Here is an 82,236-nt window from a genome sequence, read left to right on the forward strand (position 1 = left end):
TTCGGTGACATGGCGGACTCCCGCTGACGAACAGTCGCCAGCTTGCCACCGGTTAAAAACCCGACATCTGTAAATAGCCAGAACACGACATTAGGATAAAGCCGCAACAATGTAAAACTTCGCTAATTTATGTTATGTAAACTAACAGATCCTAACCGACAAGCGAACGAGACAGACCTGAACCGTACCACTCGATCCAGTGCAAGGAGACCCGACCCGCTCATGCCAAATGGGTCGATGGATGCCGACAAACGTCAGTCATCCATACTTTCCATCGATACTGACATCGGATTCACCTCCGATATGACCTCATGCCGCCGCCGACTCTTCGCTGCCGCGAATGTGGAAGTACGAAGCCGCCGTCCCGCCACCGGTGTGTATCAAACATTCGTCATCGTGTCGGATCAACGCCCCAAAAATCCCACTCAAAATTTTTCGCCTAAAAATCCCCACACCGCGAAACTTTCCCCTATAATTCGCGGCTTCCGTAGGCTCGTAGCTCAGCTGGTTAGAGCACCACCTTGACATGGTGGGGGTCGTTGGTTCGAGTCCAATCGAGCCTACCAACGACACTCAAGCGCACCGCGGCGATTCATATCGCCGCGGTGCGTTTTCATTTTCGCGCAGCTTTCAGCCAGCAACCGCGATTGAGCGGTGCGTCAGTCCCAGCAATTCCGGAACGCCACCGCGACGATCACCGGCACGGTGAGCACGAGCGGAATGGCGAAATACGGGATCTCCAGATGGACGATCCAGGTATAGATCAGCCATGCCACGCCGAGCGCCAGCGTGGCGATGCCGATGAGCGCCGTCAACACATTGAGCATGCGGGGCGACATCCGCTTGCGGGAGGCTTCTTTGCCCGAAGGAGTTTCCATGGCGGCGAGCGCATTCGAGCGCGAGAGTAGTACACCCCGATTTTATACCGCACTGCCCGCCGTCGTAGCTCGTTTCCAGGCTTTCTAACCGGAAAGCTATCAGTTGCATCGGACAGTCCGTTAGCATCGCAATCGTGCAGTCAAACAAGGAGGCACGGATGATCGACGATACCGATAAAAAGCACCTGATCCGCTGCATCGAACTAGCGCAGGAAGCGCTCGACGATGGCGACGAGCCCTTTGGTTCGATGCTCGTCGCGAAGGACGGGCGCGTACTTTTCGAAGACCGCAATCGCGTGAGCGGCGGCGATCAAACGCAGCACCCGGAATTCGCAATCGCGAAATGGGCCGCGCAGAACGTGCCGGAAGCCGAGCGCAAGGATGCGGTCGTGTACACATCCGGCGAGCATTGCGCGATGTGCGCGGCGGCGCATGCGTGGGTCGGGCTGGGGCGCATCGTCTATGCGGCGTCGAGCGCGCAGTTCACGCGCTGGCGTGCCGAACTCGGCGCGAAGCCAGGACGTGTGCGTCCGCCGTCGATACAGGAAGTTATCGACGACACCATCGTAGATGGTCCCGTCGACGAATTCGCCGAACGCATCAAAGCGCTTCACGTGACGCACTATCGAACGGCCGGCGCTCAGCAGTAGATCGTCATCGGAATGCCCGCCGCGTCGGTTTCGATTTCGTCGGGCAGATGAAACGCCTTACCCGACGCGATGCGGCGTGCGCTCCATAGCACGGCGAAGGCGTCGAGCACGTCGTCCCGCGACGCCTGCGCGCATTTGCGCGCGGCCAGCGCCGTATCGATTGCGCTGCCGAAGCACCGCACGAGCAACGCGTGACGCATCGCGAATCCCGACGCGTGTGCCTTGCTTTCCCGCAGGCCGTGCGCCGGTCCGCCCTGCTCCATCCGCAAATGCATGAAGCTCAACTCGGGATGCACTTCGAAGACGCGCGCCGTTGCGCTCGCGCGCGCACGCAGCACGTGATCGACCTCGGCGATCTTGCCGCGAATGTGAAAGGCTTGAATCGACATGCGCTTTCCCGATGCGGCCTGATTGATGTCGCATGCTTCGTCATAGGTCGATGCGGCCAATGCCGCACGCGTCGGCGGCGAAAACACCGAGCTTCCACGAGGACGCCCGAGCAGCTTGCGGGCGAGCGTGTCGCATGCGCGTGTGCCATCCGCAGCCAATCCGACTGGAATATCGACGGCCACGATCGCATGCGCCCGCTCCCATTCGAGCAAGTCTTCGAAGCGGCTGACGACGTTCGTCGTGATTTCGCCGCTACGCCCGCATTGCCTGACGACGAGCCATCCCGCCTTGCAGCCATCGATGCCGAAGAGGTCGATATCTACATCGCGTTCGTTGTTCATGCTGCAATCGTATCAACGATCGCAGGCTCACGCGTCGCCTTCCCGCACCGAGGACGCATGCCTGCACAGCGCCATAACTTCCATCGACATATACGGAAACAGCGGCAGACGACTCAGCACGTCATGCAGATGCGCGGGACTTTCGACATCGAAGATGCTCACGTTCGCATAGCGTCCCGCGATGCGCCATAGATGCCGCCATACGCCTTCGCGCTGCAGTCGCTGCGCCATATCCTTCTCTTGCGCCTTGAGTTCGTCCGCACGCGCGGGCGTCATGTCGTGCGGAAGATTGACCGTCATCTCGACGTGAAACAGCATGTTCGCTCCAATATTCATTCGATGCTCCGCCGTCGCCGGCAGAGCGATCACACACGAGTGCGTTCAGACCGCAGCGCGCACGCGCTCGACTTCCGTGCCCGGCACATCATCGCGCTCGCGGCACAGCGTGAAGTCGAAGTCGATGAGCGCGAAGCGCCCTTCCACACCATACGGCTTGCCTTCGGCTCCTTCGGCTTTCTTGACTTCGGGCACGAGTCCATCGCGCGTCGCGAAAGCGAAGTCGTCCCACAGATACGGATCGCCGTCGATATTGATCTGCGTCGTCAGCTTGCGATAACCCTGCGCCGACACGAAGAAGTGAATGTGCGCGGGACGATGACCATGCCGCCCGAGTTGATCGAGCAACTGCTGTGTCTTGCCGCCGGGCGGCACGCTATAACCCACCGGCACGACGCTCGTGAATGCGTATTTGCCTCCGCCATCGGTGCGAATAGAGCGGCGCAGATTGAACGCGGACTGCGACTTGTCGAAGTACGAGTAATTGCCGAGATGATTGGCGTGCCACACTTCGACCAACGCGTTCGCGAGCGGCGCGCCGTCCTTCGTCAACACGCGGCCGCGCATCACCAGCGTTTCCCCGAGGCTCGTGCCGTCGTCGAGTCGCGCATGTCCCACGGATTCCGGCGCGCCCGATACATAAAGCGGCCCTTCGATAGTGCGCGGCGTGCCGCCTTCGAGACCGGCCTTCGCTTCCATTTCGTCGAGACGCGCATCGAGGAAATGCTCGAAGCCGAGGCCCGCGGCGAGCAGGCCGAACTCACCGCTCTGTCCGGTTTCGCCGAGATAGTTCAATGCGGCCCAGAACTCGCCCGGCGTGACGTCGAGGTCTTCGATCGTATAGAAAAGATCGCGCACGATGCGGTTCACGATCCTTTTCGTGCGTGCGTTACCTTCGTTCGTGGCGCTGTCGTTGATCTTTTGCAGCAGCGCGTCGATGCTTGCTCTGTTCATTTCGATGTCTCCGTGAGTCCGTATGTGTGGGGGGCTGCGATGATCAAACCATTGCTATGAACGCGCCGCGTTTCGAATAGCGACGCAGGCGTTCGATGCGCTCCCAGTCGAGAGCGATGCCGAGTCCCGGCCCTTGCGGCAAATGCAGTGCAAAGTTCTCATAGCGCAAGGGCTCGACGAGGATGTCTTCCGTGAGTAATAGCGGCCCGAACAGCTCGGTGCCCCAGCGCAGTTCACCGAAGGTGCTGAATAGCTGCGCGGATGCGATCGTGCCGATCGCGCCTTCGAGCATCGTGCCGCCATAAAGGTCGATGTTCGCGGACCGCGCGATCGCCGCGACGCTCGCCGCGCCCGTCAGTCCACCCGATTGCGCGATCTTCACGGCGAACACATTGGCCGCGCGAGTGCTGGCAAGTGCAAAGGCGTCGGCCGGGCCATGCAGCGCTTCGTCGGCCATGATGGGCACATGGGCAAGATTCGTGAGTCGTTTGAGCCCAGCGTGATCGTTCGCGATGATCGGCTGCTCGATAAGACCGACGCCCGCATCCGCGAAACGCCTTGCGGCCCACACGGTGTCGCTCACGCTCCATGCCTGATTGACATCGACCCGCACTTCGCCGCGATCGCCGAGCGCCTGTTTGATCGCGACGACATGCGCCACGTCATCGGCGAGCGCGCGTGCGCCGATCTTCAGCTTGAACACGCGATGCCGGCGTCGCTCGAGCATCTGCTCTGCTTCGTCGATATCGCGCGCCGTATCGCCGCTCGCGAGCGTCCACGCGACATCGATGCGATCCGTCACACGCCCGCCGAATAGCTCCGACAAAGGCACGTTCAGGCGCTGCGCCTGCGCATCGAAGAGCGCGGTTTCTACCGCGCACTTCGCAAAACGGTTGCCTTGAAAAAGCTCGCGCAGCTTGGCCATCGCAGTGCCCGGGCGGCTCGCATCCATTCCTTTGAGCAAGGGCGCGAAATAGGTATCGATATTGGCCTTGATGCTTTCGGGACTTTCCTCGCCATACGCGAGTCCGCCGATCGTCGTGCCTTCGCCGCATCCGACGATGCCGTCGGTGCACGTCACGCGCACGATCACGAGCGTCTGGCAATTCATGGTCGCGACCGACAAGCGGTGCGGGCGAATCGTCGGCACATCGACGAGCATCGTTTCGATCTTCTCGATGCCGATGAAGGGGAATGACACGACTGGCGTCTCCGTTTCGTTTGACTCGCAACGAAATTAAACGACGCGCTTATATCGGTCAAATCAATCATATATGCGGATGCGCATCCATAAGATTGATTTCATCAAGCAAGGACGCAAGCGAAAAAAGCCCGGCGGGGATCATCCCGGCCGGGTGAATGCACGCCCTCGGAAATGCTTAGAAGTTGTGCCTTATGCCGAGCGTCACGGAGAGTTGTCTATCGCTGTTCGAGTTGGGCAGATTCGGAATCTGCGCGTAATTCGCGGGTCCGCCCGTCGCGGGCTCGATGCCGAGTCCTGCGCCCACCGCCTTCTGCATGATCGCGACGCCATACAACGCGGTGCGCTTTGAAAGCGCGTAATTCGCGCCGAGGTTCAACTGATGAAAGCGCGTCGATGAACCGCCATCGGGTTTCGCATTGTTATAGATATACGCGAGCCCCAGTTGCAAGAACGGCGTGACCGCATAAGTCAGATTCACTTCGCCGATATCGAACGCGATGTTGCGACCTTGCGGATCGGCGCTATCGGCGAAGTACTGGCTATGCTCCAGGCGGCTATGCGTATAGGTCAGCGCGATGGTCGCGGGTCCGATCGCATAAGATGCGCCCGCGCCATACGCCTTCAGCGCTTCCGCATTCTGCAACTGGCAATAAAGCGCCGACGGATTGGAGCACGCAAAGTCGCCGATATAGCCGTTCGTGCCGCCCAAAGCCGCATCGAGCGGATTATGCAGGTTCAGATAACCCGCGCTGATCGATACCGGCAAGCGCGTATAAGCTGCCGCGAACGAATAGCCGCGCCGTTGCCCGAAGTCGCCGGCAACACCGCCCAGACTATACGTGCCGCCTACGGAGAAACCGTTCCAGTCGGGGCTCGTGTACTTGATCGCGTTGTTGAAGTTGAATGCTTCGTTGAGGTTATCGACGTCGCCGATATGCGATCCGTAAAGCGTCGCCCATGAATTGCTCGATACGTAGGGCCCGAGGAAATCCGAATACGAATCGTATTGACGCCCGAGCGACAACGTGCCGAATTGCTCGTGTGCAAGACCCACCCAAGCCTGACGGTTGAACAGCGCCCCGCCCTGAACCAGGCTTCCGGTTCCCGTATAGAAGCTATTCTCCACGTTGAACTTCGCTTGTAAGCCGCCGCCCAGATCTTCCACGCCGAGCAGGCCGAAGCGAGAAGGCACGAGATTGCCGCCCGAGAAAGCGAAGTTATGCCCCGAGCCGACGCTGCCGTCGGCGTTGGTGACTTGCTGATTGGTAATGTAGGTCAATCCGGCATCGACGGTTCCGTATAGCGTCACGTTGCTTTGCGCCGATGCGCTCGCGCACACGGCGAGCGCGGCCGTCGAAACGAGCTGCCGCGCGATCGTTTTAGTTGTCATGCGAGCGTCCTCACGCGTAATTGATCAGCACCGACTTGGTTTCGGTGTACATGTCGATCACCGCGCGTCCGAGCTCGCGCCCGAAACCCGATTGCTTGAAGCCGCCGAAAGGCATCGCGTTATCGAGCAGCGAATGGCAATTGACCCACACCGTGCCCGCCTTGATGCGCGGCACGAGCTTGTGAATCGCCGAGAGGTTGTTCGACCAGATGCTCGCGCCGAGTCCATACGGTGTGTCGTTCGCTTTCGCGACGACGCTATCGATATCACTGAACGGCATCGCGACGAGCACCGGCCCGAAGATTTCCTCGCGCACTACTTTCATCGAATGATCCGTGTCGACGAGCACCGTCGGCTTCACGAAGAAACCCGCGCCTTCCTTGCGAGCACCACCTGCGATCGCACGCGCGCCTTCACCGCGTCCCGCTTCGATATAGCCCAGCACGCGATCCATCTGCCGCGCCGAGACGAGCGGGCCAATCTGCGTCGATGCATCGAGGCCTGGCCCCATGGGCAAAGATTGAGCGATGGCCGCCACGCGCTCCATCACGCGATCGAATACTTTCTCGTGCACATAGACGCGCGAACCCGCGGTACACACTTGTCCCGAGTTGAAGAAGATCGCATTGGCGACGCCTTCCGCCGCCTTGTCGATATCGACATCCGGCAACACGATCACCGGCGACTTGCCGCCAAGTTCGAGCGACATGCGCGTCATGTTGTCGAGGGCCGCGTGACCGATTGCCTTGCCGGTCGGCGTCGAACCCGTGAACGCGATCTTGTCGATGCCGGGATGACGCGCGAGCGCTGCGCCCGCCGTGCGGCCGAGGCCCGTGACCACATTCACGACGCCCTTTTCAATGCCCGCTTCTTCGATCAGCATTGCGAGCCGAAGTGCGGACAGCGGCGTGTCTTCCGCGGGTTTCAGCACGACGGTGCAACCCGTCGCGAGCGCGGGCGCCAGCTTCCACGAGGCCATCAGCAAAGGGAAATTCCACGGAATGATCGCGCCGACGACACCCACCGCTTCCTTGCGCGTATAGCCGAAGAAATCATTCGACGGGCTATACGGAATCGATGCTTCGAGCGTGCTGCCTTCGATCTTCGTCGCCCATCCGGCCATATAGCGAAAGCATTGCGCGGCCATCGACACATCGAGTCCAAGCGCCACCGTCACCGGCTTGCCGTTGTCGAGCGATTCGATTTCCGCAAGCTCGCGTGCATTCGCTTCGATCAGATCGGCGACGCGCAACAACAGTCGTTCGCGGTCGGTCGGCTTCATGCGCGACCACGCGGAGTCGTCGAATGCGCGGCGTGCGGCAAGCACCGCGCGATCCACATCGGTTTCGTCGGCGCTCGGCACGCGTGCGAGCAGTTCGCCGTCGGCTGGATCGATCACGTCGAGCGTCGCGCCGCTTGCGCTGTTCACCCATGCGCCGTCGATCAACATTTTCTTCGCCGATGCGATGAATGCGCGCGTCGAATCGAGCATCGCGTGATGCTGGCTGTTATTCATCAGGTTGTCTCCTAGTAATGTTCGGGGACGGCGTCGACGCCGTTCTCCTGCAATTCCTTCACGAGCTTCATGCGCGTGCGCGCAACATCGGTGAGCGCGGGGCGCCGATGCGCAGCGATTTCTTCCGCCGTATAAGGCTTGAACGACGCAGGCCGCGATTGCTCGTTCATCGTCGCGAGCAACCAGTTCAGGACGTTCGCGAGTTTCGCATCGCTCAACGCGGAATTGGCCGCGCCCGGCACGCGCATTACGAACCGACGGCCCTCGGGCAACGAGACGAAATGACCGAGCGAGTTACGCAACGCGGGCACTTTGCCGGGGATGCCGGAGCCATCGGCGGTGTGACATCCCATGCAATTGAGCACCCAGTCCTGACGCGCGCGCGCCGCATCGTATGCCTGCGCCTGTGCCTGCAATGCCGCCGGCATGACGAGCGCGGCCGCAATCGCAGCGGCGAGGACCGCGCGCAGCTTCATAGCCCGAGGCCCTTTACGACAGCTTCGCGATGCTGATGCACGGCGGTCTGATCGAGCGGCCCCGCGCGCCATGCCTTCACCTCGGCGACATCGAAGGGCTTGGCCGAACCATGCTGCGCGTTCAGATCGAACACGACGTAGTTGAGCACGTCGGCGATCTCTTCATCGGAGAGAGATGCGAAACTCGGCATCTTGAAGTTGTAGTTCTTCTCCTTGACCTTGATCGGGCCGAACATGCCATATAGCACGGTATGCCCTAATTGCGCGCGGCCATCGGGCGCGCCTGCATATTTGCCGGGATATTCGACGAGCGGCGGCGCGAGCCCGTCCATGCCCTTGCCGCCCGCCTGATGGCAGACGGCGCACTTGCCGTCGAATGTCGATTTGCCGCCGGGATAATGCACCGTTTGCGCGAACGCCTGAGATGCAAGACCCATCGCGCCGACTGCGAGCGCGGCCGTCAAAACGCGTGCCGTCTTCATTGCGTTGCCGCTCCCAACAGTACAGATACCGAGCAGTGGTAATTCGAATTGCCGTTCGCCATGCACCAGTTGATATCGTTATTGAGCGATAACTTGTAAAGCGGCTTCTCGCGTTCATTGCGATTGCAGAAGCAACGTCCGCAACTCGTCTTGCCGCAGCAGTCGTTGTACGACACGATGTAGTCCGAGCCATCGTGCGGATTGCGGCATGTGCCGATCCACGTGATCGGCGAAGGGGTCGTGCCAGGCGGACAACTGCTCGAGGTGCCGCCGCAGCAACTGCAAAGCCAGCCGTCGATCGCGCAATACTTCCAGTAGTCGCAGCTCGTCGGATCGTCGCTCGCCGATGCGCCCGGCTTCTTCGGCTCCGTCGCATACGCGGTGCGATCCACCGGCAATAGCGGCACCATCGCCGATCCGACCAGAACCTTGCCGAGCTTCGCCATTGCACTGCGCCGCGAGCTGCGCTGCGCGACGCCGCGCGCCTTATGTTCGAAGAATGAATCCAGCCATTTCATGGACGCTCACCTGTAGGAATGAATGATTTATCGGCGTCTTCAGGCGTGCTGCCCGACTTGACCTTCATGTTCGTGATGGGCGTGATCGCCGTGCTTGCCGTGCACGAATTCCTGCAGCGAAGCGACACCGCGTTCCTTCGCTTCGAACAGGCTTTCCAGATGCTCACGCGTATTCACCAGGCCCTTCGCACGGACCTTGCCTTCTTCATCGAGCAATACGGCATAAGGGAGCTTGCCGATCTGGTAAGAAAGGCCCAGTTCCTGAGACAGCACATACGGGTATTGCGAAAGACCCGCCTTGCGATAGAACGCGGCGTGCTCTTCGAATTCGCCATCGCTTGCGAGCACGATGTCGGTTGCGCCTTCGCGCGCCTGGATCGACGGCAGCAAGGGCAGCAGCTTCTTGCACACGGGGCATGTCGGCGAGAGGAAGAAGACCAGCGTGTTGCGCTTCGAGTTCGACAAGCCGCCGACCTTCACCGCGCGGCCCGCGATATCGCCCAGTTCGAACACCGGCGCGATGGCGCCGACTGCCGGGCCCTTGTCGATCATGAGTGCGCCCGCGGGCATCATGCGTTCATAGAGAATGCCGACTTGGCGAACGAGTGCGAGACAGATCGCGCCGAGCGCGAGCAAAGCGGCCCACGACAGTGCGGCCGAAATCATCAGGGCGGTTTGCATCATGAATTCCTCAGAGAATCGAGCTTGGGAAGATTGACGAGCAGCACATCGAGCGTGAACCACGCGGCGACGGCGAAAAGCGTGCAGGCGCCTGCGCTCAGATAGTCGAACCACATGAGCGCGCGTGCAGTCGCGGGTACGAGTGCGACGGCTGCGAGCGCTGCGAGCATCAAGGCGCGCGCGACGTGCCACCAGCCGATCGACTTCGGCGCGCGTTCCGTTGCGCGTGCGGCGATGAAGCCCGAGCAGCCGCAATCGATATCGGTATGACCACGCAACACGTTGACGGCGAGCGCCGCGCCGAATAGCGTGAACAACGCGATCAGCACGATGGCGCTGAGCGCGCGCGTATCGGCGAACAGCAAGCCGATCGCGCTCGCGACTTCGAGCACCGGAAACGTGAACGACAAAGGCGTCAGCGCAAACGACGGCAGCAACGCGAACGCTTCGAGCGACGTGCGAAAGCGCGACGGCTCGCGCCACTTCGGCGCCGCGCTCGCAAGCGCGATGATCGTAGTGGACGCGATGCACACCATGAGAATGACGGGATCGATCATCGCGTCACCTTACGGGTTGAGCAGCAACGTCGACGTCGTGCCGAGCTGCTTCTCGACGTGCTGACGCTTGCCCGTCGTCGCATCCATCACCACGAGATCGGAGGTCGGCGTGAGGCCGTAGAAGAGCGGCTTGTCGTCGGTGCTGACCTGTATTGCAAGCAGCGGATCGATCTTCTGCTTCGCAAGATCCCAGCGCGCGACGCGCTTCTTGCTCTCGGTGTCGTAGACCCAGATCTCCGTGCCCGGGTCCTTGTGCGAGCCGTCCGCGCCCTTGTGCATGGCGACGTAAAGGCGATGGCTTGCGGTGTTCAGCGCAGTCTGCTGCAAGCCGCCCGGACGCCAGCCTGCCTTGCGTTCCTGATCGCTCAGCAAGGACCACGATGCGCCGAATACCGGCGCATCGCCCGAGAAGTCGGCGGTGCGCACATTGCCGTGGAAGGTCGTGAACACATACTTGTTGCCGTCGTGCACGGCGTTGACGAAGGCAGGATCGTGATCGACGTCCATGAACGCATCGGACAGCTTCCGGCTCGCTTCCTTACCCGTGGCATCGAGCTTGACCGTGAGCGCCTTGCCGCTTTCGCACAGCGCCGAGAATCGGTCATTGCCGCTCGGATAGGCGAGCACGCAGCCATCCGTATCGATCTCGCCGAGCACTTTCTTCGCGGCCGTATCGATCACCGTGACCGACGTCGACGGCGTGATGTTCGACACATACAAGCGGCTGCCGTCTTCCGAAAGAATCGTGAGATAAGGCGTCGGCACCGTTTGGCCGTGCTTGGCCGGAATCACGATTTCACCGGTCACATCGAGCGTCGTGTTATCGATGATCTCGACAACATCGGTACGCGCGCCGTGGCTGCCACGCGCGAAATACGTGGTCGCGACATAGCTCGTCTTGTGATCGGGCGAGATCGTGAACCCCGGCGCGAAGCCGGCATCGATCTCGCCGACGAAACGTTTCGTGTCGCCATCGAAGACATGAACGCGCGCATCGGTCATGCTTGCGAACGATACATCCGTCACGAACACGCGATGCGGGCCATAAGGCGGCACTTTCGCTACCGTGAGTTCTTCCGGCTTTTCGGCCGCGCCCGCGTGCAATTGACACGCAAGCAATCCATAGAACAAGGCCCCCATCGCGGTGGCCAACCGTCTCAGCTTCATCTGTGCTCCTCCTCGTTTATCGTCGAATTGACTCTAAAGATGACAATAAAAAAGAGCACTTCGGAACCGGCAGCGCGTGCGTGCCGAAATGGAGCATTCGAAAGGGAGCCGACAGAGACGCGCGCGTTGGGCGTGATCAATCCGCTTAAAAAGCCGGATCGGGAAAAGAAAATGCCGATAGCAAACCGCGGCAATGCGGCTTGCTATCGGCGTGACGGGATTATGCTGCGCCTGAGTTAGCGGGCCCGCGGGGTTTGCGAGGGAAGTTCGCCGAACAGGCTTTTGTAATCGCTCGCGAAGTGGCCGAGATTGGAAAATCCCCAGCGCATTGCGGCTTCGCGCACCGGCACTTCGCTTTGCGATGTCGTCGTCAGGAGCCGTCTCACTTGCGCAAGACGCACCGCTCGCAGATAACTTACCGGATTCATCTGTGTGACCGATTGGAAGCTGTTTTGAATCGTGCGCCGGCTCACGCGCAGCTTTTCGCACAGATCCAGTACTGAAATCGGCTGTTCGGGACGCGCGAGCACCAAGTCATGAGCGCGTCGCACTACATCGGCACGGCACGCATACGTGAGGCGGTCCTCGCGAGTCGGCACATGAAATGTGAGCAGATCCAGAATGCTTTCCGTCACGGTGTGCGTGAAACGATGCGCGCCATCGCCCGAAGAAAACGGATCGGGGCTTGCCAGCACCGCCTCGACCGCGGCGATGATGCGCTTGCCCGCACGCGCCCCGGCTGCGCTCGGAATGCTCAGCACGTGACGGTTGAGAATCTCGTCCTGGATATCCACGCCGGCCGCATCTGCCGCAGACGCGAGCACGCTCGTATCGACGGCAACGCCAAGCATCGACATGTCGGGCGGCGAATGCAGCAGGAATTCCTTGTCGCCAGTTGCGACGACGAGCGCGTTCTCGTCGACACGCACGCCCTGAAACGAGAACGGTGCGCCGCCGCCGAGCACCAGTCCGAACGTGACGAATCCCGCCGGCAATTGGCCGCGCTGGACGATGCGAACGTTCGCGGATTCCTGAAAGACCTGCACGCCTGCCACCGAAACCTGCTTCACCGTGCTGCGAAATGCGCCGTCGCCCACCTGGTCATAACGTTGGTCCCAACCTGTCAGCGCATGCGCGTGGCGGTCGGCGTCCTCAAAGGTTTCGTAATTGGCGTACATGCCCTCCTCCTGCTGCTCGCGTCGGCATCGATGCGACTGCTTATATGTTTTCGATTTTTTGGCGTCAAGCTTTTTGATTCTTCTCGTGTGTCGCCCGTTGCGCAATGCTAGGAATGCACGATTGAAAAACGGGCGCGCGCATGCGTAGGCAAACGCGCGCTCGTGCATACTTCAGAGATTACTTTTAGAACTTGTGCCGGATGCCAACGCGCACGGTGCTTTGACGATCGCTCGTCGATGGTGTGAGGTTATTGATCGCCGCGACCGCAGTCGCCCCGGTCGAATCCGTACCCGACGCTTGCTGATAGACGCCGATCAGATACACATCCGTTCTCTTCGAAAGGAAATAGTCGGCGCCAATCGATCCCTGATAATACTTTGCGCCCGTATTCGTGCCGCTCGCCGAATCGACCTCGCCGCCCTTCGTGTAGTCGAACGCAACGCCCAGCAACAGCGCAGGCGTCGCCTGATATTTGAAATTGACTTCGACATTATTGAAAGTCGCATTGCCGCTATAGCCACGCGGATTCGGTCCGGACGCGACGCTATCGCCGAGATGCCTGAATTGCACGTTCGAATACGTCGCGCCGACCGTGGCCGCGCCGAATGCATAGGCGGCGCCCGTTGCGATCACCTGATACGTTCGCGCCGATGCGTAGCCGCTATACACAGGCGATGAAATGAAGTTCGCGCTTGCCGTCGGCGGTGTGCTCGCGCCGTTGTCGCCGAAGAAGCCGACGTTCGGATTGCGCGCATTCAGATAGCCGACACCGAGCGTGAGCGGCCCGTTGGCATAACCCGCGCCGAGCGACCATACCTGATTGCGCGATACGTCGCCCGCGATGCCACCGAAGCTATACACACCGCCGAACGTAAAGCCGCCGTAATTCCGGCTCGCATACTTGATTGCGTTGTTCACACGATAGGCGTTGTTGATGTTGTCGAGATCGCCCGGATGCGCGGCGAGATAACCGCCCCATTGCGTGCCGGCCTCGAACGGTCCGACATAATCGACCACCGAATCGTATTGACGCCCGAAGAGCACCGAGCCATACGCGCTCGACAAACCCACATACGCTTGACGTCCGAACATCAAGCCTTGCGTGCTGCCGCGATTCTTCTGCGCGAGCGCGCCGTTATTCAGGTCGAATCCGTTCTCGATCACGAACAGCGCAGCGAGACCGCCGCCGAGATCTTCCTTGCCGCGCAGACCCCAGCGACTTGCCTGCATGACACCGCTCGACATGTTGTAAAGGTTATGGCCACCGGAATTCGAGGTCCAGTTGAAGCCGTCATCGACGACGCCGTACATCGTGACCGAGCTTTGCGCGTGTGCCACGCTCGCGACCGCCAGCAATGCGAGCGATGCGCCCGAGGTGAGTTTCATTCTTCTATGTCCTCTGTGGAATCGTTGGGGATGGATTGCGTGGACCGAAGTCTGCGTTCACCCATTCGGCGCGGCAAATCAGTCAAAAGCACACCCGCCGATAAAGCGCGCTGATGCGGTTTGAAATTTGCCTCACTGATAACCGAGTCCCTTTTCGGCGAATTTGACGCGGATATCTGTCGCATCGACACTGCCTGCCAAGCGAAGCCTTTAGAAAGCCTCGACGCCCCACTCATTCCCCAAGCGAGCCCCTATGTCATCCGTTCACTCCTCGACTTCCGCGGACCGACCCGCTGCAACGCAGGACCGCGCGCTTAGCCGGATCGTCGTCGCTTCCGTCGCGGGCAATGCGATGGAGTGGTACGACTTCTTCGTCTACGGCACTGCGGCCGCGCTCGTGTTCGGCCAGTTGTTCTTTCCCGCGAATGCCGATCCGCTCGTCGGCACGCTCGGCGCGTTCGCCGCATTCGCGATGGGCTTCGTCGCGCGGCCGCTCGGCGGCATCGTATTCGGGCATATCGGCGATCGATATGGCCGGCGCGCGTCGCTCGTATGGACGCTGCTCATCATGGGCTTCGCGACCTTCGGCATCGGCTTGTTGCCCACTTATGATCATGTGGGGCTATGGGCGCCCGCCGCGCTCGTCGCACTACGATTGCTGCAGGGCGTCGCTTCGGGCGGCGAATGGGGCGGCGGCGTATTGATGATCAGCGAGAGCGCACCGCCCGAAAAGCGCGGCTATTACGCGGCGTGGAGCCAGCTCGGCGTGGGCGGCGGCTTCGTGCTTTCTTCCGGCGCATTTCTCGCGGTGCAGGCATTGCCTCACGACCAGTTCATTTCATGGGGCTGGCGTCTGCCATTTCTCGCGAGCATTCTGATCTTCGCGCTCGGCGTCTATATCCGCCATAACCTGCCCGAGAGCCGTGACTTCGAAAATGCGGATCGCGCGGGCAAGACTTCTCATATGCCGGTTATCGAAGTGATCAAGCGCCATCCGAAGGAAATACTGATGGCGATGGGATTACGTGTTGCGGAAAACGGCGGTGCGTATATCTTTCTCGCTTTCTCACTCGTCTATGGCAAATACGCGGGCATCGATAGCTCGACGATGCTCACCGGCGTGACGATCGCGATGGTCGTCGAAATGGCGGCGATGCTTTTGTGGGGCAAGCTCTCGGATCGCATCGGCCGCAAGCCGGTGTACATGATCGGCGCGGTGTCGCTCGCAGTCATGGCGTTCCCCTTCTTCTGGCTGCTCAATACGCATTCGACGCCGCTGATCTGGCTCGCGCTCGTGCTCGGCACGGCGGTATGTCACGGCGCGATGATCGGCACGCTGCCCTCGCTCGTTGGCGAGCTCTTCAGCACCGAAGTGCGCTACTCGGGCGTCGCGCTGGGCCATGAAGTCGCGTCGATCTTCGCGGGCGGACTTTCGCCGCTCATCGCGACGGCGCTGCTCGCGCGCTATCACGCGTTTTGGCCGGTCTCGGTCTTTCTCATCGCGCTCGCCCTCGTCACGGTCGTCACGTTGAAGTACACGCGCGAGACGCGTGCCAGCTAAAGCACGCTTTTTCCCCATTCATTCGATTCCCATTCGCGCGGGCGCACGTCCGCGCGATGCTTGGGGCACGTCCATAGATCAGCAATCATCGGAGACACACGATGCATACCCCAATCACCATGAAGCCAAGCGGCAAGCGCTATACATACGAGTGGTATGTCGTCGTGATCTGCATGCTGGCGTATGTTTTCTCGTTCATCGACCGCCAGGTGCTCGCGCTTATGATCGAGCCGATCAAACGCGACCTGCATCTCACCGACACGCAATTCAGCCTCTTGCATGGATTCGCGTTCTCGCTTTTCTACGCGGTGATGGGCATGCCGATCGCATATCTCGCCGACCGTTTCGCGCGCCCGCGCATTATCGCGGCGGGCATCGCACTGTGGAGCGTCGCGACTGCGGCATGCGGGCTGAGTCAAAGCTTCGTGCATATGTTCGCTTCGCGCATGAGTGTTGGCGTGGGCGAAGCCGCGCTCTCGCCCGGAACCTATTCGATGATCGCGGATTACTTTCCCAAAGAGAAGATCGGCCGCGCGATCGGCATTTATTCGCTCGGCTCGTTCATCGGCGGCGGCATTGCGTTTCTCGTCGGCGGATATGTGATTGCGTTGCTCAAGCACGCGAGCGTGTTCACGTTGCCGATCATCGGCGAAATGCGTGCGTGGCAGTTGACGTTCTTTATCGTCGGATTGCCGGGTCTGCTCGTCGCATTCGTTTTCATGTTGACGGTGCGCGATCCAGCGCGCAAAGGGCTCGCGCAAGACGGCGCGGGCAAGGTCAAACGCGTTGCAATGGGCGATGCGCTGCGCTTCATCGCGAGCCATCGCAAGACGTTCTTCTGCCATTACATCGGCTTCTCGTTCTATGCGATGGCCCTCTATTGCCTGATGGGATGGACGCCCGCGTTCTATATGCGCCGCTTTGGTCTTACGCCTGTCCAAACGGGTTATATGCTCGGCGTCGTGATGCTCGTCGCCAATACGACGGGCGTGTTCTGCGGCGGCTGGCTCAACGACTGGCTGCTGCGCCGTGGCCGCAGCGATGCGCCCATGCGCGCGGCATGGATCGGCGCGGCATGCATGCTCGTTCCGGCTATCGCGTTCACGCAGACGGCGGGCCTCAATGCATCGCTCGCTTGGCTCGTCGTCGCGATGTTCTTCGCGTCGTTCCCGCTACCGACCTCCGCCGCCGCCATGCAGGCGCTCGCGCCCAATCAGATGCGGGCGCAGATCTCGGCGATGTTCCTGCTCGTGTCGAATCTGATCGGCCTGGGTCTCGGGACGACGCTCGTCGCGCTCATCACCGACAAGGTGTTCGGCTCGCCACTGGCGGTCGGCAATTCAATGGCCATCATCAACGCCGTGGCGATCGTGCTGGCTATCGTGTTGCTCCATGTCGGATGCAAACAATATCGAGCGAGTCTCAGGCGTGAAGCGCGTGAAGCCCGCGTCACGCTCGACGTGGAGAACGCTACCGATAACTTGGCGTCGGGCGTCACTAGGACAGCATGAAGATATCCGCCAAATTGATGTGACTGGTATTTTTCAATCTATTTTGCTTATTCAGACAGGGGCGCTACGCTCGATGCATCGTCCCCTTCAACACATCGGATAGGCACCATCATGCAAGCTCAAACCTTCAAAGTTCGCGTCGACGCGTTGCGCGAAGAAGCCCACGGTGTGCGGTCGTTCAGCGTTTCGCGCCTCGACGGCCTGCCCTTCGATGCATATGAGCCCGGCGCCCATATCGACGTGACGGGTCCATCCGGCATCACGCGCCAATACTCGCTGTGCGGCGACCCGGCTTGCCGCGACTCGCATGTCTTCGCGGTGAAGAAGGAAGAACAATCACGCGGCGGCTCGCGTTCGCTGCATGACGAAGTCGCCATCGGCAGCGAGTTGTCCATCGGCGCGCCGCGCAATTTGTTCCGCCTCGAAGCGAGCGCGAGCGAGCATATCCTGATCGGCGCGGGCATCGGCATTACGCCTCTGCTGTCGATGGCGTATCGTCTCGTCGCAATCGATGCGCCCTTCACGCTGCATTATTTCGCGCGCAGCGGCACGCATGCGGCATTTCTGTCGCTGCTCGCGCGTGCGCCGTTCGACCGGCACGTCGAACTGCATTTCGGTATCGAACGCGACGTTCTGGCTAATGAACTCGATAGCTGTCTGCGCGACGCCGACAAGCATGCGCACGTCTATACGTGCGGCCCCGCTCCGTTCATGGAAATCGTGGTCGATACGGCGCAAAAACGCCTGCCCGCCGACGCCATTCATCTCGAACGCTTCAAGGCCGAGCCGCAAGCCCCGGCGAACGAATCGCTCGATAGCTTCGATGTTCAGCTTGCGAGCACCGGGCAAACCGTGCGCGTCGATGCGTCCACGTCCATCGTCGATGCGCTTGCTTCGATCGGCATCGAAGTCGATACGTCCTGTGGAGAAGGCGTCTGCGGCACCTGCATGGTCGATGTCGTGAGCGGCGAGCCCGAGCATCGCGATCATTGTCTGAGCAAGGCGGAGCGCGCGAGCAACAGCGTCATCTGCTGCTGCGTGTCCCGTTCGCGCTCGCCGGTGCTCGTGCTCGACCTCTGAACTCAAAGCTTCTCGAAGCCCGCAAGGATGTCGGTCATCAGGCCGCGCATCCACGCGATGCCCTCGTCCTCATGAAAGTGCTCGTGCCAGTGCATCGTCACAGCGGCCTTCGGCAATTGAACAGGCAATGCATAGATCCTGAATGCATCGTTGCGATTGAGAATATGCGCGAGCCGCGCGGGCAATGTCGCGAATAGATCGGTGACCGCGAGCACGCCGGGAACGGCCACGAAATGCGGCAGCGCGAGCGCGATATTGCGTCCGACACCTTGCGAGCGCAATGCGTCGTCGAGCGCATGGTGGCTATGTTCGAGCGATCGCACCTGCACATGCGATGCCGAAAGAAACTGATCGAGGCTCAACGTCTCGCCTGCGGGCAAGCCTTTTCGTTTTCTCGTCATGCATACATAGGCCTCCTCGAAAAGCAATGCATGGCGCGTGCGAGGCAACAGCGAAGGCAAATTGCCGATCGCGAAGTCGAGCCGGCTCGAACGCAATGCTTCCTCGATTTCCTCGACAGGCAAAGGCTCGACCAGCAGCTTCACGCGCGGCGCAGTTTCGTGCAGCGCCTGACAAATCGCGGGCAAATACGCCATTTCTCCTGCATCCGAGAGGGACAGGCGAAACGTGCGATTGCTCGTCGATGCATCGAAGCGCTCGGCAAAGCGCAAGGCTTCACGCACGGTATCGAGCGCGCGTCCGACGAGCTCGGCGAGTTCCAGCGCGACGGGCGTCGGCTGCATGCCCGCGCGCGTGCGGATGAAGAGCGTGTCATCGAAAAGCGTGCGCAGACGGCCCAGCGAATAGCTCACTGCGGGCTGCGAGAGCGCGAGCCGTTCGCCGGCCTTGGTGAGGCTGCGCTCCTCCACGATTGCCTGAAAGACACGCAGCAGATTGAGATCGACATGGTCGAGGGAGGTCATTGGCAAACTCTCAAGATATCGGCCGGATTTATCCAGCACCCGTTTTTTAATCGATTTGACGCATGATCTTCGCAAAGCGAGACTGATGTCAACGAGAGGATGTGCCGATCTCTATCGCCATCTTCGTGTTAGCCGATCAACCTCACCCCACATCGAACGATGAGCACGCCGACAATCCAAATCATCGACACGAGCGCGCTCGGCCGCCGCGCGCAAGCCGACCGCATCGCACCGTCGCTCTATTACGATCCTGATCTCTTCGAGGCCGAACTCGAGCGCATCTTTTACAAAACGTGGATCTGGGTCGCGCATGAAAGCGAATTGCCGAAACCAGGCGATTTCGTCACGACGACCATCGGCCGCCAACCGGTGATCGTCGTGCGCGACAAGACAGGCGCGGTGCACGTGCTGCAAAACCGCTGCCGTCATCGTGGCGCAACCGTGTGCGAAGAGCACAAGGGCAATGCGAAAGGCTTTACCTGTCCGTATCACAGCTGGTCTTACGCGCTCGACGGCACGCTGCGCGCCCTGCCTTACGGCGACGGCTATGAAGGCGTCTGCGAAAAAGGCGATTTGCCGCTCAAGAAATTGCGCGTCGGGATTTATCAGGGCTTGATCTTCGCGAGCTTCAATGAAGCAATCGAACCGCTCGAAGACTTTCTCGGCGGCGCGAAACCGTGGATCGATCTTTTCATGAAGCAAGGCGCGGGCTATCCGATCAAGGCCAACGGCGAACATAAGTTCAAGTTCAAGGGAAACTGGAAAATCCAGCTCGAGAACACGACCGATCTTTATCACTTCCCCGTCGTGCATAAATCCTGGATGAAGTCGATCGACGATGAAACCGCCGCAGCCATCACGAGCTTCATGACGAGCGATGATGCTTTCTGCCGCTCGCTCGGCAATGGCCATAGCCTTGCCGTGCTAGTGCCCGAAATCGTCGATCTCGACAAGGATGACGGCGCTCCCTTGCCGGAACGCTTCAATGATCTGGCCGCGAAGCTCGCGGAGAAACATACGCACGAGGAAGTGCGCCGTATCGTGCGCTCCTTGATGGGCGTCGGCTTCAATCTGAATCTGTTTCCGAACCTTGCGCTTTCGATGGCATTCTTCCGCGTGCTGCGGCCTATATCCGCCGAGGAAACGGAAATTCGCCACGTCGCATTGGCAATGGACGGCGGCCCTGAAGAAGCGAATCGCGTGCGGCTGCGCATTCACGAGCATTTCCAGGGTCCATTCGGCTTCGGCAGCCCCGACGACGCCGAAGCATGGGAACGCGTTCAGCGCGGCTCGCACGCGGGCCCCGACGTGCCCATTCTCGTCAATCGCGGATTGAACCGCGAAACGACGGCACCGAACGGAGAAAAGACCGCGCATGCCACCGATGAAACCGGCATGCGTGAAGCCTATAAGCAATGGCGCGCAATGATGGAGCAGGCATGATGGACGATCGCAACGCACTCTTCTCTCAACATACACTCGCGCGCGCGATCGAATTCATCTGGCGTGAAGCCGACATGCTGGACCGCCGCGACTATCGCGCGTGGCTCGATCTGTGGGACCCAAATGGTTTCTACGTGGTGCCGATCGATCCGAACGCAACCGACTTCGCCGCCACCCTGAACTACGCCTACGACGATCAGCACATGCGCGAGTTGCGCGTGCAGCGCATGGCGTCGGGCTATTCGGCGTCCGCATCCGACGCGGCCCGCACGGTGCGCACCGTTTCGCGCTTCACGCTGTCGAGCGATAGCGCCGATGTCGTGGAAGTGAGATCAGCGCAAGTCATCGTCGCGTACAAGCGGGGCGTATCGACGATCTTCGCCGCCGATCTCACGCACAAGATCGGCATGGCGGGCGGCGAGCCGAAGCTCCTCGAGAAGGTGATTCGCCTGATCGATTCGACCGAAGCGCTGAGCGCAATCGGCTTCCTGCTTTGAGCTTTGCGTGCGTATCGATGCATTCGCGCCGATGCGTGCTTACCGCTCGATCAAGCGCGATGAGACAAAGGCAAAGCGAAGCAGCATTCGAGGCCGCCGCTGGCCGCGCGTTGCGCCCAGATGCGGCCATCGTGCCGCGACACGATGTTCTTGCACAACGACAAGCCAATGCCGTTGCCGCCCGCCTTCGACAAAGAAAAGCCGTCGAGGAGGCGTTCGAGCGCATCGTCGGGCACGCCCGGTCCGTTGTCGATCACATGCAGTTCTGCCGCGTCTGCGTTCATAGCTGTAGCGAGCGTGACGATCTTCGTGGACGACTTCGCGCCTCTCAACGCTTCGATAGCATTGAACGCAAGATTGAGGATCACCTGACCGATGAGCACGCGTTCGCTACGTACCGTCAACGGCTCGCCCCATTGCTCGATTCTGAGCGTCACGCCTTCGTCTCTCGCGCGCAATTGAATGAAGTACGCGACATCCGCGAGTATGTCGCGAAGATCCGCCTGAACTTCGACCGGTTCGCGTTTCACGATGAACTCGCGCACGCTCTTGATGATATGCGCCGCGTGCTCGGCCTGGCGATCGGCGGCGCGCAGCCCCCAGATTGCGCTATCGACGGAATCGGGTTGAGCGAGCCGCTGAATCGCGCCTTCGATGAAATTACGCACGGCGGCAAGCGGCTGACTCAATTCATGTGCGATCGCCGTCGCCATCTCGCCCATTGCGTTATTGCGCCCCGCGTATTCGAGCATGCGCGCTTCGTTGCGGCGCGCTTCTTCGATCGCGACTTCATCGCTGATATCGCGGAAATGAACCAGCGTGCCATCTTCGATATCGATTCGCCTGCACGTGATGCGGAGCCATCGTTTTGCGCCGTCGCGACGCGTAATCGAATAACGTTGCGCGGCCGTCGAATGCTGTCGCGTCGCGCTGCGCAACTGCGCGATCAGCCGATCGCGATCTTCTCTCGTGCAATAGTCGAGCGCGACGCCCAGCGGCGCATCGCTCGCGACGCCCAGCACGCGCCGTCCGGACTCGCTGATATAGCTCACCTTGCCGCGCGGCGTGAGCACCGCCACGCCCTCGCCCAGATCCTGCATGTACTCGCGCAAGCGCGTCTCATAGCGGCGCAACTTCTGGCGCATCGCTTCTTCGGCGCTGATATCGCGGAACTGCACCATCACTACCTCGCGCCCGGCGAGCGGCACGTAAGTCGCGATGGCCTCGGACAGCATATCGACGCCCGCGCGCGAGCGATAACACCATTCATAACTTTGCGGGCCTTCGGTGACGGAGCGATCCATCGCATTCACCGCGATTTCGCGGCGGTATTTGATGTCGTCGCGGGTCATGTCGTGCGCCTTGAGCGGCAGCAACTCTTCCACCGAAAAGCCGAGCGCGACGCAAGCCGCACGATTTGCCCAGACGATAGCCTTCGTCTGTGCATCGTGAAGAAGCACGCATTGCGTCAATGCATCGAGCAGTCGGTGGAAATCGTCTTCGGCGGGGAAGTTCATATCGAGGTGCGAGGGAAACATGATTGCAACGCTAACCATAGCATCGGCGCGTCTCGCGCGCCGCTAAAGATATCTTTAGACGACCGGGATGCTTCACTGAATTGCGCGCTCGCCTTCCCAATTGTTTCAGTCTTTCTGGCTTTCTAGACTGGCATCAACGCATATGAACGAAAAGGAGACGTACCCATGTCAGCTTCCGAGAGTGCCCTCGCTATTCACGACGATCTGTCCAATCAAACCGAGGTCATAACCCTCGACGATGTTATCGCCGAAATTGCGCAGCGGCGCGACGAGTTCGACCGGCTGTCACATGTCCCGCGCGATGTCATCGACAAGCTCAAGCGTGTCGGAATCTATCGTGCCGCGACACCGAAGCGCTTCGGCGGCGACGCGCGCGCGCCCGCCGAATTCCTGGCGATGATCGAGCGCATTGCCGTCGCCGACGGCTCGGCCGCGTGGGTCGCGAGCTTCGGTTCCGCGAATCTTTATCTCGCCGCTTTGCCGGTCGCGACGCAGGCCGCAATCTATGCGGATGGACCCGATCAGGTCTTCGCGGGCGGGCTTTTTCCGGTGCAGAATGCACAACCCGCGCCGGGCGGCTATCGCGTGAACGGCACATGGAAGTTCGCGAGCGGTTGCAAGGGCGCGGACTGGCTCGGTGTCGGCATCGGCACGGGAAAACCTGGCGAAGCGCCGGGAAAGCCACGCACGGCTGTATTTCGTCCCGCGCAGGTCGAGATCGTCGAAAACTGGAACGTCGTCGGCATGCAGGGCACAGGCAGTCACGATTTGCGCGTGACGGATCAGTTCGTCGCCGAAGACTGGACCTTCGTGCGCGGCGGTGCACCGACGGTCGATGAACTGCTCTATCGCTATCCGACGATCGCATATGCGGCGCAAGTGCTCGCCGTCGTGAACCTGGGTCTTGCGCGTGCCGCGCTCGATGTCGCGAATCAAATGGCGGGCGGCCGCAAGACGACGACCGGTGCGCCTCAACTTGCCGATCGCGCTTATTACCGTATCGAACTTGCAAAAGCCGAGGCGCAATTGCGTTGCGCGCGCGCATTCTTCTATGAATCGACCGATAGCGTTTGGCAGGCGATTCTCGCGGGCAATGAAGTCACATCCGAACAAGTAAGCCTGTTGCGTCTTGCGGCAACGCAGATCGCGCGCGAAGGTGCGGACGTCGTGAATCGCGCCTATCGCCTCGGCGGCACGATGGCGATTTATCGCACGCATCCGTTGCAACGGCTGATGCGCGACGCGATGGTCGTCACGCAACACGCATTTCTCGGCGAAGGCAACTACGACGGCGCTGGCGCTGTGTTTGTCGGCGTGCCGCCGATTCCCGGCTATCTCTGAGCCACTTTCATCGCATAACAAAAGGAGTAGCGCTTCATGACCGACAACCGAAACCTGCCTTTGCGCGTGCTGTTCTGCTGCGGCGTAACCCAAAACTTCTTCGACTTGCCGCGCGAGCAGATCGGCGAAGTATGGCAAGCCTACGGCAAGATGCTCGCTGCTGTCGAAGGCATGGAGAACGTGCGCGTGCTAGGCGTGATGGATGATGATCGACTCGTCGTCGGACAGTCCGATGGCGCGCCGTGGACGTTCTATATCATGGCCGATGTCGCCGACTTCGATACGGCCGTTGCCGTATGCAATCTTTATCGCACGACGCCGGTCGGCGAATACAACCTTTGGCGCTATGGAAAGATCGAGGCGCGCGTCGGACGTGCATTGACGGTTCCGCCCGCCGCAGCGAATAACGCGTGACGCCATGACGCAAACCGACATCGACGCGTTGCTCGCGCGCCTTGCCGCCTTGGAAGCGCAGAACGAAGTGCGCAAGACCGTCGCGCGTTATATGACGTTATGCGATGTGCCTTGCGCGCCATTCGAAGGCGAATCGCTCGCCGCACTTTTCACAGATGACGCCGTGTGGGAAGGCATCGGCCCGCAATATGCGCAGAAGTTCGGGCGTCTGCAGGGGCGCGCGGCGATCGTCGACATGCTGCAATGTTATCTGCCGCCCACGCCGCATTTCGCCAGCAATGTGCACTTCCTGACTTCCGAGCATATCGAGGTTCAGGGCAATATCGCCAAAGGCCGATGGGTCATGTTGCAGGCATCCAGTTATGTCGATGCAAAGGCCGAACTTATCGCCGCGCGGCTGGACATCGATTTCGAGCCATCTCCACGCGACGAAAACAATGCGTGGCTGATTCGACATTTGCGCACAGAGCGTCTCTTCGATGCGCCCTGGCAAGTGAACCCTCGCGAGGAGACGAATGTATGAGCGCATTCATCAGCGAATTCGATCTACGCGCGAATGATGATGCCAATGGCCCGACCATTGCGATCAAGGACAGCATCGATATCGCAGGTTATCCGACCACGGCCGCGAGCCGCGCGCTCGCCGATGCGCCCGCTGCCGCCGAACATGCCGAAGTCGTCCAGCGTCTGCTCGACGCAGGCTGGCGCATCAGGGGCAAGGCCAACATGCACGAGCTCGCGTTCGGCATGACCGGTATCAACGACTTTACGGGCACGCCGCTGAATCCTCAGGACGCGATGCGAATTCCCGGCGGGTCGTCGAGCGGTTCGGCTTCGGCTGTCGGACTGGGTCTCGTCGATGCCGCCCTCGGCACCGACACAGGCGGTTCGGTGCGCGGGCCCGCGGCATGCTGCGGCGTGATCGGATTGAAGCCTACGTTCGGTCGCGTGTCGCATCGCGGCGTGGCCCCAGTCGAAACCACGCTCGATTGCGTGGGCCCGTTCGCGCGCGACATGCGCGTGCTGATCGATGCAATGACCGCGATCGATCCTTCGTTCGATGCGAGCATCGCGCGACGGGACGCATCGAAGGCGCGTGTCGGCATCGTCGCTGTAGTCGCGGATGCAACCGTCAGTAAAGCGGTCGAGCACGCTGTACGTCGAGCGGGATTCGCCTCACGCAGCATTGAACTGGTATCGATGACCGATGCGTTCTCTGCCGGTCTCGCGGTCATCAACGCGGAGACGTGGCATGCGTTCGGTCATCTCGTCGAAACGGGCAAGCTCGGCGCGGATCTCGACGCTCGTTTGCGCAGTGCATCGAACACCACGGCGGCCGATCTCGAAGCGGCCGAGAACGTGAGGCGCGTCTTCACGGCAGCCGTGGATCGCGCGCTCGAAGATGTCGACGTGCTCGTGCTTCCCACTCTGCCCGCCTTTCCGATCACGCTCGAAGCCGCGCGCGCGGGAACGCCGGTGATCGCGATGTCCTCGCTGATCAGACCGTTCAATCTGAGCGGGCATCCCGCGTTGAGCCTTCCTGTGTCAGTCGAAGCATCATCACTCAAGGCCGGCTTGCAGATCGTCGGGCGCAAGGGCGCGGACGAAAAGGTCTGCGCGGTCGCCGCGCAGATCGAAGCCAAGCTCGCTCAATAGAGGAACTCAAACATGTCGAACAGAATCGCGCTAATCACGGGCGCGGCACGCGGCCTCGGCGCCGCGGTCGCGCGCCGCTTTCATGCCGCGGGCTATAAGGTCGCATTGGCCGATATCGCCATCGAAGCAACCCAGGCTCTCGCGCGAGAGTTGAGCGGCGATCAAAGCAGCGCCTTTGCACTCGAGCTCGATGTCACATCGAAAGCGGACTTCGAACAAGCCCGTGACGCCGTGCATGAACGCTGGGACCGCATCGATGTGCTCGTCAACAATGCGGGCGCATCGAAGGTCGTGCCCGTCATGGAGATCACCGCCGAGCAGTTCGATCAAGTTATCGACGTGAATCTGCGCAGCGTGCTCTTCGGCTGTCAGGTATTCGGCCGCTATTTCGCGGATCGTGGCGCGGGACGCATCGTCAATATCGCATCGCTCGCGGGACAGAACGGCGGCTCGGCGACCGGCGCGCATTATGCGGCTGCAAAAGGCGGCGCGATTACGTTGACCAAGGTATTCGCACGCGACCTCGCCGCGCACGGCGTGACCGTCAATGCGATCTCGCCCGGCCCGCTCGATCTGGCCATCGTGCATGAGAGCGTGCCCGCCGACAAGCTCGACAAGGTTGTCGCGAGCATTCCAGTGGGACGTCTGGGCTCAGCCGATTACATCGCCGATGTGGCCGTGCTGCTCGCATCGCCCGATGCGTATTTCGCCAACGGCGCGTGCTGGGACGTGAACGGCGGCTTATACATGCGTTAGCGTGCGAGTCATGCGCGCTCGTCGTCGGGCGGCGTCCATACTTCAAGCACGTCACGCACGAGCGTGGCGATGGATGCTGCGCCTAGCTTGTCCTTGATGCTTGCACGATGCACGTCGACGGTCTTCACGCTGATAGATAGATCGGCGGCAATGCGTTTGCTCGCCTTGCCTTCGATCACGCCGCGCAAGACCTCTTTCTCGCGCGCGGTCAGCGATTCGACGCGCTCGCGCAGTTCGCGCTGCCGCTGATCTTTCGCATGGCGCTGCGTCGCGAGCTTCATTGCGCGCTGCACGCGATCGAGCATCTGCTGCGAGTTATAGGGCTTCTCGACGAAATCTATGGCGCCATGCTGAAGCGCGCGCACCGACATCGGGATATCGCCATGACCGCTCACGAAGATGATCGGCAAGGTCGCGCCGCGACGGTTGAGCTCGGCCTGCACATCGAAGCCGCTCGTCTCGGGCATGCGCACATCGAGCACGAGGCACGCGGGGCGGCGCACGTCGAAGGCTTGCAGGAATTCCGCGGCATTCGCGAATCCTTCCGACTTCACGCCGACCGAATCGAGCAGCCACGCAAGCGACGTGCGCATGCCGTTGTCGTCGTCGACGATATACACAACAGGAGCGGGAGAATTCATTGCGATCGTTTTTTCGATGCGGGCCTCGGGGACCGTGCGCGCCAGGAAAGTCGGCTGCCTCATCGCAAGGTCTCGTTTTATTGGAGTATCAATGATAACCAGTCGAAATTCGCCGCGAAAGTCCCTTCTTTACCTCGATTAAGTGAGATAGGTAAAAGCTTTAGTGCGTTCGGTAACCACGCCGGGCATGTCGGCGGATCGTGCCGATGTTCTTTGTGCGGTTCAGCGCGTACGCTTGATTCACGGTTTGCTATATAGAACATTAAACATGAAACGAATTGGAGACGCTCCTATGTCCGCGCTGCCCCGCTCCGAGTTTGCCGATATCGATCAGGTGCGCAAGCAGTTTCGCCAGGCTATGGCGCATCTCGGCGCCGCGGTGAATGTCATCACGACGACAGGCGCGCATGGCCGCTGCGGCATTACCGCGAGCGCCGTGTGCTCGGTGACGGATGCGCCGCCGACGCTGCTCGTCTGCATCAACCGCTCGAGTTCGATGCATGCCGCATTTGTGAACAACCGCAATGTCTGCGTGAACGTATTGCCCGGTCATCTCGAACAGATTGCACGGCACTTCGCCGGTCTCACGCAACTCTCCATGGAGGAACGCTTCTCGTTGCCGGTGTGGGACGAAGGCGTGAACGGCGTGCCGGTATTGCGCGATGCGCTGGCGAGCTTGCAGGGCACCATCGTCGAGGCAAAGGATGTGGGATCGCATTCGGTGATGTTCGTCGAAACGACCGCGATCCGCGTGCGCGACGATGGCGATAGCCTGATTTATTTCGATCGCAACTTTCATCGCGTGCCGCGCGTGTGCGTCGCGCAGTAGAAAGTTATCGCCCATTCTGCGTTAATTGATTACAGGAAGTCCGCTGCCTATACTCGACGCGCAGATGGGCGACTGTAATCAAAATCGAAGAATGCCGCCGGCAATCGGCGCTCGCGTTTTTCATCAGCCGCACGCCATCACATATCGCCCAGTCTGCGTGTTCGCCACTTCGAGATATGTGATGAAAAAGTCCGTCAGGCAATTGAGTGCTGGCGTGCTGTTCGCATTGATCGCGTCGCAACCTGCCTTCGCGCAGCACGACAAGGTGATCGACGCTGCGAATACCGCATGGAATGCGGCTTTCAATAAAGGAGACGCGCGGGCGCTGGGCGCCTTGTACGACGAAAAGGTCGTTGTGTCGCCGGGGAATGGAACGACCATTCAAAGACGCTCCGACGTCGAGAAGTTCTATAAAGGCCTCTTCGATTCAGGCTTGGGCGATCAAACGATCGATGTCGTCAGTGCGAAACGCGTCGGCAATCTTATCTATCAAACCGCGAACTGGACCGTCGTCGCCGAAAAAGACGGCAAGAAGACCGCTTATAAGGGCGTGGTGCCCAAGGTGCTCGCCAAGGGCGCGGACGGCAAGTGGCGAACGACCGCGCAGACATGGAACGCGGCGCAGTGATCGGCGCGCGAGCCTGATGAAACGTCAGGCCCGCAGCATTCGCGTTAGTTGAACGCGGAGAGACGCGCGTTCAACCGGCACGCGTGATCGAAGCGATTTGCGCCAACGCTTCCTGCCGGCTGCACAAGCGCGCGCAGGCGATTTCGAATTGCGGTTCTGGGTAGCGGACTACTTCAAGACGCCCGACGTATTCGCGGACGTCGTACCTGTGCGCTTCACGCTTGCCGATGCAACTCAGCACTATCATGTGCCACTGCTGTGTTCGCCGTGGAGTTTCGGGACCTATCGGGGAAGTTGAATTGCGACGTGTGAGATAGCTTTAGATGCCGGATCGGCGTCGAACCGCAAGAAAGAAAATATCCGATGGACGTTTCGAAAACAAGCCAGCAGCTTAGCCGATACCTGCCGATCATTGCGAGCAAAGAACTCCAACAGGCAAATGTTTTATAGAAGGATGTCGAAAGAAACTTCGAGCTTTCTTGAGAATCAGCAATAGATTCCGCAATGTGTGTCGCACCGGTTATCGCCTTTAAGCGCTGGTCGTAATCTGATTTGCCATGTATTTGCACGAATTTCCTCTAGCGCGTCGCGCATGTACATGGCATAGTTCAGACGACAATCTTATTAGAGGTAAGTCATGTCGACGCTCGAAAGTATTCAGGCGCGGATCGAAGCGCTTCAGGCGAAAGCCGACGCGCTCATCGCCAAAAAGTCTGAAAGCGTGCTGAAAAAGATCCATGATCTGATGTCGAGTCATGGTCTGACCGTCTCGGACATTGAACAGTATTCGGGTACGCGCAAGAAAACAGGCAAATCGACCGCGGCTAAAAAGCAAGGCACGGTCGCCTATCAGGATCCGAAAACCGGCGCCACCTGGAGCGGCCGCGGACGTGCACCCGGCTGGATCGCCAACGCCAGGGACCGCAGCAAGTTCGCGGTCGGCGCGAGTGCGCCGGCGAACAAGGCTAAAGGACAGGCACGCGCCGCAGTCAAGCGCAAAGCAAAGGGACAACCGCGCGGTCCTCAACCCGCGGTCTATCGGGATCCGCAATCGGGTGCAACATGGAGCGGGCGCGGACGTGCGCCCGCATGGCTCGCATCCGTCGAAGACCGCACGCCGTTCCTGATCGGCTGACGGCCAGTCGCCATACGGCGGAATTCGTCGATGACTCCGCCGTTTTTTAGCATTCGCGTTTAATCTAAACGCGAGGATCGAAATCGAATTCGATCCGAATGCCGCCCGGTTCATAAATCATCGTATGGCGTTTCGGCCCTGCCCCTAGCTGTTCGGGCGCGAACTCAACCGTCACGCCAGGCCATGCCGATACCCGTTCGAAAATCGTCGCGAATGCGGCTTCATCCGCTGCGCGCAGTGCAAGATGATGAAGCCCGATGTTCTTTCGCCGATCGAATGCTATTGGCGCCGATTCGTCTTTCACCTGCCATAGCGTAACCAACAGCTTTCCGTCCGTTACGAACACGGCCGGATACTCGGGCCGCTCGCCGGCAATCTGCCAGCCGAGACATTGAACGAAGAAGTCTCGCGTCGCGTCGAGGTTGCGCACGGTGAGTCCCACGTGATCGATTCCAGATGTCAGCATCGTTTCCTCCGCATGTCGGACATGTGAAGCGTGTCTTCACGCTTCGTTCGATTCCGTTCGCATGCTATCTCATTGCGCACTCCGTGCTCGCCTGCACGTGCTGCATTCAAGCGGTAACCTGGCTGATGGCGACAACGCGTCCCCATAGGCGAGCGTTCATGCTGAAGCCAACTTATCCGTATTACCTCGCCAACGAGCCAGTAGCCGCCAATACCGATCTGGCGGTAACAGACAAAGTCAGTGGTGAAGTCGCGACGCGCGTGGCGCTCGCCTCGCGGGCTGGATGAAAAACGCGGTGAAGGCCGGCGCGAAAATCATCGCGGGCGGCAAGGTGGATGGCGCAATGTTCGAAGCGACGCTTCTGGAAAACGTCGGACGAGATTCGGATATTTATCGCAAGGAAGCGTTCGGTCCAGTCGCGATCCTCGAAAAGTTCGATAACTTCAAGAACGCGCTCGATATCGAACGACAGCGATTTCGGCCTGCAGGCTGGCATTTTCAGGGATTCGCTCGCGCGTGCGCATGAAGCATGGAACTCGCTCGAAGCCGGCGGCGTCGTGATCAACGACGTGCCCTCTTTCCGCGTCGATAAAATGGCTTATGGCGGCGTGAAGGATCCGGGATTCGGCCGGGAAGGCATTCGCTATGCGATCGAGGATATGAAGGAAGCGCGCCTGATGTTGATGCGCGTAACGTGGTGAGCGACGCCCGAGCGTCCTTTCTGAAGGGACGCTCGAACGTTCGATAAGCCTATGCCAGCGTCAATTTGACGTCGATGTTATTGCGCGTCGCGTTCGAATAAGGACACACGACATGCGCCTTATCGACCAATTCCTGCGCCTCGCTGCGATCCATGCCCGGCAGCGATATCTTCAATTCGACTTCGATGCCGAAGCCGTTCGGGATTTGTCCAATACCCACGCTGCCGTCTACCGCGACGTCTTTCGGCAGTGTGATCTTGTCGCGCGCGGCGACGAATTTGATCGCGCCGATGAAGCACGCGCTATAACCTGCGGCGAAGAGTTGCTCGGGATTCGTGCCATCGCCGCCACCGCCGCCGAGTTCTTTCGGGGTGGTCAGTTTGAGATCCAGATTGCTTTCGGGCACGGTCGCACGGCCGTCGCGCCCGCCGGTGACATGAGCATGCGCACGGTACAGAACCTTTTCGATCGACATCGCCAGACTCCTGTGCATTGTATTGGGCGGCCCGCGAAGGAGCGGGTGCCAATATCGAAGGATACCGAAGACGTGCAGAGCGCGCTGACGGCAGGTAGCGCGGCGCGCCAAGGCGCGTTCGCGTTACGTCACAACACGACAGGTTCCCTGCCCGGAAACGCCGAATCCGCGACGCGCGGTTTCGTCTCCTTGGCGACGCGCTCGCACAGCGCGACGACATGCGCCGCACCGGCCGGCATGAAAAGCGAATGATCGAGATCCGAATAGATCTTCATGCGCACGGATGGAAAGCGCGACAGTCGCGCACCGTGCTTGCCGAAATGCGCGGCAATCAAATCCAGACCGGCATCGTATGCGCCGTACACGAGTACGGTCTTCACGCCCTTTGCATCGAGCGCGCGAATGATCGGCGCTGGCTCCGTCGCGAATTCGGGCGGCGTCTGGCTCAGGCGATCGAGCCCAAGCATATCGACGATACGCGAACGCGCGCGCGTCATCGCATAGCCGAGCACGAAACGCAATACGCGCATCAATTGTTTTTCGCCGCGCAGGATAGCTTTCCATTTCTGCGGATCGAGCATTGACAATGCATAACCTGCCATGGAGTTGCGCGTCGATCGACGCAAGCCATCGGGCGCGACGTCCGCGGGCCGCTTGAACGTCGGCAGATTCACCGTGACGACGCCGTTGATTGCATTTTCGACGACCGACGCCTTGAGCGCGTGATAGGCGCCCGAGCAGACGCCGAACGCGAATATCGACCTATAGCCTTGCCGCGCGAGCCAGCGTGCCGCGGCTGCGGTGTCGTCGGTGGCGATCTGGTTGTAGATGCGGCCGAACGCTGTGTCCGACTGCACCTTGCCGGGCGCTGCCGGGCTATCGCCGCGACCGCGCGCATCGAAACGCAGCGATGCGATGCCGCGTCGCGCGAGCTCACGTGCAATGCGCACCGATAGCCTGCTGTCACCCACGCGCGAGCTCGCCGATGTATTCGCAATTAGGAACACCGGCCCACGCGCCGAGCCCGTGCGCGGCTCGCACAAGATGCCGAACAGACCTTCATCGCCGATATGCACTGGACGCTCGATCGCCTCGGGCGTTTCGATGCACAGCGCGGACCAGCCATCGGCATCGACCGTGGAGGCCGCTTGCGTGGTGGACGAAGCATTGCCCGCGATCCATGTCACGACTTCCGCGAACGCGGCGCGCGGCAATGCATTGAAGGCGGTTTCCTGAACGAAGCCCGTCAGGTCTTCGAACGGACGCGCCTCTGCTTCGACACCCTTGTCAGCGAGTGCATCGCGCAAAGGATCAGTCCCGCCTGCCTTGACGTTCATGATCAACGCGCGACGTGCGGGCGGCGTTGTGGCGCTATTCACGCTTGCAACGAGATCGATAGCCTGCAGCGAGGCTTTGAATTCGTCGCTATAAACCTGGCCGAGCACGTTGAGCACACCATCGTCTTGCTGCATCTCGCGCAAAGGCGGTGCAAGCAATTCGAGCCATGTTTTGCGCACGATGCTCAACTCACGCATATACACGCGGCCGCTCGTAACGGGCGCGAGCAGCACGAGTTCGTCGACGGGTTGGCGCAGTGCCGCAGCAAGCGCGAATGCCGCGCCTACGCGAAAGCCGCATAACGTGACATGTTCGATGCCCGTCGACGTCTTGAACCAATCGACGGCGGCGTTGATATCTTCGACCGACGATTCGAATTGATCAGGTGCGAGATCGGCGCCCGCAGAATCGCCCGTGCCCCGATAGTCGAATCGAAGCACCCAAATGCCACGCGCGGATAACATTTCCGCGAGATGGCGCATGCCGCTGTATGTCCACACGTATTCGTGGCCAAACGTGTTGCAGAGCACCACGCCGCGCGTGCCGCTCCCCGAGTGAAGCCATCCGAAACGGTTCCCGAATACAACCGGTCTCATTCGATCGAGTCCTCGTGTCGAGGTATTGAGACGATTATATTAAGCGGGTGCTTCGTAACGCGATCTGCGTGTGCGAACAGGTTCAAATGAGCTATCTATTGGCGCGTAAGGCATGGCTTGTGTTACCTGCCGCTCATAGCTTTTTGGAAGAATCGTCGGCATTGCGCCGTTGAATGAAAGGAAATCGGTCTTCGATCAAAGATCCAACACGAGCAGCTTGCCCGGCGCACGCGACACACACGCGGTCAGAACGGTCTTTTCTTCATCGCTCATGATGCAGTCGTTGTGCTCGACCGCGCCTTGCAGATAACGCACCTTGCATGTCCGGCACAATCCCGCGCAACACGATGTCTCAGTCATTACGTCTGCGCCGGCCAGCGCTTAGGCGATACTCTCGTCCTTCGTGACTTCGATCTCCTGTCCCGTGCTCGCGATGCGCACGACGAAGCTGTCGCTGGCATCGTTGGCGGCATGTTCGCCGGGACTGCGTTCGGGCGCCTCGAAATGCTCGAAGTGCACCATGCCGGACGGCCAATGCTGTCCCGCATCCGCGCACGCTTGCATGAAGCCGCCCGGGCCGCAGTAATAGACGTGCTCGCCTTCGCCCGGCGTGTTCAACAAATCGCGGATGTCGAGGCCCGCCGATGGATCGCCGCCATCGAATGAAAATGCGGCCGTCCGCTCGCGCGCATCGGCTCGAATTCCTCCGCAAACGCCGCGCTGGACGCATCTTTCGCGCAGTAGTGCATTTGGTAATCGATGCCGGCGCCGTCGAGTTCATGCGCCATCGCCTTCAATGGCGTGACGCCTATGCCGCCCGCGATCAGCAGCACGCGACGCACGCCATCGACTAAGTGAAAGTATTGCGCGGCGGGCTCACGCGCACGATATCCTGCACACGCAACTGCTCGTGAAGAAGCGCCTTCGACCCGCCACGCTCGCGTTCATCGCGCAACACTGCGATCACTCTCGTCGACGAAGAAGACAGCAAGATAATCGGCTGACGCGTGATGGGTCCGGACATCGATACGCACGTCATCGGCAGGAAAGAACTGGTGGGCTACGGCCGGACATCGGAATGCCCGTCATGAAGAGCGCCGTGACCTTGCTTCTGCGCGACGCGGAAAACCAGTACGTGAGATAGAGCAGGATCGCCGGAATGAAACCCGCCTCTGCCACGCCGAGAAAATGCGCATGATGTGGAAGCTCGTCGGCCTCGTGACGAACGTCATCGCGGCGGAGATGACGCACCACGTCACCATGATGCGAGCAATCCAGCACCGCGCGCCCACACGCAACACAATGAGATTGCTCGACACTTCGAACAGCAGATAGCCGATGAAGAACACGCCCGCGCCGTAGACGGCCTCGTTGAAATGCAGGTCGTTGAGCGTCTGCAGCTTGGCGAAGCTCACGTTGATGCGAGAGAGATTCGCGCAGAGATAACCCACGAAGAGAAACGGCCGCAGACGCCATGTCACCTTCGCATACGTGGACGGCTCGCATGAGGCGCATCCCGAACTTCGTCGTGCTTCGCGCATTCGAGCCGCGGCCCGGCTGAAGAGCTTCACGCTTGCTGCAAGCGAGCTTCATCTCACGCAGCCGGCGATCAGCCATCAGGGTTTGCGCTCAACGGACTCGCAATGCCGCGCGGGCCGCGCGCTTCGAACCGGAAGGCCAAAGCCGGAGTCTGATTACGCGGCCTGCCGGGCTCGTTCCTCCTCCACCATGCGGGCATGCGCATACACGCGATCGCGTTCACGCGCGACGAGCGTGCGCTTGCGCGCGAGCGTCTGACGATGATATTTCGGGTCGCCCATCTGCATCACGTATTCGCCGTGACGATAACGCAAATAGCGCTGGAAGAACTCCGCACCCGGCAACCCATTATCGAGCGCCATGAGCACGCCGTAGTCGATGTCGTTCACATCGGCGAGCGTCTTGATCGCGGATTCGAGCGCGGCATAACGCTGCGGCAGCGGCACGCCCTTGTCGCATTGTGCATGAAAACGCTGATAGGTCAGCACCTGCCCGTGCGACGCACAACGCCATAACGCTTTCGCAAGCCGTTGACTGAGTTCCGTTTCCACGTTTCCTCCCGCATTGTGCGGATCGTATGCGTGACATTGCACTGTCACTCGAAAAATCGACGACGGTAACCGAGTGCCTGGAAATCACCTGCAATGCCAAGAGATAGGTACGATGCTCGCCACTGCGCTTCATTGAAACATGCGGCGCGAGGGCGCTACGCTAAAGCACACGTTCGACAAAACTTCGTCTAAATACGTTTTTATAAAAGGCGCGCGTTTTTATTTCCCGCGCCGAAAGAAAGAACGGGAATAACCGAGAATGCGAAATACATTAGACGCCGACGCTTATCAGCTCTTGCGCGATGCGCTGCTACACCGCGCACGACACCACACGGCCGTCTGCGCGGCAGTGACTTGCGGAATAACATCTGATGCCGCAAAGCAACGCGAAGCGCCCATTCTGCGCGCTTCGCTTTATTATCGGGCTCGACGAGCCCGGTTGAATTTCACACTACCGTTCATGCGGCCGCTGCGATCCGATTACATGCTAGCAAACATATTGCGGGAAACCAAGGAGAGTTTCCGCATGGAAGAACGCTGCGTCTTTTCATGCGGTTGTCATTCGGCATATTTTTCCCGCGCCCGATCAGGGTTTAACACGTCGTTAAAAAACGATTAAGCCGCTAAAGCGAGTGCGCTAAACCGAACGCACGGTAATTCCCCTGTACTGTTTCGCTCCCAGGCGCACGACTCTACTCGCGGCACAGTCCTTAAGATTGGTTTAAGCCTATAGGACTAAAACGTGTCACAAGACGCAGGCAGCATAGCGGTTCGATCACTCCGCCTTGCATCCCGCTGCGAATCGGCTTTCATGCGAACGTCCACGCGGATGGTCAGACCGGGCAACGCCGCACGCGCATTCCAACGGCGCGATCGGGCGCAGGCGATGACCATCCCATTCAGCCCGGCAGGAATGCCGGGCTTTTTTTATCCGCGACAGCAGCGGGCAAGTCGAAACGAAACGTCGTACCCGCGCCCTGCGTATCGATCATGCGAATCTGACTGCCGTGCAATTGCAGCATGCGTTGCACGATGAGCAAGCCGAGCCCTCCGCGATGCGCGCCGCCCGAAGCAAACGGACGCTGAAAGAGCGCCTCGCGCATCGTGGGCGCGATGCCCGTCCCCGTGTCGCTGACAATGACTTCGACTCTGTCGGATCGATCGCGCGCCTGTGCAAGCGTCACGTCCACCGTGCCTTGCGCGGGCGTATGGCGGATCGCGTTGTCGAGCAGATTCGTGAGCACGCGTTCGATCATGCCGAGGTCCGCCACGACGCTCGGCAAGCGCGGCGCGATCTGCGCAGTCAGGCGCACGCCTTTGGACTGCGCGGGCAGCTCGAACTTCTCGAATACGTCCTGCACGAGATCGGCCAGCGAGAACGGCTCGGCTTCCGGCGCGACCATGCCGTGTTCGAGCTTCGCGAGCTCGAACAACGATTGCGCGAGATGCCCGACCTTCGCGCTCTGCGCAAGCGCGATCGACAGATAGCGGCGTCTGTCGGCATCGGGCAGCGTATCGGACTTGAGCGACAGCGTTTCCAGATAACCATGCAGCGACGATAGCGGCGTGCGCAAATCGTGCGAGATATTCGCGACCATCTCGCGACGCTCGCGATCCTGCCGGCCGAGCGCGCGCCATTGCTCGCCGATGCGCTCGGCCATCTGCGCGAACGCGCTTTCGAGCACGGCGATCTCGTCGCGTTCCTTCTCGCGCGCGCCGGATGCGGCCGCCTTCGGCATCGAAGGCAAAGGCGGCTCCGCGGGCGCGCCGTTGGCGTCGAATTTGCGCATCGCTTCCGTGAGCCGCCGCAGCGGGCGTGTAACGAGCCCGAACGCGACCACGCCCGCGACGAGCCCGAGCAAGGTGACGAGGCCCATCGACGCGAGCGTGGTGCGCAAAACCGCGCTCGCCGATGCCTTCGCGGCCAGCGCGTCGTGCTCTTCGCCGAGCAGCATGACATAGACGTAGCCGAACGGCGGCTTGCCGGGCGCGGAGAGCGGCGCGGCGCTGAACACCTTGCGCTTGTCGGCGCTGCGCGGATCGTCGCCCAGAATCGGCAAGGGAGCGCCATCGAGAAACTTGCGCACCGGCGCGAGATCGACGTGATCGCGCTTGACGTGCCCAGGCGGTGCATCGTCGGCGCGCACGCGGCCCGTGTCGTCGAGCAGATAGACCTCGACGCTCGGGTTCACCACCATCAATTGACTGAAGAGACGGCGCACGGCGGGCGCGTCGATATCGTGTGCATCGGCGAGCGCGCCATCATGCGCGATGTGCGCCGCAAGCCCGCGTGAGAGGCTTTGAATGACTTCCTTCTCGCGCAGATCGCTCGCACGTATTTGCAGCCATGCCGACGCGCCGCAGCACGCAAGCAGCAGCACGCAAAACACCGCGAAGAGCCGTTGAGACAGCGTGAGCTTCACGGCGTGACGTCCTTGCCTTCAGACGATTGCGCCGCGAGCTTGTAGCCGTGGCCCCATACCGTGAGAATGCGCTTCGGATCGGCCGCGTCCTTCTCGACTTTCGCGCGCAGCCGGTTGATATGCGTGTTGACGGTGTGCTCATAACCTTCATGCCGATAACCCCACACCGCATTGAGCAGGTCCATGCGCGAGAACACCTTGCCCGGATGACGCGCGAAGTGATACAGCAGATCGAATTCGCGCGGCGTGAGTTCGATGCGCGCGCCATCGACCCATGCCTCGCGCGCGAGAGGATCGATCCCGATGCCCGCAACCTCGATGCGCCCCGTGTCGAGCCGCGAGTCCTTCGCGACTGCATCGACGCGGCGCAGCAACGCTTTCACGCGCGCGACGAGTTCGAGCACCGAGAACGGCTTCGCGAGATAGTCGTCCGCACCGAGTTCGAGACCGAGTATGCGATGCACCTCGCTGGAACGCGCGCTCGTGATGATGATCGGTGTATAACGCGTCATGGCGCGCGCGCGCCGGCAAATCTCGAGGCCATCGACGCCGGGCAGCATCAGATCGAGAATCAGCGCGTCCCAGCCGCCCTGCTCCAGCAGGCGCAGCCCTTCGGCGCCATCGGCGCTATGCACGACTTCATAGCGCTCGTCGCGCAGGTTGAGACTCAGCACATCGGCGATATGCATGTCGTCTTCGACGATCAGAATGCGTTTCGGATGATCCATGAGCGAATGTCGTCGCAGAAGAAATGGACGCGTCGGTGCCATTGTGCAGAAAAGTGCGCGCCGAAGTATCACATTTAATTTAACTTTCGGTGAGGACTCGGGGATGCGCGCGCGACTACGATGCGTTCATCCCACTCGAAAACGAGGACCGCATCATGCAAACCCGCCGCCGCTTTCTCCTGACGGGCACCGCGGCCGCCGCCGCCGCGTTCGCTCTGGGCGGACGCCTGCGCGCGCTCGCGGCCGGTCCCGAAGCGCAGACGCCGTCGCAGGAACGCTTCGAAATCGTCCATACCGATGACGAATGGCGCCGCCTGCTCAATCCGGTGCAGTTCGACGTGCTGCGGCGCGAAGGCACCGAGCGCCCCTATACGAGTCCGCTGAACGACGAGCATCGCGCGGGCATGTTCAGTTGCGCGGGCTGCAAGCTGACGGTGTTTTCGTCGCGCGCCAAGTTCGATAGTCACACGGGCTGGCCGAGCTTCTGGGCGCCCCTCGATCACGCGGTCGCGACGCGCATCGACGGTTCGTTCGGCGTCGAGCGCACGGAAGTGCATTGCCGGCGCTGCGGCGGTCATCTGGGCCACGTCTTCGACGACGGACCGAAACCGACAGGCCTGCGCTACTGCATGAACGGCGTCGCGATGACGTTCACGCCAGGCGCGGCCTGACTGCGTTCACATTACGATCAACCTCGACCCGACATCATCATGTTGCTCCTCGTCCTTGCCTATCTCGGCGGCGCGCTGACGATCCTCAGTCCGTGCATCCTGCCGGTGCTTCCTTTCGTGTTCTCGCGCGCGGATCAGCCGTTCATGAAGAGCGGCCTGCCTCTGCTCGCGGGCATGGGCCTCACCTTCGCCGTGGTCGCAACGCTCGCGGCCGTGGGCGGCGGCTGGGTCACGCAGGCGAATCAATACGGCCGCTGGGCCGCTATCGTGTTGCTCGCGGTCTTCGGCCTCACGCTGCTTCTGCCGCGCCTCGCCGAGCGTGTGATGCATCCGCTCGTCAGCGCGGGCAATCGACTCACCGCGTTCGCGCAGCGCGGCGACGGCCAGCCGGGCTTCGGCGGATCGTTCGTGCTCGGCATTGCGACGGGGCTGCTGTGGGCGCCGTGCGCCGGTCCGATCCTCGGTCTCGTGCTGACGGGCGCGGCGCTCAACGGCGCGAGCGTCGGCACCACGCTGCTCTTGCTCGCCTATGCGGCCGGCGCGGCGACGTCGCTCGCGGTCGCGTTGCTGATCGGCGGCCGTGTGTTCGCCGCGATGAAGCGCTCGCTCGGTGCGGGCGAATGGGTGCGGCGCGGCATCGGCGCGGCGATGCTGCTCGGCGTCGTCGCGATCTCGCTCAGGCTCGACACCGGCGTGCTCGCTCGCGTATCGACGGTGGCGACCTCCGGTATCGAACAGCAACTCGTCGATAAGCTCTCGAACAAGAACAATGGCGCGGTGATGGCGTCCGCCAACGCCAGCAACAACGGTGCCGCGATGATGCGTGCAAACACCGCGCCGTTGCCCGTGGAGGGCACGCTTCCGTCGCTCGATGGCGCGGTGCAATGGATCAACTCGCCGCCGCTCACGAAAGAAGCGTTGCGCGGCAAGGTCGTGCTCGTCGATGTATGGACGTACTCATGCATCAACTGCCTGCGCACGCTGCCGTATCTGAAGACATGGGCGCAGAAGTACCGCGATCAGGGGCTCGTCGTGATCGGCGTGCATGCGCCGGAGTTCGCATTCGAGCGCAATGTCGATAACGTGAAGCAGGCGATTCACGATCTCGGTATCGATTATCCCGTCGCGATCGACAATAACTTTGCGATCTGGCGCGCGCTGAACAATCAATATTGGCCGGCCCACTATTTCATCGATGCACAGGGCAATATCCGTTATCACCACTTCGGCGAGGGCGACTATGCGCACTCCGAGCACGTGATCCAGCAACTGCTCGCCGAAGCGGGCCACGGCGCGGCGCCGTCTCTGGCGATGACAGACGATGCCATCGGCCAGGGCGCGATGATGCAGGCCGACAATACGGACATGCGTTCGCCGGAAACGTATATCGGTTACGAGCGCGCGCAGCAGTTCATGTCGCCCGGCGGCGAAACGCCCGATCGCCTTCACGACTATGCCGCGCCAAAGGCGCTCGATGTCAACGACTGGGGTCTCGCGGGCGCGTGGAAAGTCGGCGCGGAGCACGCGACGCTCGAAGGCGCGAACGGCCGCATCGTGTATCGCTTTCATGCGCGCGATCTGCATCTCGTGCTCGGACCGTCGAAGGACGGCAAGCCTGTACGTTTTCGTGTGAGCATCGATGGCGCGGCGCCGGGCGCTTCGCGCGGCAGCGACGTGCAGGCCGATGGCAGCGGCACGGTGACCGGACAACGCCTCTATCAGCTCGTGCGGCAAGCGGGCCCGGTCGCGGATCGCACGTTCACGATCGAATTTCTCGACCCCGGGGTCGAAGCGTACGCGTTCACGTTCGGTTGAACGAGACTTATCGATATCGAGGAGCAACGATGTTCAAGACCACCAGCAAGACATTCAAGGCCGCGAGCGTGGCCATGCTGTTCGCGGGCGCGTTCGCATTGCAGCGCGTCGCGCATTCGAGCGAGGCAGCCGTGAAGATCCCGCCGCCCGCGCACGACGAAACCGCGGGCGCCGTGCACACCGAAACCGCCGTGTTCGCAGGCGGTTGTTTCTGGGGCGTGCAAGGCGTGTTTCAGCACGTGCGCGGCGTAAAAGAAGTGATGTCGGGTTATGCGGGCGGCGCGGCCGACACTGCGCAATACGGTCGCGTCAGCGAAGGCGATACGGGTCACGCGGAATCGGTGCGCATCACGTACGATCCGGCGCAGGTTTCCTACGGCAAGCTCTTGCAGATTTTCTTCTCCGTCGCGCACAACCCGACCGAGCTGAACTATCAAGGCCCGGATCACGGCACGCAATATCGCTCGGCTGTGTTTCCGACCAATGCGGCGCAGCGCGATATCGCCGATGCGTATATCGCGCAACTCGACAAGGCGCACGTCTACAGCGGCAGGATCGTCACGAAGGTCGAAGAGTACAAGGGCTTCTATCCGGCCGAAGGCTATCACCAGAACTACCTGACGGAACATCCGGATAGCCCGTATATCGCGATCAACGATCTGCCGAAGGTGGCAAACTTGAAGCAGATGTTTCCGGGCGCGTATCGTCAGGATGCGGTGCTCGTGACGGTCGCGTCCAGATAAGCGTCGAGAAGCCCGACGACCTCGGGCATGTTGCGTCTGCCGAAGCCGAGCCGCACATGCGCGTCGCCGTGATCGATCAGCGTCGAGGGCAGCAGCAGGATGCCCGTGCATTCGAGCAGTTCGGCACAGAACTGCTCGGCGTGACCGCGCTTCAAACGCACGAAGCCGATCGTGCCCGCGCGCGGACGATGCCATGCGAAGCGATCCGCGTGACGCGCGAAGAAGTCGTCGAGCACGCGCAGATTGGCGCGCACGATCGCCATACTGCGTTCGATGAGCGCATCGGTGTAACGCACCGCGATCGCCGCAAGATACTCGCTCGGCGCGCTATTGCTGATGGTTAGATAGTCCTTGAACGTGCTCATGCGTTCGAGCACCTGCGCGCTCTTCGTCGCAATCCATCCGAGACGCAGACCCGCGAGCCCATGGGTCTTCGACAGCGCGCCGAGCGAGATGGCGCGCTCGTACACGTCGCACGCAGCGGGCAGACGATCGGCGGGATCGTGCTCCAACCCGCGATACACCTCGTCGCTGAAGAGCCATAACCCGTGCTTACGAGCGAACGCGACGATCGCATCGAACACGTCGCGCGACGGCAGGTAACCAGTCGGATTGTGCGGCGCGCAGATCACGAGCGCGCGCGTCGCCGGGGTGAGGAGCTTTTCGAGTTCGTCCGGATCGAGCGCCCAGCCCGCTTCCTCGCGCGCTCGCCACGCCGACACGCTCACGCCCAGCGCCTCGGCCACCGCATAGTGCGACTGATAACCCGGCATATGCACGATCGCGTGATCGCCCGCTGCGAGCATCGTGTGCATGAACGAATAGATGGCCTCCTGTGCGCCCGTATGCACGATGATTTCATCTGCGTCGATGTGCTCGTACAGCATCGCGAGTTCGCGTCGCAGCGCCGGCGCGCCGGGATACTCGGTGTAGCCGAGCCAGGTGTCGCGCAATCCATCGATTGCATCGGGCTCGTACGCGAGCAATTCGCCGATCGACATCGATTCGGGATCGGAACTGCACAACAGATGGCGCGCGGTGAATTCGTGCCGCGCGAAATAGCGTTCGAGCTTGAAGGGAGTCGGTTGCATGCCGTCGCTTGATCGGGATCGAAGAAAGCCCTAGTCTGCAGTTTGGACGTGCATTCAAACAGCTAAACTTTCTAATTTCGGTTAAGGAACGCTAATGCTCGACTACGCTCTGCTCGATGCGCTGCTCGCCGTCGTGCGCACGGGATCCTTCGAGCGCGCGGCGCGCGATCTCAACGTCACGCCGTCGGCCGTGTCGCAGCGCGTGAAACTGCTGGAGGCGCGCGTGGGCAGCCTGCTCGTCAAGCGCGGCCAGCCGTGCGAAGCAACGGCATCGGGTGCGCTGCTGTGCCGTCACACCGAACGCGTGCAATTGCTGGAAGCGGAACTCGGCGGACGCATGCCGACCCTGCCAGGCACGCCGAGCGAACGGCGCGCGAAGCTGCGCATTGCGGTGAACGACGACAGCATGAGCACCTGGTTCATCGACGCCGCGGCGGACTTCTGCATCGAGCGCGAACTGATGCTGGATCTCGTCGTCGACGATCAGGATCACACCGCGCAGCGCATCCGCGAAGGCGACGTGCAAGGCGCGATCACCACGCAAGCCGAACCCGTGGCCGGCTGGCGTTCGATGAAGCTCGGGCGCATGCGTTATCGCGCCGTATGTTCACCCGCATACTTCGCGCGTCATTTCGCCGATGGCCTCACACGCGACGCGCTGCGCCGTGCGCCGTGCGTGAACTTCAACGATAAGGATGAGTTGCAGAAGCGCTTCATCAAACGCGTGAGCCGCGCAGATATCGAGCCGCCCGCGCATGTGGTGCCGCACGGCGAGGGCTTCGTGCGGGCGTGCATATCTGGGCTTGCGTGGGGCATGTGTCCACAACGGCTAGTCGCGCAGCAGCTCGATAGTGGCGCACTCGTGGAAGTGTCGCCCGGCACGCGCTTCGATGTGGATCTCTATTGGCAAAGCTGGCGTCTTGCGCTCGGCTGGCTCGACGGCTTCAGCGCGATGCTGAAACATCGCGCCAAAACGTTTCTCGACTGAGTGTCATGCCTCGCGCGTGTCGAAAGAATCGACGCGATCGCGATAGAACGCCAGATGATCTTTTATCGATGCAACCGCATCGTATGGTGACTCATAGGACCACACTGCGTTGATAGCCTTTTGTCCCCCCGACGGGATGCTGTAATAGCTGCATTCCCCTTTGTAGGGGCAGTAAGTCGTATGCGAGGTGCGCTCGAGTTGCGTCATGTCGACGTCCATGCGCGGCACATAAAGCACCTCGGGATACGTTGCCTCGCGCAAAGACAGCGCCTCGGTCGTATCGACGATGACATGCCCGCCTGCTTTCACGATCACGCGCAACGGACTGCGTTCGATCGTGATCGGATGATCGGGGCCGGGAATCTTGACGGCTTTATCCATGAGTGTCTTCCTGCGAATGACCGCGTGAGAGCGAGGGGAAGAATCGATAGTAGCGCCGTTGCGCCAAACGCGCAGAAGCGTCCCGGCCCGATGCATCAACGGCCGAAATACACGGGCTTCGTGCCGTCGTTGTCCAGGGGCGGCATCATGTTGCGCGTGCCCGAGGCCGACGTGCCGGCGGCCGTTCCGCCGTACGCACCATTCTGGCGCGATACGCGGCTTTCAGCGGATTGAATATCCGACGGATACGAAGTCTGATCCGAGCGTGACGGATCATAACCAGCGGCTTCGACCTGCAGCAGATCCTGCTTGACCTGATCGCGCGTGAGCGACGAATCGGTTTGCGCGAACGAGAGCGCCGGCGCCACCACTACAGCGGCGACGGCCACGGGCTTGACGAACGATTTCATGGTGAACCTCCGGTATGTTGGGCTGCGCACGGTGTTTTCTGTACGCGCTCCATATCGCAGCATCGCTCGTGCCTGCCGTCATACCGCACGCTATGACGCCTTGCTTTCGATCGCCTTCACGAGCGCATGCAGCAGGCGATTCGCGGGCGTCGGAATACCGAGCGCTTCGCCACGCCGCACGATCAGGCCGTTCAGATGATCGATCTCGCTTCGCTTGCCGCGCGCCAGATCCTGCGCCGTCGACGAATACTGGTTCTGCATCGTTTCGGCGATACGGCGCACGGCTTCATCGACGTCGCCGGGAATGGTCACGTTATCGGCTTTCGCAACCGCGAGACATTCGTCGACGACATCGCGCATCGAACGCGAAATGCCCTCGCCCTGCACGAGCTTGCCGTACGGCAGTTGCGTGATCGCCGACAGCGCGTTGTAGGCGCAATTCAGCACGAGCTTGGCCCAAAGCGCGCCCCGCACGTTAGCGGAGATCTCGGTCGGTACGTTCGCCTCGACGAACGCGCGCGCGACCTCCTCGCTTTTCGTCGACGGCTCGATCACGAGCTCGCCGCGCCCGTTGTGCTTCACGTGCCCCGGCCCCGCCATCTCGGTCGCGACATACACGACCGCGGCCGCCGCTTCCTGCGGTAACAGCTCGCGCAAGCGCTCGGCATTCTCCACGCCGTTTTGCAGCGAAAGCAGCAACGCGTCGGGTTCGAGATGCGGCGCGAGCGCCTTTGCCGCGCTTTCCGTATCGGTGGATTTCACGCAGAAGAGCACGAGTTGCGCGCGCTTCACCGCGCTCGCGTCGGTGCTTGCGGCCACGCGCACGCGTTCGTCGAAATGCTGTGTGTCGAGCCGCAAGCCTTCGCGTTCGATCGCTTCGACATGCTGCTGGCGCGCGATCAGCACGACCTCGTGACCCGCGCGCGCGAGCATGCCGCCGTAGTAACAACCGACCGCGCCGGCACCCATCACCGCGACTTTCATGTTTTGCTTCTCCTCGTTTCCTGGTTGCGTTGCCATGGCTCGAAAAGGTAACACACGAGCCGCGCCGATCGATACGTTCGATGCTTCGCATAACCGAGCACGCGCAAACGCTTGCGCGTTTCGGGGCTATTAGCGCCATGTCGCACGCCCGCACGATTTTGTGGGCGGACGCACGATAGTCAGTCGAATTAGCGGTGCACCATATTGTTAAAACAGGCCACGCGGAGATACGCTTCTTTCAGCGGATCGACGACGCTGTCCAAACAATGCCGACCGCTGCGGGGTATGCGGCGCATGCCGCATCGATAGCTGAATCCGGGGACCAAATACACGGCGTGCCGGGGGGGAAGCACTGCGCTCGAGCGATCGGTTGCGCGGCGCACCGACACGCCGTGAACTTAGACAAGCGCTGGCTCTGCCGCTCGGCGACGAGTAGCGAGAAGCCACAAGCGTGGGCGTTATCACGAGAACAAAAACATGAATCATGGCTATGAAGCATCGCTCGTCAAACGCGTGGTGAACCAGCTCGTTGCGGGCATCGTGAGCGGTGAATACCAGGACAACGTGCTGCCGCCACAAGTCATCCTCTCGAAGCAGCACGGCGTGAGCCGCACCATCATGCGCGAGGCGCTGAGCATTCTCATCTCGCGCCGCATGCTCGACGTGCGCCCCAAGACGGGCACGCGCATCAAGCCCGCGCGCGAATGGCTCATCATGGATCCGGAAGTCGCCGAGTGGCGCATGCGCGCGCTGCACGATCCCGACTGCATCCGCAGGCTGATCGAGTTTCGCGCGCTCGTCGATCCGCCCGCCGCCGCGCTCGCCGCGACGCGCGCAAACCGGCATCAGCGCATCGCCATCAATGCGGCCTATCAGCGGCTCCTGCATGCGAGCCCGTCCGAACCCCTTCAGTCCGCAGCAGAAGAGGCGCTACAGGCCGCTATCGTCGATGCAAGCGGCGACGAAGTGCTGCGCCAGATGGGCAGTGTCGTGCGCGTCGGCATACGGACCCTGAAGGCCGCGCTGCGCGCACAGCCGCATCCGTTGCCGCGCGTGCCCGACTCGCAACTCGGCGATTACGGCCGGCTCGTGCGCGCGATCGAAACCGCCGATGCCGACGCCGCGCGCACGGCCATGTCGCAGGTGCTTGCGCGCACGGCGACGCTCTGGATCGAAGAAATCGCCTGAAGGCAGGCTTTTCCGCCAAGCCGGTGCGCGGCCGCGAGGCCGCCGGCATCGCCTCCACCGCCGTTCCGGGAGCGTATCTTGCGCGCCCCGTACCCGCAGTTTCGCCTCGCATGCGCCGTCCGCGTGACTACAATGAGTGATGCCGATGCATGCGACGAGTCATGGCCTCTTGCGTCTTGCGGAGCGCCTGGCGTTGGAAATACGGAGGCAGGAATGGCAGAGCTCGAAAAGGAAAAGGTCGTCGGCGTCCTGAACAGGATCCTCGAATCCGAACTGGCGGGCGTCGTGCGCTACACACACTATTCGTTTCTCGTGTTCGGCTTCGGACGCATACCCATCGTGTCGTGGCTGCGCGCGCAGGCCGACGAATCGCTCATGCATGCGCATCAGGCTGGCGAATGGATCACGACGCTCGGTGCGTATCCATCGCTCGAAATCGGCCCGCTGCTCGACAATCACACCTTCGACATCGCGACGATCCTGCGTGAATCGCTGCAATCGGAAAACGTCGCGCTCGATCTGTATCGCGATTTGCTGAAGCTCGTCGAAGACCGCTCCGTCGCGCTGGAGGAATACGCGCGGCAGATGATTCAGGTCGAGGAAATGCACGCGGGCGAAGTCGACAAGATGCTGCGCAGGCCGGGCGAAGTCGAAACGTCGTCCGAACGCCGCACGGGTCACACTGAGCCGAAATGAAAAACGCCGGTCCGCGTGTGCGGGCCGGCGTCCGATCGCTCCAAACGCGCGTGCGTTACTTCGGCTGCGCCACCGTGCGCAGATAAGGCTTCAGCGTCTTGAAGCCGTCAGGATACTTCTTTTTCGCGTCGTCATCCGAGACGGAGGTCGGGATGATGACGTCCTCGCCCGGCTTCCAGTTCACCGGCGTCGCGACCGTGTGCTTCGCGTTCAGTTGCAGCGCGTCGAGCAGGCGCAGCACTTCGTCGAAGTTGCGTCCCGCGCTCATCGGATACGTGAACGTGGCCTTCACCTTCTTGTCCGGACCGACGATGAATACGGCGCGGATCGTCGCGTTGTCGTTCGCGGTGCGCGGGCTGCCGCCGCTCGCGTTCGGGTGGATCATGTCGTAGAGCTTCGCGACGTTCAGATCCGCGTCGCCGATCATGGGATAGTTGACCGCGGTGCCCTGCGTTTCCTCGATATCCTTGGCCCACTGCGAGTGATTCGTCACCGGATCGATAGAAAGCCCGATGACCTTCGTGCCGCGCTTGTCGAACTCGGGCTTGAGCTTGGCCATGTAGCCGAGCTCGGTCGTGCAGACGGGCGTGAAGTCCTTCGGATGCGAGAACAGGATCGCCCATTTGTCGCCGATCCACTCGTGAAAGCGAATCGTGCCTTCGGTCGTCTCTGCCGTGAAATCGGGGGCTTCATCACCAATGCGTATGGCCATATCAAATCTCCACGTGAGGGAAAGTCCGGCGAACGTCCCGTGTGCAACACGAACGGATTCCGGGTTGAAAATCGCAACTGTGCAAATGATTATAGTTCGACGCGCAACCGGGCCTCGCGCGGCGCGCATATTTCCTTGACCGCCGTGGGGTCTTGCGTCATGCCGATAACACGCGGCTCGCGAGACCGCGGCACGCTTCCTGCTGTACGCCGCTCGCCGTGAACGAGCATACTCGTTCGCTTGAGCGGCGCTCGAATTCCCCGGCAAAATCTGCTATCACAAACGACAATACGTCAGAACGAACGTGCAGGTGTGAAGCCAGAGGCGCGTGCATCATCCCGCACTTGAACGGGCGACAGACTTCGCCGCGCCAGGGGGCGCGGCCTCGTTGCCGCCGCACAGGAGGCGATCGTGACCGTCATGCAAAGAAAGTCCGTTGCTGCGCTGCAGAGCGAAGCGGCCGAAAGCGAGGAAGTGCTTCAGGAACACGGCGGCCACTCGCTGAAACGTTCGCTCAGCGCGCTCGATGTCGTGATGCTCGGTGTGGGCTGCATCATCGGTGCCGGGATTTTCGTGCTGACGGGCCACGCGGCTGCGACCAACGCCGGGCCTGCAATCGTCTTCTCGTTCGTGCTCGGCGCTATCGTCTGCGCGCTCGCGGGACTTTGTTATGCGGAAATGGCGTCCACAGTACCGGTTTCGGGGAGCGCCTACACGTACGCCTATGCGACGATGGGCGAGCTGATCGCATGGCTCATCGGCTGGGACCTGATCCTCGAATACGCGGTCGGCGCGACGACGGTCGCCATCGGCTGGTCGGGGTATGTCGTGAGCTTTCTGCATTCGCTCGGCATCGACATACCGGAGCAGCTCGCCAAAGCGCCCTTCGCCTACGATCCCGGTCACGGCTGGAGCCACGCCGGCGCGATTCTCAACGTGCCCGCGATGGTGATCGTCGGGCTCATCACGATCCTGCTCGTCATCGGCATACGCGAGTCGGCGCGCGTGAACAGCTTCATCGTCGTTATCAAAGTGCTAATCGTGCTCGCGTTCATCGCCGCGGGCATCGCGTATGTGGATACGAGCCACTGGGTCACCGCGAACAACCCGACAGGCGCGTTCATTCCGCCGAATACCGGCGAATCTGGCGTGTTCGGCATGAGCGGCGTGCTGCGCGGCGCGGCGGTCGTGTTCTTTGCCTATATCGGTTTCGATTCGGTGTCGTGCGTGGCGCAGGAAACGCGCAACCCGAAACGCGACATGCCGATCGGCCTGCTCGGCTCGCTCACCATTTGCACGATCCTCTACGTGCTCGTGTCGTATGTGCTGACGGGCATCGTGTCCTACGACAAACTCAACGTGTCGGATCCGATCGCGGTCGGCGTCGATGCGATCGGCATGCGCTGGCTCTCGCCCATCGTGAAGCTGGGCGCCATCTTCGGCCTCACGTCGGTGATTCTCGTGCTGTTGCTGTCGCAGCCGCGCATCTTCTATTCGATGGCGAGGGACGGCCTCTTGCCGCCGTTCGCATCGAAGATCCATCCGCGCTTTCATACGCCCTATGTCACGACGATCGTCACCGGCATCATCGTGATGATTCTCGCGGGACTCTTGCCGATAGGGCTCGTCGGCGAACTCGTGAGCATCGGCACGTTGTTCGCGTTCATGGTGGTATGCATCGGCGTGCTGGTGCTGCGCATCACGCAGCCGAATCTCGAGCGCGCATTCAAGACACCGGCGGTGTATGTCGTCGCCCCGCTCGGCGCGCTCTCCTCGCTCTTCCTGATGTCCGGGCTGCCCGCCGATACATGGATACGGCTCATCGTCTGGATGGCGATCGGTGTGGTCATCTACTTCGGTTACGGCATACGCCATAGCCGCTTGCGCAATCAGCGCGAGAGCGCGCCGGAACGCGCCGCGCGCAGCTGACTTGCAAAGGCGGCTCCTTCGTCATTCAGACGCGCGTTTCGATTCGTGTTCGCGCGCTTCTTCCGGGCTCTCGTAGATGTACGGCGCGACGCCGCGGCGCTTCAATGCGTCGCCGAGCTTCAGCCGTAAGAAACTGCTCGTCGTATAGCGCGTGACGCGATCGTAGTGGCCATCGGCGAGCTTCTTCACCATCTCCGAATACGCGTCGAGCATGTCGGGGCGTATCGAAAAATTATCGTAATTCACGATCGCGTGCGGTCTCGTCTTCATGCCCGCCAGTTGCTTTTCGACTTCGCGGCGGATCGCTTCGACATCGCTCACGCTCTTCACTTCGTGACCTTCGAAGTTGATGAAGAAAAGATTCTGTTCCGGATCGTAGCTGAAACGCTCCGAGAGATCGAGCCTTAGGAGCTCATTGCGCAGGCCCATCGGCGCATCGCGGAAGATGCGTTCGTCCATCAGACGCGGGGGCGTATCCATGATCGGCGCGAAACCCATTCGCGCGACGATGTCCCGCTCGATATCGATGCCCGGCGCGACCTCCGTGAGCGCGAGGCCCTTCTCAGTGAGGTCGAACACGCAGCGCTCGGTGATATAGAGCACGGTCTTTCCGCGCTCGGCCGCATAACGCCCGCTGAACGTGCGATGCTCGACCGCATCGACGAACTTGCGGCAATCGCCTTCGCGGCGAATCCTGAGCCTGCCTTCTTCGATCGCGACATCCAGCTTGCCCGCGTTGAACGTGCCGACGAACACCACTTTCTTCGCGGCCTGGCTGATGTTGATGAAGCCGCCCGCGCCGGCCAGCTTCGGCCCGAACTTGCTCACGTTGAGATTGCCTTCGCCATCCGCCTGCGCAAGACCGAGGAACGCGATATCGAGGCCGCCGCCATCGTAGAAATCGAACTGATACGGCTGGTCGATGATCGCCTGCGTATTGGTCGCCGCGCCGAAGTTGAGGCCGCCCGCCGGAATGCCGCCGATCACGCCGGGCTCCGTCGTCATCGTGAAGAGATCGATCACCTGCTCCTCGTTCGCGACGCTCGCGATGCCTTCCGGCATGCCGATGCCGAGATTGACGACGCTGTTGGCCATCAGCTCGAATGCGGCGCGCCGCGCGATGATCTTGCGTTCCGTGAGCGCCATCGCCGGCACCGAACTCGCGGCCACGCGCAATTCGCTCGAAAAGGCCGCGCTGTATTGCTCGCCGAAGGTCTGCCAGTGATTGTCGGACTTCGCGACCACGACGCAATCGACCATCACGCCGGGTATCTTCACCTGACGCGAGTTGAGCGTGTTCGATTCCGCCAGCCGCTCGACCTGCGCGATCACGATGCCGCCCGAATTGCGCGCGGCCATCGCGATGGACAGTGCTTCGAGCGTCAGCGCTTCCTTTTCCATCGTGACGTTGCCGTTCAGGTCGGCCGTGGTGCCGCGCACGATCGCGACATCGATCGGGAAGGTCTTGTAGTACAGATAGTCCGTGCCGTCGATAGGCATGAGCCGCACGAGATCGTCGGTGGTGCGGGCGTTGAGCTTGCCGCCGCCGTTGCGCGGATCGACGAAGGTGCCGAGGCCGACCGTCGAAAGCTGCCCGGGCCGATGCGCGGCGATATCGCGAAAGAGTTGCGAGATCACGCCTTGCGGCAGGTTGTACGCTTCGATGCGATTCTCGATCGCCATCTTCTGCAGGCCCGGCACGAGTCCCCAGTGGCCGCCGATCACGCGCTTGATGAGGCCTTCATGCGCCAGATGATTGAGGCCCTTGCCGCGGCCATCGCCCTGACCTGCCGCATAGACGAGCGTCAGATCCGCGATGGGATCGTCGCCTTCGATGAAGCGCGCCTCCAGCGCGATCGCCACTTCCTCCGCGAAGCCGATGCCGACGAAACCGCTCGTCGCGAGCGTATCGCCCGAGCGGATCAGACGCACGGCCTCGCGCGCGGAGACGATCTTGCCGCGCTCGACGAGGCGCGCGGTCGATGGAAACGGATGGCGTGTCGGCGTGCTGCTGGCGGTCATGGCGTCTCCTGTGTGCCGCATTTCTTGTCGTGAGTCTCGCGCAATCCTTGGCCAGCTGCTTGCGTCGAATGCACGCAAATCAGCCGATTTGCGTCGTCATATTTCGACCCGCGCGCCGAGCTCGATCACGCGATCGGCCGGTAATCGCAAATAGGCCGCTACGTTGCCCACATTGTGCAGCATGATCGCGAAGAGCCGTTCGCGCCATAACGCCATGCCGGTGCCCGGCGTCGGCACCACGGTTGCGCGCGACAGGAAATACGAGATCGTCGCGCGATCGAACTTGAGCCCCGACGGGCGGCATTTCTCAAGCGCGGCGGGCAGATCGACTTCATCCTTGAAGCCGTAGTTCACCGTCACCTGAAAACAGCCGTTGCCGAGCGTCTCCACGCTGACGCGGCGCGACCCGTCGACCCACGGCACCGGCTCGGTCGTGACCGTCAGGAACACCGTGTGTTCGTGCAGCACGCGGTTATGCATGAGATTGTTCAATAGCGAATGCGGCACGCCTCTGGGATCGTTCGACATGAATATCGCGGTGCCCTCCACGCGCGCGGGCGAGCGCGCGATGAGGCTCGTGAGGAAGGGCTTGAGCGGCGTCGCGCCGGCGCGCACGCGGGCCTCCTGGATCATCATCTGCGCGCCGCGTCCCCACGTCGCCATGACGGTGAACATCACGAGTCCGATGGCGACGGGGAACCAGCCGCCCTCTCTGATCTTCAGGCAATTCGCCGAGAAGAACATCGCGTCGATCACGAAGAAGAACGCCGTCGCGAAGACGCACAGCGCCCAGTTGTAGCGCCACGCATAGCGGATCACGAAGAAGGTCAGCACCGTCGTGATGAGCATCGTGCCGGTGACGGCGATGCCGTATGCGGAGCCGAGCGCCGTCGACGAGCCGAAGCCGAGAACGGCGGCGACCACCGCGAGCAGCAGCGTCCAGTTGATGCCCGGCACATAGATCTGCCCGATCTCCCGCGCCGACGTGTACACGACGCTCATGCGCGGCAGGAAGCCGAGCTGCATCGCCTGCTTGGTCATCGAATACGTGCCGGAGATGACGGCCTGCGACGCGATGACCGTCGCGATGGTCGAGAGCACGACCATCGGATAGAGCATCCACGACGGGAACAGCCGATAGAACGGATTCTGCAGCGCGCCCGGATCCGCGATCAGCAGCGCGCCTTGACCGAGATAGTTGAGCGCGAGCGCGGGAAAGACGACGGCGAACCACGTGAGGCGGATCGGCCGCGAGCCGAAGTGGCCCATGTCGGCATAAAGCGCTTCCGCGCCCGTCAACGAAAGCACGACGGCGCCGAGCGCGACGAAAGCGAGCCAGCGATGATGCACGCAGAACTCGAGCCCCGCGAGCGGATTGAGCGCGAGGAGAATCTGCGGCGCATCCTTGATGTTCATGACGCCCGACACGGCCAGTATGGCGAACCACAGCACCATCACCGGCCCGAACACCGCGCCGATGCCCGATGTGCCGTGCTTCTGCATCACGAATAGCGCGATCAGCGCGACGAGCGTCACGGGCACGACATAGGGCTGCAAGCCCGGCGCGGCCACTTCGAGCCCTTCCACTGCGCTCAGCACGGAAATGGCGGGCGTGATGACGCCATCGCCATAGAAGAGCGCCGCGCCCATCACGCCGACGAGCAACAGCACGTGCTTCAGCCGTTTCTTCGATTCGACCGATGACGCCGCGAGCGCGAGCAGCGCCATGATGCCGCCCTCGCCGTGATTGTTGGCGCGCAGGATCAGCGTCACGTACTTGAGCGAGACGATGATCGTGAGAGACCAGAAGATCAGCGACACGATGCCGATCACGTTCGCGGGCTGCAATGGCAGGCCGGTAGCGGGATCGAACACGGTTTTGAGCGTATAGAGCGGGCTCGTGCCGATGTCGCCATAGACGACGCCGAGCGCCGCGAGCGAGAGCCCGAGCAACGCCGGATGGCCGTGCGGCTCGGGGGTGTGCTTGCCGTCGGCCGGAATGCCGGGTGCAGTCGATCCCATGATTCCTCCCTGCCTTTTCCGGGCCGCCGCGTGGGACGGCCTATTTGTCAGAGGATGAGCGTCTGCGTTGCCATGTCGATCGAAGTATAGGAACGAAGCGCGCTTACGCGTACTTGATCTGCGCGACCGCGCGCAATTCATCGGCGGTGGCGGTGCCGTAGCCGAAGAACTCCAGATACGCCGGAATCATTTCGAAAAGCATGTCCGTGCCGACTTGCACGGCGCAGCCCTTGTCCTTCGCCGCGCGCAACAGCGGCGTGTACTCCGATTTCATCACCACTTCGCCGACGAACGTGCCCGGGGCGATGCGATCGATATCGAAGGGCAACGGGTCCGTTTCCTTCATGCCGAGCGGCGTCGCGTTCACGATCACGTCGAAGCCGGCGGGATCTTTCGTGTCGGTTCTTACGACGAGCTTGGGGTAGTGCTCGCGCAAGCGCGACGCGAGCCCTTCGACGGACGCCGTGTTGGTATCGAAGATCGCGAGCTCCGCGACGCCCGCCGCTGCGAGCGATGCCGCGATCGGCGAGCCGACGCCGCCGCTGCCGAGCACGAGCACGCGCGTGCCCGCGAGCTTGCGGCCCTTGCGCTCGACGCCGCGCACGAAGCCCGCGCCGTCGAACTGATCGCCGACGAGCGTGCCGTCCGGGCGTTTGAGGATCGCATTGCAGGCCCCGGCGATACGCGCGGTCGGACTGACTTCATCCATCAGGCCGACAGTCGTGATCTTGTGCGGCATGGTGACGAGCGCGCCGCGAATGTTCGTCAGCTCGAACACATGCGGCAGGAATGCGACGTAATCCTCGGGTTTGACGCCCATGGGCACGACGACCGCGTCGATGCCCTGTTTGTCGAACCAGGGGTTGTAGATCATCGGCGCCTTGAACGCTTCGGTCGGGTAGCCGAGGTGGGCAATCAGAGTGGTCTTGCCGCTGATCATGGCAGCTCCTTGAGAGGATGTCGCGCAACGCATGTTTGCGCGCGCCCGTCACCATGATAGTTCGGCTTGGGTTGCCGCAGTGCGGCATTTGTTCGATGCCTCAGTGACTCGCGCCGAGATACGCCGCCTTCACCGAAGGATCGTTGCGCAGTTGCTCGGCCGGGCCGTGAGTCGCGACGCGGCCGTTCTCCAGCACGTAGCCGTAATCCGCGACATTGAGCGCGGCGGCGGCGAACTGTTCGACGAGCAGCATCGTGACGCCCTCCGCCTTCAGGCGCTCGATGATGCGAAACACTTCTTCGACGAGAATGGGCGCGAGGCCCATCGATGGTTCGTCGAGCAGCACGAGATCCGGGTTGAGCATGATGGCGCGGGCCATCGCGAGCATCTGCTGTTCGCCGCCCGATAGCGTGCCTGCGAGCTGGTTGCGGCGTTCTTTCAATCGCGGGAACAAGTCGATTGCGCGTTCGAGATCGGCGTTGACGTCGCCTTTCGGGCGCGACCATGTTAGACGCGGGAACGCGCCGAGCAGCAGATTGTCGGTGACGGACATCGTCGCGAAGACGCGGCGTCCTTCGGGGGAATGCGCGAGTCCGAGACGCGCGATCTTGTGCGACTCGAGCGAGTCGATGCGCTTCGTGTTGCTGCCTACGCCCATCGTGATTTCGCCTTCCGTCGGCTTGATCATGCCGGAGATGGCGCGCATGGTCGTCGTCTTGCCGGCGCCGTTGGAGCCGATTAGCGTGACTACTTTCGCCTTCGGCACGTCGAGGGAGATGCCGTGGAGGACTTTTACTTTGCCGTAGCCGGCGTGGAGGTTTCTTATCGTCAGCATGGGTTTGGATCTGGCCGGAGGTTGTTTGTTTGCTTGGGCTTCCGTGAGCTCCTGAGTTCTTATCGGTCTATTTGCTCTGCCCTGTGCGGCGCGGCGGTATTCGTTCTTCGTTGGTTTCCCTTGCAGACCCAGCGGCAGCGCGTCGCGCTGTGCCGAAGCTATTTCGTGCTGAACCAAGTCGGTATGACTTTTAGCTAGTCAGAGCGTGCGCGATCCAAGCCCGGTAAGTTGCGTGTGACCGCGGGCGCTTCGAGCGGATATCTTTGGCTACTTTCTGTGCGCTAGCCAAAGAAAGTGACTGCCGCCCCGCACAGGGGCAGTACTAAAACCACCAAGAAACCGGGATCCGGCGATGCAAAAACATCAAGCAACCTGGGCAGCCTGCCCACCCAAATAAGCCTCGATAACCTTCTCATTAGCCTGAATCTCCGAAGGCTTCCCTTCGGCAATTTTCTGCCCGAAATCCAGCACGGAAACCGTATCGCAAACACTCATGACCACATCCATATGATGCTCGATCAACACAAGCGTAATCCCGTGATTGCGCACCTTGCGAATGATCGCGACCAGCTCGCGAATATCCGGTGCCGTCAACCCCGCCGCGGGTTCATCGAGCAAAAGCAATTGCGGATCGAGCGCCAGAGCACGAGCAATTTCCAGCAGGCGCTGCTTGCCGTAAGGAAGATTGCGCGCTTCCTCCGCCGCAACATTTTCCAGCCCGACAAAGCGCAGCATATTGAACGCCCGCTCACGCGCCGCACGTTCCTCACGCCGGTAGCGCGGACTCATCACGCCGACATCCGCGAAGTTCGACCTGAACGTGTGATGCAAGCCGACCAGCACATTCTCCAGCGCCGTCATCTCGCCAAAGAGCTGCACGTTCTGAAACGTCCGCGCAATGCCCGACAGCGCAATTTTCGACGACGTCCTTCCCGCCAGCGATTGCCCTTCGTATTCGATCGCACCCGACGTCGGCACATAGATGCCGGTCAGCACGTTCATCATCGTGCTCTTGCCCGAGCCGTTCGGCCCGATCAAGCCGTGAATCGTGCCGCGCTTCACCGTCAGGTTCACGTCGTTCAACGCCTTCAGGCCGCTGAACTGCATCAGCACGCCGCGCACATCGAGGATCGTGTCCGTGCCTTGCGTCGCGACTGCCGCCACCGCATCGTCCTCGCGCGTATCGTTCGCGAGCGCATCGGTATCGACCTTCGTCACACGCACTCGGCCGAGATTCAGCGTCTTGCGCACGAAGCCGACGATGCCGTCCTGCAAGTAATACACGACGAGCAAAATCATCAGACCGAAGATGGTGAGGCGCCAGTCGGTGAGCGCTTCGATCCAGAAGGAAAACACGGCAAGACCCGCCGTGCCGATGATCGGCACCGCCACGCGCTGCGGCGTCGTGGTCTTGCGCGCGAGCGCGAGCACCGCACCCGCGACGACGACCACCGCCAGCGCCGTCGCGACGACGCGAAAGTTCGCGATATCGTCGAGCAGCTTCGGCAACATGACGATGACCGTCGAGCCGATGATTGCGCCTGTGCGCGTCTTGCGTCCGCCCATGATGATCGCGAGCAGGAACAGGATCGTCAGCTCGAAGTTATACGTGTTCGGCGAAATGTACTGCTCGGAGTACGAGTACAGACATCCGGCGAGTCCCGCGAAGCCCGCGCTGATCACGAACGCATACACCTTGTAGCGATACACCGACACGCCCATGCAATCCGATGCTATCGGGCTATCGCGCAAGGCCTCGAACGCGCGCCCGAGATGCGACTTCAGCACCCGATGCACGACGATCAGCGACACGACCAGCAACGCCGCGACGAGCCAGTAATACTGCACCTCGTCGAGCCGATGACCCGCGAACGTCGGCTTCGGGATCTTGAGGCCCATCGGTCCGTTCGTCAGAAAATCCATCTCGTTGATGAGGATCTGGATGATCGTGCCGAACGCGAGCGTCACCATCGCGAGATACGGGCCGGACACGCGCAGCGCGGGCAAGGCGAGGATCGCGCCGAAGCCGGCCGTCACCAGGATCGAAAGCGGAGCCGTCACATAGAACGGCATGCCGAGCTTCATGAAGAGCACGCCCGCCGTGTACGCGCCCACGCCGAAGAGACCCGCATGACCGAGCGATACCTGGCCCGTATAACCCACCACGATATCGAGCCCGAACAAAAGGATCGCGTAAATCATGATGGTTTCGACGAGGTGGATGTAGTACGGGTTGCCCGACACCACCGGAAATATCGCGATCGTGGCAAGTCCCACGAGCGCCGCAATCCAGTTCTTTGCTTTCATCGTCGCCGCCTCAGACTTTCTTGATCGCCATCTTGCCGAAGAGACCGGCGGGCTTGACCGCGAGCACGATCAACAGCAGCACGAGTCCCGGCACGTCCTTGTAGCCGGTGGAAATGTAGAAGCCGGTCGTGGTCTCCGCGATGCCGAGAATCATCCCGCCGACGATGATGCCCATGCCGCTCGACAAGCCGCCGATGATCGCCACGGCGAAGGCCTTGAGGCCGAGCACCGCGCCCATCGTCGCACCCGTCAATGTAAGCGGCGCGATCAAAACCCCTGCAAATGCAGCGGTCAACGATGAAAGCGCATACGAGAAAGTGATGACGAGACCCGTGTTGATGCCCATGAGCGAGGCCGCATCGCGATCGTTCGCGGTCGCGACGACGGCCTTGCCGAAGATCGTCTTGCGGTTGAAGAACTCGACCGCGAGCATCATCACGAGCGCGCCGCCGACGACGAGCAGTTCCATAGGCAACACGTTCGCGCCGAACACCTTGAGCGGCGCTTCGGGCAGCGGCGACGGAAAGCGCAGATCGTCGCGGCCCCACACGTTTTCCGCGACGTTCTTGAAGATGATGCCGAGCGCGATCGTCGACATGATCCAGCCGAATTCGGACTTGATCTTGATGGCGGGCCGCACGCCGATGCGCTCCACGAACGCGCCCTGCACGAGGCCGAAGAGGCAAACGAGTGGAATCATCAGCCAGTAGTTGACGCCCACCGAGACGAGCGTGAGGCCGACGAGCGCGCCGAGCATCAGCGCATCGCCCTGGCCGAAATTCAACGTGCCGGATGTGGCGAACGTGAGTTGGTAGCCGAAGGCGATCACGGCGTAGATCATGCCTAGGGCTATGCCGCTGTAAATGAGTTGGAGCAGGATCATCGGGGGTTTTATGGGCGGTTCGGTTTCGGTGCGCTTATGCTTCTGTGGAAGCCTGATTTTCTTAGTGGTCTATTTGATCTGCCCCGCACGGGGGCAGTGCTATAAACCGACACCATTACGGGATCCGCCCAAAGCAAAAACAGGCCCCATCAAAAAGGCAAGGTCAGTTAGAAGCAGTAGTAGCCTGCTTGCTACGCAAAGTCCCGCCGCCTTTCTTGTCGGCGTCATACGCATAGACCACACGTCCGCTCTTCACTTCGCCGATCACCGGCACGTTCGGCGAGATCGCTTCGTGATCGCCCTTGGCGAAGGGCTTGTCATACACCATCACGACGCCTTCGACCTTCGTGTTCAGGCTCTCGAGCGCTTCCTTGACCTTCGGGCCATCCGTCGTGCCGGCCTGCTTGATCGCCGCCGCGAGCAGATACACCGAGTCATAACCTTGCGCCGCCGACACCGGCGAATCGATGCGATCGTTCTTCGGCTTGAACTCCTTCAGGTACGCATCGATGAAAGCCTTGCGCTTGGGCGTATTCGCTTCCTGAATGAAGGTCTGCGGCATGCGCGCGCCTTCGCCGTTCGCGCCGGCATTGTCGATATAGTTCGCCATCGAAAGCGTCCAGCTGCCGATCAACGGCACCTTCCAGCCCAGCTTCGCCATGCCGTTTGCGATCTGCGCAAGCTCAGGCCCGATGCCGTAAGTCAGCACGGCTTGCGCGCCCGCTTCCTTCGCCTTGAGCAACTGGGCCGTCATGTCGACGTCCTTGATGTTGAACTTTTCGACGGCCACGGGCTTCACGCCCTTCGCGGCCAGCGCCTTCTCCAGATCTTCGCGGCCGAGCTGGCCGTAGTTGGTCGAATCGGCGAGAATCGCGACCTTTTTGAAACCGCGCTTCGTCACCGCTTCCTCGACGATCATCGGCGCCTGGATGCGGTCGGCGGCCGCGTTGCGGAACACGTAGTTATCGGGCTGATCGTCGAATTGCTTCGTCACCACCGTGCCGGTCGCGACGTTGTTGAAGACGGGAATCTTCGCTTCCTGGAAGAAGCGCTGCGACGCGAGCGCGACACCCGTGTTGATATAGCCGACGACCGCGACGACCTTCTCCTTGTTGATGAGCTCCTGCGCGATCTGCACGCCGCGCTCGTTCTTCGCTTCGTCATCGCGTTCGACGAGCACGATCTGACGGCCCAGCACGCCGCCCGACTTGTTGATCTCCGCGGTCGCGAGACGCACGCCGTCGCGCATGCTGACACCCATGGAAGACGATCCACCCGTGAACGGCCCATCGACGCCGATCTTGATCGGGTCGGCCGCGTGCGCCAACGAGAAAACGCCGAACGCGAGCGTGCTCGCGATGAGCTTCATCTTCATACCCATGTGTGTCTCCGTCGCCTGATCCGTCTATTTGAAAGTCCCATGCAACGCGGGATGTGCCTTAAGTGCTTTTTAAATGCATCGCGCGTTATCGATTACATAGGCTGTGAGCGAGTTTAGAAAAATGTAAGGATATGACCATATTCGGACATACCCGAAGAGCACGAGCGTTAGCCCACACCTGACGCATCGTAAGTGTGCAGAGCGCGGAACAAGCGTGAAAACAGCACTGGGAAGACGGGAGTTGGACAGCATGCCGAAGCGTTTTTAAAGCTGCGAGTAAGGGAAGAGACAGCGGGTATACGCGTAAAGCAGCGAATAAAAAAACGCGCGGCTCCCCGGAGGATCGCCGCGCGCAACCTTGCGCACTCTCAGGTTCTTTCAGCAAATTTCTCCGTGCACCTCTTTAGCGCGGCGCGCCGGTTTCGATCGCGTGAGCGAACTGACGCAGCACCGCGCCCGATGCATCGGTGACGGCCCAGAACGTCATGCCGTCGTGGTTCCAGCGCGCGAGTGCGTAGCCATCGTCGGACTGCGTGACGACCGGCGAGAACTCCTTGTCGTTGGCATCGCTCTTCATATCGCCCTTCACGTCGCCCTTGCGCTGGGGAAACACGTACACGTCGATCGGATGCTTCAGGTAGCGATACACGACGACCGCCACCGGCCGATGATCGATGTAATCCAGCCGCCCGCCGACGAGCGCGAAGCCCGGTCCCGCCGGATCGATTACCGGCGGCGCATAGTCGATGCGGCCGTTGAACCAGGGCTTCACCGTGTGCTTGTCGCTGGAAAGCACGTCGATCGGACGGTCCGACATCAACGCGCGCACATGGCTCGACACGATCTCCTGCGCGATGGGCGACGTGCCCGTCACGCCGGTCATCAGCGGCACTGCCTGGAACCACAGCATCGTGCCGAGCACGAGCGCGGAAAGCGTCGCGCCCGCGAACGCGCCGCCGAAGAACGGCCACAGCGCGGCGAACGGGTTGCTCCAACCGCGTTTCGCGGGGCGCGCCGGCGCGCGCATGCGGGCGTCGCGTTCGGCTTCCTCCCGCACGCGCGCGAGCACTTGCGCCCGCAAATGCACGGGTGCGCGCTGATAGAGCGAACCATCGGTGAGCCTCGTATCGAGCGAGGCGGTGTCGTTATTTTCCATTTCCCGACTCCTCTGCATGTCCCGGTCCCGCACGGCGCACGAGGCGCACGCTCGGCTTGTCCTGCCCGCCCTGCGCCGCGCGCACCGCCCCCGCCAGCATCTTGCGGCCGCGCGCGAGCCGGGACATCACCGTGCCGATCGGCACGCCTGTCACGGATGCGACTTCCTTGTAGCTCATGTCTTCCAGCTCACGTAACACCAGCACCTCGCGAAACGCGATCGGCAGCGCCTCCAGCGCGCGATGCACCAGATGCACTTCGTCGCGGCGCACGGCGAGCGTCTCCGGGTCGGCCGCGCCTTCCTCCGACCAGCCCGGCAACGCTTCGTCGCCGCCCAGTTCCTCGTCGTAGGGCGTCGCGTCCGCGAGTTGCACGCGCCGCCGCCATTCCGTGAACCACGTATTGCGCACGATCGCGAGCAGCCATGCCCGCGCGTTCGCTTCCTCGCCGCCCTCGAATCCGCCGAAAAAACGGAACGCGCGCAGATAAGCTTCCTGCACGACATCGTCGGCGTCGCTCGCACTGCCCGACAGCCAGCGCGCGAGGTTGTACGCGGCGTCCAGGTGCGGCATCACCGTCGCCTCGAAGCGCGCGTGCAGCGCCTGCGCGCCCGCCTGGCCGGGGCGCCCGGACTTGTCTTCTTTCGACCGGCTTGGCCACATCGCGCGGGTCTCCTTTGCACGACCACGTTCGGAAAACATCTTTCGGGCGCGCTTTTTCGCGCCGTCCCTTCCGTTACTCGCTGCGCGGGCCCTTTATTCCCGTTTGCCGCCGCGACTCGAAAAAATATAGCGGGAATATCCCGCCGCCTTCTCCGGTTCGATGGACGGATGCCCAAGCGGCCTCGCTCGACCGAGCGGACGTCGCCGGCCTCGCGCCCATGCATCGAGCCGCCGTGGGCGCGATTCTGCCGATTCGAACGACGAGAACGCGGCCGCCATCGTTGGAGGAACCATCATGAAACCCGACCCGAACGCGCACGAACGCGACGACGAACTCGACGAGCGCGGCAAGCGCCGCCGCACCGCTCTTTCCTGCATGGCCTGGGCGGGCGCGGGCGTGATCTGGACCCTGAGCGGCGGCGTGCCCGTGTCGCGCCTGATTTCGTCGGCGGACGCCGCCGAGAAGACGAGCTCGTTCAGCTTCGTGCAGATCAGCGACAGTCATATCGGCTTCAACAAGGATCCGAACACCGAGCCGACGAGCACGCTCGAAGAAGCCGTCAACCGCGTGAGCGCGATGAGCGCGCGCCCCGCCTTCATGATCCACACGGGCGACATCACGCATATGTCGAAGCCCGGCCAGTTCGACACGGCGACGCAGATCATCGGCAAGGCGGGCATGGACGTGCATTACGTACCGGGCGAGCACGACGTGCTGGTCGAGGACGGCAATCCGTTCTTCGAGCGCTTTTCCGGGCAATACGGCAAGGACAGCACGCGCCACTGGTACAGCTTCGACCAGGGCGGCGTGCATTTCATCGGCCTCACCAACGTGATCGACCTGAAGGGCGGCGGCCTCGGCTTTCTCGGCGATGCGCAGCTCGCGTGGCTCAAGGCCGATCTGCAGGGCAAATCGAGCAGCACGCCGATCGTCGTGTTCGCCCATATCCCGCTGTGGGCGCTGTATCCGCAATGGGGCTGGGGCACCGACGACAGCGCGCAGGCGCTCGCGCTTCTGAAGCGCTTCGGTTCGGTGACGGTATTGAATGGCCACGTTCATCAGGTGGCGCAAAAAGTGGAGGGAGAGATGCGTTTCTATTCGGCGATGTCGACAGCGTTTCCGCAACCCGCGCCCGGCGCGCCGTCCGGTCCCGGACCGATGAAGGTGCCATCGGAGCAATTGCGCACGATGCTCGGCTTGCGGGAAGTGACGCATGTCGCGGGACGCGGGCAACTGGCCATCACCGATACGGCGCTCGCCGCCGCGCAATCATGAACGCAGCCATGATCGCGAGCTACGTCTCGCCCGCCAACCTCCGCCCATTCATCGGCAAGTTCCTGCGCAAGGCCGCGTTCGCGCTCGTCGTGAAGGGCGTCATCAGCGCGGCGATTCCGGCCGCCTGCGCGCAGGAGCCCGAGCAACAGGTCGCCGCGGCCAACGCGCCGACCATCTCCATCGACAACTTCGCGTTCAGCCAGCCGGCGCTCACCGTTCCGGTCGGCACGAAGGTGACGTGGGTAAATCACGACGACATGCTGCACACCGTCGCCGATGAAGCAAAGAGCTTCAAGTCCGAACCGCTCGACAGCGGCGAGAGCTTCTCGCATGTGTTCGACAAGCCCGGCACGTACAAGTATTTCTGCTCGCTGCATCCGCACATGACGGGGACGATCGTCGTGCAATGAGCGCGATCCGGCGCGGTGCGCGTGCTTGTGACGTCAGCCGCGCGCCTTCGCGATCGCGGCGAGGTTGCCTTCGCCGAATCCGTGATGACCGCGCCGCTCGACGATCTCGAAGAACATGTCGCCGGGCTTGCGCTCGACGAACGTTTGCAGGAAAAGCTGCGGCGTGCCGTCGGGGAGAATCTCGCCGTCGACGAGGATGCCGCGCGTGCGCAGCTTGTCGATGTCGAGGCCGTGGCCGGGAAGCCGCTCGCCGATTTCGTCGTAATAGCGCGGCGGCGGTTGCAGGAAGCGCACGCCACGCGCCAGCAACGCATCGACGGAGGCGAAGATATCGGCCGACGCCAACGCGATATGCTGCACGCCCTCGCCTTCGTGATCGGGCAGATACTGTTGCATCAGGTCCGTGCGATACGCGCCTTCCTCATAAACCGGAATGCGGATCGAGCCGCACGGCGACAGCGTGACCGCGGAATCCTGCGACACGTGCCAGTCCGGGTGCACCTGATGAATCTCGGAGAAGTGCAGCACTTCGCGATAAAAATCGAGCCATTCCTGGATGCGGCCCGCGCCGACGGTCTGCGTGAAATGATCAACTTCGAGCAGACCGGTGCTTTTTGCGTTCGCGCGGGCGCCGGCGATCGGCCGAAAGTCGATGTCGTAGATCGACGCCTCGCCGCTGTTCTTGCCCGGCCAGTGATCGACGAAATAAATATGCGAATCGCCGATGCCCTGAATCGCCGGAATTGCGAGTTCGTTCGGGCCGATTTTCTCGCCTTCGAAATCCCACGCGCCGAATTCGAGCGCGCGCTCATGGGCGACCTGCGCATCGAGCACGCGAATGCCGATCGCGGCGATGCCCACGCCATGCGACTCCGCGAAGCGCGTAGCGAACGAATCCGGCTCCGCGTTCAGCAGAAAATTCATGCTGCCCTGGCGAAAGAGCGTGACCGCCTTGCTCACGTGCCGCGCGACGGGCACGAAACCGAGCGTCTCGAAGAGCCTGGCGAGCCCCTCGGGATCGGGACTGGAGAACTCGACGAACTCCAGCCCCGCGATGCCAAGCGGATTGTCGCCGAGGGTCGAATCTGGCGTCGCGCGGGCGGAGGAAGCGGAGTCGGGCTGGGTCATCGGCAATACCTCGAAAATGTACGATCTGGTTCACGGACGCAAAACTACCACGACCTGCCGCATCCGTGCGACCCGCGGCTTCATCGAATGGCCGCGGTTGTGCACCTAGAGTAGCGGCAGCGGGATTGCCGTGTCAAAGCCGGGGCAGCCGACGCGCCCCGGCTCAGCGTACGCGTTCAGTACGCGCTTCAGGCCGCGAGCCGCTGCGCGCTCATCGACGGCCGCTTCGCCTGCGGCGGGAACACGTTCCAGGTGCCGTCGTCATGGCGAAAGAAGATGATCGCGAGCGGGCCGCCCGGATGCAGCGCCTCGATACAAACATAACGCGCGCCGGTGACATGCGAGCGGCACAACCGCACGACGCGTGCCGGACGCGCGGGAGTCGGGGCGAGCCATTTGTCGACGGCCCAATGCAGCGAGTTTTCGGTGGTTTGCATGATGGTCTCCTCGGAATCGATCGGCAAGACGTGCGGTTCAGGCTGCGAGCGCCGCGTTCATGCGGCGGCGGCGCTCGGCGGCGACATAAGCGCGGAACAGTCCCGACACGGCGCGAAGCGCGGCGCGCGGATGCACGAAGCACGCTTGCACCTGACGGCTGCGGGCGCGGCCGTCGAGGCACCACGTGACGAAGTGCTCGCAGTTGTTGGTCAGCAGGTGGTATCGGTCTTCGCCGAGGCGGCTGCGCGCGCGGCGCACCGCTTCCATGCCGACGAACTTCGCGGCCGGGTTCTGACGGATCGTGACTTCATGGCCGGCGGCGAACTGCGCGACAGGGACTTCCTCGACCGGACCGCGATGCAGCGACTTCGCGAAGCCCGCATAGTGAATGACCATGCCGTTGCCCGCATAGATGCCGTGGTGTTCGTAGCCCGAGCGGCGCGTGACGAGTTCGGTGCCGAGCGCCGGTTCGTCGTCGAGCGAGAGACCGTTCGCGGCGGCTTGCCGGTCGATCAGTCCGGATTGTTGGTTGGTTGACATGGCTGGCTCCGATTCTTCTTTGCTTGGCGCCAGGTGTTTGTCCGGCGCCGGGTTGCCATGTCATTTGCATCTTCCTTGCCAGTTCTCGCAAGTATATGAATTTTCAGGATTAAGGACGATTCGCGAGCGATTCTCGAGGGCGTTGTGTTTTTGATCGACCGACAGTTTTCAGAAGTGTTTGTTGGGTCGCGTGCGCCAGATTCTGCGCTGGGAGAAGCTGGCCATGGGTGTTGGTTGTTCAGCGCTGCGCCAACGTCGCCTGTTGGCGATGAACCAACGGATGTCATCCTTCGCGATTCGGCTCAGACCGTGAGAACGCCGCACGGCCGGCCGCGCGCGGAAAAACGCTGAAGCGCCCACGCATCGGCATGAGCCTTGCATTGACTCCGTACGTCCTGCTCACAGGCTCATCCCGGAGAAAACGACATGTGCGCTCTCACCGTCACCGATCTTCAATACGACCGCGAGCTGGATCATGCGGCGATGTCGGCCGTCAGCGGCGGAGGCGGTGCGCCGTGGGTGTACGGCTGGATCACGCCCTACGTGGAACGTCCGTCGGGCGGCGCGGCGGCAGGCGGCGCCGTGGTGAACCTCATCGACGTGACCAACAACGTCTACGAAGTCACCAACAACATCACCAACATCACGGTCGGCCAGATGGTCAATCAGTTTCAGAACGTCGCGGTCAGCAACACCGGCAACGGCGCGACGCTCACTGTCAATCCGAGTTCGGTCGCGGGGAATCGCGCGGGTTGAACGGTGCATATCAAGATTCGCTTCGGGCGCGCGTTGGTTCACAATGAGCAGGACCGTCCGCGACGCGCGCTCGACGCCGCGCCACCCACGATTCCGGAGGTTGCCGTGACCTTCAACACCGAGTTTCGATGGACTTCCGCCGCCCGCACCGACACCGGCTGCGTGCGGCAGATCAACGAAGACGCGCTGCTCGATGCGCCCGAGCGCGGCTTGTGGGCCGTTGCGGACGGCATGGGCGGACACGCGGTCGGCGATCTGGCGAGCCGCATGGTGATCGAGAGCCTGGCGAAAGTGCCGATGGCAACTGATCTTGCGGGCGTCATCGCCGATGCGCGCACGCGGCTTCTCGACGTGAACGACCAGTTGCGCGCGGAAGCGGCGCGGCGCATGGTATCGCGCATCGGCAGCACGGTGGTGCTGCTTGCGGCCCGCGATGGCGCGTGCGGCTACATGTGGGCCGGCGACAGCCGCATCTATCTGTATCGGCAGGGACGCCTCGTGCAGCTCACGCGCGATCACAGCCACGTCGAGGAACTGAAGGCGCGCGGCCAGCTAACGGCGGAGGAAGCGCTGCATCATCCGGCGCAGCATCTGATTACGCGTGCGGTCGGCGCGCTCGACGTACTCGAGCTCGATGAAAACACGCTCGCGTTGAACGATGGCGACACGTTTCTGCTATGCAGCGACGGCTTGTCGAACGAGGTGAGCGAGGCGGAGATCATCAGCGAACTCGCGCCGGGGAATTGCGACATGGCGGCGCAAAGGCTGCTGGAGATCGCACTGGCGCGCGGCGGGCGCGACAATATTTCGGTCGTCGTCGCGCATGCGGAGGATCTGATGGCGCCGGACAAGACGCAGGTGAATCCGTCGGTCTAGGGGCGCTGGAGACGTGTCATCCCCCCGCCTCCCTGTTCTTTTGCGCCGCCGCGCGAAACTCCTTCGAATGCAGCCCATGCTTCTTCAAAAGCATCTGCAGGTGCGACCGGTTCATCTCATACCGCCGGGCAAGCTCGGCGACCGTCCCGCCCGTTTCCTGCAAGCCGCGCTCGAGAAAGGCGCGCTCCGCCTCGTCGCTTGCGACGCGCTTAGCTTCCGCGAGCGAACTCGCCGTCGCGATGCCGTTGCCGCTCGCCGCCGGTCCGCCCATCGCCAGCGAGAGCGATGACTTCGGCCGGATATCGACCGGCAGATGGTCGATGTCGGCCATATCGCCCGCGAGACACGCGATCCGGTACACCACGTTCCTCAACTCGCGGATGTTGCCCGGGTAGTCGTAGTTGCGCAGAAAATCGCGCAGCCTCGGCGACAGCTTCACCGGCCTGCGCTTCAACGTCGCGGCGGCTTCATCGCCGAAATACGCGAGCAGTAGCGCAATCTCGTCGCGCCGCTCGCGCAACGCCGGCAGCGTCAGATGAATCACGCTCAGCCGATAGAACAGGTCCTCGCGAAAGCGCCCCTCGTCGCAGAACTTGCGCAGGTTGCGATTCGTCGCCGCGACGATGCGCGTATCGACCGCGATCGGCTCGTCCGAGCCCACGCGCTGAATCTCGTGCGCTTCTAGCACACGCAGCAGCTTCACCTGTCCCGACAAAGGCAGCTCGCCGATTTCATCGAGAAAGATCGTGCCCGTATGCGCGCTTTCGAATTTGCCCTTGCGATCGTTGGACGCGCCCGTGAACGCGCCCTTGCGATGCCCAAATAGTTCGGACTCCAGCAGATTGTCCGGAATCGCCCCGCAGTTCACCGAGATATACGGCTTGTCCGCGCGCGATCCGTTCGCGTGAATGACCTTCGCCATCAATTCCTTGCCGGTTCCGCTCTCGCCGTCGATCAACACGGGCAAATCCGTCGGTGCCGCTTTTTCCGCTATTTCCAGCGCTTCGAGCAGCTTCGGGTTATCGCCGAACGTGCCTTCGAACACGAAGCTGCGTTCGATCAGCGCCTGACGCCGCGCGCCCGCCGGCATGTCGCGCTTCGGCTCCGCGGCGGCCGCCTGCACGAAGCGCTCCTTGTGCGACAGTTGCATGACTTCGTCGCGCAAGGTGCTGGCCTGCCGCAGCAGCTTCTCGATTTCAGGCCGTTCGAGACGCGAGGTCCATCGAAGCGTCGAGCGCAGAATCTCGATCTTTTCGATGAGCCCCGCATAGGAAATCGCCGATGTCGCGGGCGCGCTGCTGTCGCTTTCAGGTTGGTCGAGTATTTTCATGCTGCGCTCAGTTGCTTTTGCACGAGTTGGTAGTACATGCCCTTTCTCGCGACGAGCTCGTCGTGCTTGCCCTGCTCGACGATGCCGCCTTCGTACAGCACGAGAATCTTGTCGGCGCGCATGATGGTCGAGAGCCGATGCGCGATGATCACCGCCGTGCGGCCCTTCAATATCTCCTGCATGTTGCCGAGAATATTGCTTTCCGATTGCGTGTCGAGGGCGGAGGTGGCTTCGTCGAACACGAGCAGGCGCGGGTCGTGATACAGCGCGCGCGCAATGCATAGCCGCTGAATCTGTCCGCCCGAAAGCCCCACGCCGCGCTCGCCGACCACCTGCTCATAACCGAGCGGCATCTTCACGATGAACGCATGCGCGTCGGCCATCTTCGCGACTTCCTCGATGCGCCGCCGGTCGGGCGCCTCGTCGCCGCTCGCGATGTTCTCGGCGATCGTCCCCGAGAACAGCAGATTGCTCTGCATCACATAACCTATCTGCGCGCGGAAAAAACCTTTGTCGACGACGTTGATATCGTAGCCATCCACAGTCATCTTGCCCTCGCTCGGCGCATAGAAACCGACGAGCAGTTTCGCGAGCGTCGTTTTGCCCGAGCCGCTGCGCCCGACGATCGCGATCAGCTCGCCCGGCTTGATATCGAAGCTGATGTTCTCCAGCACGTAGGGCGCGTCGCCTTCGCCATAACGGAAGTACACGCCGTTGAAGCTGATATCGCCCTGCAAGTCCGGCAGCATCACGCGCTGCTGCATGTCTTCAGGCTTTTGTTCGGGCTCGATGTCGAGCACGTCGCCCAGGCGCTCCATTGCGACGCCCGCGTCGTTCAAGAGACTCCACAAGTTGATGAGACCCATCAGCGGCGCGAGCACGCTGCCCATGTAGGCGTTGAACGCGATCAGTTGTCCGATGGTCAGTTCGCGCGCGAGCACGAGATTCGCGCCGACCCACAGCACGCCGATGGTCGTCGCCGCATTCAGCAACTGGCTGCACAAGCCCACGGCAATATTGAAGCGCTGCGACTTGTACTGCACTTCCAGCGACTTCGCGTATTTCTTCTCCCACTTCAGGCGCACCGGGCGCTCGATGCCCATGCCCTTCACCGTCTCCACGCCGCCGAGCGCTTCCATCAGATACGAACGCGCGTCCGTGCCCGCGGAAAACGTCTCGCGCGCGTTCTGCTTGATGCGCGGCGTCGCGACGATCGTGAGCACCATCATCGGAATCACGAATGCTATGAGCAGCAACGTGAGCTTCACGTTGTAGAGGAACATGATCGTGAAGTAGATGAAGATCATCAGCAGGTTCAGCACGGTCGATACCGTCGATTCCGTGAGGAACGCGCGAATCGTGTGATTCTCCTGAAAGCGCGCGAACACGTCGCCGGTCTTGCGCTTCGCGAAGAAGCCGAAGGGCAGCGAGAACGTGTGCCTGAAGAACTGCGACATCATCGCGAAGTCCATGTTGCGGACCATGAAATTCGCGAGATAGGCGCGTATCGTCGTCATGAGTTGCGTGAACAGACTCGCGATGACGAGCCCGCCGATCAGCACGTGCAGCAGGTTCACGTTCTGATGCACGATCACGCCGTCGAGAATGTTCTGGATGATGAGCGGCGGAATCACGCCCAGCACCTGAATCACGAACGTCGCGAGAAAGAGATGCAGCAGGATTTTCTTGTACGGCTTCAGATAGCCGACGAAACGCAGCCACGGCGAGCGTGACACGGCCTTCTGCGTGAGATCCTGCCCCGGCGTGAACAACAAGCACGTGCCGCTCCAGCCGCGCTCGAACTCGCCGACCGTCATCTTTCTGAAGCCGATCGCCGGGTCCGCAACCCACACGTTCTCGCTCGATACGCCATAGACGATGATGTAGTGGTATCCCTCCCAATGCGCGATGAACGGCATCTCGAAGCCGCGCAGCGATTCGAACGTGCACTGCACGCCGCGCGTCGTGAAGCCGAGCGATTCGCCCGCGCGCGCGAGCGAATCGAGCGTGGCGCCCGATGTCGTCACGTTGGCGAGCTCGCGCAGTTTGCCGAGCGTCATGTTGATGCCGTAGTGACGGCAGATCATCGCGAGGCAGGCCGCGCCGCAATCCATTTCCTCGGCCTGCTCGACCCACGCGAAGCGCTTGATCACGCGCTCGCCCAACTCGGGCTTCGTGTGCAGATCGAGCATCGCGGGCAGCTTGCGGCGCTCGGCGAGCTTCTTCTGGCGCTGCAATTCGCGCTCAGTGAAACGGATGCGCTCTTCGAGCACTTCGCGCAGCTTCACGTTGCGCTCGATGATGAAATGCACCGTCTTCTCAGGGATCACGAGCAGGCGCGTATCGGCGCTTGCGATCGCCGAGGCCATCTGCTCCTGACGCATCACGCAGGCCTTCTCGCCGAAGATCTCGCCCGGCCCGAGCGTTGCGAGCACATGCTTTGCGCCGCCTTCTTCGCGCACGATGCGCACTTCGCCCTGGCGCACGACATAAAGACGCCGGTCGTCGCGCGATTCCTGCTTGAGAATCTCCTTGCCCTCGCCGACGCGCTTCACGCCGACGCTGCGCACGCATTCCTCGAGTTCGGCTTTGTTGAGCTTGCCGCGCAGATCGAAGAGCTTCGCGACGAAGCCGCCCGCCGAATTGATCGCGACATAGCTCGTCACGAACGCGAGCGCGGCGGGATTTTTCGCGATTACCGGATCGATCGCGACGCGCGGAATATGAAGCAGCTCGGTCTTGCCGGAGGAGCGCACCGACGACTCATGCCGATAGTCGCGCAGCATCGCGATGTCGGCGAAGGTCTCGCGCTCCTTCTTGACCCCCATGCTGATTTCCTTGCCGTGCTCTTCGGTGAAGATGCGCACGGAGCCCGCTTTCACGATATAGAGCCCGTCGGCCGCATCGCCCGCATTGCACACGGTCTCGCCGAAGCCGAAGCGGCGCGACTCGGCATTCGCCGCGAGATGCTCGATCTCCTCGCGCGTGAATGGCGAAAGAATCTCGACCGACGAAAGAAACTCGGCGGGCGAATCAAGGCTCGATGGCGCGTCCATGTTCTATCGCGTTCCCCGTCAGTCAGCGTGCTTCGATGACATGCTCCTGCGCGCGCGCCATCATCCAGTCTTCGCGCAGCAGGCGGCGGATTTGCGCGGACACGTCTTCGTCGAGCTTCGCGGGATACTTCGCCGTCACCGCGAATATTTCATACGACGCGCCATCCGCGGAAATGAACGGTCCGAGCAGATCGCCGACTTCAGCGTTGAACACTTTCGCCTCGACGTCCGGCTTCATCTGCCCGCGCATCACCCGGCCGATTACGCCGCCTGCGTCGCGCGTGTCGGCAAGCGAATGCTCGCGCGCCATCTCCGCGAAGCTCTCGGGATCGTCGTTGAGATAGGAGATCATCTCTTTCGCGCTGCCCTCGGTATCGAGCAGGATGTGACTGACTTCGATGCTGTCGAACTTCGGCGAGTTGAGCTGAAAGTACTCTTCGATCTCGCGTTCGGTGCCGACCTTGTCGAGCATCTTTTCCTGATACAGCGTGTCAGTGATATAGACCTCGAACTCGTCGAGGCTCACGTGCAGCGCATCGAGATAATTGTTCATGTCCGCCGCGCGATGCAGCCCGCGAATGCGGCGAAACTGATCGGCGCGATTCTGTATTTCATCGTCGCTCACGGCAACGCCCGATTTCTTCGCCGCGCGCACGGTCAGCTTGTCGCGCACGAGTTGCTCGATGAGCCCTTCGAACTGGCCGTTCAGCTTCAATAACCTGATGAATTCGCCGACGTCGACCACTTCGTCGTCGATACGCACAATCGCCGTCATGTCGTTCTCCATTCGGTTCTATGTTGAATTGCGCATCATGTCCGCGTTACGGCGCGCGTGTAACCCTCCATTCCTATCCCGCCACATTGCGGAATGGATCGAGGCCGAGATCGATCAGGCGCCGCTCTCGCACCACGATTTCAGCGGTCGCCGTCATGCCGTAGCGCAGCGGATACTTCGTGTCCGAGACCTGATAGAAATCGCGATCGAGCGTCACGCGTCCTTCATAAACGGGCTGCTTCGTCGACGGGCTCGGCTTGGTCGCGGGCGAAATGAACGCGAGCGTGCCGTCGATTACCCCATAGCGCTGATAAGGAAACGCGTTGAACTTGAGCTTCACGCGCTGCCCTTCGCGCAGAAACGCGCGGTCGTGCTCGGCGATCTCGATCTTCAGCACCGGCTTCGCATTCGCCGGCGCGATGCCGCCGAGCGGCGTATTCGCCTGAATCTTGTCGCCGGGTTGCGTCGATGTCACGTCGGTGACCACGCCCGACACCGGTGCGAGGATCAGCAGAAAATTATCCTTGTCGATGTTCTCGAACTTGATGCGCGCGGCCGCATCCGCGACGAGCCGCGCCGTCTGTAGCTGCAAGCGCAACTTGTCTTCGGTGCTCGCGACTTCGCGCATCGCGGCTTCGTATTGCAGCCGTAGACTCGTCGCTTCCTGACCGCTCGTTTCCAGTTGACGCTTCGCCTGCGTGAAATCGTGGCTCAGACGAAAATCGAGTTCCGCGAGCCGCGATTGCTCCACGCGATAAGCGCCGTCCGCTTCCAGATACGCATTGCGTTTCGCGTCGACCTGCGCCTCCGCCACGCCGCCGCCCCCCGGCAGCGCGAGCAGACGCTGAAAGCGGTCGAGCTCCACCTTCGCCGCATCGCGCGCCCGGCGTGCGTTTTCAAGCGTGCTGCGCGCTTCCTGCAACTGCGCCTTCTGGCCTTCCGCGAGCTTGCTCGTGCCTTCGGCCACACGCTGTTGATGCTGATGCTCCTCCACATCCATCTGATCCCTGAGCGCGGCGATCTTGCGCTCCATCAGCAGCTTTTTCTCGGGAAACTGCTTCCATTCGCGCTCGGCGTCGTCGAGCTTCAGTTGCGCTTCGAGCGCATTGCTCGCCGCTTCGATCGCGCCACGCGCGTTCAAGCGCGCGACGACATCGTCCTTGCGCACGGGCTGCCCTTCGGCGATATAGAGATCGGCCAGCTCGCCATCGATCGGCGCATAGAAGCGCCGCACTTCCGATTCCGGCGCGAGCGTGCCCTGGGCGCTGACCATCACGTCCGCATGGCCGACGAACGACCACACGAGCGCCGAAGCGACGAGCGCCACCATCGCGAAGACGAGCCCTTGCGTGAGGCCGAGCGGCTCGGCCGTGAGAATCGCGATGCCTTCGGCGCCGTGCTCCCCGAGCGCTTCCGACAGCGGCTTAAGGTGTGTGTCTCTCTTCACTGCGCGTACCTCCGCCGATCAGACTCAGCTTGGTATTGAGAAGTCCCGGTTCGAGCACCATGCGCAGATCCTGCAGCGAGCGCCGCTGCAAATCCGCTTCGGTGTCGATCTCGTTGGCGAGCGCGGTCCACTTCGCCGTTGCGCTGTCAGCCTTCACTTGCCTGAAGATGCGCATGCCGCGCGTGGCCGCATCCTGCGCGTCCGACAAAAGCCGCGCCTGCGTCCTGAACGCATCCGACACGCCCGATTCGAGCCGCTGCGATCCGCCGATGCCGCCATTCGTCCGATACTGCTGCCAGAGCGTCTGCGCCTGCGTCATCAAGGTCTGCGCACGCGCCGTCGCCTTGTCTTTCAGCGAAGCGACATCGGGCGCGACCGCCTTCGCATAGAACGTGTCGGCATCGAGATCCAGCGTTTCATAGAACGACAGCAACGCGTCTTCATAGCCTTTCGTGCCGCGCGCCTTCTGCAGGTCCGCGAACTGCGCGGCCACGGCCTTCTTGTGCGCGAGTTCCTTCTGCACCGTCGGCGACCACGAACCTTGCGGCAGCTTTTGCAGGCTATCCATTGCCTGCGCGCTCTGGCCGCGCTTCCATGCATCGGCGACGCTCGTGTATTGCGCGAGCACGTCGGGCGGCGGCAACTGGCTCGCGCCCATCTGCCTGAACTTCTCCTTGAACGGCGGCGTCGCGAAATTCGCCTTGCTCACCGATACCGCGAGCGGCGCGAGGCTCGGGGCGCTGAGACTGCGCCGCAAGCCGGTATAGGCATCGAGATCGGCGCGCACGCGATCGAGGCCCGCGAGACGCGGATACTTCTCCGCGTACTCCTTCAACGACGCGCCGATCGCATCGGGGTCGTCCTGGCCGAGGCCCTTGACGATGCTCGCATCGAGCCTGTCGATGGCCGCGAGATACACGGAGTCGTCGCTTTGCAGCTTGCGCAGATGACTCAGCGCGAGCGCATACGGATCACGAAACTCGGGCACGTAACCCGCGATGCGATCGAGATCGCGCTGATGGCCCGCCGCGTCCGCTTCCCAGTGCTTCAGGATCGCGCCGATGCGCGGCTCGTCGCCGTACATGCGGATCGGCGCGTCGGCGCCGCCGCGGCCCATCACGAAGCTCTCCAGCTTGCCGATCCACTCGAGTTCGTCGACGAGCGAATGCACATCGGCATTGTGCTCGGCGAGCGTTCGCATCTGCGCGATGATCGCGTCCGCGCTCGCGAAATCGCCCTTCTTCAACGCGGCGAGCCAGCGCGGCACGTTCGACTTGAGCACGGCTTCAGTGTTCATCGACGTGAACTGCGCGTCTTGCGGATGCGTCTTCAGATAGTCGTTCGTGACGCTCGCTGCTTCGCCGAACTCGCCATGCGCCATCAGCGATTTCGCGTGACGTTCGGGCGAGCCGCTGTAGAAGAGCGCCGCGCCGCCCGCGACGAGCAAGGCCAGCACGCACACGACGACGATGCGCGTGCGGCGCGCGGCGCGTTGGTCGTCGCTTGCGAGCGCGCGATGCAATTCGCCCACGAAGAGTGCGAACTTGCTGCGCCTCTTCGCAATGCGCGCGTCATGACGGCCTTCGATGGCGGGTTTGGGCTGCGCTTCCTCGTTGACTTCGTCCTCGCGCGCAGCGGCCTGATCGACGCAAAAGATATCCAGAAACGAATGCGCCGAGCCGACGAAGGTCGTCTTGTCGCTATCCAGTTCGTCGTCGTGGGCCTGCGCTTGGACTTGCTCGACCATTTCGGTGAGCGTCGACTCACCCTCTTCGCCATGCAGATGCACCGTGTACGCGAAGTGCGTACCGCCGAACGCGACCGTATCGCCATTCTTCAGTTCGACCGCCGACGCGCCGAGCCGCTCGCCATTCACGAAGGTGCCGTTGGTGCTGCCGAGATCTTCGACGAACGGCGCGCCGCCCTTGATGAACACATGCGCGTGCCGCCGCGACACGTAGTTGACCTGATGCGGATACTGCTCGCGATAGCGCGCGAAGGTCTCGTCGGTCTTGCTGACGAGAAACGGAAACTGCGCTAGCTCGACGGGATGAAGCCCGAGATCGTCGCGCTGCGGCGTGAGCGTGATGCCGACCGGCTTCGGCGCGTTCACACGCCGCGCGCGCGGCGCGAACTGCACGCGATACGACAGCCGGCTGCCGAACGAAATGATGTCGCCGCTTCGCACGCGCGCGGGCGTATCGCGCACGGGCGTGCCGTTCACCGCGGTGCCGTTCTTGCTCGCGAGATCGGCGATATAGACAAGACCGTGCTCGATGAAGATGCGCGCATGACGGCGCGAAAGCTGCGCGACGACTTCGGGCGGGCTCGTATCGAACGGCGCTTCGGCGCGGCCGATCGCAAAGAGATTTTCGTCGATGCGGATTTCCGTCAGCCGCTCGGCCGTCTCGCCGGCAAGCTCAGGCTTCAGGATGACGTCGAACGCCTCGCTCACGCCCGGCTCTTGAACCGCCACGGAAAACCCTTGAGCCATGTCCATGTCACGAGGTACGTCCAGCCGCTGCCGCCGATGCGCCAGAGGAATGCCCGGCATCGTCGAACGCATGGACAGGTTGGTCCGCGCCGTCATAGAAGTCCTTCGTGACCGGCGGCTGTTGAGAGTTTAAGTCACGCATCGTCGTAGTCAATCGTGCGGCAGCGGTTCATTGCGGTCGCGAACGATCGTTAGTTATTCATATCATTAGCAATCGATTATTAATGGAACGCTTTACTTCGTCGTGTCCTTGCTTGCGCTTTGCACGTCGATCATCGGCCAGCCGCCGCCTAGCGCCTTGTAAAGCGTTACGGTGTCGGAAAGAATCTGCTGATGGTTCGCGAGCAGCGCGAGTTGCGCGGCGAGCAGTGTGCGCTCCGTCTCGAACACTTCGAGTTGCGAGATCACGCCTTCTTTCAGTTGCGCGTCGATCTGCGCGGCGACCACCGTCAACTGATCGACTTCCTGCTGCAACTCGACGCGCTGCTTCGTGTGCGAATCGAGATTGACGAGCGCGTTCTCCACTTCCTCGAACGCATTCATCACCGTGCTGCGATATTGCTGTTCCGCGACCGTCGTCTGCGCTTCGGTCGTCTTCACATGTGCGCGCACGGACGGATCGAGAATCGGGATATTGATGCTCGGCACGAAGCTCAGCGTGAATATCTTGAGCAGATCGGTCAACTGAAAGCTCGCCGTGCCGCCGCGCCCGGTCAGGTTGATGGTCGGCAGTTGCGCGAGCTTCGCCTGCCCGACGAGGTCGTACGCTTCGAGCACGCGATACTCGGCCGCGATCAGATCGGGACGACGCGCGAGCAATTGCGACGGCAATCCGCCCGGCACCGGCGGAATCTGCACGCGTTTTTGCAGCTTGCCGTCGGGCATTCTGAACTCGCCCGCGGGCACGCCGATCAGCGTCGAGAGCGCATTGTTCGCGAGATCGCGCGAACGGCGTAGCTCCAGCAACTCGCGCGTCAGACGATTGAGTTCCGCGCGCTGCGTGAGCACTTGCGTCTTCGGCACGAGACCGTTCTTTTGCATGCCGTCGAAGATCGTCAGGATCTGCTGATTCGTCGCGATGGTCTGTTGCTGCTGCGCGATCTGATCGTCGAACTGGAGAATCTGGAAGTAGGTCGTCGAAACGAGCGCGACGAGTTCGAGATAGCCCGCGCGCCAGTCCGCTTCGGTCGCGCGGAATTCGGCCTTCTGCGCCTGCACGCCTTTCTCGACCGAGCCCCAGATGTCGATGTCCCAGCTCACCTGCGTCGCCAGGTTGTACTGTTTGGAGAACTGCTGGCCGGTCGTCTTCTCGAAGCTCGCGCCCGCGCCCAAGTCCATCGACGGTAACGCGCCCGCGCGCGCCTCGCCGATCTGCGCGCCCGCCACTTGTATGCGCGCGGCGAGCACCTTGATATCGAAGTTGCCGTTGATGGCTTTCTCGACCAGCGCGTCCAGCGTCGGATCGTGAAACTGCTTCCACCAGTCGGGCTGAATCGTGTCGGATGCGGCGACCTTCGCAGCGTCGATCTTCGTGAAGGCGGTTTTCTCGGGCGTGTCGGGGCGCTGATAGGTCGGCACCTTCACGTCGATGCAGCCGGATAGCAACGCAGCGGCAATCAGCCCTGGCAACACGGCCCACTCGCGCCTGATGGTCACGCGCAACGATGGCAACAAGGCTCGCACGATCTCGCTCCCGGTGAACGCGCACCGACGGTCGGTTTGATGGGTGAGAAGCGCGGCGCCGGCCGTTCGGTCCTTCAAGTAAATCACACGGCGCGCCGCGACTCCATACGGGTTAAGTCACGTGGCGCGCGCGTGCTCTATGGCACGTCGCGCATTCCGTGACGCGGTCCGGCGGCAGGATGCGACCCCGGCCGAACCGCAACGCCCGATGCCGCGGGCGGTGTTACAGCAGAGCTCCCCGTGCCCCGCTTTTACTGCTGACTGCTTGAATGCTTACTGCATCGCCATTCGATTCATTCCTCGCGACATCCACGTCACGCGAGATTGCCCGCCACGCCGAAGTTGACGTTGGCGATGTTCTTCGCGTTCTGCGTCGGCGAAACGGTCGATTGCGACTTGAGCGCCTCGGCGAACGCGATGTTGCTGCCGTTCTGGTTGAACGTCGTCTGCGTCTGGTTGATGATCTGCTGCGGGTTGAAGGGCATCGAGAGCGTCGCGCCGTTCATCGAGATAAAGCCCGGGAACAAGGTCGCGTAGCCGCCGTGCACCGCGGACATCGCGCGGCTGTCGAGTTCTTCGGTGACGGGAAGGTCCTTGATGATCAGCGTCTTCATTTCCGCTCCTTGGGTGCGCGTCGCGCATTCGTTGGTGGCTTCGAGCAACTTGTCTGCTCGTGACCATTCAATGCATAGGGTGTGCCAATCAATGCGCGCATCGGCTGCTTTTCTCTGCATGCGTTGCCATGCAAGGCTTTACTCGATTCACGCTGCCTTTTCATCTCGGCCTTCCTGATGCTGTCCGTCCAACACTTCGCTAACGCACTGTCGGTTCGGGAACGACACCGCATCGACGGCACGCGCGAGCGTTTTCCTCCGCGATACGCGCGCGGAATCGAAGTCGATAAAAGCAATCGGGAAAGGCGCCGCTTAGTGCGTCACGCGGCGCCCGAACTCATTTGACGTAGATCGTGATCTTCTTGGAATAAACGGGCGGGTTATGCGGTATGTGCTTGTCATCGCCCATCAAAAGCTGAATCGTGTGCTTGCCCGGCGGAAGCTCGAGCATCGTTTCGGTTTCGCCGGCCCCATAGTGCAAGTGATTGCGGTCCGATGGAATCTCCTGATCCATCGGCGGCAAGTCGACATCGATCAGCAAATGATGATGCCCCGTGTTCGGAAACTTCACGCCGCGCGGCGCGACGCCCATGAAGCGCAGCCCGAACCAGACCTTGAAGGGTTTGCCCGCGGGCAAGGTCTGTCCATCGTTCGGATAGCCGATGTACGCGTACGCATTGGCGGGCGCGGGCGTCGGCCCGGCGAAAGCGCAAGGCGCGGCGAACGCCGTCGCCAGCGCGGCGGCAACGAGGAGCGAACGCGAGAGCGCGAGCGCGTCGGCGGATCGTTTCTTCATGTCATGTGCCCTCGGCAAGTGCACGGCTCATTACACCGCTCAATACACCGCTCATTTCACGGTGATCGTGATCTTCTTCGAATACACCGGCGGATCGTGCGGCACGTGGTTGTAGTCGCCCATCAGCAACTGCAAGGTGTGTTTGCCCGGCGGGAGTTCGAGGCGCGCATCGGTTTCGCCCGCGCCGTAATGCAGATGATTGCGATCGGACGGTATCTCCTGATCGAGCGGCGGCAGATCCGCATCGACGATCAGATGGTGATGCCCCACGTTCGGCAGATCGACGCCCTTCGGACAGATGCCCATGTTGCGCAAGCCCATGCGCACCCAAAGCTTGCCGCCCGAAATCACGGCGCCGTCGGGCGGCCAGATGATGTACGCCTCGGCGTTCGGCGGAGCGGGCGTGCGGGCACGCGCGGCGGCGGAAAACGACGAATCGGCGGCCAGTGCGGCCAGGGAAGCCAGCGCGCCAAGCACGGTTCTTCTCAGCATGTTATGCACGCCTCTCTCGTTGAAAGGCCTCGCGGATGGGCCAGGGAAACGTTCGTTGCACGCGCGAACGCTCGTGCTCGGAGCGTGATGCAGGTGGCGTGATGCACCGTCGTTGGCTTTTAGATTAGGACGTAACGTTTGAAAAAGATACGTACGGAGCGGTGCGCCTCGGCCCTCATGACGGAACCCTCCCTTCAGGGGATTAAGCCGCGCGTGAGTGCGTGCTATCGTTGTTGGTGCTGGGCGCAGCGCCTCGGCATCGAGCGCGAATGCAACACGATGCCCTCCACTCAAAGCCGGACGGACAGGGTGTGAATATGTGGCGAACTCTTCTTATCACGGGTGTGTTGCTGTCGATGGGCGTGGCTTGCGCACCGGCGAGCGCGGCGTCTGTTGCAGCGCAGTCCTCTCTTTCCATCGCGACGGCAGCGCATGCGCCCAGGCATCTCGCGCTCGTGATCGGCAATGCAGACTATGTCGATCATCCGCTCATAAGCGCATCGCGCGATGCCGATGACATGAGCGCCGCGCTCAACACACTCGGCTTTGACGTCACGCGCCGCACGAATCTCGATGAAGCCGCGATGCGCCACGCACTCGATGCATTCGCCGCGCGCCTCGGCCCGAACGATACGGCGCTCGTCTATTTCGCGGGCCACGGTCTTCAGGCGGGCGGCGATGCGTTGCTCGTGCCGCTCGACGCACGTGAGCGCCGACCCGCGACGCTCGTGCGCGGCACGCTTTCCGCGAAGGATATCGTCGAGCGCATGACGCGCGCGCGGCCGGACGCGCCGAACATCGTCGTGCTCGACATGTGCCTCACCGATCCCTTCCAGAAAACGAACGTACGAGCGTGGACGCTGCCGCCGCGCACGCTCGTCGCTTATGCCACAGCACCCGGCGATGACGCTGTCGAAAGCGAGCGCAACGGACGCTATACCGCGGCGCTGCTGCGCGCGTTGGGCGCGCATTCACCGGTGACGTCGTCGACATTCGCGGCGGCGGCATCGGATGTCGCGCACACGTCGCGCGGCGCGCAGCGGCCGTGGATCGCGTCCACGCTCGATGCGCGCTTTGCGATCGCCGATGCATCGGCGAAAGCGGTGCGTATCGCGGACGCGAACGCCACCTTTCCGGACGATTCCGCCAACGCCATGCGCACGCGCGGCATCCTTCCAAAGGACAGCAACGAGCAGTACGAACTGACGTTCTGGGAATCGATCAAGGACAGCACGTATCCGGGCGATTACGAGGCGTATCTGAAGGCGTATCCGAACGGCCGTTTCGCCACGCTCGCCAAGGCGCGTATCGAGCGTCTGCGCGCGGCGGGCAATGCCGCCAAACCAGCGGCATCGTCGCCGGCGGCGCCACCCGCAGCGACAGCGACGCCCGCCGCGCCAGCGCCCAAAGCGCCGCCGTCCGCGCCGGCCACCGC

82 protein-coding genes, 1 tRNA gene and 3 pseudogenes are annotated in these 82,236 nt (G+C 61.8%); 31 read left to right on the plus strand and 55 right to left on the minus strand.

Annotated features, from left to right (window positions below):
- Positions 1–489 precede the first annotated feature (489 nt).
- A tRNA-Val gene (locus NCS28_RS17995) sits at positions 490–566 on the plus strand.
- Positions 567–659: 93 nt separating this feature from the next.
- On the opposite strand, the gene NCS28_RS18000 is transcribed toward NCS28_RS17995, so the two are convergent.
- On the minus strand, positions 660–878 hold the full coding sequence (locus NCS28_RS18000; protein ID WP_061115812.1) for a hypothetical protein: 219 nt from the start codon (positions 876–878) through the stop codon (positions 660–662).
- A gap of 158 nt (positions 879–1,036) precedes the next feature.
- On the opposite strand from NCS28_RS18000, the gene NCS28_RS18005 reads away from it, so the two are divergent.
- Complete coding sequence (locus tag NCS28_RS18005; protein WP_250515123.1) at positions 1,037–1,528, plus strand: deaminase; 492 nt, start codon at positions 1,037–1,039, stop codon at positions 1,526–1,528.
- Here the strand turns inward: NCS28_RS18005 and NCS28_RS18010 are convergent.
- From NCS28_RS18010 to NCS28_RS18075, 14 genes are all read right to left on the minus strand, one after another.
- Positions 1,519–2,259 carry a DUF429 domain-containing protein gene (locus tag NCS28_RS18010; RefSeq protein ID WP_250515124.1) on the minus strand — a complete coding sequence of 247 codons (741 nt, stop codon included), beginning with the start codon at positions 2,257–2,259 and terminating at the stop codon, positions 1,519–1,521. The genes NCS28_RS18005 and NCS28_RS18010 overlap by 10 nt on opposite strands.
- 27 nt (positions 2,260–2,286) lie before the next feature.
- A complete protein-coding gene (gene catC, locus NCS28_RS18015; RefSeq protein ID WP_250515195.1) occupies positions 2,287–2,577 on the minus strand; it encodes a muconolactone Delta-isomerase in 291 nt (96 codons plus the stop codon).
- A 63-nt stretch (positions 2,578–2,640) separates the two neighbouring features.
- Positions 2,641–3,549 (minus strand): catechol 1,2-dioxygenase, encoded by a 909-nt coding sequence (gene catA, locus NCS28_RS18020; protein WP_250515125.1) that lies wholly within the window; start codon positions 3,547–3,549, stop codon positions 2,641–2,643.
- 43 nt (positions 3,550–3,592) lie between these two features.
- Positions 3,593–4,750 (minus strand): muconate/chloromuconate family cycloisomerase, encoded by a 1,158-nt coding sequence (locus tag NCS28_RS18025; RefSeq protein ID WP_350029802.1) that lies wholly within the window; start codon positions 4,748–4,750, stop codon positions 3,593–3,595.
- Between the two features lie 178 nt (positions 4,751–4,928).
- Positions 4,929–6,143, minus strand: coding sequence for a porin (locus tag NCS28_RS18030; protein WP_250515126.1), 1,215 nt, complete (start codon positions 6,141–6,143; stop codon positions 4,929–4,931).
- A 10-nt stretch (positions 6,144–6,153) separates the two neighbouring features.
- Positions 6,154–7,659 (minus strand): aldehyde dehydrogenase family protein, encoded by a 1,506-nt coding sequence (locus NCS28_RS18035; protein ID WP_250515127.1) that lies wholly within the window; start codon positions 7,657–7,659, stop codon positions 6,154–6,156.
- Between the two features lie 11 nt (positions 7,660–7,670).
- Positions 7,671–8,135, minus strand: coding sequence for a c-type cytochrome (locus tag NCS28_RS18040; protein ID WP_250515128.1), 465 nt, complete (start codon positions 8,133–8,135; stop codon positions 7,671–7,673).
- Positions 8,132–8,617, minus strand: coding sequence for a c-type cytochrome (locus NCS28_RS18045; RefSeq protein ID WP_502801205.1), 486 nt, complete (start codon positions 8,615–8,617; stop codon positions 8,132–8,134). Before NCS28_RS18045 ends, NCS28_RS18040 begins: the two co-directional genes overlap by 4 nt.
- Positions 8,614–9,135: a methylamine dehydrogenase light chain gene (locus tag NCS28_RS18050; RefSeq protein WP_035501898.1), complete on the minus strand. Its 522-nt coding sequence runs from the start codon at positions 9,133–9,135 to the stop codon at positions 8,614–8,616. The genes NCS28_RS18045 and NCS28_RS18050 overlap by 4 nt, the downstream gene beginning before the upstream one ends.
- A 39-nt stretch (positions 9,136–9,174) precedes the next feature.
- Positions 9,175–9,819, minus strand: a complete 645-nt coding sequence (mauD, locus tag NCS28_RS18055) for a methylamine dehydrogenase accessory protein MauD (RefSeq protein WP_250515129.1) — start codon at positions 9,817–9,819, stop codon at positions 9,175–9,177.
- The gene (locus NCS28_RS18060; RefSeq protein ID WP_250515130.1) at positions 9,816–10,373 is read right to left on the minus strand and encodes a MauE/DoxX family redox-associated membrane protein; all 558 of its coding nucleotides are present in this window, start codon (positions 10,371–10,373) and stop codon (positions 9,816–9,818) included. Before NCS28_RS18060 ends, mauD begins: the two co-directional genes overlap by 4 nt.
- Before the next feature lie 9 nt (positions 10,374–10,382).
- Positions 10,383–11,513, minus strand: coding sequence for an amine dehydrogenase large subunit (locus tag NCS28_RS18065; protein ID WP_250515198.1), 1,131 nt, complete (start codon positions 11,511–11,513; stop codon positions 10,383–10,385).
- Between the two features lie 263 nt (positions 11,514–11,776).
- Positions 11,777–12,718 carry a helix-turn-helix domain-containing protein gene (locus tag NCS28_RS18070; protein WP_250515131.1) on the minus strand — a complete coding sequence of 314 codons (942 nt, stop codon included), beginning with the start codon at positions 12,716–12,718 and terminating at the stop codon, positions 11,777–11,779.
- 184 nt (positions 12,719–12,902) lie between these two features.
- A complete protein-coding gene (locus tag NCS28_RS18075; RefSeq protein ID WP_250515132.1) occupies positions 12,903–14,105 on the minus strand; it encodes a porin in 1,203 nt (400 codons plus the stop codon).
- A 253-nt stretch (positions 14,106–14,358) separates the two neighbouring features.
- Between NCS28_RS18075 and NCS28_RS18080 the strand changes: the two genes are divergently transcribed.
- From NCS28_RS18080 to NCS28_RS18090, 3 genes are all read left to right on the plus strand, one after another.
- Positions 14,359–15,666, plus strand: coding sequence for an MFS transporter (locus NCS28_RS18080; RefSeq protein WP_250515133.1), 1,308 nt, complete (start codon positions 14,359–14,361; stop codon positions 15,664–15,666).
- Between the two features lie 101 nt (positions 15,667–15,767).
- Complete coding sequence (locus tag NCS28_RS18085) at positions 15,768–17,177, plus strand: spinster family MFS transporter (RefSeq protein WP_250515134.1); 1,410 nt, start codon at positions 15,768–15,770, stop codon at positions 17,175–17,177.
- Between the two features lie 111 nt (positions 17,178–17,288).
- Positions 17,289–18,257, plus strand: a complete 969-nt coding sequence (locus NCS28_RS18090) for a PDR/VanB family oxidoreductase (protein WP_250515135.1) — start codon at positions 17,289–17,291, stop codon at positions 18,255–18,257.
- A 2-nt stretch (positions 18,258–18,259) separates the two neighbouring features.
- Here NCS28_RS18090 and NCS28_RS18095 read toward each other — a convergent pair whose 3' ends face one another.
- On the minus strand, positions 18,260–19,180 hold the full coding sequence (locus NCS28_RS18095; protein ID WP_250515136.1) for a LysR family transcriptional regulator: 921 nt from the start codon (positions 19,178–19,180) through the stop codon (positions 18,260–18,262).
- Between the two features lie 159 nt (positions 19,181–19,339).
- Here NCS28_RS18095 and NCS28_RS18100 point away from each other — a divergent pair, with 159 nt between their 5' ends.
- Both NCS28_RS18100 and NCS28_RS18105 read left to right on the plus strand, forming a co-directional pair.
- Positions 19,340–20,623: an aromatic ring-hydroxylating oxygenase subunit alpha gene (locus tag NCS28_RS18100; protein ID WP_250515137.1), complete on the plus strand. Its 1,284-nt coding sequence runs from the start codon at positions 19,340–19,342 to the stop codon at positions 20,621–20,623.
- Positions 20,620–21,120: an aromatic-ring-hydroxylating dioxygenase subunit beta gene (locus tag NCS28_RS18105; protein WP_250515138.1), complete on the plus strand. Its 501-nt coding sequence runs from the start codon at positions 20,620–20,622 to the stop codon at positions 21,118–21,120. Before NCS28_RS18100 ends, NCS28_RS18105 begins: the two co-directional genes overlap by 4 nt.
- 50 nt (positions 21,121–21,170) lie before the next feature.
- Here NCS28_RS18105 and NCS28_RS18110 read toward each other — a convergent pair whose 3' ends face one another.
- Positions 21,171–22,637: a sensor histidine kinase gene (locus tag NCS28_RS18110; RefSeq protein WP_250515139.1), complete on the minus strand. Its 1,467-nt coding sequence runs from the start codon at positions 22,635–22,637 to the stop codon at positions 21,171–21,173.
- A gap of 186 nt (positions 22,638–22,823) precedes the next feature.
- Here NCS28_RS18110 and NCS28_RS18115 point away from each other — a divergent pair, with 186 nt between their 5' ends.
- From NCS28_RS18115 to NCS28_RS18135, 5 genes are read left to right on the plus strand one after another with little or no spacing between them, the layout of a single operon-like run.
- Positions 22,824–23,999, plus strand: coding sequence for an acyl-CoA dehydrogenase family protein (locus NCS28_RS18115; RefSeq protein ID WP_250515140.1), 1,176 nt, complete (start codon positions 22,824–22,826; stop codon positions 23,997–23,999).
- A gap of 36 nt (positions 24,000–24,035) precedes the next feature.
- Positions 24,036–24,413, plus strand: a complete 378-nt coding sequence (locus NCS28_RS18120; RefSeq protein ID WP_250515141.1) for a hypothetical protein — start codon at positions 24,036–24,038, stop codon at positions 24,411–24,413.
- A 4-nt stretch (positions 24,414–24,417) separates the two neighbouring features.
- Positions 24,418–24,936: a nuclear transport factor 2 family protein gene (locus tag NCS28_RS18125; RefSeq protein ID WP_250515142.1), complete on the plus strand. Its 519-nt coding sequence runs from the start codon at positions 24,418–24,420 to the stop codon at positions 24,934–24,936.
- Positions 24,933–26,069 (plus strand): amidase, encoded by a 1,137-nt coding sequence (locus tag NCS28_RS18130; protein WP_250515143.1) that lies wholly within the window; start codon positions 24,933–24,935, stop codon positions 26,067–26,069. Before NCS28_RS18125 ends, NCS28_RS18130 begins: the two co-directional genes overlap by 4 nt.
- A gap of 12 nt (positions 26,070–26,081) precedes the next feature.
- The gene (locus NCS28_RS18135; protein WP_250515144.1) at positions 26,082–26,825 is read left to right on the plus strand and encodes an SDR family NAD(P)-dependent oxidoreductase; all 744 of its coding nucleotides are present in this window, start codon (positions 26,082–26,084) and stop codon (positions 26,823–26,825) included.
- An 8-nt stretch (positions 26,826–26,833) separates the two neighbouring features.
- Here the strand turns inward: NCS28_RS18135 and NCS28_RS18140 are convergent, their stop codons facing one another.
- Complete coding sequence (locus tag NCS28_RS18140; RefSeq protein WP_250515145.1) at positions 26,834–27,466, minus strand: response regulator transcription factor; 633 nt, start codon at positions 27,464–27,466, stop codon at positions 26,834–26,836.
- 292 nt (positions 27,467–27,758) lie between these two features.
- Between NCS28_RS18140 and hpaC the strand changes: the two genes are divergently transcribed.
- From hpaC to NCS28_RS18160, 4 genes are all read left to right on the plus strand, one after another.
- Entirely contained in the window at positions 27,759–28,295 is a 537-nt protein-coding gene (gene hpaC / locus NCS28_RS18145; protein ID WP_250515146.1) for a 4-hydroxyphenylacetate 3-monooxygenase, reductase component, read from the plus strand.
- Positions 28,296–28,476: 181 nt separating this feature from the next.
- Positions 28,477–28,923 (plus strand): YybH family protein, encoded by a 447-nt coding sequence (locus tag NCS28_RS18150; protein ID WP_250515147.1) that lies wholly within the window; start codon positions 28,477–28,479, stop codon positions 28,921–28,923.
- Positions 28,924–29,020: 97 nt separating this feature from the next.
- The gene (locus tag NCS28_RS18155) at positions 29,021–29,221 is read left to right on the plus strand and encodes a hydroxyisourate hydrolase (RefSeq protein ID WP_502801206.1); all 201 of its coding nucleotides are present in this window, start codon (positions 29,021–29,023) and stop codon (positions 29,219–29,221) included.
- A gap of 339 nt (positions 29,222–29,560) precedes the next feature.
- A complete protein-coding gene (locus tag NCS28_RS18160; RefSeq protein WP_250515148.1) occupies positions 29,561–30,058 on the plus strand; it encodes an H-NS family nucleoid-associated regulatory protein in 498 nt (165 codons plus the stop codon).
- 64 nt (positions 30,059–30,122) lie between these two features.
- On the opposite strand, the gene NCS28_RS18165 is transcribed toward NCS28_RS18160, so the two are convergent.
- Positions 30,123–30,524, minus strand: a complete 402-nt coding sequence (locus NCS28_RS18165) for a VOC family protein (RefSeq protein ID WP_250515149.1) — start codon at positions 30,522–30,524, stop codon at positions 30,123–30,125.
- Between the two features lie 158 nt (positions 30,525–30,682).
- Between NCS28_RS18165 and NCS28_RS33210 the strand changes: the two genes are divergently transcribed.
- Both NCS28_RS33210 and NCS28_RS18170 read left to right on the plus strand, forming a co-directional pair.
- The gene (locus NCS28_RS33210) at positions 30,683–30,811 is read left to right on the plus strand and encodes a hypothetical protein (RefSeq protein ID WP_284505063.1); all 129 of its coding nucleotides are present in this window, start codon (positions 30,683–30,685) and stop codon (positions 30,809–30,811) included.
- Positions 30,778–31,225: pseudogene (locus NCS28_RS18170) on the plus strand (aldehyde dehydrogenase family protein); the annotation flags it as partial. The gene NCS28_RS33210 and the pseudogene NCS28_RS18170, both read left to right, overlap by 34 nt.
- Before the next feature lie 49 nt (positions 31,226–31,274).
- On the opposite strand, the gene NCS28_RS18175 reads toward NCS28_RS18170, so the two are convergent.
- From NCS28_RS18175 to NCS28_RS18205, 7 genes and pseudogenes are all read right to left on the minus strand, one after another.
- Positions 31,275–31,700: an organic hydroperoxide resistance protein gene (locus NCS28_RS18175; RefSeq protein WP_250515150.1), complete on the minus strand. Its 426-nt coding sequence runs from the start codon at positions 31,698–31,700 to the stop codon at positions 31,275–31,277.
- Positions 31,701–31,828: 128 nt separating this feature from the next.
- On the minus strand, positions 31,829–33,634 hold the full coding sequence (locus tag NCS28_RS18180; RefSeq protein ID WP_250515151.1) for an alpha/beta fold hydrolase: 1,806 nt from the start codon (positions 33,632–33,634) through the stop codon (positions 31,829–31,831).
- 195 nt (positions 33,635–33,829) lie between these two features.
- Positions 33,830–33,994 carry a 2Fe-2S iron-sulfur cluster binding domain-containing protein gene (locus tag NCS28_RS18185; RefSeq protein WP_250515152.1) on the minus strand — a complete coding sequence of 55 codons (165 nt, stop codon included), beginning with the start codon at positions 33,992–33,994 and terminating at the stop codon, positions 33,830–33,832.
- Between the two features lie 21 nt (positions 33,995–34,015).
- The gene (locus NCS28_RS18190; RefSeq protein WP_250515153.1) at positions 34,016–34,255 is read right to left on the minus strand and encodes a hypothetical protein; all 240 of its coding nucleotides are present in this window, start codon (positions 34,253–34,255) and stop codon (positions 34,016–34,018) included.
- A complete protein-coding gene (locus tag NCS28_RS18195) occupies positions 34,249–34,467 on the minus strand; it encodes a ferredoxin reductase domain-containing protein (protein WP_250515154.1) in 219 nt (72 codons plus the stop codon). Before NCS28_RS18195 ends, NCS28_RS18190 begins: the two co-directional genes overlap by 7 nt.
- A gap of 17 nt (positions 34,468–34,484) precedes the next feature.
- Entirely contained in the window at positions 34,485–34,658 is a 174-nt protein-coding gene (locus tag NCS28_RS18200; protein ID WP_250515155.1) for a hypothetical protein, read from the minus strand.
- Positions 34,659–34,699: 41 nt separating this feature from the next.
- A pseudogene (locus NCS28_RS18205) lies at positions 34,700–35,175 on the minus strand (MFS transporter); the annotation flags it as partial.
- Here NCS28_RS18205 and NCS28_RS18210 point away from each other — a divergent pair.
- Positions 35,139–35,254, plus strand: a pseudogene (locus NCS28_RS18210) (LysR family transcriptional regulator); the annotation flags it as partial. The pseudogenes NCS28_RS18205 and NCS28_RS18210 overlap by 37 nt on opposite strands.
- 74 nt (positions 35,255–35,328) lie before the next feature.
- On the opposite strand, the gene NCS28_RS18215 reads toward NCS28_RS18210, so the two are convergent.
- From NCS28_RS18215 to NCS28_RS18225, 3 genes are all read right to left on the minus strand, one after another.
- On the minus strand, positions 35,329–35,724 hold the full coding sequence (locus NCS28_RS18215) for a hypothetical protein (protein WP_250515156.1): 396 nt from the start codon (positions 35,722–35,724) through the stop codon (positions 35,329–35,331).
- An 899-nt stretch (positions 35,725–36,623) separates the two neighbouring features.
- A complete protein-coding gene (locus NCS28_RS18220) occupies positions 36,624–38,147 on the minus strand; it encodes a sensor histidine kinase (protein WP_250515157.1) in 1,524 nt (507 codons plus the stop codon).
- Positions 38,144–38,875: a response regulator transcription factor gene (locus NCS28_RS18225; RefSeq protein WP_250515158.1), complete on the minus strand. Its 732-nt coding sequence runs from the start codon at positions 38,873–38,875 to the stop codon at positions 38,144–38,146. Before NCS28_RS18225 ends, NCS28_RS18220 begins: the two co-directional genes overlap by 4 nt.
- 155 nt (positions 38,876–39,030) lie before the next feature.
- Here NCS28_RS18225 and msrB point away from each other — a divergent pair, with 155 nt between their 5' ends.
- The 3 genes from msrB to msrA are packed head-to-tail and all read left to right on the plus strand — an operon-like array spanning position 39,031 to position 42,104.
- The gene (gene msrB / locus NCS28_RS18230; RefSeq protein WP_250515159.1) at positions 39,031–39,546 is read left to right on the plus strand and encodes a peptide-methionine (R)-S-oxide reductase MsrB; all 516 of its coding nucleotides are present in this window, start codon (positions 39,031–39,033) and stop codon (positions 39,544–39,546) included.
- A 39-nt stretch (positions 39,547–39,585) separates the two neighbouring features.
- Positions 39,586–41,361, plus strand: coding sequence for a cytochrome c biogenesis protein DipZ (locus tag NCS28_RS18235; protein ID WP_250515160.1), 1,776 nt, complete (start codon positions 39,586–39,588; stop codon positions 41,359–41,361).
- A 29-nt stretch (positions 41,362–41,390) separates the two neighbouring features.
- Entirely contained in the window at positions 41,391–42,104 is a 714-nt protein-coding gene (gene msrA, locus NCS28_RS18240; protein WP_250515161.1) for a peptide-methionine (S)-S-oxide reductase MsrA, read from the plus strand.
- Here the strand turns inward: msrA and NCS28_RS18245 are convergent.
- Positions 42,068–43,195, minus strand: a complete 1,128-nt coding sequence (locus NCS28_RS18245; protein ID WP_250515162.1) for an aminotransferase class I/II-fold pyridoxal phosphate-dependent enzyme — start codon at positions 43,193–43,195, stop codon at positions 42,068–42,070. The genes msrA and NCS28_RS18245 overlap by 37 nt on opposite strands.
- Before the next feature lie 94 nt (positions 43,196–43,289).
- On the opposite strand from NCS28_RS18245, the gene NCS28_RS18250 reads away from it, so the two are divergent.
- Positions 43,290–44,183, plus strand: a complete 894-nt coding sequence (locus NCS28_RS18250) for a LysR family transcriptional regulator ArgP (protein WP_250515163.1) — start codon at positions 43,290–43,292, stop codon at positions 44,181–44,183.
- Positions 44,184–44,186: 3 nt separating this feature from the next.
- Here the strand turns inward: NCS28_RS18250 and NCS28_RS18255 are convergent, their stop codons facing one another.
- From NCS28_RS18255 to NCS28_RS18265, 3 genes are all read right to left on the minus strand, one after another.
- Entirely contained in the window at positions 44,187–44,564 is a 378-nt protein-coding gene (locus NCS28_RS18255) for a DUF427 domain-containing protein (protein WP_250515164.1), read from the minus strand.
- A gap of 95 nt (positions 44,565–44,659) precedes the next feature.
- A complete protein-coding gene (locus NCS28_RS18260; protein WP_250515165.1) occupies positions 44,660–44,974 on the minus strand; it encodes a DUF4148 domain-containing protein in 315 nt (104 codons plus the stop codon).
- A 90-nt stretch (positions 44,975–45,064) separates the two neighbouring features.
- Positions 45,065–45,958: a ketopantoate reductase family protein gene (locus tag NCS28_RS18265; RefSeq protein ID WP_250515166.1), complete on the minus strand. Its 894-nt coding sequence runs from the start codon at positions 45,956–45,958 to the stop codon at positions 45,065–45,067.
- A gap of 477 nt (positions 45,959–46,435) precedes the next feature.
- Here NCS28_RS18265 and NCS28_RS18270 point away from each other — a divergent pair, with 477 nt between their 5' ends.
- Both NCS28_RS18270 and NCS28_RS18275 read left to right on the plus strand, forming a co-directional pair.
- Positions 46,436–47,146 (plus strand): FadR/GntR family transcriptional regulator, encoded by a 711-nt coding sequence (locus NCS28_RS18270; RefSeq protein WP_250515167.1) that lies wholly within the window; start codon positions 46,436–46,438, stop codon positions 47,144–47,146.
- 213 nt (positions 47,147–47,359) lie between these two features.
- Positions 47,360–47,842, plus strand: coding sequence for a ferritin-like domain-containing protein (locus NCS28_RS18275; RefSeq protein WP_250515168.1), 483 nt, complete (start codon positions 47,360–47,362; stop codon positions 47,840–47,842).
- Positions 47,843–47,897: 55 nt separating this feature from the next.
- Here NCS28_RS18275 and NCS28_RS18280 read toward each other — a convergent pair whose 3' ends face one another.
- On the minus strand, positions 47,898–48,554 hold the full coding sequence (locus tag NCS28_RS18280; RefSeq protein ID WP_250515169.1) for a peroxiredoxin: 657 nt from the start codon (positions 48,552–48,554) through the stop codon (positions 47,898–47,900).
- A gap of 420 nt (positions 48,555–48,974) precedes the next feature.
- On the opposite strand from NCS28_RS18280, the gene NCS28_RS18285 reads away from it, so the two are divergent.
- Positions 48,975–50,483: an amino acid permease gene (locus NCS28_RS18285; protein WP_250515199.1), complete on the plus strand. Its 1,509-nt coding sequence runs from the start codon at positions 48,975–48,977 to the stop codon at positions 50,481–50,483.
- A 21-nt stretch (positions 50,484–50,504) separates the two neighbouring features.
- On the opposite strand, the gene NCS28_RS18290 is transcribed toward NCS28_RS18285, so the two are convergent.
- From NCS28_RS18290 to NCS28_RS18330, 9 genes are all read right to left on the minus strand, one after another.
- Complete coding sequence (locus NCS28_RS18290) at positions 50,505–52,505, minus strand: acyl CoA:acetate/3-ketoacid CoA transferase (protein WP_250515170.1); 2,001 nt, start codon at positions 52,503–52,505, stop codon at positions 50,505–50,507.
- Between the two features lie 96 nt (positions 52,506–52,601).
- Positions 52,602–54,527 carry a potassium transporter Kup gene (locus NCS28_RS18295; RefSeq protein WP_250515171.1) on the minus strand — a complete coding sequence of 642 codons (1,926 nt, stop codon included), beginning with the start codon at positions 54,525–54,527 and terminating at the stop codon, positions 52,602–52,604.
- Positions 54,528–54,630: 103 nt separating this feature from the next.
- Positions 54,631–55,467: a shikimate dehydrogenase family protein gene (locus NCS28_RS18300; RefSeq protein ID WP_250515172.1), complete on the minus strand. Its 837-nt coding sequence runs from the start codon at positions 55,465–55,467 to the stop codon at positions 54,631–54,633.
- Positions 55,468–55,567: 100 nt separating this feature from the next.
- The gene (locus tag NCS28_RS18305) at positions 55,568–56,302 is read right to left on the minus strand and encodes an ABC transporter ATP-binding protein (protein ID WP_250515173.1); all 735 of its coding nucleotides are present in this window, start codon (positions 56,300–56,302) and stop codon (positions 55,568–55,570) included.
- 363 nt (positions 56,303–56,665) lie between these two features.
- Positions 56,666–58,609 carry a branched-chain amino acid ABC transporter ATP-binding protein/permease gene (locus tag NCS28_RS18310; RefSeq protein WP_250515174.1) on the minus strand — a complete coding sequence of 648 codons (1,944 nt, stop codon included), beginning with the start codon at positions 58,607–58,609 and terminating at the stop codon, positions 56,666–56,668.
- Between the two features lie 10 nt (positions 58,610–58,619).
- On the minus strand, positions 58,620–59,492 hold the full coding sequence (locus NCS28_RS18315) for a branched-chain amino acid ABC transporter permease (protein WP_250515175.1): 873 nt from the start codon (positions 59,490–59,492) through the stop codon (positions 58,620–58,622).
- Between the two features lie 163 nt (positions 59,493–59,655).
- Complete coding sequence (locus NCS28_RS18320; protein WP_502801207.1) at positions 59,656–60,867, minus strand: ABC transporter substrate-binding protein; 1,212 nt, start codon at positions 60,865–60,867, stop codon at positions 59,656–59,658.
- A gap of 409 nt (positions 60,868–61,276) precedes the next feature.
- A complete protein-coding gene (locus NCS28_RS18325; RefSeq protein ID WP_250515177.1) occupies positions 61,277–62,029 on the minus strand; it encodes an anti-sigma factor family protein in 753 nt (250 codons plus the stop codon).
- Positions 62,019–62,690, minus strand: a complete 672-nt coding sequence (locus NCS28_RS18330; protein WP_250515178.1) for an RNA polymerase sigma factor — start codon at positions 62,688–62,690, stop codon at positions 62,019–62,021. Before NCS28_RS18330 ends, NCS28_RS18325 begins: the two co-directional genes overlap by 11 nt.
- Before the next feature lie 295 nt (positions 62,691–62,985).
- Here NCS28_RS18330 and NCS28_RS18335 point away from each other — a divergent pair, with 295 nt between their 5' ends.
- Together NCS28_RS18335 and NCS28_RS18340 are read left to right on the plus strand one after the other, a co-directional pair.
- Positions 62,986–63,966, plus strand: coding sequence for a metallophosphoesterase family protein (locus NCS28_RS18335; RefSeq protein ID WP_250515179.1), 981 nt, complete (start codon positions 62,986–62,988; stop codon positions 63,964–63,966).
- Positions 63,963–64,376 (plus strand): cupredoxin domain-containing protein, encoded by a 414-nt coding sequence (locus tag NCS28_RS18340; RefSeq protein ID WP_250515180.1) that lies wholly within the window; start codon positions 63,963–63,965, stop codon positions 64,374–64,376. Before NCS28_RS18335 ends, NCS28_RS18340 begins: the two co-directional genes overlap by 4 nt.
- Before the next feature lie 33 nt (positions 64,377–64,409).
- On the opposite strand, the gene NCS28_RS18345 is transcribed toward NCS28_RS18340, so the two are convergent.
- From NCS28_RS18345 to NCS28_RS18355, 3 genes are all read right to left on the minus strand, one after another.
- The gene (locus tag NCS28_RS18345; protein WP_250515181.1) at positions 64,410–65,504 is read right to left on the minus strand and encodes a 4-hydroxyphenylpyruvate dioxygenase family protein; all 1,095 of its coding nucleotides are present in this window, start codon (positions 65,502–65,504) and stop codon (positions 64,410–64,412) included.
- Positions 65,505–65,692: 188 nt separating this feature from the next.
- Positions 65,693–65,941, minus strand: a complete 249-nt coding sequence (locus tag NCS28_RS18350; protein ID WP_250515182.1) for a hypothetical protein — start codon at positions 65,939–65,941, stop codon at positions 65,693–65,695.
- A gap of 37 nt (positions 65,942–65,978) precedes the next feature.
- Positions 65,979–66,482: a lecithin retinol acyltransferase family protein gene (locus NCS28_RS18355; RefSeq protein WP_250515183.1), complete on the minus strand. Its 504-nt coding sequence runs from the start codon at positions 66,480–66,482 to the stop codon at positions 65,979–65,981.
- 426 nt (positions 66,483–66,908) lie between these two features.
- Here NCS28_RS18355 and NCS28_RS18360 point away from each other — a divergent pair, with 426 nt between their 5' ends.
- The gene (locus NCS28_RS18360; protein ID WP_250515184.1) at positions 66,909–67,238 is read left to right on the plus strand and encodes a hypothetical protein; all 330 of its coding nucleotides are present in this window, start codon (positions 66,909–66,911) and stop codon (positions 67,236–67,238) included.
- A 105-nt stretch (positions 67,239–67,343) separates the two neighbouring features.
- The gene (locus NCS28_RS18365; RefSeq protein WP_250515185.1) at positions 67,344–68,114 is read left to right on the plus strand and encodes a PP2C family protein-serine/threonine phosphatase; all 771 of its coding nucleotides are present in this window, start codon (positions 67,344–67,346) and stop codon (positions 68,112–68,114) included.
- Between the two features lie 16 nt (positions 68,115–68,130).
- On the opposite strand, the gene NCS28_RS18370 is transcribed toward NCS28_RS18365, so the two are convergent.
- From NCS28_RS18370 to NCS28_RS18410, 9 genes are all read right to left on the minus strand, one after another.
- Complete coding sequence (locus NCS28_RS18370; RefSeq protein WP_250515186.1) at positions 68,131–69,444, minus strand: sigma-54 interaction domain-containing protein; 1,314 nt, start codon at positions 69,442–69,444, stop codon at positions 68,131–68,133.
- Positions 69,441–72,500 (minus strand): peptidase domain-containing ABC transporter, encoded by a 3,060-nt coding sequence (locus tag NCS28_RS18375; RefSeq protein ID WP_250515187.1) that lies wholly within the window; start codon positions 72,498–72,500, stop codon positions 69,441–69,443. The genes NCS28_RS18370 and NCS28_RS18375 overlap by 4 nt, the downstream gene beginning before the upstream one ends.
- Positions 72,501–72,522: 22 nt before the next feature.
- The gene (locus NCS28_RS18380) at positions 72,523–73,275 is read right to left on the minus strand and encodes a peptidylprolyl isomerase (protein WP_250515188.1); all 753 of its coding nucleotides are present in this window, start codon (positions 73,273–73,275) and stop codon (positions 72,523–72,525) included.
- A gap of 73 nt (positions 73,276–73,348) precedes the next feature.
- Entirely contained in the window at positions 73,349–74,722 is a 1,374-nt protein-coding gene (locus tag NCS28_RS18385) for a beta-barrel domain-containing protein (protein WP_250515189.1), read from the minus strand.
- Positions 74,700–77,216, minus strand: a complete 2,517-nt coding sequence (locus NCS28_RS18390) for an FHA domain-containing protein (RefSeq protein ID WP_250515200.1) — start codon at positions 77,214–77,216, stop codon at positions 74,700–74,702. Before NCS28_RS18390 ends, NCS28_RS18385 begins: the two co-directional genes overlap by 23 nt.
- Positions 77,217–77,450: 234 nt before the next feature.
- The gene (locus tag NCS28_RS18395; protein ID WP_502801208.1) at positions 77,451–78,872 is read right to left on the minus strand and encodes an efflux transporter outer membrane subunit; all 1,422 of its coding nucleotides are present in this window, start codon (positions 78,870–78,872) and stop codon (positions 77,451–77,453) included.
- 341 nt (positions 78,873–79,213) lie between these two features.
- A complete protein-coding gene (locus NCS28_RS18400; RefSeq protein ID WP_250515191.1) occupies positions 79,214–79,513 on the minus strand; it encodes a hypothetical protein in 300 nt (99 codons plus the stop codon).
- A gap of 337 nt (positions 79,514–79,850) precedes the next feature.
- On the minus strand, positions 79,851–80,309 hold the full coding sequence (locus NCS28_RS18405; RefSeq protein ID WP_250515192.1) for a DUF4399 domain-containing protein: 459 nt from the start codon (positions 80,307–80,309) through the stop codon (positions 79,851–79,853).
- A 51-nt stretch (positions 80,310–80,360) separates the two neighbouring features.
- On the minus strand, positions 80,361–80,801 hold the full coding sequence (locus NCS28_RS18410; RefSeq protein ID WP_250515193.1) for a DUF4399 domain-containing protein: 441 nt from the start codon (positions 80,799–80,801) through the stop codon (positions 80,361–80,363).
- 317 nt (positions 80,802–81,118) lie between these two features.
- Between NCS28_RS18410 and NCS28_RS18415 the strand changes: the two genes are divergently transcribed.
- The coding region (locus tag NCS28_RS18415) for a caspase family protein (RefSeq protein ID WP_250515194.1) at positions 81,119–82,236 on the plus strand (1,118 nt) is incomplete at its 3' end.

Origin of the sequence: Caballeronia sp. INDeC2 (genome assembly GCF_023631325.1) — a bacterium.
GTDB lineage: Bacteria > Pseudomonadota > Gammaproteobacteria > Burkholderiales > Burkholderiaceae > Caballeronia.

Excerpts from the sequence above, each read along its gene's own strand:
- NCS28_RS18310 (WP_250515174.1), bottom strand. The coding sequence starts at position 58,609 with ATGAAAGCAAAGAACTGGATTGCGGCGCTCGTGGGACTTGCCACGATC.
- NCS28_RS18370 (WP_250515186.1), bottom strand. The coding sequence starts at position 69,444 with ATGAAAATACTCGACCAACCTGAAAGCGACAGCAGCGCGCCCGCGACA.
- NCS28_RS18380 (WP_250515188.1), bottom strand. The coding sequence starts at position 73,275 with ATGACGGCGATTGTGCGTATCGACGACGAAGTGGTCGACGTCGGCGAA.
- NCS28_RS18075 (WP_250515132.1), bottom strand. The coding sequence starts at position 14,105 with ATGAAACTCACCTCGGGCGCATCGCTCGCATTGCTGGCGGTCGCGAGC.
- NCS28_RS18085 (WP_250515134.1), top strand. The coding sequence starts at position 15,768 with ATGCATACCCCAATCACCATGAAGCCAAGCGGCAAGCGCTATACATAC.
- NCS28_RS18255 (WP_250515164.1), bottom strand. The coding sequence starts at position 44,564 with ATGGATAAAGCCGTCAAGATTCCCGGCCCCGATCATCCGATCACGATC.
- NCS28_RS18200 (WP_250515155.1), bottom strand. The coding sequence starts at position 34,658 with ATGTCCGGACCCATCACGCGTCAGCCGATTATCTTGCTGTCTTCTTCG.
- NCS28_RS18010 (WP_250515124.1), bottom strand. The coding sequence starts at position 2,259 with ATGAACAACGAACGCGATGTAGATATCGACCTCTTCGGCATCGATGGC.
- NCS28_RS18140 (WP_250515145.1), bottom strand. The coding sequence starts at position 27,466 with ATGAATTCTCCCGCTCCTGTTGTGTATATCGTCGACGACGACAACGGC.
- NCS28_RS18265 (WP_250515166.1), bottom strand. The coding sequence starts at position 45,958 with ATGAAAGTCGCGGTGATGGGTGCCGGCGCGGTCGGTTGTTACTACGGC.
- NCS28_RS18400 (WP_250515191.1), bottom strand. The coding sequence starts at position 79,513 with ATGAAGACGCTGATCATCAAGGACCTTCCCGTCACCGAAGAACTCGAC.
- NCS28_RS18245 (WP_250515162.1), bottom strand. The coding sequence starts at position 43,195 with ATGCAACCGACTCCCTTCAAGCTCGAACGCTATTTCGCGCGGCACGAA.
- NCS28_RS18150 (WP_250515147.1), top strand. The coding sequence starts at position 28,477 with ATGAAAAAGTCCGTCAGGCAATTGAGTGCTGGCGTGCTGTTCGCATTG.
- NCS28_RS18270 (WP_250515167.1), top strand. The coding sequence starts at position 46,436 with ATGAATCATGGCTATGAAGCATCGCTCGTCAAACGCGTGGTGAACCAG.
- NCS28_RS18235 (WP_250515160.1), top strand. The coding sequence starts at position 39,586 with ATGTTGCTCCTCGTCCTTGCCTATCTCGGCGGCGCGCTGACGATCCTC.
- NCS28_RS18315 (WP_250515175.1), bottom strand. The coding sequence starts at position 59,492 with ATGATCCTGCTCCAACTCATTTACAGCGGCATAGCCCTAGGCATGATC.
- NCS28_RS18390 (WP_250515200.1), bottom strand. The coding sequence starts at position 77,216 with ATGGCTCAAGGGTTTTCCGTGGCGGTTCAAGAGCCGGGCGTGAGCGAG.
- NCS28_RS18095 (WP_250515136.1), bottom strand. The coding sequence starts at position 19,180 with ATGACCTCCCTCGACCATGTCGATCTCAATCTGCTGCGTGTCTTTCAG.
- NCS28_RS18105 (WP_250515138.1), top strand. The coding sequence starts at position 20,620 with ATGATGGACGATCGCAACGCACTCTTCTCTCAACATACACTCGCGCGC.
- NCS28_RS18070 (WP_250515131.1), bottom strand. The coding sequence starts at position 12,718 with ATGTACGCCAATTACGAAACCTTTGAGGACGCCGACCGCCACGCGCAT.
- NCS28_RS18000 (WP_061115812.1), bottom strand. The coding sequence starts at position 878 with ATGGAAACTCCTTCGGGCAAAGAAGCCTCCCGCAAGCGGATGTCGCCC.
- NCS28_RS18325 (WP_250515177.1), bottom strand. The coding sequence starts at position 62,029 with ATGGAAAATAACGACACCGCCTCGCTCGATACGAGGCTCACCGATGGT.
- NCS28_RS18005 (WP_250515123.1), top strand. The coding sequence starts at position 1,037 with ATGATCGACGATACCGATAAAAAGCACCTGATCCGCTGCATCGAACTA.
- NCS28_RS18275 (WP_250515168.1), top strand. The coding sequence starts at position 47,360 with ATGGCAGAGCTCGAAAAGGAAAAGGTCGTCGGCGTCCTGAACAGGATC.
- NCS28_RS18340 (WP_250515180.1), top strand. The coding sequence starts at position 63,963 with ATGAACGCAGCCATGATCGCGAGCTACGTCTCGCCCGCCAACCTCCGC.
- NCS28_RS18290 (WP_250515170.1), bottom strand. The coding sequence starts at position 52,505 with ATGACCGCCAGCAGCACGCCGACACGCCATCCGTTTCCATCGACCGCG.
- NCS28_RS18260 (WP_250515165.1), bottom strand. The coding sequence starts at position 44,974 with ATGAAATCGTTCGTCAAGCCCGTGGCCGTCGCCGCTGTAGTGGTGGCG.
- NCS28_RS18250 (WP_250515163.1), top strand. The coding sequence starts at position 43,290 with ATGCTCGACTACGCTCTGCTCGATGCGCTGCTCGCCGTCGTGCGCACG.
- NCS28_RS18360 (WP_250515184.1), top strand. The coding sequence starts at position 66,909 with ATGTGCGCTCTCACCGTCACCGATCTTCAATACGACCGCGAGCTGGAT.
- NCS28_RS18320 (WP_502801207.1), bottom strand. The coding sequence starts at position 60,867 with ATGAAGATGAAGCTCATCGCGAGCACGCTCGCGTTCGGCGTTTTCTCG.
- catA (WP_250515125.1), bottom strand. The coding sequence starts at position 3,549 with ATGAACAGAGCAAGCATCGACGCGCTGCTGCAAAAGATCAACGACAGC.
- mauD (WP_250515129.1), bottom strand. The coding sequence starts at position 9,819 with ATGATGCAAACCGCCCTGATGATTTCGGCCGCACTGTCGTGGGCCGCT.
- NCS28_RS18375 (WP_250515187.1), bottom strand. The coding sequence starts at position 72,500 with ATGGACGCGCCATCGAGCCTTGATTCGCCCGCCGAGTTTCTTTCGTCG.
- NCS28_RS18060 (WP_250515130.1), bottom strand. The coding sequence starts at position 10,373 with ATGATCGATCCCGTCATTCTCATGGTGTGCATCGCGTCCACTACGATC.
- NCS28_RS18125 (WP_250515142.1), top strand. The coding sequence starts at position 24,418 with ATGACGCAAACCGACATCGACGCGTTGCTCGCGCGCCTTGCCGCCTTG.
- NCS28_RS18050 (WP_035501898.1), bottom strand. The coding sequence starts at position 9,135 with ATGAAATGGCTGGATTCATTCTTCGAACATAAGGCGCGCGGCGTCGCG.
- NCS28_RS18295 (WP_250515171.1), bottom strand. The coding sequence starts at position 54,527 with ATGGGATCGACTGCACCCGGCATTCCGGCCGACGGCAAGCACACCCCC.
- NCS28_RS18120 (WP_250515141.1), top strand. The coding sequence starts at position 24,036 with ATGACCGACAACCGAAACCTGCCTTTGCGCGTGCTGTTCTGCTGCGGC.
- msrA (WP_250515161.1), top strand. The coding sequence starts at position 41,391 with ATGTTCAAGACCACCAGCAAGACATTCAAGGCCGCGAGCGTGGCCATG.
- NCS28_RS18065 (WP_250515198.1), bottom strand. The coding sequence starts at position 11,513 with ATGGGGGCCTTGTTCTATGGATTGCTTGCGTGTCAATTGCACGCGGGC.
- NCS28_RS18115 (WP_250515140.1), top strand. The coding sequence starts at position 22,824 with ATGTCAGCTTCCGAGAGTGCCCTCGCTATTCACGACGATCTGTCCAAT.
- NCS28_RS18045 (WP_502801205.1), bottom strand. The coding sequence starts at position 8,617 with ATGAAGACGGCACGCGTTTTGACGGCCGCGCTCGCAGTCGGCGCGATG.
- NCS28_RS18100 (WP_250515137.1), top strand. The coding sequence starts at position 19,340 with ATGAGCACGCCGACAATCCAAATCATCGACACGAGCGCGCTCGGCCGC.
- NCS28_RS18225 (WP_250515158.1), bottom strand. The coding sequence starts at position 38,875 with ATGGATCATCCGAAACGCATTCTGATCGTCGAAGACGACATGCATATC.
- NCS28_RS18135 (WP_250515144.1), top strand. The coding sequence starts at position 26,082 with ATGTCGAACAGAATCGCGCTAATCACGGGCGCGGCACGCGGCCTCGGC.
- NCS28_RS18300 (WP_250515172.1), bottom strand. The coding sequence starts at position 55,467 with ATGATCAGCGGCAAGACCACTCTGATTGCCCACCTCGGCTACCCGACC.
- NCS28_RS18350 (WP_250515182.1), bottom strand. The coding sequence starts at position 65,941 with ATGCAAACCACCGAAAACTCGCTGCATTGGGCCGTCGACAAATGGCTC.
- NCS28_RS18335 (WP_250515179.1), top strand. The coding sequence starts at position 62,986 with ATGAAACCCGACCCGAACGCGCACGAACGCGACGACGAACTCGACGAG.
- NCS28_RS18040 (WP_250515128.1), bottom strand. The coding sequence starts at position 8,135 with ATGAAGCTGCGCGCGGTCCTCGCCGCTGCGATTGCGGCCGCGCTCGTC.
- catC (WP_250515195.1), bottom strand. The coding sequence starts at position 2,577 with ATGCTGTTTCACGTCGAGATGACGGTCAATCTTCCGCACGACATGACG.
- NCS28_RS18175 (WP_250515150.1), bottom strand. The coding sequence starts at position 31,700 with ATGTCGATCGAAAAGGTTCTGTACCGTGCGCATGCTCATGTCACCGGC.
- NCS28_RS18280 (WP_250515169.1), bottom strand. The coding sequence starts at position 48,554 with ATGGCCATACGCATTGGTGATGAAGCCCCCGATTTCACGGCAGAGACG.
- msrB (WP_250515159.1), top strand. The coding sequence starts at position 39,031 with ATGCAAACCCGCCGCCGCTTTCTCCTGACGGGCACCGCGGCCGCCGCC.
- NCS28_RS18160 (WP_250515148.1), top strand. The coding sequence starts at position 29,561 with ATGTCGACGCTCGAAAGTATTCAGGCGCGGATCGAAGCGCTTCAGGCG.
- NCS28_RS18410 (WP_250515193.1), bottom strand. The coding sequence starts at position 80,801 with ATGCTGAGAAGAACCGTGCTTGGCGCGCTGGCTTCCCTGGCCGCACTG.
- NCS28_RS18180 (WP_250515151.1), bottom strand. The coding sequence starts at position 33,634 with ATGAGACCGGTTGTATTCGGGAACCGTTTCGGATGGCTTCACTCGGGG.
- NCS28_RS18080 (WP_250515133.1), top strand. The coding sequence starts at position 14,359 with ATGTCATCCGTTCACTCCTCGACTTCCGCGGACCGACCCGCTGCAACG.
- NCS28_RS33210 (WP_284505063.1), top strand. The coding sequence starts at position 30,683 with ATGCTGAAGCCAACTTATCCGTATTACCTCGCCAACGAGCCAGTAGCC.
- NCS28_RS18110 (WP_250515139.1), bottom strand. The coding sequence starts at position 22,637 with ATGAACTTCCCCGCCGAAGACGATTTCCACCGACTGCTCGATGCATTG.
- NCS28_RS18185 (WP_250515152.1), bottom strand. The coding sequence starts at position 33,994 with ATGACTGAGACATCGTGTTGCGCGGGATTGTGCCGGACATGCAAGGTG.
- NCS28_RS18285 (WP_250515199.1), top strand. The coding sequence starts at position 48,975 with ATGCAAAGAAAGTCCGTTGCTGCGCTGCAGAGCGAAGCGGCCGAAAGC.
- NCS28_RS18130 (WP_250515143.1), top strand. The coding sequence starts at position 24,933 with ATGAGCGCATTCATCAGCGAATTCGATCTACGCGCGAATGATGATGCC.
- hpaC (WP_250515146.1), top strand. The coding sequence starts at position 27,759 with ATGTCCGCGCTGCCCCGCTCCGAGTTTGCCGATATCGATCAGGTGCGC.
- NCS28_RS18030 (WP_250515126.1), bottom strand. The coding sequence starts at position 6,143 with ATGACAACTAAAACGATCGCGCGGCAGCTCGTTTCGACGGCCGCGCTC.
- NCS28_RS18305 (WP_250515173.1), bottom strand. The coding sequence starts at position 56,302 with ATGCTGACGATAAGAAACCTCCACGCCGGCTACGGCAAAGTAAAAGTC.
- NCS28_RS18330 (WP_250515178.1), bottom strand. The coding sequence starts at position 62,690 with ATGTGGCCAAGCCGGTCGAAAGAAGACAAGTCCGGGCGCCCCGGCCAG.
- NCS28_RS18035 (WP_250515127.1), bottom strand. The coding sequence starts at position 7,659 with ATGAATAACAGCCAGCATCACGCGATGCTCGATTCGACGCGCGCATTC.
- NCS28_RS18345 (WP_250515181.1), bottom strand. The coding sequence starts at position 65,504 with ATGACCCAGCCCGACTCCGCTTCCTCCGCCCGCGCGACGCCAGATTCG.
- NCS28_RS18165 (WP_250515149.1), bottom strand. The coding sequence starts at position 30,524 with ATGCTGACATCTGGAATCGATCACGTGGGACTCACCGTGCGCAACCTC.
- NCS28_RS18355 (WP_250515183.1), bottom strand. The coding sequence starts at position 66,482 with ATGTCAACCAACCAACAATCCGGACTGATCGACCGGCAAGCCGCCGCG.
- NCS28_RS18405 (WP_250515192.1), bottom strand. The coding sequence starts at position 80,309 with ATGAAGAAACGATCCGCCGACGCGCTCGCGCTCTCGCGTTCGCTCCTC.
- NCS28_RS18090 (WP_250515135.1), top strand. The coding sequence starts at position 17,289 with ATGCAAGCTCAAACCTTCAAAGTTCGCGTCGACGCGTTGCGCGAAGAA.